This window comes from Pseudomonas fluorescens (assembly GCF_001307155.1).
GTDB classification, from domain to species: domain Bacteria; phylum Pseudomonadota; class Gammaproteobacteria; order Pseudomonadales; family Pseudomonadaceae; genus Aquipseudomonas; species Aquipseudomonas helvetica.
Genome location: NZ_CP012830.1, coordinates 3,453,187 through 3,568,529, shown reverse-complemented (window position 1 = coordinate 3,568,529; position 115,343 = coordinate 3,453,187). Strand labels below are relative to the sequence as shown.

Annotated in this window: 98 protein-coding genes, 1 tRNA gene and 10 pseudogenes (2 of these 109 only partly in view); 47 read left to right on the top strand and 62 right to left on the bottom strand. The window is 58.7% G+C overall.

What is annotated here, in order from left to right:
* A protein-coding gene (locus AO353_RS16105) for an NEL-type E3 ubiquitin ligase domain-containing protein (protein ID WP_054595844.1) crosses the window boundary here: on the top strand, positions 1–4,567 show its 3' portion. 530 nt of this gene lie to the left of the window's left edge; 4,567 of the gene's 5,097 nt are visible here — the last part of the coding sequence; the start codon falls outside the window, past its left edge; its stop codon occupies positions 4,565–4,567.
* Positions 4,568–4,638: 71 nt separating this feature from the next.
* On the opposite strand, the gene AO353_RS16100 is transcribed toward AO353_RS16105, so the two are convergent.
* From AO353_RS16100 to AO353_RS16075, 6 genes are all read right to left on the bottom strand, one after another.
* Entirely contained in the window at positions 4,639–5,868 is a 1,230-nt protein-coding gene (locus AO353_RS16100; protein WP_054595843.1) for a hypothetical protein, read from the bottom strand.
* Between the two features lie 131 nt (positions 5,869–5,999).
* Positions 6,000–6,500: a CS1 type fimbrial major subunit gene (locus tag AO353_RS16095; protein WP_054595842.1), complete on the bottom strand. Its 501-nt coding sequence runs from the start codon at positions 6,498–6,500 to the stop codon at positions 6,000–6,002.
* Positions 6,501–6,504: 4 nt separating this feature from the next.
* A complete protein-coding gene (locus AO353_RS16090) occupies positions 6,505–7,245 on the bottom strand; it encodes a hypothetical protein (protein ID WP_054595841.1) in 741 nt (246 codons plus the stop codon).
* A gap of 43 nt (positions 7,246–7,288) precedes the next feature.
* Positions 7,289–8,554 (bottom strand): hypothetical protein, encoded by a 1,266-nt coding sequence (locus AO353_RS16085; RefSeq protein ID WP_054595840.1) that lies wholly within the window; start codon positions 8,552–8,554, stop codon positions 7,289–7,291.
* A gap of 34 nt (positions 8,555–8,588) precedes the next feature.
* Positions 8,589–11,111: a CS1-pili formation C-terminal domain-containing protein gene (locus AO353_RS16080; RefSeq protein ID WP_054598250.1), complete on the bottom strand. Its 2,523-nt coding sequence runs from the start codon at positions 11,109–11,111 to the stop codon at positions 8,589–8,591.
* Between the two features lie 109 nt (positions 11,112–11,220).
* A complete protein-coding gene (locus AO353_RS16075; protein WP_054595839.1) occupies positions 11,221–11,706 on the bottom strand; it encodes a CS1 type fimbrial major subunit in 486 nt (161 codons plus the stop codon).
* Positions 11,707–12,217: 511 nt separating this feature from the next.
* On the opposite strand from AO353_RS16075, the gene AO353_RS16070 reads away from it, so the two are divergent.
* The 9 genes and pseudogenes from AO353_RS16070 to AO353_RS30705 form a co-directional block, all read left to right on the top strand.
* On the top strand, positions 12,218–12,796 hold the full coding sequence (locus AO353_RS16070; protein WP_054595838.1) for a PadR family transcriptional regulator: 579 nt from the start codon (positions 12,218–12,220) through the stop codon (positions 12,794–12,796).
* A complete protein-coding gene (locus AO353_RS16065; RefSeq protein ID WP_054595837.1) occupies positions 12,793–13,578 on the top strand; it encodes a siderophore-interacting protein in 786 nt (261 codons plus the stop codon). Before AO353_RS16070 ends, AO353_RS16065 begins: the two co-directional genes overlap by 4 nt.
* A 238-nt stretch (positions 13,579–13,816) precedes the next feature.
* Positions 13,817–13,948 (top strand): annotated as a pseudogene (locus AO353_RS30730) (siderophore-interacting protein); the annotation flags it as partial.
* Between the two features lie 232 nt (positions 13,949–14,180).
* Positions 14,181–14,318: pseudogene (locus tag AO353_RS30720) on the top strand (siderophore-interacting protein); the annotation flags it as partial.
* A 247-nt stretch (positions 14,319–14,565) separates the two neighbouring features.
* A pseudogene (locus AO353_RS29825) lies at positions 14,566–14,712 on the top strand (SIP domain-containing protein); the annotation flags it as partial.
* Positions 14,713–14,944: 232 nt separating this feature from the next.
* Positions 14,945–15,082, top strand: a pseudogene (locus AO353_RS30715) (siderophore-interacting protein); the annotation flags it as partial.
* Positions 15,083–15,320: 238 nt separating this feature from the next.
* A pseudogene (locus tag AO353_RS29820) lies at positions 15,321–15,476 on the top strand (SIP domain-containing protein); the annotation flags it as partial.
* 232 nt (positions 15,477–15,708) lie between these two features.
* Positions 15,709–15,846, top strand: a pseudogene (locus AO353_RS30710) (siderophore-interacting protein); the annotation flags it as partial.
* Positions 15,847–16,078: 232 nt separating this feature from the next.
* Positions 16,079–16,216 (top strand): annotated as a pseudogene (locus tag AO353_RS30705) (siderophore-interacting protein); the annotation flags it as partial.
* A gap of 152 nt (positions 16,217–16,368) precedes the next feature.
* On the opposite strand, the gene AO353_RS16060 reads toward AO353_RS30705, so the two are convergent.
* On the bottom strand, positions 16,369–17,049 hold the full coding sequence (locus AO353_RS16060; protein WP_081013742.1) for a Pr6Pr family membrane protein: 681 nt from the start codon (positions 17,047–17,049) through the stop codon (positions 16,369–16,371).
* A gap of 9 nt (positions 17,050–17,058) precedes the next feature.
* Complete coding sequence (locus AO353_RS16055; RefSeq protein WP_019693422.1) at positions 17,059–17,289, bottom strand: VF530 family DNA-binding protein; 231 nt, start codon at positions 17,287–17,289, stop codon at positions 17,059–17,061.
* A 344-nt stretch (positions 17,290–17,633) separates the two neighbouring features.
* Between AO353_RS16055 and AO353_RS16050 the strand changes: the two genes are divergently transcribed.
* From AO353_RS16050 to cmoB, 8 genes are all read left to right on the top strand, one after another.
* Positions 17,634–19,016 (top strand): carbohydrate porin, encoded by a 1,383-nt coding sequence (locus tag AO353_RS16050; protein WP_054595836.1) that lies wholly within the window; start codon positions 17,634–17,636, stop codon positions 19,014–19,016.
* A gap of 85 nt (positions 19,017–19,101) precedes the next feature.
* Positions 19,102–21,513 (top strand): glucose/quinate/shikimate family membrane-bound PQQ-dependent dehydrogenase, encoded by a 2,412-nt coding sequence (locus AO353_RS16045; protein WP_054595835.1) that lies wholly within the window; start codon positions 19,102–19,104, stop codon positions 21,511–21,513.
* A gap of 549 nt (positions 21,514–22,062) precedes the next feature.
* On the top strand, positions 22,063–22,434 hold the full coding sequence (locus tag AO353_RS16040; protein ID WP_054595834.1) for a DUF6124 family protein: 372 nt from the start codon (positions 22,063–22,065) through the stop codon (positions 22,432–22,434).
* A gap of 651 nt (positions 22,435–23,085) precedes the next feature.
* On the top strand, positions 23,086–25,506 hold the full coding sequence (lon, locus tag AO353_RS16035) for an endopeptidase La (RefSeq protein ID WP_054595833.1): 2,421 nt from the start codon (positions 23,086–23,088) through the stop codon (positions 25,504–25,506).
* 202 nt (positions 25,507–25,708) lie between these two features.
* Positions 25,709–26,101, top strand: coding sequence for a protease inhibitor I42 family protein (locus tag AO353_RS16030; protein WP_054595832.1), 393 nt, complete (start codon positions 25,709–25,711; stop codon positions 26,099–26,101).
* A 2-nt stretch (positions 26,102–26,103) separates the two neighbouring features.
* Positions 26,104–26,739 carry a lysoplasmalogenase gene (locus AO353_RS16025; RefSeq protein ID WP_054595831.1) on the top strand — a complete coding sequence of 212 codons (636 nt, stop codon included), beginning with the start codon at positions 26,104–26,106 and terminating at the stop codon, positions 26,737–26,739.
* A gap of 217 nt (positions 26,740–26,956) precedes the next feature.
* The gene (cmoA, locus tag AO353_RS16020) at positions 26,957–27,736 is read left to right on the top strand and encodes a carboxy-S-adenosyl-L-methionine synthase CmoA (protein WP_173860016.1); all 780 of its coding nucleotides are present in this window, start codon (positions 26,957–26,959) and stop codon (positions 27,734–27,736) included.
* Positions 27,733–28,689, top strand: coding sequence for a tRNA 5-methoxyuridine(34)/uridine 5-oxyacetic acid(34) synthase CmoB (gene cmoB / locus AO353_RS16015; protein WP_054595829.1), 957 nt, complete (start codon positions 27,733–27,735; stop codon positions 28,687–28,689). The genes cmoA and cmoB overlap by 4 nt, the downstream gene beginning before the upstream one ends.
* A 175-nt stretch (positions 28,690–28,864) precedes the next feature.
* On the opposite strand, the gene tadA is transcribed toward cmoB, so the two are convergent.
* The 7 genes from tadA to treP form a co-directional block, all read right to left on the bottom strand.
* Entirely contained in the window at positions 28,865–29,362 is a 498-nt protein-coding gene (gene tadA, locus AO353_RS16010) for a tRNA adenosine(34) deaminase TadA (RefSeq protein ID WP_054595828.1), read from the bottom strand.
* Complete coding sequence (locus AO353_RS16005; protein WP_054595827.1) at positions 29,362–30,738, bottom strand: multicopper oxidase family protein; 1,377 nt, start codon at positions 30,736–30,738, stop codon at positions 29,362–29,364. The genes tadA and AO353_RS16005 overlap by 1 nt, the downstream gene beginning before the upstream one ends.
* Positions 30,739–30,998: 260 nt before the next feature.
* The gene (locus AO353_RS16000; RefSeq protein ID WP_054595826.1) at positions 30,999–31,289 is read right to left on the bottom strand and encodes a PTS transporter subunit EIIB; all 291 of its coding nucleotides are present in this window, start codon (positions 31,287–31,289) and stop codon (positions 30,999–31,001) included.
* 2 nt (positions 31,290–31,291) lie between these two features.
* A complete protein-coding gene (gene ptsP / locus AO353_RS15995) occupies positions 31,292–33,826 on the bottom strand; it encodes a phosphoenolpyruvate--protein phosphotransferase (RefSeq protein WP_054595825.1) in 2,535 nt (844 codons plus the stop codon).
* Between the two features lie 61 nt (positions 33,827–33,887).
* A complete protein-coding gene (locus AO353_RS15990) occupies positions 33,888–35,111 on the bottom strand; it encodes a maltoporin (RefSeq protein WP_054595824.1) in 1,224 nt (407 codons plus the stop codon).
* A gap of 96 nt (positions 35,112–35,207) precedes the next feature.
* Entirely contained in the window at positions 35,208–36,857 is a 1,650-nt protein-coding gene (gene treC, locus AO353_RS15985; RefSeq protein ID WP_054595823.1) for an alpha,alpha-phosphotrehalase, read from the bottom strand.
* 192 nt (positions 36,858–37,049) lie between these two features.
* Positions 37,050–38,492, bottom strand: a complete 1,443-nt coding sequence (treP, locus tag AO353_RS15980; RefSeq protein ID WP_054595822.1) for a PTS system trehalose-specific EIIBC component — start codon at positions 38,490–38,492, stop codon at positions 37,050–37,052.
* Between the two features lie 222 nt (positions 38,493–38,714).
* Here treP and treR point away from each other — a divergent pair, with 222 nt between their 5' ends.
* The 4 genes from treR to AO353_RS15960 all read left to right on the top strand — a co-directional run bounded on the left by treR (position 38,715) and on the right by AO353_RS15960 (position 44,936).
* A complete protein-coding gene (gene treR / locus AO353_RS15975) occupies positions 38,715–39,419 on the top strand; it encodes a trehalose operon repressor (protein WP_054595821.1) in 705 nt (234 codons plus the stop codon).
* Positions 39,420–39,570: 151 nt separating this feature from the next.
* Positions 39,571–41,838 (top strand): dermonecrotic toxin domain-containing protein, encoded by a 2,268-nt coding sequence (locus AO353_RS15970; protein ID WP_237142897.1) that lies wholly within the window; start codon positions 39,571–39,573, stop codon positions 41,836–41,838.
* Entirely contained in the window at positions 41,811–42,548 is a 738-nt protein-coding gene (locus AO353_RS31565; RefSeq protein WP_054595819.1) for a membrane-targeted effector domain-containing toxin, read from the top strand. Before AO353_RS15970 ends, AO353_RS31565 begins: the two co-directional genes overlap by 28 nt.
* Positions 42,549–42,863: 315 nt before the next feature.
* Positions 42,864–44,936 carry a TerD family protein gene (locus AO353_RS15960; protein ID WP_054595818.1) on the top strand — a complete coding sequence of 691 codons (2,073 nt, stop codon included), beginning with the start codon at positions 42,864–42,866 and terminating at the stop codon, positions 44,934–44,936.
* Between the two features lie 174 nt (positions 44,937–45,110).
* Here the strand turns inward: AO353_RS15960 and guaA are convergent, their stop codons facing one another.
* The 4 genes from guaA to AO353_RS15940 all read right to left on the bottom strand — a co-directional run bounded on the left by guaA (position 45,111) and on the right by AO353_RS15940 (position 49,980).
* Positions 45,111–46,688: a glutamine-hydrolyzing GMP synthase gene (gene guaA / locus AO353_RS15955; RefSeq protein WP_054595817.1), complete on the bottom strand. Its 1,578-nt coding sequence runs from the start codon at positions 46,686–46,688 to the stop codon at positions 45,111–45,113.
* Between the two features lie 99 nt (positions 46,689–46,787).
* Entirely contained in the window at positions 46,788–48,257 is a 1,470-nt protein-coding gene (gene guaB, locus AO353_RS15950) for an IMP dehydrogenase (RefSeq protein ID WP_054595816.1), read from the bottom strand.
* Positions 48,258–48,520: 263 nt separating this feature from the next.
* A complete protein-coding gene (locus AO353_RS15945; protein ID WP_019693449.1) occupies positions 48,521–49,069 on the bottom strand; it encodes a hypothetical protein in 549 nt (182 codons plus the stop codon).
* Positions 49,070–49,254: 185 nt separating this feature from the next.
* Positions 49,255–49,980, bottom strand: a complete 726-nt coding sequence (locus AO353_RS15940) for a sulfite exporter TauE/SafE family protein (protein WP_054598248.1) — start codon at positions 49,978–49,980, stop codon at positions 49,255–49,257.
* A 190-nt stretch (positions 49,981–50,170) separates the two neighbouring features.
* Here AO353_RS15940 and xseA point away from each other — a divergent pair, with 190 nt between their 5' ends.
* From xseA to leuA, 3 genes are all read left to right on the top strand, one after another.
* The gene (gene xseA, locus AO353_RS15935) at positions 50,171–51,550 is read left to right on the top strand and encodes an exodeoxyribonuclease VII large subunit (RefSeq protein ID WP_054595815.1); all 1,380 of its coding nucleotides are present in this window, start codon (positions 50,171–50,173) and stop codon (positions 51,548–51,550) included.
* A 3-nt stretch (positions 51,551–51,553) separates the two neighbouring features.
* Positions 51,554–52,375 carry a M23 family metallopeptidase gene (locus AO353_RS15930; RefSeq protein ID WP_054595814.1) on the top strand — a complete coding sequence of 274 codons (822 nt, stop codon included), beginning with the start codon at positions 51,554–51,556 and terminating at the stop codon, positions 52,373–52,375.
* A gap of 423 nt (positions 52,376–52,798) precedes the next feature.
* Positions 52,799–54,478, top strand: a complete 1,680-nt coding sequence (leuA, locus tag AO353_RS15925) for a 2-isopropylmalate synthase (protein ID WP_054595813.1) — start codon at positions 52,799–52,801, stop codon at positions 54,476–54,478.
* A 93-nt stretch (positions 54,479–54,571) separates the two neighbouring features.
* On the opposite strand, the gene AO353_RS15920 is transcribed toward leuA, so the two are convergent.
* From AO353_RS15920 to trmJ, 21 genes are all read right to left on the bottom strand, one after another.
* Positions 54,572–55,363 (bottom strand): amidohydrolase, encoded by a 792-nt coding sequence (locus AO353_RS15920; protein ID WP_054595812.1) that lies wholly within the window; start codon positions 55,361–55,363, stop codon positions 54,572–54,574.
* Positions 55,351–56,499, bottom strand: a complete 1,149-nt coding sequence (locus tag AO353_RS15915) for a pyridoxal phosphate-dependent aminotransferase (RefSeq protein WP_054595811.1) — start codon at positions 56,497–56,499, stop codon at positions 55,351–55,353. Before AO353_RS15915 ends, AO353_RS15920 begins: the two co-directional genes overlap by 13 nt.
* 293 nt (positions 56,500–56,792) lie before the next feature.
* On the bottom strand, positions 56,793–58,262 hold the full coding sequence (der, locus tag AO353_RS15910) for a ribosome biogenesis GTPase Der (RefSeq protein ID WP_054595810.1): 1,470 nt from the start codon (positions 58,260–58,262) through the stop codon (positions 56,793–56,795).
* 139 nt (positions 58,263–58,401) lie between these two features.
* Positions 58,402–59,553, bottom strand: a complete 1,152-nt coding sequence (gene bamB / locus AO353_RS15905; RefSeq protein WP_054595809.1) for an outer membrane protein assembly factor BamB — start codon at positions 59,551–59,553, stop codon at positions 58,402–58,404.
* The gene (locus AO353_RS15900; protein ID WP_054595808.1) at positions 59,546–60,187 is read right to left on the bottom strand and encodes a tetratricopeptide repeat protein; all 642 of its coding nucleotides are present in this window, start codon (positions 60,185–60,187) and stop codon (positions 59,546–59,548) included. The genes bamB and AO353_RS15900 overlap by 8 nt, the downstream gene beginning before the upstream one ends.
* Before the next feature lie 40 nt (positions 60,188–60,227).
* Positions 60,228–61,517 (bottom strand): histidine--tRNA ligase, encoded by a 1,290-nt coding sequence (gene hisS, locus AO353_RS15895; protein ID WP_054595807.1) that lies wholly within the window; start codon positions 61,515–61,517, stop codon positions 60,228–60,230.
* A gap of 23 nt (positions 61,518–61,540) precedes the next feature.
* Positions 61,541–62,650, bottom strand: a complete 1,110-nt coding sequence (gene ispG, locus AO353_RS15890; RefSeq protein WP_054595806.1) for a flavodoxin-dependent (E)-4-hydroxy-3-methylbut-2-enyl-diphosphate synthase — start codon at positions 62,648–62,650, stop codon at positions 61,541–61,543.
* A gap of 3 nt (positions 62,651–62,653) precedes the next feature.
* Positions 62,654–63,682, bottom strand: coding sequence for a RodZ domain-containing protein (locus AO353_RS15885; RefSeq protein WP_054595805.1), 1,029 nt, complete (start codon positions 63,680–63,682; stop codon positions 62,654–62,656).
* The gene (gene pilW / locus AO353_RS15880; RefSeq protein ID WP_054595804.1) at positions 63,682–64,440 is read right to left on the bottom strand and encodes a type IV pilus biogenesis/stability protein PilW; all 759 of its coding nucleotides are present in this window, start codon (positions 64,438–64,440) and stop codon (positions 63,682–63,684) included. Before pilW ends, AO353_RS15885 begins: the two co-directional genes overlap by 1 nt.
* Positions 64,441–64,452: 12 nt before the next feature.
* Positions 64,453–65,601 carry a 23S rRNA (adenine(2503)-C(2))-methyltransferase RlmN gene (rlmN, locus tag AO353_RS15875; RefSeq protein ID WP_019693463.1) on the bottom strand — a complete coding sequence of 383 codons (1,149 nt, stop codon included), beginning with the start codon at positions 65,599–65,601 and terminating at the stop codon, positions 64,453–64,455.
* A gap of 28 nt (positions 65,602–65,629) precedes the next feature.
* Complete coding sequence (gene ndk / locus AO353_RS15870) at positions 65,630–66,055, bottom strand: nucleoside-diphosphate kinase (protein WP_054595803.1); 426 nt, start codon at positions 66,053–66,055, stop codon at positions 65,630–65,632.
* A gap of 90 nt (positions 66,056–66,145) precedes the next feature.
* A complete protein-coding gene (gene iscX / locus AO353_RS15865; RefSeq protein WP_054595802.1) occupies positions 66,146–66,346 on the bottom strand; it encodes a Fe-S cluster assembly protein IscX in 201 nt (66 codons plus the stop codon).
* 14 nt (positions 66,347–66,360) lie between these two features.
* Positions 66,361–66,702, bottom strand: coding sequence for an ISC system 2Fe-2S type ferredoxin (gene fdx / locus AO353_RS15860; protein WP_054595801.1), 342 nt, complete (start codon positions 66,700–66,702; stop codon positions 66,361–66,363).
* 3 nt (positions 66,703–66,705) lie between these two features.
* Positions 66,706–68,568: a Fe-S protein assembly chaperone HscA gene (hscA, locus tag AO353_RS15855; protein WP_054595800.1), complete on the bottom strand. Its 1,863-nt coding sequence runs from the start codon at positions 68,566–68,568 to the stop codon at positions 66,706–66,708.
* A gap of 51 nt (positions 68,569–68,619) precedes the next feature.
* A complete protein-coding gene (gene hscB, locus AO353_RS15850; RefSeq protein ID WP_054595799.1) occupies positions 68,620–69,141 on the bottom strand; it encodes a co-chaperone HscB in 522 nt (173 codons plus the stop codon).
* Positions 69,142–69,149: 8 nt separating this feature from the next.
* Positions 69,150–69,473 carry an iron-sulfur cluster assembly protein IscA gene (gene iscA, locus AO353_RS15845; RefSeq protein ID WP_019693468.1) on the bottom strand — a complete coding sequence of 108 codons (324 nt, stop codon included), beginning with the start codon at positions 69,471–69,473 and terminating at the stop codon, positions 69,150–69,152.
* 34 nt (positions 69,474–69,507) lie between these two features.
* Positions 69,508–69,894, bottom strand: a complete 387-nt coding sequence (gene iscU / locus AO353_RS15840; protein ID WP_003443374.1) for a Fe-S cluster assembly scaffold IscU — start codon at positions 69,892–69,894, stop codon at positions 69,508–69,510.
* A 94-nt stretch (positions 69,895–69,988) separates the two neighbouring features.
* A complete protein-coding gene (locus AO353_RS15835) occupies positions 69,989–71,203 on the bottom strand; it encodes an IscS subfamily cysteine desulfurase (protein WP_054595798.1) in 1,215 nt (404 codons plus the stop codon).
* 50 nt (positions 71,204–71,253) lie between these two features.
* Positions 71,254–71,745 carry a Fe-S cluster assembly transcriptional regulator IscR gene (iscR, locus tag AO353_RS15830; protein WP_054595797.1) on the bottom strand — a complete coding sequence of 164 codons (492 nt, stop codon included), beginning with the start codon at positions 71,743–71,745 and terminating at the stop codon, positions 71,254–71,256.
* Positions 71,746–71,934: 189 nt separating this feature from the next.
* Positions 71,935–72,711, bottom strand: a complete 777-nt coding sequence (cysE, locus tag AO353_RS15825; RefSeq protein ID WP_054595796.1) for a serine O-acetyltransferase — start codon at positions 72,709–72,711, stop codon at positions 71,935–71,937.
* 2 nt (positions 72,712–72,713) lie between these two features.
* On the bottom strand, positions 72,714–73,484 hold the full coding sequence (trmJ, locus tag AO353_RS15820) for a tRNA (cytosine(32)/uridine(32)-2'-O)-methyltransferase TrmJ (protein WP_054595795.1): 771 nt from the start codon (positions 73,482–73,484) through the stop codon (positions 72,714–72,716).
* Between the two features lie 146 nt (positions 73,485–73,630).
* Between trmJ and suhB the strand changes: the two genes are divergently transcribed.
* A complete protein-coding gene (gene suhB / locus AO353_RS15815) occupies positions 73,631–74,449 on the top strand; it encodes an inositol-phosphate phosphatase (protein ID WP_054595794.1) in 819 nt (272 codons plus the stop codon).
* A 56-nt stretch (positions 74,450–74,505) separates the two neighbouring features.
* Here the strand turns inward: suhB and AO353_RS15810 are convergent, their stop codons facing one another.
* From AO353_RS15810 to queA, 6 genes are all read right to left on the bottom strand, one after another.
* Positions 74,506–75,060, bottom strand: coding sequence for a glycine zipper 2TM domain-containing protein (locus tag AO353_RS15810; RefSeq protein ID WP_054595793.1), 555 nt, complete (start codon positions 75,058–75,060; stop codon positions 74,506–74,508).
* Between the two features lie 118 nt (positions 75,061–75,178).
* Positions 75,179–76,093 (bottom strand): protein translocase subunit SecF, encoded by a 915-nt coding sequence (secF, locus tag AO353_RS15805; RefSeq protein WP_054595792.1) that lies wholly within the window; start codon positions 76,091–76,093, stop codon positions 75,179–75,181.
* A gap of 9 nt (positions 76,094–76,102) precedes the next feature.
* Positions 76,103–77,971, bottom strand: a complete 1,869-nt coding sequence (gene secD / locus AO353_RS15800; RefSeq protein WP_054595791.1) for a protein translocase subunit SecD — start codon at positions 77,969–77,971, stop codon at positions 76,103–76,105.
* A 63-nt stretch (positions 77,972–78,034) separates the two neighbouring features.
* Positions 78,035–78,370 (bottom strand): preprotein translocase subunit YajC, encoded by a 336-nt coding sequence (gene yajC / locus AO353_RS15795; RefSeq protein ID WP_019693477.1) that lies wholly within the window; start codon positions 78,368–78,370, stop codon positions 78,035–78,037.
* 43 nt (positions 78,371–78,413) lie between these two features.
* Positions 78,414–79,529 (bottom strand): tRNA guanosine(34) transglycosylase Tgt, encoded by a 1,116-nt coding sequence (gene tgt / locus AO353_RS15790; RefSeq protein WP_162130405.1) that lies wholly within the window; start codon positions 79,527–79,529, stop codon positions 78,414–78,416.
* Between the two features lie 14 nt (positions 79,530–79,543).
* Entirely contained in the window at positions 79,544–80,593 is a 1,050-nt protein-coding gene (gene queA, locus AO353_RS15785) for a tRNA preQ1(34) S-adenosylmethionine ribosyltransferase-isomerase QueA (RefSeq protein ID WP_054595790.1), read from the bottom strand.
* 107 nt (positions 80,594–80,700) lie between these two features.
* On the opposite strand from queA, the gene AO353_RS15780 reads away from it, so the two are divergent.
* The 5 genes from AO353_RS15780 to AO353_RS15765 all read left to right on the top strand — a co-directional run bounded on the left by AO353_RS15780 (position 80,701) and on the right by AO353_RS15765 (position 86,419).
* A tRNA-Leu gene (locus AO353_RS15780) sits at positions 80,701–80,785 on the top strand.
* Between the two features lie 160 nt (positions 80,786–80,945).
* Positions 80,946–81,275 carry a hypothetical protein gene (locus AO353_RS15775; protein WP_054595789.1) on the top strand — a complete coding sequence of 110 codons (330 nt, stop codon included), beginning with the start codon at positions 80,946–80,948 and terminating at the stop codon, positions 81,273–81,275.
* A 481-nt stretch (positions 81,276–81,756) separates the two neighbouring features.
* The gene (locus AO353_RS15770) at positions 81,757–84,267 is read left to right on the top strand and encodes a hypothetical protein (RefSeq protein WP_054595788.1); all 2,511 of its coding nucleotides are present in this window, start codon (positions 81,757–81,759) and stop codon (positions 84,265–84,267) included.
* Positions 84,264–85,190, top strand: coding sequence for a hypothetical protein (locus tag AO353_RS31095; RefSeq protein WP_146016069.1), 927 nt, complete (start codon positions 84,264–84,266; stop codon positions 85,188–85,190). The genes AO353_RS15770 and AO353_RS31095 overlap by 4 nt, the downstream gene beginning before the upstream one ends.
* A 221-nt stretch (positions 85,191–85,411) precedes the next feature.
* Positions 85,412–86,419 carry a PIN domain-containing protein gene (locus tag AO353_RS15765; RefSeq protein ID WP_054595787.1) on the top strand — a complete coding sequence of 336 codons (1,008 nt, stop codon included), beginning with the start codon at positions 85,412–85,414 and terminating at the stop codon, positions 86,417–86,419.
* Positions 86,420–86,666: 247 nt separating this feature from the next.
* On the opposite strand, the gene AO353_RS15760 is transcribed toward AO353_RS15765, so the two are convergent.
* Both AO353_RS15760 and AO353_RS15755 read right to left on the bottom strand, forming a co-directional pair.
* On the bottom strand, positions 86,667–86,924 hold the full coding sequence (locus AO353_RS15760) for a hypothetical protein (RefSeq protein WP_054595786.1): 258 nt from the start codon (positions 86,922–86,924) through the stop codon (positions 86,667–86,669).
* A gap of 34 nt (positions 86,925–86,958) precedes the next feature.
* Complete coding sequence (locus tag AO353_RS15755) at positions 86,959–87,342, bottom strand: DUF6124 family protein (protein ID WP_054595785.1); 384 nt, start codon at positions 87,340–87,342, stop codon at positions 86,959–86,961.
* Positions 87,343–87,999: 657 nt separating this feature from the next.
* Between AO353_RS15755 and AO353_RS15750 the strand changes: the two genes are divergently transcribed.
* The 3 genes and pseudogenes from AO353_RS15750 (at position 88,000) to AO353_RS15740 (ending at position 89,473) form a co-directional block, all read left to right on the top strand.
* The gene (locus AO353_RS15750) at positions 88,000–88,773 is read left to right on the top strand and encodes an alpha/beta fold hydrolase (protein WP_054595784.1); all 774 of its coding nucleotides are present in this window, start codon (positions 88,000–88,002) and stop codon (positions 88,771–88,773) included.
* 148 nt (positions 88,774–88,921) lie between these two features.
* Positions 88,922–89,221, top strand: a pseudogene (locus AO353_RS15745) (hypothetical protein); the annotation flags it as partial.
* 18 nt (positions 89,222–89,239) lie between these two features.
* On the top strand, positions 89,240–89,473 hold the full coding sequence (locus AO353_RS15740) for a hypothetical protein (RefSeq protein WP_054595783.1): 234 nt from the start codon (positions 89,240–89,242) through the stop codon (positions 89,471–89,473).
* 149 nt (positions 89,474–89,622) lie between these two features.
* On the opposite strand, the pseudogene AO353_RS15735 reads toward AO353_RS15740, so the two are convergent.
* From AO353_RS15735 to AO353_RS15705, 7 genes and pseudogenes are all read right to left on the bottom strand, one after another.
* Positions 89,623–89,889, bottom strand: a pseudogene (locus tag AO353_RS15735) (LysE family translocator); the annotation flags it as partial.
* A 174-nt stretch (positions 89,890–90,063) separates the two neighbouring features.
* Positions 90,064–90,642: a hypothetical protein gene (locus tag AO353_RS15730; protein ID WP_054595782.1), complete on the bottom strand. Its 579-nt coding sequence runs from the start codon at positions 90,640–90,642 to the stop codon at positions 90,064–90,066.
* 10 nt (positions 90,643–90,652) lie between these two features.
* Complete coding sequence (locus AO353_RS15725) at positions 90,653–91,090, bottom strand: DUF3592 domain-containing protein (protein ID WP_054595781.1); 438 nt, start codon at positions 91,088–91,090, stop codon at positions 90,653–90,655.
* A 357-nt stretch (positions 91,091–91,447) separates the two neighbouring features.
* Positions 91,448–91,815 (bottom strand): annotated as a pseudogene (locus tag AO353_RS15720) (LysE family translocator); the annotation flags it as partial.
* Between the two features lie 112 nt (positions 91,816–91,927).
* A complete protein-coding gene (locus tag AO353_RS15715; RefSeq protein ID WP_054595780.1) occupies positions 91,928–92,290 on the bottom strand; it encodes a hypothetical protein in 363 nt (120 codons plus the stop codon).
* Between the two features lie 260 nt (positions 92,291–92,550).
* Complete coding sequence (locus tag AO353_RS15710; protein ID WP_054595779.1) at positions 92,551–92,937, bottom strand: hypothetical protein; 387 nt, start codon at positions 92,935–92,937, stop codon at positions 92,551–92,553.
* Positions 92,934–94,082: a hypothetical protein gene (locus AO353_RS15705; RefSeq protein ID WP_054595778.1), complete on the bottom strand. Its 1,149-nt coding sequence runs from the start codon at positions 94,080–94,082 to the stop codon at positions 92,934–92,936. The genes AO353_RS15710 and AO353_RS15705 overlap by 4 nt, the downstream gene beginning before the upstream one ends.
* Before the next feature lie 538 nt (positions 94,083–94,620).
* Here AO353_RS15705 and AO353_RS15700 point away from each other — a divergent pair.
* The 5 genes from AO353_RS15700 to AO353_RS15680 all read left to right on the top strand — a co-directional run bounded on the left by AO353_RS15700 (position 94,621) and on the right by AO353_RS15680 (position 100,591).
* On the top strand, positions 94,621–95,097 hold the full coding sequence (locus AO353_RS15700; protein ID WP_054595777.1) for a formate dehydrogenase subunit gamma: 477 nt from the start codon (positions 94,621–94,623) through the stop codon (positions 95,095–95,097).
* Complete coding sequence (locus AO353_RS15695) at positions 95,094–96,656, top strand: formate dehydrogenase beta subunit (protein ID WP_081013741.1); 1,563 nt, start codon at positions 95,094–95,096, stop codon at positions 96,654–96,656. The genes AO353_RS15700 and AO353_RS15695 overlap by 4 nt, the downstream gene beginning before the upstream one ends.
* Positions 96,653–99,541, top strand: a complete 2,889-nt coding sequence (fdhF, locus tag AO353_RS15690) for a formate dehydrogenase subunit alpha (RefSeq protein ID WP_054595776.1) — start codon at positions 96,653–96,655, stop codon at positions 99,539–99,541. The genes AO353_RS15695 and fdhF overlap by 4 nt, the downstream gene beginning before the upstream one ends.
* On the top strand, positions 99,538–99,759 hold the full coding sequence (locus tag AO353_RS15685) for a formate dehydrogenase subunit delta (protein WP_054595775.1): 222 nt from the start codon (positions 99,538–99,540) through the stop codon (positions 99,757–99,759). Before fdhF ends, AO353_RS15685 begins: the two co-directional genes overlap by 4 nt.
* Before the next feature lie 373 nt (positions 99,760–100,132).
* Positions 100,133–100,591: a hemerythrin domain-containing protein gene (locus AO353_RS15680; protein ID WP_054595774.1), complete on the top strand. Its 459-nt coding sequence runs from the start codon at positions 100,133–100,135 to the stop codon at positions 100,589–100,591.
* A gap of 151 nt (positions 100,592–100,742) precedes the next feature.
* On the opposite strand, the gene AO353_RS15675 is transcribed toward AO353_RS15680, so the two are convergent.
* The 3 genes from AO353_RS15675 to AO353_RS15665 all read right to left on the bottom strand — a co-directional run bounded on the left by AO353_RS15675 (position 100,743) and on the right by AO353_RS15665 (position 104,202).
* On the bottom strand, positions 100,743–101,864 hold the full coding sequence (locus tag AO353_RS15675) for an alginate lyase family protein (protein ID WP_081013740.1): 1,122 nt from the start codon (positions 101,862–101,864) through the stop codon (positions 100,743–100,745).
* 281 nt (positions 101,865–102,145) lie between these two features.
* Complete coding sequence (locus AO353_RS15670; RefSeq protein ID WP_054595772.1) at positions 102,146–103,483, bottom strand: sensor histidine kinase; 1,338 nt, start codon at positions 103,481–103,483, stop codon at positions 102,146–102,148.
* An 8-nt stretch (positions 103,484–103,491) separates the two neighbouring features.
* Positions 103,492–104,202 carry a response regulator gene (locus tag AO353_RS15665; RefSeq protein ID WP_033865698.1) on the bottom strand — a complete coding sequence of 237 codons (711 nt, stop codon included), beginning with the start codon at positions 104,200–104,202 and terminating at the stop codon, positions 103,492–103,494.
* 199 nt (positions 104,203–104,401) lie between these two features.
* Here AO353_RS15665 and AO353_RS15660 point away from each other — a divergent pair, with 199 nt between their 5' ends.
* The 4 genes from AO353_RS15660 to AO353_RS15645 all read left to right on the top strand — a co-directional run bounded on the left by AO353_RS15660 (position 104,402) and on the right by AO353_RS15645 (position 106,375).
* Positions 104,402–104,740 carry a hypothetical protein gene (locus AO353_RS15660; protein WP_371917623.1) on the top strand — a complete coding sequence of 113 codons (339 nt, stop codon included), beginning with the start codon at positions 104,402–104,404 and terminating at the stop codon, positions 104,738–104,740.
* 70 nt (positions 104,741–104,810) lie between these two features.
* Positions 104,811–105,209 carry a hypothetical protein gene (locus tag AO353_RS15655; RefSeq protein ID WP_054595771.1) on the top strand — a complete coding sequence of 133 codons (399 nt, stop codon included), beginning with the start codon at positions 104,811–104,813 and terminating at the stop codon, positions 105,207–105,209.
* Between the two features lie 52 nt (positions 105,210–105,261).
* Positions 105,262–105,702 carry a bleomycin resistance protein gene (locus AO353_RS15650; protein WP_054595770.1) on the top strand — a complete coding sequence of 147 codons (441 nt, stop codon included), beginning with the start codon at positions 105,262–105,264 and terminating at the stop codon, positions 105,700–105,702.
* Positions 105,703–105,796: 94 nt separating this feature from the next.
* Positions 105,797–106,375 carry a DedA family protein gene (locus tag AO353_RS15645; RefSeq protein WP_054595769.1) on the top strand — a complete coding sequence of 193 codons (579 nt, stop codon included), beginning with the start codon at positions 105,797–105,799 and terminating at the stop codon, positions 106,373–106,375.
* A 302-nt stretch (positions 106,376–106,677) separates the two neighbouring features.
* Here the strand turns inward: AO353_RS15645 and AO353_RS15640 are convergent, their stop codons facing one another.
* Positions 106,678–107,853 carry an aspartate aminotransferase family protein gene (locus tag AO353_RS15640; protein WP_054595768.1) on the bottom strand — a complete coding sequence of 392 codons (1,176 nt, stop codon included), beginning with the start codon at positions 107,851–107,853 and terminating at the stop codon, positions 106,678–106,680.
* Positions 107,854–107,955: 102 nt separating this feature from the next.
* Here AO353_RS15640 and AO353_RS15635 point away from each other — a divergent pair, with 102 nt between their 5' ends.
* Positions 107,956–108,864: a LysR family transcriptional regulator gene (locus AO353_RS15635; protein WP_054595767.1), complete on the top strand. Its 909-nt coding sequence runs from the start codon at positions 107,956–107,958 to the stop codon at positions 108,862–108,864.
* 131 nt (positions 108,865–108,995) lie between these two features.
* On the top strand, positions 108,996–110,009 hold the full coding sequence (locus AO353_RS15630; RefSeq protein ID WP_054595766.1) for a sensor domain-containing diguanylate cyclase: 1,014 nt from the start codon (positions 108,996–108,998) through the stop codon (positions 110,007–110,009).
* A gap of 7 nt (positions 110,010–110,016) precedes the next feature.
* Here the strand turns inward: AO353_RS15630 and msrA are convergent, their stop codons facing one another.
* The 3 genes from msrA to msrB form a co-directional block, all read right to left on the bottom strand.
* Complete coding sequence (msrA, locus tag AO353_RS15625; protein WP_054595765.1) at positions 110,017–110,724, bottom strand: peptide-methionine (S)-S-oxide reductase MsrA; 708 nt, start codon at positions 110,722–110,724, stop codon at positions 110,017–110,019.
* 218 nt (positions 110,725–110,942) lie between these two features.
* Positions 110,943–112,754 (bottom strand): cytochrome c biogenesis protein DipZ, encoded by a 1,812-nt coding sequence (locus AO353_RS15620; protein WP_054595764.1) that lies wholly within the window; start codon positions 112,752–112,754, stop codon positions 110,943–110,945.
* Positions 112,755–112,798: 44 nt separating this feature from the next.
* On the bottom strand, positions 112,799–113,317 hold the full coding sequence (gene msrB / locus AO353_RS15615; RefSeq protein ID WP_054595763.1) for a peptide-methionine (R)-S-oxide reductase MsrB: 519 nt from the start codon (positions 113,315–113,317) through the stop codon (positions 112,799–112,801).
* Between the two features lie 152 nt (positions 113,318–113,469).
* Between msrB and AO353_RS15610 the strand changes: the two genes are divergently transcribed.
* On the top strand, positions 113,470–114,186 hold the full coding sequence (locus AO353_RS15610) for a response regulator transcription factor (protein WP_054595762.1): 717 nt from the start codon (positions 113,470–113,472) through the stop codon (positions 114,184–114,186).
* On the top strand, positions 114,183–115,343 hold the 5' portion of the coding sequence (locus tag AO353_RS15605) for a sensor histidine kinase (protein WP_054595761.1). The gene runs 366 nt beyond the window's last position; 1,161 of the gene's 1,527 nt are visible here — the first part of the coding sequence; its start codon is at positions 114,183–114,185; its stop codon lies beyond the right edge, outside the window. The genes AO353_RS15610 and AO353_RS15605 overlap by 4 nt, the downstream gene beginning before the upstream one ends.

Below are 115,343 nucleotides of genomic sequence, written 5' to 3'. Positions count from 1 at the left end.
CCTGGCGATCAAACGCACAATGTCCATCACCCAGTTCCAGGCCCTGTGCCGCGAACTGGACATCGGCGCGCGCTATACCCAATACCTCGAAGAACAGTTGCTGCCCAGTGACGGCCTCGCACAGGGCTTTTTGAAACTCAACATTGTCGAGAGCGAGAAAGCCGCCTTTAAAGCGGCTGCGCAACAGGCGGTGATGACCGGCGACATCGACGCCGATGCCCGCGACCTGATCCTGATGATGCTCGATGGCCAACGCAACCTCACCCGCAAAGGCCGGGTGATGCAGTTCGCTGAACTGTCCATCCTGGACAAGCTCCTGACCGGAGTCGTGTTGATTACACCGCGCCCGGAACAAAAAATCCGCGACGTTACGCCGGTGATCGCTTATGTCCCACAGGACCCTGAGCATCCACTGAAAGAGTACCCGTCAACCGTCGCGTTCATGAATGAACTGACTCGCCAGCTGCGCGACAACGACGTCATATCGTCCACAGGAATGACTTACCAGCAGTACTTCAGCCGGTTCGTCGATCAGCAACAGCGCGGGCATTTTTTCGGCGGGTTGCAACAACGCCTGTTCGAGGTGAAATGGCATCAGAAAGAACCGCTGGACCAGAGTCCTGGCTGGCAGGAAGTCCCGGTCACCAAGCCCAATCTGCAATTCAGCGCCGCACCGATCACCGGCGAATTCTGGGAGTACCTTTACCAGCAAAAACTCAACAAGATCCTCAATGACGCCCGACACATTGCCGTGTCCACCGCCGACACCGATCGCAACGCCCGTTGGGCCTGGTGGGACAATTTCAAAAAAATAGTCTCGGACCTCTTCAACGTCGCGCTGATGATCGCCACCCCCTTCGTCCCGGGCCTGGGCGAATTGATGATGGCCTACAGCGCTTACCAGATTGCCAGCGACGTCATCGAGTTTGTCGTGGACCTGACCGAAGGCCTGTGGATCGAAGCCGCCGAGCATATCGTAGGCGTGGTGACCGACGTCGTTCAGCTGGCGGCCTTTGCGGCGGGCGCGCAGATTGGCCAGTTCGCTCGCTTGAAGCTCTCGCCGTTGATCGAAGGCATGAAACCGGTGGAACTGCCCAACGGCCAGCCCCGCCTGTGGCACCCCGATCTCAAACCTTACGAACTGCCCGATTACACGTTACCGGCCAACTCCAGGCCTGACGCGTTGGGTATTCACTCCCACGAAGGCCAGGACATTCTGCCGCTGGATGAAAAACATTATGCCGTGCAGCAAGACCCGAAAACGGGTAGCTATCGCGTCAAGCATCCACACCGTTCCAACACCTATTCACCGCAGTTGAAACACAACGGTCTCGGTGCCTGGACTCACGAAGGCGAAAATCCACGCGCGTGGGCAAGCCCGACACTGATGCGTCGTCTCGGCCACTCCGTGGACGCTTTCAGCGACGCAGAGCTGGAGCAAGTTCGCATCGCCAGTGGTACCGACGACGGTGCCTTGCGTCGGATGTACGTCGACAATACGGCCCCGCCACCGTTACTGGACGACAGCCTCAAACGCTTGAACATCCAGCGCCAGACCCGACAAACCATTCAGCGGATTCGAACAGGCCGGTCTCTGGACCCGTCCTCCTACTGGTTTGAACCGCTGGCGACTTACCTGGACGGCTGGCCTTCGGATAAAGCCCTGAGGGTCTATGAAAACGCCGACATGTCGGGGCGGTTCCGCCAGTACGGCAATGCCGACGCGACCGACGAGCAAACCCTTTCAACCAGTCTGTCCCACCTCCTCAGCGAGCGGTTTGCGCCAAGCCTTGTCGAGTTCCTCAGCGAAGAAGAGCTGCAAGCGGTGCTCGGTCGACCAACCGCCAACAACGAACAGGTGCAAGCGCTGCGAAATCGTCTGGCGGACGAAGCAAACCGCCTGAACGCCGATATCGTCAATCAGCTGTATCAGGGGGCAGAAGCGTCCGACGATCCGCAGGTCCGGCTCATTCGCCAGGCATTTCCAGAGCTGCCGTCCCGAGCGGCGCAGACGCTGTTGAACAGTAGCGAGGGTGCAGACCTCGTGCGCATGACTCAGGAGCAACGCCTACCGTTGCGCCTCAAGATCCGCGCGCGTGAAGCGGCCTTCGAAGCACGGACCAACCATGCGTACGAAGGCTTTCACGACGGGGTGCAGTGGGTGCCGGAAACCGAAAGTCTGGTACTGAACGCGCTCAGGATTCATACCGACACGTTCGCGCAATTGCGCATCGAGGTTCGCGAAGGCGGCGATGCCGGACCACTGCGTGGCAGTGTGGGTGCGCAGGACGCGTCGACGGTCCGGATACTGGTCAAGGATGACATGAACCGATTCGAAGTCTGGGACGCTGAAAACCACAAACTGCATGAAGCCGCTGATTTTTTCGAAGCCGTGCTCAAGGCCTTGCCGAAAAACCAACAAACGCAATTGGGTTATCGGCCTGGCCAGGGTGCATTTTTCAAGCAATGGGTGATGGTCAAGACCGAGACGCCTGCCGAACGCCGCACAGCGCTCGCCGCACCGCCGATCCGTCCGTTGGCTGACCATGAAGACATGCTGCTGTTGCGCGGTCCCGGCTTTTCCACCACCGCTGCCACGCTCGACGAACGGGTGCAGGACATCTACCCCCACTTCAACGACAGGGAGGTCAATACCTTTGTTCGATCCCTGGGCTCGCAAGAGCAAGGGCATCGGACACTGACACGACTGGACCGCGAACTGGATGATCTTCGCGTGCTGCTCCATCGCTGGCGATACCGGCAACCCGAGACGTGGGGGCCGGATCGACAAGGGTTCGTGCGAGGCGGCGGGCTACACATTTTCGAACGGCTCGTCGATTGTTTTAAAAGAAAACCCACCGTCTTCGGCGAACGCAGTATCACCGCCGACGGCGGCTATGCGCTGGATCTGTCAACAGCGTTCGATGTTCTTGATCTCGAACGCTGGTGGAAAGAGCTGCCGGATATCAAGCACTACCTCGATCAGGTCAGCACCTTGAACCTGGACCGCACGACCTTTTCCGAAACCGCCTCCGGCCTGTTGAGCGACTTTCCTCACCTTCGGCAGCTGAGTGCCAGGAGCTGCGGGTTGACGCAGTTGCCTGCAAACATTGGCAAGATGCATTACCTGCGTACTTTGCGGCTGATGAACAACGACATCACGTTGACACCCTTGGCTGTCGAACATCTGAAAAACCTGACCCATATGGAAACGCTCAGGCTCGATGACAACCCGCAATTGACGAGGTTACCGAACGTTGAACGCATGCCCAAGCTTAGCATCCTGAGTTTGAGCAACACGGGCGCAACCACGTGGCCCGACGGCCTTTTCGCGCCCGTCGGCAAGCGTCGACCGCGAGGTTTTTTTCTGGATCTGCAGGAGAACCCGATCAGTAAAATCCCGACCGTCGTACCCGGCTCGGAGGATGCATTCATCGTGGCGCGAACCCGTTTGTACGAAAGGAATCTTTCAGAGGTAAATCTGGTCATTTTCAAAGACTATCGGCGCTCGGTCGGCATCTCTCCCAAGCAGCTCTATACCGAAGCCGCTACCGATGCGATGGCCCAATGGCCAATGAACGACGACTCTCAATGGTGGAGTGCCGAAGTCTCCGGGCTGGGCACCTTCCGGCAAGAAGCCTGGCACGACTTGATGACCGAACCTGATTCTGAAGGTTTTTTCTTGCTGATCCAGAAGCAGACCCTCTCGGCCGATTACCGGGCCGGCGGTGAATGGCGCAAACAGCTCAGCAGCCGGGTATGGCGAATGGTCGAGGCCATCGACCTGGACAGCGAGTTGCGCAAGGAACTGTTCGAGATGGCGACAGCGCCTACCACCTGCGCAGATGCCGGGGCCCAGGTGTTCAACCATATGGGCATCAAGGTGCTCGCGTCTGAAGCCTATGCCTTGTCGACGTCAGGCGCGATCCTTGAAAGCCGACTGGTCAACCTGGCCAAAGGCGCCGCTCGCCTGGTGCGGGTAGATGACATCGCGCGCGAAGAGTTTCGCCGACGCAACGAAACCCCAGAGAACATAGAGGAGGCTAACCCGGATGAAGTCCAGGTGTTTTTGGCGTTTGAAACCGGGCTGGCCCAACGCCTGGAGTTGCCTTGGCAATCGATAACCCTGCTGTACCACGAAAGGGCGGCAGTCAAACAAGCCAAGCTCGATACCGCCTATGACACCGTGACGTCGATGGAGAGTGGCGATGGACTGATCAATGAAATGATCGAGCAACCCTTCTGGGAGAAATACCTGCGCAACACCTACCCGATCGAATTCAGGCGCAATGCCCGACTGTACGAAAACAAGACCGGCCTGCTGGATGAGTTGCGCGAAGCTCAACACGCCTGGGCCCGTTCCAAAGGCATGCAGATTGCTCAACGACGGGCACTCAAACAACGCGTCCAGGACCTCGCCAGGCAATTTAACGTCGACGACAGCGCTGTGCTCACCGATGAGGACATGACGGATGTGGCCTATGGCAGGTTGTTGAACGACATCGGCTACGAGGAGAAGCAACTGAGCAGGCAGTTGACGCGCGAGGCGTTGCGCAAGGCCGTGTAGAGGTAACCCGCCCTGAAGGCTCGCAGACCCGCTTTCAGGGCTTTACAGGCAAACCGGTTCGCGCCTCGCGGTTATCCCACTTCGGAGTCCCAAATCACCGTGATACTCCCGAAATAGTTGGCCGCTACCCCGGGTTTCAACATGTAGTCCACGTAAGAGCGTGCAATTTCGAAGTGCAAAACACCTGGAGCCCGATCCACATAAAACCCGGGGTTGAATGCTTGCGCATTCACCTGGCCCACGTGCAACGGACGACGTTTGACCGGTTGCCCACTGACGTCCGTCAAGCCGTTGGGCAGGCTGACACTGAGCTGCACCGTGGCTGCGCGTTGTGAAACCGGGTCACGGATCATGCAATCGAACAGCCCCGTAATCTGGCACTCCACGAGCATCTTGAAGCGACTCGACGCCGAAATATTGAACGTCTGATCACGAAACAGCCGCGTTGGCTTGCGCCCCTGAGTCAGCCAGGCCTGCCAGCCGCCCTGTGGCACCAGCTCAACGCGATTGCCGCCCGGTGGAATCTCGACCTTGAGCGTATGTTCGACCCTCAGGGTGAAGTTAAGGGTTATCAAATCATCATCGGGCAACAACATATCGCCCATGTCGAAGTCTTTATAAGGCCCGACGGTATAGTTCAATACACCCCGGTAAGTGCCGGCCGACATTTTTAGCGGATCGGGGGTAATAAGTTCATAGGAGAAACTGACATCCTGATAGGCAAACTGGAGTGATTCAGGAATCAGCTGCTGTGCTTGTTTCGAGCAAACGCCTGCATTAGCCGGCACTCGCCAAAAAAAAGCGTAGTACAAGGCATGACCATAACCCACTCCGCCATAGATACAGGGTGATGGGGCATTTACCCAGCTACTTTGCCAGACACCACCCGGCAGAGGATCCTTGATCGTATAGGCCGCGCCTATACCGTTGATGCGCATTTTAACCGTCTCGGGTTCACCGGTACTGTCATTGATGACCGTCACCTCCTTCCAGGAGGAGGGAACCCGGAACATGGGCCCCTGGCGTTCGCCATGCAACGGCTGAATGGCCGCGACAGACCTGAAACGAATCGGCAAGGCGATGCTGAAGACCCCGTTTTCGCAATAGGCCGGATGATCCTTGCAATAACCGCCTTGTGGTGTGGTGTTTTCGAAAGCATTTTGCATCGGTTTTGCCGGATCAGGCCGGAACATTGCGCTCATTTCCACGGTCACCGCTACCACCGGTGTAGTGAGTACTGCCAACAACACACCGGCAACCCTCGATGCATTCGCAGGCTTCAATGCCCTTATTACCTTCATGGCTCACAAACTCCCTGCAAAAACTGTTAAAGGACTGCACTCAAAGACATAAGTATCGGCACTTCTTTTTGTTCTAACGCTTGTGGCCGTGTGGCGGGATCGTCTCGTGCAATGGGCGATCTCGTCCGGCCTCAGGCACCCGCCAACACCGCATTGAAAATCATGTTGACGCTGCCAAAATATTTGCCGGGCTGGTACACCCCATCGGCGGGTGGCATCGGCACTATTTCGAGCAATACGCGTTTGCCAAGAGCGGCGTCAGTCAAAGAAACCACTTCGCTGCTCTCCTGCTCGCTCAACAACTTTCCGTTAAACGACACGCGTAAATTAATGTCATGCGCATCGGTGCCGTTCGACAGATACGGCCGGCCTTCAAGCCGCGCGTTGATCGAGCCCGCTTCGTTCTTCACGTCGAAATACTTGCGCAAACTGCCCAGCTTCGAGGCCGACAGGTTCCAAGGCAGTTGTTGCTCCTGATGAATCCAGCCTGAATCAGCGGGAATGACATAAAACCCCAGGGAAGGAACAGAGACCGACACATCAAACTGATGAACCTCCCGAGCGGCGAAGGCCGAAGCACTGGCCAGCACGAAAGCGGCGGACGAAAAAACCAGGAACGGTTTCTTGAACATGGCGTTATCCCTTCACGTCGAGTTTTTTGCTGTTCTCGCCTTCAACCAGAGTGAAGTGGTATTCGCGACCGGCCTGTTTCTCGAACTGAAAGCTCCGGCCCGCAAGAATGTGATGCTTGGTGGTCGGCTGGCAGTCCTGCTCGTTTTTCACCGCGCAGTCCTTGAACTCATCGATCACCACCACGCTGTTGCCGTTGTTGCGAATCCGGTAGTTGCGCGCGTCGTTCTCGATCGCGCTGTCGAAGCGGGTTTCCTTGGGGCGCACGAAAAATACCGTGCCGTACCCGGCCAGCACATTGACCCCGGCGGACAGGCCTTTCTTGTAATCTTCACGCTCTTCGCTGGAGACGGCGAACTCGTCTTCCTTCTCCGGAACCACCGGTACGAAACGCACCCGGAAATACCGCTCTTTCTCACGCTCGCCCATATACAACAGGCGCGTGCCCTGCATGCCATTGGCCGGCACGATCAATCGGGCCGGGCTGGCCATCAAACCATCACGCGCGGTGGCGTCGGCCTGGGTTTTGAGCGGCTCTTCCCGTGCGCTGCCATCGGCGTCATAAATAATTTCGAGAATATTGACCTTGACGAACGCGGTGCTGTCACCTCCGTTGAACACGCGTTTCAAGTAAGTACTTTTGTCCCCGTCCAGATAGTCATACACCGTCCCGACATTGATGCTCGGGCCGGCATGAGCCGTCTGGGTCAATAAGCAAAAACCAAATAATGCCACCAGGTGTTTCATCGTCCTGTCCCTCGTTGAATGAATGCTGCAATGGCGCGACGCACTAAACCTCTGAATCCCAGATAACCGTCACACTTCCCGAGTACTGCCGTTGTGATCCGGGACGAATCATCTCTGCCACTTCGCTTGAAGGAATCTCGAAATGCAGGGTTCCCGGTTTACGGTCGACATAAACGCCCGGCTGGAACATTTTGGTAGTACTGCCATCACGCAGTAACTGCTGACGACTGACAGACTGTCCGCCCGCATCAGTCAAGCCAGGGGGAAGACTGACGCTGACGTTCAGCGGTACGGCATGACCGGTCACCGGCTCGCGCAATGAACAGGTCTTGCCGTCCTGGGTGTATTCACACTCCAGATTCATCTTGAAGCGCGAACTGGCCGAGATATTGAAAGTCTGGTCGCGGAACAGACGCGTGGGTTTGCGGCCCTGTTGCAACCAGGCTTGCCAGCCACCTTGCGGCACCAGTTCAATCCGGTTGCCGCCCGGCGGAATTTCGACTTTGAGGGTGTGTTCGACTGTCAGAGTGAAGTCGAGCTGAATAATGTTGTCCGAGGGCGCGACGACATCGCCCAGATCGAAGTCGCCGCCAGGGCCGATCGAATAAACCTGCGTGCCCTGGTAGACGCCCGTGGACATCTTCAGCGGATCCGGCGTGCGCAGTTCGTAAGTAAAGTCCAGAGACTCGTAACCAAACCCGGGAATGAGGAACTTAGCCTGCTTGCCACACACCGTTTCTTCAGGCGTCAGCCAGAAGAATTGGAAACCGGTGGGACCGTAATAGGTTGTGGTGCCTATGGCCACGCATGGCCCCGGCGCTGTTCGCCAGTCGCTTCCCCACAATGCCGTATGCGCCCCGACATACTCCGGCTCCCCTGTCAGCTCCATCGCGGAATCGCTGAGCCTGTAAACGCCGCCCATCCCGGCAATGCGCACCTCGACCGTGGCGAGTTCACCGGTCTCGCGGTTCAACACCGTCAACGCTCGCCAGGCGGCTGGCGTCTTGATCATCGCGCCTTTACGCACGTCCTCTTGGTTGGGTTGGATCGCGCCTTGGACTCCAACATTCACGTGAGAACGCAAACTGAATATGCCGTAACTTTTGCAGATGGCGGGGTAAGACCAGCAAAATCCGACATTGCGCGTGGTGTTCTTGAACTCGTTTTTCTGCGGGTTGCTCGGGTCAGGGTTGAAAGTGGCTGTAATCGGAAGCACGACTGCGACGGCCTGGAGGCTTGACACAACCAGGCAGGCCCCTATGAAAAGAGCCACTACCGAACGCCATGGGAAAACAGTCGAAACATTCATCGAGTTATGGACTCCAGAGATTGCGCAATACACATCAACCGGCGCTCTGCACGGCATCACCCACATCCGCCAACGTGTCTGGCGTGCAGCGCAAATCCCCGATCATCAACACATTGTTTTCAGTTCGCCCCTGGCTCGGGTCCAGCCGGAACTGACACAGCAACTGGTTGCCGTGGCGCACTTCCAGCGTCGGTGAGCCGGCGTTCATTTCCATCGAGAAGAACCCGTCCACCTCGCTCACCCCGCGACTGGCGTGATTGATGATGTGATGGCCCTTGAGTGGATTGCCCTGGGGGTCGATCAGGCGACCGAGCACGGTGAGGGTTTGCATCACGCGAATCTGCCGATAGCCCACGCCGCCCTTGTTCAGGTGATAGCTGGAACGGGCCGGTTGAATGGTCGCGGCGGGGACGTCGGTGCCCTCGAAATCGAAACTGACCGAGCTGCTTTTGTAAGCCGTGATCGGCACAAAATTGCGCCCGGGTTTGAGCACCGCACTGCCACCGCTCAAATCGTCGGCGCGCAGGGTAATGCCGTCGATGTCCGATTCGACATCGATGATCATGCCCGCACCACTGCGGTGGTATTGGCTGGTCATGACCATTTTTTGTCCGCCGACGGCCACGGTGCTGTCCAGGTTCAAACCGCCGGTGAGGTCGTTGTTGAACGACGAGCGCTGGATAAACCCGTCACCGTTGGCCAGGTCCGATTGCATCGACGCCATCGCGTTCAAACCGATGCCGTAGGTGTCGGTGATTGCCGTGGCCGAGACGCTCTGCAGCAGGTGATCCTGCAGGTCTTTGCGGTAGGTGAGCGAGGCATTGTTATCGCGCCCGCCATCACGATCGGTGCGGGTGCCGATGCTGCCGGACCACTGCTCTCCCGGGCCGCCCAGCGCGATGTTCACACTCAGGTCGAGGCCGCGATTGCGGTCATTGCCCGAGCTGAAACTGCCCGGACGGTCGAACAACGACAGGCGCCAGTTGGCATCGCTGCCGAACAGTTGAGTGCGTTGGGTCCATCCCAGATCCAGGCCGACGCCTTTGGTGTTGCCCTCGCTGTGGGACACCCGGGCATTGACCGAACTTTTACGGCTGAGTCGATGATTCAACGATAAGGAAGAGTTGCTGGTCTGACCGATAAAGACGTTGCGCTGCCGCACGCGCGTGCCGTCCGGCAGGGTGTCATACAGCCGAGTGGTGTCGAGCCAGCTGCGGTTATGGCTGGCGACGAGGCTGCCGCTGCCATAGGAATACAGTCCCTGCACATCGAGGCCGGTGCCGTAGTCTTCGGTTCTGTAGACGTTGGCGAAAAGGCTGGCGTTGTTGACGATCGTCCAGTCAACCGACGTGCCGTATTGCAGCGAGTCGCGGACCTGCCGCCCTGTCAGGCCGAGGATCACACGCGGGTGCCACAGGAAGTTGAATGCGGCACCGGCGGTCATGTCGCCAGCGGCCTGCTGTTCCCAGTTGCTGAGCAATTTGGATTCGCGACCGGCGAACAGGTTGTAGCGCCAGCGCTCGTCATGATTGCGCCAATTGCTCGGCTTGTAGACCAGCTCCAGGGTGCTGGAGGTGATTTGGCCGTCTTCGATCAGGCGCACTTCCACTTCATAAATCCCGCCGGGCAGCGGACGCGTATCGAGGGTCTGCAACCCTGCCGGGACTGCCTGAGTGTTGATCAGCAATCCGTCGCGGTAAATTTCCACAGAGCCCAATCGATTGGCCGTGACATAGATCGGATAAACCGCCGGTTTCGGATTATTGATGGCCAGGCTGTCGGAGCTGCCATACATGACGCCCAACGCGGTATCGGGGCTCGCGCCAAACGTACGCGGCTGACGGGTCAGGCCTTCGGAGGTGGGCGTGAAATAGCCCAGGCGCAAAAAGTTGCCCTGCAATTCACGCTGGGTGAAAAGCTCATGCACGGCGTGATAGGTCTGATTGTCGACACCGCCCAGGCGCGACAGCTGCATATTGACCGCTTGGGTCCAGTTGCCCAGGCTGCTGCTGGCTTCCAGACCGTAACGACCCCCGAGGTCCTGGTTCTGGCCACCATTGAGGTTCAACTGGTTGCGCACGATCAAGCCAGTGCTGCCGCCTTCGGGCAGGTTGTAATACTGCTGCACCTGATCGTCCCGTTCGGCATTCTCCGTGAGAATCGACACCAGCGAGTTTTCGAGGCTGTAGTGCACGGCCAATAGTTGTTCGGGGCAGTTGGCCTGGCAGGCGCCCAGCGTCACGCCTTGTTTCAGATGGTTGGCCCAGATGTCGCGCTCGCTGGGCTGGATTGTGCTGTCGCCGACATCATTGAAGTCAACTAAGGTGATTCGATCGTCGCGGGTCAACACGACCATCGCTTCACCGAGAAATTGTTGATCAAGTTCCACGCGCACCGCCAGCGGCACATCAAAGAAGTGCTCTTCGAACTCGCTCGGTAAACCCTTGGCTTGCGCAAGCAAACTTCGGGGCGTGTGGCCGTTGTCCGCTGGCGCGGCCAGGGCGGTTGCACAAAAACATAGGGCAAGCGCCGTCGCGATGGGAGTCATCGGGAACATGAACGAAATACTCTGAAGATAAATGCGTTGAAACCCGATCGACAGGCAGTGGCTACCCATCGACCGGTAAGTGCTAACGAATAAGGCTGAGCCTTAAGTCATGGCTGACTTAGATGCGCGGTACGGCATCGAAGATCACGACTGGATTGGCCGTGTAAAAACCTACCTGATTGTTCCCCGGCAGGGCGGCGGTAATCACCAGATCAGCCCGCATACCCCCGTTGGATGCAGCATCGCTGACCACTTCTTTAGGCATACCGGTCAAGGTTACGCCGTTGAAGGCGTAGGTCAGCTGGATGGCGGTGTGGCCGTTGTTCAGGTGTTGCGGACCACCTTCCACATAAGCATGGACCGAACCGAGGGTGTTGCGGATATCGTAAGCCGCACGCAGCGGGGCCAAGCTCTCGGTTATCACGTTCCAGGCCATTTTTTCATCTTTACCGAAGTCAGGATTCACCGGTTGAGCGTAGAAATCATAGGTGGGGATATTCGCGCTGATGTTGATGGACGAGCGTATTTCTTCCGCAGCGAACGCCATTGAAGAGCTCAGGGCCAGGAGGGTCATCGGAACGGCAACTGCAAACTTCTTGAACATTATTAAGTACCTGTCTATTTCAAAGGATTGGGCCGAGAAAAGTCTTGAGATGCGAATACCACTCAATACAACGATGGCGAATTCTCTTAACTTTCGACACCGGAGAATGATCGTCAAATCCGTTGAGAAAGTAAGTACGCAACTTCCTAAGAACAGGTAGTAACAACGACTTTCGAGCCGCAGGAGAAAAGTCAAAAAAGAACTAACAGCACTTCTTTACCCTCAGAGAAATACTACACACAGCTCAAACTAAAAAAGCACACAGATAAGAACCAACCCAACTTCTGTAAGACCGGTACTACTTAACTCCCGGCACTCGGTTAATGATCAGCAGATTAACTTTATAATTAGTTCAATTACTCTAAAAAAGCAATCAACTCATCATTCATTGCCCGTGGTCTTTAAGCGCCGCCCAAGGCCGACAGGATGGCGACCGTTGGTCCAGAACGCTTGCGCAAGCCATAAGATATATCTTAAGTTGTATCTAAACACGACGAGAGAAGACGAAAAAATGAGAGACCATCATTCCCATCGAGACCACAGCGACAGCCGTGACGGCTTCGAAAAACGCCCTGGCCCCGGCCGCGAACGCGGTGGGCGCGGCCCGCGGGTATTCGCCCCCGGCGATCTGAAACTGCTGTTGCTGGCGCTGATCGCCGAGCAGCCGTGCCATGGTTATGACCTGATCCGCCAGATCGAAAGCATGTTCGACGGCGCCTACAGCCCCAGCCCCGGCGTGATCTACCCGACCCTGACCTTTCTTGAAGAAAGCGAAATGATCCTCGGCGATGCCGAAGCTGGAAAAAAACGCTACAGCATCACCGACGCCGGACGTCTGTCATTAAGCGAGCAGGCCATTGCCCTGGACGGCGTGCGCATGCGCATCGAGGTCAGCAAGCGTTCGTTGCGCGGGCAAGACCGCCCGGCCGAGATCCACGAAGCGGTGCACAACCTGCGGCATGCCTTGCAAATGCATCACGGCCGCTGGAGCCCGGAAGAAATCCTGCGGGTGCGCGATCTGCTCAACAACACCGCCAAAGCCATCGTCGATGGCCCTGTCGTTCAATCTGTTCAGGAGAAGGACGAATGACTGAAGTCATTGTGCAAACCATTCACCGTGTCAGCCACGAACTCAAACGCCGTCGCCTGGAAGTGCTGCGGGTGGTCGACCTGACCCCGCGCATGCGTCGGATCACCCTCGGCGGAGCGGAACTGGCCGGCTTCGTCAGCCTCGGAACCGACGACCACGTAAAGCTGTTTTTCCCGCAAACCGCTGCGGAACACGCCGCTCTGGAAACTTTGGTGCTGGGCGCCGGCAAGGACAATGGGCCACTGCCGGCGATGCGTGACTACACGCCCCGCCGTTACGACCTGGACACGCTGGAGCTGGACATCGACTTCGTATTGCACGGCGATGGCCCTGCCGCGACCTGGGCAGCGCAGGCCACACCCGGCCAGTTCCTGCACATCGGCGGGCCACGGGGCTCGATGGTCGTGCCGGACGTGTTCGACAGTTACCTGTTGATCGGCGACGAGACCGCCCTGCCCGCCATCGCCCGCCGCCTCGAAGGCCTGACGGCCAACCGGCGCGCGCTGGTGGTGGTGGAAATCGAAAACGGTGCCGAACAGCAAGTCCTTGAAAGCCAGGCAGAGGTCAAGGTGATCTGGGTCTTGCGCGAAGCCGGTCAGAACCACCTGCTGAGCACCGTGCAACAACTGCCAATGCCGAGCGGCGAGTTGTATGCGTGGATCGCGACAGAGTCCAAAGCCTCACGCCAGATCCGCCGCGTGCTGCTGGACGAGAAGGGCTTGAGTCAGGACCAGGTGAAAGCCGTCGGCTACTGGAAGCTGGACGACAGCGACGAAGAGTAAGCGACAAACACCTGTGGCGAGGGAGCTTGCTCCCGCTGGGTCGCGAAGCGACCCCAAAGCCATTCAATCGGGTTGTATCAGGCAGACCACATTACCCGGTTTACGACGGCTTCGCCGCCGAGCGGGAGCAAGCTCCCTCGCCACAATCGATGTTCACTTTGGATCTATGCCCACTCGGCCTGCCGCCGTCCCGCGCCACCGATCCAGCGCAATCAGCACAAACCCCAGCAATAAACCACTGCCAATGCCGAGTGGCGAGTTGTATGCGTGGATCGCGACAGAGTGCATGCTGCTGGACGAGAAGGGCTTGAGTCAGGACCAGGTAAAAGCCGTCGGCTACTGGAAACTCGACGACAGCGACGAGGAGTAAGCGACAAACACCTGTGGCGAGGGAGCTTGCTCCCGCTGGGTTGCGAAGCGACCCCAAAGCCATTCAATCGGGTTGTATCAGGCAGACCACATTACCCGGTTTACGACGGCTTCGCCGCCGAGCGGGAGCAAGCTCCCTCGCCACAATCGATGTTCACTTTGGATCTATGCCCACTCGGCCTGCCGCCGTCCCGCGCCACCGATCCAGCGCAATCAGCACAAACCCCAGCAATAAACACCTGCCAATGCCGAGCGGCGAGTTGTATGCGTGGATCGCAACAGAGTGCGTGCTGCTGGACGAGAAGGGTTTGAGTCAGGATCAGGTGAAAGCCGTGGGCTACTGGAAACTCGACGACAGCGACGAAGAGTAAATGACAAACACCTGTGGCGAGGGAGCTTGCTCCCGCTGGGTCGCGAAGCGACCCCAAAGCCATTCAATCGCGTTGTATCAGGCAGACCACATTACCCGGTTTACGACGGCTTCGCCGCCGAGCGGGAGCAAGCTCCCTCGCCACAATCGATGTTCACTTTGGATCTATGCCCACTCGGCCTGCCGCCGTCCCGCGCCACCGATCCAGCGCAATCAGCACAAACCCCAGCAATAAACCACTGCCAATGCCGAGCGGCGAGTTGTATGCGTGGATCGCGACAGAATCCAGAGCCTCACGACAGATCCGCCGCGTGCTGCTGGACGAGAAGGGCTTGAGTCAGGACCAGGTAAAAGCCGTCGGCTACTGGAAACTCGACGACAGCGACGAGGAGTAAGCGACAAACACCTGTGGCGAGGGAGCTTGCTCCCGCTGGGTCGCGAAGCGACCCCAAAGCCATTCAATCGGGTTGTATCAGGCAGACCACATTACCCGGTTTACGACGGCTTCGCCGCCGAGCGGGAGCAAGCTCCCTCGCCACAATCGATATTCACTTTGGATCTATGCCCACTCGGCCTGCCGCCGTCCCGCGCCACCGATCCAGCGCAATCAGCACAAACCCCAGCAATAAACCACTGCCAATGCCGAGTGGCGAGTTGTATGCGTGGATCGCGACAGAGTGCATGCTGCTGGACGAGAAGGGCTTGAGTCAGGACCAGGTAAAAGCCGTCGGCTACTGGAAACTCGACGACAGCGACGAAGAGTAAGCGACAAACACCCGTGGCGAGGGAGCTTGCTCCCGCTGGGTCGCGAAGCGACCCCAAAGCCATTCAATCGGGTTGTATCAGGCAGACCACATTACCCGGTTTACGACGGCTTCGCCGCCGAGCGGGAGCAAGCTCCCTCGCCACAATCGATGTTCACTTTGGATCTATGCCCACTCGGCCTGCCACCGTCCCGCGCCACCGATCCAGTGCAATCAGCACAAACCCCAGCAATAAACCACTGCCAATGCCGAGCGGTGAGTTGTATGCGTGGATCGCGACAGAGTCCAAAGTCTCACGACAGATCCGCCGCGTGCTGCTGGACGAGAAGGGCTTGAGTCAGGACCAGGTGAAAGCCGTCGGCTACTGGAAACTCGACGACAGCGACGAAGAGTAAATGACAAACACCTGTGGCGAGGGAGCTTGCTCCCGCTGGGTCGCGAAGCGACCCCAAAGCCATTCAATCGGGTTGTATCAGGCAGACCACATTACCCGGTTTACGACGGCTTCGCCGCCGAGCGGGAGCAAGCTCCCTCGCCACAATCGATGTTCACTTTGGATCTATGCCCACTCGGCCTGCCGCGGTCCCGCGCCACCGATCCAGCGCAATCAGCACAAACCCCAGCAATAAACCACTGCCAATGCCGAGCGGCGAGTTGTATGCGTGGATCGCGACAGAGTGCGTGCTGCTGGACGAGAAGGGCTTGAGTCAGGACCAGGTGAAAGCCGTCGGCTACTGGAAACTCGACGACAGCGACGAGGAGTAAGCGACAAACACCTGTGGCGAGGGAGCTTGCTCCCGCTGGGTCGCGAAGCGACCCCAAAGCCATTCAATCGGGTTGTATCAGGCAGACCACATTACCCGGTTTACGACGGCTTCGCCGCCGAGCGGGAGCAAGCTCCCTCGCCACAATCGATGTTCACTTTGGATCTATGCCCACTCGGCCTGCCGCCGTCCCGCGCCACCGATCCAGCGCAATCAGCACAAACCCCAGCAATAAACCACTGCCAATGCCGAGCGGCGAGTTGTATGCGTGGATCGCAACAGAGTGCGTGCTGCTGGACGAGAAGGGCTTGAGTCAGGACCAGGTGAAAGCCGTCGGCTACTGGAAACTCGACGACAGCGACGAGGAGTAATGACAAACACTTGTGGCGAGGGGGCTTGCCCCCGTTGGAGTGCGTAGCACTCCCAAAACCTGCAATCGGGCTTTGTCTGGCACACCGCGTTTAATGGGTTTAGGGCTGCTGCGCAACCCAACGGGGGCAAGCCCCCTCACCACATTTGATGTTCACTTTGAATCTATGCCCACTCGGCCTGCCCCAGTCCCGCGCCAGCGATCCAGCCCGACCACCAGCAGCGCAATCAGCACAAACCCCAGCAATATCCCGCTGGCATTGATGAACACCTGGGGATAACCGAGTTTTTCGACATCGATAAAGGGATACGGGTAAAGCCCCAGCGAGTGCCCGCGCAGCAAGGTAAAAGCGAAATACAGCACCGGGTAAATCGCCCACAAACCGATGTGCCCAAGGCGCAAGGTGCCCTTGGGTACGCACCGCCACCAATAGAACAGAAACAGCAGCGGCATGATGTCATGCAACAACTCGTCGGCGATGAACTGCCAGCCCTGCGGATGCCACAAATGCCGCAACAACAGGCTGTACGCCAGGCCGACCAGGGTAATGCTCACGGCAATCCCGCTGCTGACCCACGGCTGTAAAAAAAACGTACGGCCCTTCGACTCGCGTGCAGTCACGGCGCAAGTCAGCACCGTCGCCACCAGCGTATTGGTCAGGACCGTAAAGTAACTGAAGTAACTCACCAGCCCACCCAGTTGGCTGGCGCTGACACTCCAGCGGCCGTAAAACACCAGGTACAGCTGAATGCTCAATCCCAGCCAGCCCAGCACGGCGGCCGAGTGGGTAAAACGGCTCATGACGGGCGACAGTCGAGTCGGCTCGGCGGGCATCTATATTCCTTAGAGCGGACGTTTGGTGCGCATCAGCTTCACGTAGAGTTTTTCGACTTTCTCACGGGCCCACGGGGTTTTGCGCAGGAAGGTCAGGCTCGACTTGATACTCGGATCGCTCTTGAAGCAGCGAATGTCGATGCGCTCGGCCAGCCCCGACCATTCGTAGTGTTGAACCAGCGTGTTAAGGATCTGTTCCAGGGTCACGCCGTGCAGCGGGTTGGTGTTCTGTTCGGTCATGCCGGGCCTTTGAACGAAGAAAGTAGAGGAAGCCGCGCACCTTAGCCGAGGGTGTCCTGCGGTGGAAGGACTCTGTGCGCTATCGGTTAAATGTAGGTGAACTCTGAAAGTTCGCAGCCTGCGGGTGTTCACCTTCCGATGTGGAGCTGCCACAGGCTGCGATCTTTTCAAGGATGACTGCACACTGTTACCAAATCCGAAATGATCCATGTCAAGAAAAGCCCTTTCTCTCTTTGTTACAGATCATTATCCTTGCAGGCCTAAAAGCTGAATCGCTTCACCTGCCCGATTTCCCCTCGCAGCGTTCAGCTCTCTTCCCCTAAAAGACCAAGAATTCCTTCTCTATGCCTGACATTCAGACTTTGCGAGACAGCGCTGTCCGCCCCACTTTTGCTGCTCGAAAAGCCATAAGCCTGATCGGTGGGCTCAGCGCCCTCGGCCTTGCCACTTGCACTCAAGCTGCCCCTGCATTCGATAGCGACTCACCGTGGATGCTCGGCGACTGGAACGGCACACGCACCGAACTCGCGGAAAAAGGCTACGACTTCAAGCTCGACTACACCGGCGAGATGGGCAGCAACCTGCACGGCGGCTACGACCACGACCGCACCGCGCGCTACAGCGACCAGTTCGGCCTCGGCACGCACCTGGACCTGCAAAAGATCCTCGGCTGGCACGACGCTGAATTTCAGCTGACCATCACCGAACGCAACGGCAACAACATCAGCAACGACCGAGTCAATGATCCGCGTGTCGGCGGTTTCACCTCGGCCCAGGAAGTCTGGGGCCGTGGTCAGACCACCCGGCTGACGCAGATGTGGTATCAGCAGAAATTCTTCGATCAGAAACTCGACATCAAGGCCGGCCGTTTTGGCGAAGGCGAAGACTTCAACAGCTTCCCCTGCGACTTCCAGAACCTGGCGTTCTGCGGCTCCCAGGTCGGCAACTGGGCCGGTGGCATCTGGTACAACTGGCCAGTCAGCCAATGGGCGCTGCGGGTCAAATATCACCTGACGCCCGAGCTCTACGCCCAAATCGGTGCGTACGAGCAGAACCCGTCGAACCTGGATCGCGACAATGGCTTCAAGCTCAGCGGCAGTGGCACCCAAGGCACGGTGCTGCCGGTGGAGCTGGTGTGGACACCGAAGCTCAATGGCCTGCCGGGCGAATACCGCGCCGGTTACTACTACAGCAGCGCCAAGGCCACCGACGTCTACAAGGACAGCAACGGCCAACCCGCCGCCCTGAGTGGTCAGCCCTACCGCAGCGCATCGAGCAAGCACGGCGTCTGGCTGGGCGTGCAGCAGCAACTGACCAGCCGCGCCAGCGATAACTCGCGAGGCTTGAGTGTGTTTGCCAACGGCACGATGCACGACAAAAAGACCAACGCCGTCGACAACTATGTCCAGGCCGGTGTCGTCTACAAAGGCCTGTTCGATGCCCGCAGCAAAGACGACATCGGCTTCGCCATGGCCCGGGTTCACGTCAACCCGGCCTTCCGCAAAAACGCCGAGGCGATCAACCAGGCGCACGCGGTCTTCGACTTCAACGACCCGTCCTACCTGCCGCCGCAAGACACCGAATACAGCGCCGAACTCTATTACGGCGTGCATGTAACCAACTGGCTGACCGTACGCCCGAACCTGCAATACATCCGCCATCCCGGTGGCGTGAATGAGGTCGATGACGCGCTGATCGGCGGGATCAAGGTGCAATCGTCGTTCTAAAACCCTTACTGAAACCTGCCCGTACCTGATCGTCATCTACAGTGAACAGGCGCGGGACTACTTAAACGTCACGGAGAACCACACTATGAGCACTGATGGTGCTTTGAGTCGAAGCCGTCTGCTGCCGAGCCTGCTCGGTATCGTGCTTCTGCTAATGGGCCTGGCCTTGCTGGCCGGGGGGATCAAGCTGAGCATGCTCGGCGGCTCGTTGTATTACCTGCTGGCCGGGATCGGCCTGGTGCTGACCGGGATTTTGCTGCTGGCTGCCCGCCGTGCAGCATTGGGCCTGTACGCCGTGGTGCTGTTCGCCAGTACGGTGTGGGCGCTGTGGGAAATCGGCCTCGACTGGTGGCAACTGGTGCCACGTCTGTCGTTGTGGTTCGCCCTTGGCGTAGTCCTGCTGTTGCCGTGGTTCCGCCGTCCGCTGCTGCGTGATGGCGCCGCTCCGCTGGGCACTGCCGCGCTGAGCGTGGCCGTGGTTCTGGCCGGTGCCACCGCGGTTGCCAGCCAATTCACCCACCCGGGTGAGATCATGGGCGAGTTGGGCCGCGACACTGCCGACATGACCAGCACCGCGCCAGCAATGCCCGAAGGCGAGTGGCAGGCCTATGGCCGCACCGAATTCGGCGACCGCTACTCGCCGCTGAAGCAGATCACCCCGGCCAACGTCGGCAAGCTGCAGGAAGCCTGGCGCATCCGCACCGGCGATCTGCCGACCGCCGATGACCCGGTGGAGCTGACCAACGAAAACACCCCGCTGAAGGTCAACGGCATGCTCTATGCCTGCACCGCCCACAGCAAGGTGCTGGCGCTGGACCCGGACACCGGCAAGGAACTCTGGCGCTTCGACCCGCAGATCAAGAGCCCGGTGGGCTTCAAGGGCTTCGCCCACATGACCTGCCGTGGCGTTTCCTACTACGACGAGAACGCCTACGCCAAGGCTGACAACGCGTCGAGCGCAGTCATCTCCGAAGCTGGCAAAGCGGTTGCGCAAGCCTGCCCACGTCGGCTCTACCTGCCCACCGCCGATGCTCGCCTGATCGCCCTGAACGCCGACACCGGCAAAGTCTGCGAAGGCTTCGGCGATCACGGCGTGGTTGACCTGACCCAAGGTATCGGTCCGTTCACCCCCGGTGGCTACTACGCGACCTCGCCGGCAGCGATCACCCGTGATCTGGTGATCATGGGCGGTCACGTCACCGACAACGAATCGACCAACGAGCCGTCGGGCGTAATCCGCGCCTTCGACATCCGCGACGGTCACCTGGTCTGGAACTGGGACAGCGGCAACCCTGAAGCGACCGAGCCTTTGGCACCGGGCAAGACCTACACCCGCAACTCGCCGAACATGTGGTCGCTGGCCAGCGTCGACGAGAAACTGGGCATGGTCTACCTGCCGCTGGGCAACCAGATGCCTGACCAGTGGGGTGCCGACCGCACGCCGGGCGCAGAGAAATTCAGCGCCGGCATGGTGGCCCTGGACCTGGCGACCGGCAAGGTGCGCTGGAACTTCCAGTTCACCCACCACGACCTGTGGGACATGGACGTCGGCAGCCAGCCGACCCTGCTCGACATGAAAACCGCCGACGGCATCAAGCCGGCGCTGATCGCACCGACCAAGCAGGGCAGCCTGTATGTGCTCGACCGTCGCAACGGCACACCGATCGTGCCGATTCGCGAAGTGCCGGCGCCGCAAGGCGCAGTCACCGGCGACCATACCGCGCCGACCCAGGCTCGCTCGGACCTCAACCTGCTCGCTCCGGATCTGACCGAGAAGGCCATGTGGGGCGCCAGCCCGTTCGACCAGATGCTCTGCCGCATCCAGTTCAAGCAACTGCGCTACGAAGGCCAATACACCCCGCCGTCGTTGCAGGGCAGCTTGATCTATCCGGGTAACGTTGGTGTGTTCAACTGGGGCAGCGTGTCGCTCGACCCGGTTCGCCAGATGCTGTTCACCAGCCCGAACTACATGGCATTCGTCTCCAAACTGATCCCGCAGGCTGAAGTGGCTGCCGGGAGCAAGCGCGAGAGCGAGACCTCGGGCGTCCAACCCAACACCGGCGCGCCATACGCGGTGACCATGCACCCGTTCATGTCGCCATTCGGCGTACCGTGCCAGGCTCCGGCCTGGGGCTACGTCGCCGGTATCGACCTGACCACCAGCAAAGTGGTGTGGAAACGCAAGAACGGCACCAGCCGCGACAGCTCGCCACTGCCTATCGGCCTGCCAATCGGCGTGCCAAGCATGGGCGGCTCGATCGTCACCGCCGGCGGCGTCGGCTTCCTCAGCGGCACCCTGGACCAGTACCTGCGCGCCTATGACGTCAACAACGGCAAGGAACTCTGGAAGTCGCGCCTGCCGGCCGGCGGCCAGGCCACACCGATGACCTACACCGGCAAGGACGGCAAACAGTACGTGCTGCTGGTAGTTGGCGGCCATGGTTCGCTGGGCACCAAAATGGGCGACTATGTGATCGCTTACAAACTGTCGGAATAAGCGTTAACCGCAGTTAAGAGAAAGGCGACTACCTCGCGGTAGTCGCCTTTTTTATGGCCCACAGATATCTGATACAACACCGTACTGTGGCGAGGGAGCTTGCTCCCGCTCGAGTGCGAAGCGCTCGCAAACCCAGCGAACCGTGTGTGTCTGACAAAACCCGATTGCAGGTTTTGGGGCCGCTTCGCAGCCCAGCGGGAGCAAGCTCCCTCGCCACAGGTTGCGTGTTTATCCCGTGAGTAGGACTCAGAGAAGCTTCCGACATGGTTTTCAGGTTGTCGGTGGGAAGCCGCATAACTAGTCTTGGGTGGTCGCTGCCAATTCAGCGACCGGGTTTGACCGTCCGTGTACACTCTAGGCGCACAGCGTCCACTGATCATGAACAGACGCTTTTTTTATGTCTGTCATTTCATGTTATGGCAGCTGTGCGCGGGATACCTTCGGGTATGCCGGGTTCCTAGAGTCCCGGTCGGTCAACCCGCGTACAGTTGCCGCCCCAATTCGTTTGACCGCGAACGGTGGCAGCTCCACTACTCTGGGAGCTTCATCATGCACAAAGTCACTCCAAATCCGCCTGAAACTCCAAGCACTTCCCCTTACGCTTCGACCGACTCGAAAAAACTCCACGACGCCGCAGAGCGGGCGCTGGATCACTACCTGAAACCACCATTCGACAAGGGCAACCTGCCCGACAAACGCCCCTCCAATATCTTCGCGGTCATCCCTGATCTGGATAACGAAACCCTGCTGGCGCATGCCTCGGAAACCCTCGCCTCGGTCAATGTGCTGGCCAGCGATCTGGCGTTTGAGCTGGAAGGCACCCGCCGACATGTGGCGCTGGCGATTCAGCAGATGGTCTCGTTGGGGGAATTGTTGGTGAATCGGGCACTGGATAGTTTCGATCAGCCAGAGGCGCCGTAACACCGGACTGTGGGAGGGCCGCACGGCCCGTCCCACCGTTTTAATTGATGTACATCAGCCTCTAAACCCGTACACACCCCCACCACTCAGGCCGGCTGTCAGGCCGCCGTGCTGTTGCTGTTGATCTTGATCCACCCGCCCCTTCGGAAGGCCGAGCGCAGGTGTTCATCAGGGGGTGGGCGCGCAGCGCCGTACGGCGTAGCCGGACACATCGAGAGGAGGTCGTCGCGAAGCAGACCGTAGGCGATGCCCCCTGATGGACACCGGAGTGAGGGAACGCCGAGCCTAGGCGAGGTGCCGTACGCTTGGGGCGAGCGTTTTTTTGCTTACTTTTTTTAGGCGCTTGTAAAAAAAGTGAGTCGCCGTCAGGCGAAACCCCAAGTGGCCGTTACCGCAGGAATGGATATGTACACCTGCAAGAGGTTGGCCGGCTATCAGACCGCCATCGCGAGCAAGCTCGGCTCCCACATTGGATTGGTGTACATCCGCAAGAGATAGGCCGGGGGTGTCAGGCCGCCATCGCGAGCAAGCTCGGCTCCTACAATAGTTGGGTGAATACACTCTATGAAACACCCGCTAACAACCGCCCCCCATTGAAACCACCCACCACCTGCCCCATCTATCCCTCATACCCCATTGCGCAGGTGCCCCATGAGCGACCAGCAAGAATTCCCGGAAAACCCGAGCGACTACGCCGACCCCGAAAACGCCGAACACCACACCTCATCAGGCAAAGGCCTGGCCCTGCCCGGCCAGAACCTGCCGGACAAGGTCTACATCATCCCGATTCACAACCGCCCGTTCTTCCCCGCGCAAGTACTGCCGGTGATCGTCAACGAAGAACCCTGGGCCGAAACCCTCGACCTGGTCGCCAAATCCGAACATCACTCGCTCGCGCTGTTCTTCATGGACACCCCGCAGGAAGACCCACGGCACTTCGACACCTCCGCCCTGCCGCTTTACGGCACCCTGGTGAAGATCCATCACGCCAGCCGCGAAAACGGCAAACTGCAATTCGTCGCCCAGGGCCTGACCCGAGTACGCCTCAAGACCTGGCTCAAGCACCATCGCCCACCGTACCTGGTGGAAGTCGAATACCCGCACCAGCCAAGCGAGCCGACCGATGAGGTCAAGGCCTACGGCATGGCGCTGATCAACGCGATCAAGGAACTGCTGCCGCTCAACCCGCTGTACAGCGAAGAGCTGAAAAACTACCTCAACCGCTTCAGCCCCAACGATCCGTCGCCACTGACCGACTTCGCCGCCGCCCTGACCTCGGCCACCGGCAGCGAGCTGCAAGAAGTGCTCGACTGCGTGCCAATGCTCAAGCGCATGGAAAAAGTCCTGCCGATGCTGCGCAAGGAAGTCGAAGTCGCGCGCTTGCAGAAAGAAATCTCTGCCGAGGTGAACCGCAAGATCGGCGAGCACCAGCGCGAGTTTTTCCTCAAGGAGCAACTCAAGGTCATCCAGCAGGAACTGGGGCTGACCAAGGACGACCGCAGCGCCGACGTCGAGCAGTTCGAGCAGCGGTTGGTGGGCAAGGTCCTGCCGCCACAGGCACAGAAACGCATCGAAGAGGAAATGAACAAGCTGTCGATCCTCGAAACCGGCTCGCCGGAATACGCCGTCACCCGCAACTACCTGGAGTGGGCGACAGCGGTGCCGTGGGGCGTTTATGGCGAGGACAAACTCGACCTCAAACACGCGCGCAAAGTCCTCGACCAGCACCACGCCGGGCTCGACGACATCAAGGACCGGATCCTCGAGTTCCTTGCAGTCGGCGCCTACAAAGGTGAGATCGCCGGCTCCATCGTGCTGTTGGTCGGCCCGCCGGGCGTGGGCAAGACCAGCGTCGGCAAATCCATCGCCGAGTCGCTGGGGCGACCGTTCTATCGCTTCAGCGTCGGCGGTATGCGCGATGAAGCCGAGATCAAGGGCCACCGCCGCACCTACATCGGCGCGCTGCCGGGCAAACTGGTCCAGGCGTTGAAAGACGTTGAAGTGATGAACCCGGTGATCATGCTCGACGAAATCGACAAGATGGGCCAAAGCTTCCAGGGCGACCCGGCCTCGGCACTGCTCGAAACCCTCGACCCGGAACAGAACGTCGAATTCCTCGACCATTACCTGGACCTGCGTCTGGACCTGTCGAAAGTGCTGTTCGTCTGCACCGCCAACACCCTGGATTCGATTCCAGGTCCGTTGCTCGACCGGATGGAAGTGATTCGCCTGTCGGGTTACATCACCGAAGAAAAGGTCGCCATTGCCAAGCGTCACCTGTGGCCAAAACAGCTTGAGAAAGCCGGGGTGTCGAAAACCAGCCTGTCCATCAGCGACAGCGCGCTGAAAGCCCTGATCGACGGTTACGCCCGCGAAGCCGGGGTACGCCAGTTGGAAAAACAACTGGGCAAACTGGTGCGCAAAGCCGTCGTGAAGCTGCTCGACGAACCGAAAGCTGTGATCAAGATCGGCCCCAAAGACCTCGAAGCCTCACTCGGCATGCCGGTGTTCCGCAACGAACAAGTGTTGTCCGGCACCGGGGTCATCACCGGCCTGGCCTGGACCAGCATGGGCGGCGCAACCTTGCCGATCGAAGCCACGCGCATTCACACCCTCAACCGCGGCTTCAAACTCACCGGGCAACTGGGTGACGTGATGAAGGAATCGGCCGAGATCGCCTACAGCTACGTCAGCTCGCACCTCAAGCAGTTCGGTGGCGACGCGAAGTTCTTCGACGAAGCCTTCATCCACCTGCATGTACCCGAAGGTGCAACACCGAAAGACGGCCCAAGCGCCGGCGTAACCATGGCCAGCGCCCTGCTCTCTCTGGCGCGCAACCAGCCGCCGAAAAAAGGCGTGGCCATGACCGGTGAACTGACGCTGACCGGGCACGTGCTGCCGATTGGCGGGGTCCGCGAGAAGGTGATCGCGGCGCGCCGCCAGAAGATCTTCGAACTGATCCTGCCGGAGCCTAACCGTGGCAGTTTTGAGGAACTGCCGGATTACCTGAAGGAAGGAATTACCGTGCACTTCGCCAAGCGTTTTGCGGATGTGGCGAAGGTGTTGTTCTGACAGTGATGTAGCGCCATTACCATCGCCATCGCTGGAAAGCCTTGCTCCTACGGTCCGCACAATCTGTAGGAGCAAGGCTTGCCCGCGATGGCGTCAGCACTCACGACGCCAAACCTTCGGCCGTCCCGGTCGGGACCGTCACACTTTGATTCATCTTCGGTTATGCTCGCCGTTCGTCGTGATTACCGGAGTTCCCGATCCAATGTCCCCTACCCGTCTGCTTCTGCCCCTGAGCCTCGCCCTGCTGGCCGCCTGCGCCACTCAACCGAAACACAACGTGACGGTGGAAAAACAAAGCGAATGCCCGGTGCAACTGAACAACGGGCAACACCTGATCCTGACCCTGCCAAGCAACCCGACCACCGGTTATCGCTGGGCGATCCAGGATTCGGCTGGCGGTGTGCTGCGGGCGATCAGCCCCGAGGTTTACAGCAACCCGGAGAACACCGGGTTGGTGGGCAGTGGCGGGCAATCGACCTGGCGCTTTCAAGCCTTCGCCGCAGGCAACGGGCGTTTGCGCCTGACTTATCAACAGCCGTGGGAACCGGAAGTCGAACCCGCGCAAACCTTCGACTGCGCGATTTCGGTTAACTGATCATGGGCTGGCTGATTCTGGCGCTGATGGGCGCGGTAACGTTTCTCTACGGAGTGAGCGCGCACGCCGCGTTGCTGTGCCTGTTGGTCAAACCATTGCCGGTGTTGGCGCTGCTCGGCTGGCTGCACGATGCGCCGCCCAGCGACTATCGGCGCTGGATCAGCCTTGGCCTGATGTTTTCCGTGCTCGGCGATGTGCTGCTGGCGTGGCCGGGGGATTTGTTCGTGTTTGGCCTCGGCGCGTTTCTGGTGGCGCACCTGGTGTACTTGAAAGCCTACTTGAGTGATTGCCGACGCCTAGCGCTGGCGCCGCTTATCTTCGCGCTAGGCGTCGGTGCCGTGCTGTTGGGGATTCTGATCAGCCATGGCCTGGGGCCGTTGCTGGTTCCGGTGATCGTCTACGGCGTGGCCATCAGCGCCATGCTTTGGCGTGCCCTGGCCCGTTTGGGCAGCGACGTGCCCAAGCGTTCGGCACTGTTGGCCGCCGCTGGCGCGCTGGCGTTTGTGTTCTCCGACAGCGTGATCGGCATCAGCCGTTTTGTCGTGCCGTTCGAGGCTGCGCCCTACGTGATCATCCTCAGCTACTGGCTGGGGCAATGGGGGATTACAGCGTCGGCGTTCCACCAGAAACCGCGCTGAACCCTGTGGTGAGGGGGCTTGCCCCCGTTGGGTTGCGAAGCGGCCCTAAACCCGGTGAACGCGGTGTACCTGACAAAACCCGATTGCAGGTTTTGGGAGTGCTATGCACTCCAACAGGAGCAAGCTCCCTCGCCACAACAGCCCGCTCGCCGCACAGATTGCGTGAACCAGGCGGTTTATCAGACAACCCGCGCATCCACGCGCCAAGTTGGCTAAAATGCCGGCCTTTTCCACATCCGCCGCTGGAACCGCCGTGAGCAAAGAATCCGATCGCCTTTTCGCCCAGCCTTTGGCCCAGGTGCCTGACTTCGCCTTTAACGAGGACGTGGTGCGGGTGTTCCCGGACATGATCAAGCGCTCGGTGCCGGGTTACCCGACCATAGTCGAAAACCTCGGCGTGCTCGCGGCGCAGTTCGCCCAACCGGGTAGCGTGCTCTACGACCTGGGTTCTTCCCTCGGCGCTGTGACCCAGGCCCTGCGCCGTCACGTGCGCACCGACGGTTGCCGGGTGATCGCGGTGGATAACTCGGCGGCGATGGTCGAGCGTTGCCGCGAATACCTCAACGGCCAGGACTCGATGTTCCAGGAGCTGCTGCCGGTTGAAGTGATCGAAGGCGACATTCTCGCGCTGGAGTTCAAACCGGCCTCGGTGGTGGCGCTGAACTTCACCCTGCAATTCATCGCCCCGGATCAACGCCTGGCACTGCTCGCACGTATTCGTCAGTCGCTGTTGCCGGGCGGTGCACTGATTCTGTCGGAAAAGCTGCGTTTCGAAGACGCCGAAGAACACGCACTGCTCACCGACCTGCACATCGCCTTCAAACGCGCCAACGGCTATAGCGAACTGGAAATCGCCCAGAAGCGCAGCGCCATCGAAAACGTCATGAAGCCCGACAGCCTCCAGGAACACCGCGAACGCCTGCTGGCCGCCGGGTTCTCGAAAGTCGTGCCGTGGTTCCAGTGTCTTAACTTTGCCTCGTTGATTGCCTTGCCATGATTGATCTGTCCCCCCTCGCCCGCCGTCTCGCCGGTACGCCACTGGCCGATTGGGCCAACACCCTGCAAGCGCAACTCGACGTGAAAATGGAAAAAGGTCACGGCGACCTCGAGCGCTGGCAGAGCGCGCTGGACGCCTTACCGAAGATTCAGCCGAGTGAAGTCGACCTGCTGAACGGCCTGACCCTCGACACCGACTGCGACGATGAAACCCGCGCGCAAATGCGTACCGCACTGATGGGTTTGTCGCCTTGGCGCAAAGGCCCGTTCGATCTGTTCGGCGTGCACGTCGACACCGAATGGCGCTCGGACTGGAAGTGGTCGCGGGTCGCCCCGCACCTCGACCTCAAAGGTAAACGCATCCTCGATGTCGGCTGCGGCAACGGCTACTACATGTGGCGCATGCTCGGCGCGGGGGCCGACAGCGTGATCGGCGTCGATCCGAACTGGCTGTTTTTCTGCCAATTCCAGGCAGTGCAGCGTTACCTGTCCGAGCCCAATGCCTGGCACCTGCCGTTTCCTTTTGAAGACCTGCCACCGAATCTGGAAGGCTTCGACACCGTGTTCTCCATGGGCGTGTTCTACCATCGCCGCTCGCCAATCGAGCATTTGCTGGCGCTGAAGGATTGCCTGGTCAAGGGCGGTGAGCTGGTGCTGGAAACGCTGGTGATCGAAGGCGATGAGCAGCAGGTGCTGGTGCCGGAAGACCGCTATGCGCAGATGCGCAACGTCTGGTTCCTGCCGTCGGTGCCGGCGCTGATGCTCTGGCTGCGCCGCGCCGGATTCAGCGATGTGCGCTGCGTGGATGTCAGCGTGACCACGGTTGAAGAACAACGCGGGACCGAGTGGATGAAGTATCAGTCGCTGAGCGACTTCCTCGACCCCGAGGACCACAGTAAGACCATTGAAGGCCTGCCGGCACCGATGCGCGCAGTGATCGTCGCCAAAAAATAACGCAGCACACCTGTGGCGAGGGAGCTTGCTCCCGCTCGAGTGCATAGCACTCGCAAAGGGTCTATCCAGCTAAAAACGCATTGACTGTTTTTAGGGCCGCTTCGCCCGAGCGCGGACCGGCCCGCGGGAGCAAGCTCCCTCGCCACAAAAGCCCGTTCCCACATTGGTTGGGTGTTTAGTCTGTTGGCTTGGCGCGTCGGGCCTTGAAGAACTCGCTCAGCACCGTGCCGCACTCTTCGGCCAAGACCCCGCCTTCGACCAGCACCCGGTGGTTGAGAAAGCCCTGGGTGAAGAACTGCCCCTGGCTTTGCACGATCCCGGCCTTGGGCTCCAGCGCCCCATAAACCACCCGCGCAATCCGTGAATGCACGATCAAACCGGCGCACATGCTGCACGGCTCCAGCGTGACATACAACGTGCTGCCCGGCAGACGATAGTTGCTCACGGCCTGCGCCGCAGCGCGGATCGCGACCATCTCGGCGTGGGCGCTGGGGTCGCTGCCGCTGATCGGGCAATTGAAGCCGCGGCCGATGATTTCACCGTCCTGCACCAGCACCGCACCCACCGGCACTTCACCGAGGGCGGCACCTTGCGCGGCCAGCGCCAGGGCCTCACGCATGAAGTCCTGATCGCGGCTACGGTCGATGATCTTCGCCGGGCGTATCTGACGCATCAGGCCACCTCGATGGCGGCCATCAGGCCGGTTTCCATATGGTCGATCACATGGCAGTGGAACATCCACACCCCGGGGTTATCCGCCACCAGCGCCACCTGGGCGCGTTCGTTCTTGCCCAGCAAGTAGGTGTCGGTGAAATACGGGATGATCTTTTTTCGGTTCGAGGCAATGACCTTGAAGCTCATGCCGTGCAAGTGAACCGGGTGCTGGTACTGGGTCATGTTCTTCAATTCGAAAATGTAGCTTTTGCCTTTTTTCAGAGTAGCAATCGGGCGGTCGGCACAGGTTTTGTCGGTGATGTCCCAGGCCTTGCCATTGATCTGCCAGAGGCTCGGCGGCTTGCCATTATCGACGTTCACCGAGACCGATCCAACCCACTCGAAATTGAAATTGAGCTTCTCGGCATTGGCCAGGTCCGGCTCGGAAATCGGGTTGGCCGGCAGCGCCGGTGGCCACTGGGTTGGTGCGTCATTGTTGACCACCGAACGCAAGGTGCCAATGCGCACCGGCCCGTTACGCAGCGACAACTCTTCACCCGCCGCTGGGGCTTTGATCGCCAGGCAAATGCGCATGCCGGGGCCCAACCAGTACTCCTTACCCAGTGGACGCGGCTCGATCGGGTTGCCGTCGAGCGCGTAGATCTGCGCTTCGACGCCCGGAATGTTGAGGCGGTAAGTCAGGGTGTTGTCGAGATTCAACAAGCGTACCCGAGTGATCTGCCCGGCCGGCAACTCAATCACCGGCAGCGGTACGCCATTGATGGTCGCCAGACGCCCGGCCGTGCCGCCGCGCGCCGCTTCACGAGGAACGCTGAACGGCACGAAGGCGCCCTCTTCATCGACGTGCCAGCTTTTCAGGCTGAGGGTCTTCTCGTACTTGAAACCGGTGGGCTCGCGTTCTTCGATGATCAGCGGCCCGACCAGCCCGCGCCCCAACTCTTCGCTGCTGTTGACGTGCGGGTGATACCAGTAGCTGCCAGCGTCCGGCACGCGGAATTTGTAGTCGAAATACTCGCCCGGCAGCACCGGCAATTGCGAGACGTACGGCACGCCGTCCATCTCCAGCGGCAAACGGATGCCGTGCCAGTGAATGGTCGTAGGCACCGGCAGGTGGTTGATGAAACGCACCCGCAGCCATTCGCCCTGACGTACCCGCAGTTCCGTCCCCGGCGCCGACGGACCAAAGGCCCAGGCCTCGGTTTTGTGCCCTGGCACCAGCTCGACATCCAGCGGCGCGGCGATCAGTTCGTAGTCATGACCCGCGTTGGCGTCGGCCATTTTCCCCAGCCAGTAACGCGATGCACCACCGGCCCCGACGCCCACCACTGCCAAACCGGCCAGACCACCCAGTATTTGTCGACGGGTAAAGGACATGAACTCAACAACCTCACGTATCAGCGGCAGGCCAGTGCCCGCAAAAGGCGAATACGATACACCTGCGGATGAGAAACAGTAAGGGCAACAAAGAGACGCACATCACCTGTGGCGAGGGAGCTTGCTCCCGCTCGAGTGCGAAGCAGTCGTAAAACCATCCTGTGCTTGGTGTCTGGCGGAATGCGATTTCAGGTTTTAGGGCCGCTTCGCCCGAGCGCGGACCGGCCCGCGGGAGCAAGCTCCCTCGCCACAGGATTCGGTTACGCATCCAGTCCTGTGATCAGATGCACCACCCCACCCGCCAACGTCATCACCCCCGGTACACCCGCCGCACGCAAGGCCGTCGCATCCAGCAGCGCGGCATCCTTCAACTCCACTCGCACCCGCGTCAGGGCAACCCGCTGTTGCGACTTGAGGTTGTTCGCCCCGCCCAGCGCGGCCACGATATTCGCTGCCAGGCCCGAGACAGGATGAGCAGCCACCTTCGGCTCATCCACCACCAGGTCCGGGGTCAACGCCTTCCAAAACGCCCGTTGCATTTTCTCGAACATGTTCAGCTCTCCAACACCTGTGAAGTTTCGACCATTGCCTGCTGCTGCACACTCAAGGCCTCGCGGACCTGCTCGGCGCTTTCCAGCCCGAGCACCTGATGCGCGATGGCCTGACAGTCGCTGAGCTCGACCTCGCGAATCGCCGCCTTGATCGCCGGAATCAGCGGCACGCTGACCGACAGCTCATCCACGCCAAGCCCCAGCAATAGCGGCACCGCCAAGGTCTCCGACGCCAGCGCGCCACACACCCCGACCCACTTGCCATGGGCATGGGCGGCCTTCACGGTGCTGGCGATCAAGCGCAGCACCGATGGGTGAAAACTGTCGGCCTGACTGGCCAGGCGCGGGTGATCGCGGTCCATGGCCAGGGTGTACTGGGTCAGGTCGTTGGTACCGATGGAAAAGAAATCCACCTCGGGCGCAAACAGGTCCGCCATCAGCGCCGCTGCCGGGACCTCGATCATGATGCCGAGTTTCGGCAGCTCCCTGAGCCCCAGCGCCAGCGCCTCTTCTTCGAGCATCAGCCGCGCCAGGCGCAGCTCCGACAGTTGGCTGACCATTGGCAACATGATGTGCAGACGGGCCAGCCCGGCGCTGCTCAGAATCGCCCGAAATTGCTCGCGCAACAGCTGCGGCCGCTCCAGGCATAAGCGAATCCCGCGCATCCCCAGAAACGGATTGGCCTCGCTGTCCATTGGCACGTAGGCCAAGGGTTTGTCGCCGCCGACGTCCAGCGTGCGCACCACCAGATTGCGCTGCGGGCCCAGTGCGCGGGCGATGGCGCTGTAGGTGCCGGCCTGTTCATCGTGACTCGGCGCCACGCTGCGCTGCTGATACAAAAACTCCGAACGCAACAGGCCGATACCTTCAGCCCCGAGGCTCATGGCCTGCTCGGTTTCGGCCAGCGAAGCCACATTGGCCGTGACTTCGAAGTGATGACCGTCGCGGGTGACGGCGGCCCGTGCAGCGTTTTCCAGCTCGTGTTGATGACGCTGGCGTTGCTGCTGGCGTTTGGCATGCAACTGCTCGATCACCGACACTGCCGGGTCCAGGTGCAATTCGCCCTTGTCGGCATCGAGCAGCACTCGGGTGCCACTGGCCAGCGACAGCACTTGCAGCGGTAAACCACATACGGCCGGCAAACCCAGGGCCCGGGCGAGAATCGCCACATGGCTGGTGGCACCTCCGCCGACGGTGGCGAAACCCAACACTTTGCCGGTATCCAGCGCAGCGGTCTGCGACGGCGTCAGTTGTTCGGCAATCAGAATCGCCTGATCCGGCAACTCCCAGACACCGTCCGGTACCCCGAGAATCAGCTTGAGCACACGCTGACCGACGTCCATCAGGTCCAACGCGCGCTCAGCGAGCAACGTGCTGCCCAGCGACTTGAACAGCGTAGCGGTGGCTTCGGTGGCGCTGTTCCAGGCAAATGCCGCGCTCTTGCCCTCAGCGATCAGGGCCTGGGCTTGCTCCAGCAGGCTCGGGTCTTCCAGCAGTTCCTGATGCGCCTTGAAAATGTCCGCCTGCGCCTCTCCGGCCGCGTTGTCACGCAAGCGTTGCAGCGCCTGCGTCGCGTGCATCAACGCACGTTCCAGCGATTCGCGCTCCAGCTGTTGATCCGCGGCAAACTCAGGCATTTCCAGGGTACGTTCAGCGACTTGCACCACGTAGCCGAAGGCCGAACCCGCTGAAGCACAGACACCGCGCAGCAGTTTCGTCGACACCTCCTGCGCCTCAACCACTGGTGCTACCACTGCCACCGGAGTCACAGCCTCACCGCAGCCATCCGCCAGCAATTGAGCCAGTGTGCTGATTGCCAATTCGGCATCTTCGCCCACCGCACTGACCTGCAACGCATCGCCATGCACCGTCTGCAACGCCATGATCGCTACCAGCGACTTGGCGTTGGCGCTGTCCTGCTGCTTATGCAGGCAAATGCTCGCCGCAAAGCCTTTCGCCGCCTGCGCAAAGACCGCCGCCGGCCGTGCGTGCAAACCGTTGGGGTTAGGCAGGTGGACCGGTTTGGAGAACAGCGCTTCGCCCTCCTCCTGCGCAACAACGGTACGCGGATCGCCCAGGCTCAGGCGCAACACCGGCTGCGCACAGGCCACCAGACCGCTGTCCGGTGTCAGCAGACTGAAGGGCTCGCCACTGACCACCAGCATCAAGGTCAACAGGCTGCGGGCATGCAGGGCGACATAGTCGGCATCGAACTCGATCAACGGCTGCCCGGCCTCGACACGCTGGCCCTGCTCGACCAAGGCGCTGAACCCCTGGCCTTTCAGGTTCACGGTGTCCAGGCCAATGTGCAGTAACACCTGCACACCGCTGTCATCGGTGATGCTGATCGCATGGCCGCTGTGTTGAAGATTGCTGACTACGCCGGCCAACGGTGCGCAAAGGACCTGCGAGGTCGGATCGATGCACAGGCCGTCGCCGATCACCCGGCTGGCGAACACCGGATCCGGCACGTGATCAAGCGGCATCAGCACCCCGGACAGCGGCGCCAGCAATTGCAAGGGTTGGGTTAGGGTCATGACTTCACCTGCGGTTTTGTTCTTTGAAGTGCCGATGGAGCGCGAGCCCCGACAGCATCGCTTATTTCCACCAGTACTCGACCTGCAATCCGACGTTCGCACCATGCAGTGCCGTGCCGAATGCGCCGGTATCGGATAACGCCGAACCTTGCGCCAGTTCATTCGCTGCCCGCTTGGCCGCCTCGTTCCAGCTGGCATAGGTGTAGTACAAACGCACCTCGGGACGTTCCCAGAACCCAGGGCCTTTTGGCGACCAGGTCGGGGCAAAGGTGAACTTGCTCAACTTGCGCGTACCGCCAGGAGCCTCGACCTGATCGTGTCCCAGCTCAGTCACCAGTTTGAATTGATCGGTGATCGCATACGCTGGACGAACGCCCAGGGAAATCCAGTTCTGGCCGTTACCGTCCGGGCGAATGTCCTTTTGATAGACCGCTTCGACCTGACCACCAAAACGCGGCGTCAGTTGCCAGTCGAAGAACTCCACCAGGCGGTAGCTCTTGTTGCGGTCATCCAGTCCCACATCGCCGGTATAGCCCAACCCGGTGCCGGGGCCTTCGCCGTATTGCAGCGCCAGTTTGTTCTTGCCGCCGAAAAAGTCTTTTTGCACATGTTGAGCGGTGATCGCCCAGCCTGCGTGCGCGTCGCGACGGTCGGGTTTGTCGATGTAGCTCAGGCCAAACTCCAGCTCGCCGCCGGGGTTGGTATCAAAGCCTGAGACGTTGAAGTCGTGTCGAGTAACGTAGTCCTTCTGGTACAGGTTGTCCTTGCGCGAAAACGCGTAGCTGTATTTCAGGTCGCCGATCTTCACGTCCTCGATACCGCCGCCGGTGGCGCTCTGGTTCCAGTAGTAGAAGTCGGAAATGTGGATGTCGTTTCGTTTGTAGTAGCGCCGACCGGCCCACAGCGAACCGCCATTGAGGCTAGGTAAATTCGACCATTGCGCATACATCTGCGGCATTCGTACCGAGCCGTTATCACCCTGGAACGTCAGGTTGCGGTCGTACTGGTTGTACAGCGAAGCCATGCCGTCGACGCTGAGCACCGAGCCGTCATCGAGGGTCAGCAGGTTCTGACGCAATTCCAGCTCCGCGTACTGTTCGCACTCGTTACCCAGACGGTACTTCGACTCAGCGCCGGGCAGTTTGAAGCACGATTGCGAGCCGCCATTGACCGTGCTCCCGACGCCGCTGCGCAGGTAGCCGGCGAACTCCAGAGCGTGGGCCGAGAACGGCAATACCAGGCACACGCACGATGCTGCAAGGCTACGATTTATTGTTGTTTTCAAGAGCCACCCCTTTATTTTTATTGTGCTCATCGGGCAAAACCTGCGCGCAAAAAGCCCCCGCGCAGTGCCCTGCGAGTTGTTTGAAAAGCCTGTTGTTTAGTGGTCGGTCAGGTGCAGAACGAATGACTCGTATGGCCGCAGGAACAGCTGCTGCTTGCGCACCTCAGAGTCCGGGTAGTTGCTGATCACCAAGCGTTGCAACATGCAGTCGGTGATCACCCGTTCCGGCAGCTCGACTTCACACGCCGTGCCATAGAAGTTGTTCACCACCAACAGCCGCTCGCCTTCTCCTTCACGCAGGTACACCCAAACCTGTTTGTGCGTGGGCAAGAGCTGGCGATACACGCCGTCCTGGATCAGCGGTTCGCTGCGGCGCAAGGCAATCAGCTGGCGATAGTGGTGCAGCACCGAAGTCGTGTCGTCGAGCTGGTTTTCGACGTTGATCTGCATGGCGTTGGCCGGCACGCCGATCCACGGCTCGCTGCTGCTGAAACCGGCATTGGGTAACGCGCTCCACTGCATGGGAGTGCGACTGTTGTCGCGGGACTTCTGCATGATCGCGGCCATGCTCGAGGCCTCGGACTCGCCCGCCTCGCGCTTGAGGCGATAGATGTTCAGGGTTTCGACATCCCGGTACTGCTCGATGCGCTCGAAGCCCGGGTTGGTCATGCCCAACTCTTCACCCTGATAGATGAACGGCGTGCCCTGCAGAAAGTGCAGCGCAGTGCCGAGCATCTTCGCCGAGACCACGCGGTGTTCGCCGTCATCGCCGAAACGCGACACCACACGCGGCTGATCGTGGTTACACCAGAACAGCGCATTCCAGCCGCCACCAGCCTGCATCCCGGTCTGCCAGTCGGAAAGGATGCGCTTGAGTTCGAGGAAGTCGAAATCGGCGCGCACCCATTTCTGCATATTGGGGTAATCGACTTTCAGGTGATGGAAGTTGAAAGTCATCGACAGCTCTTTCGAGTCCGGTCGCGAATAGCGGATGCAGTGCTCAAGGCTGGTGGAAGACATCTCGCCGACGTTGATCAGGTCATGTCCTTCGAAGACTTCGCGGTGCATTTCCTGCAAGTATTCATGCACGTTCGGGCCGTCGGTGTAGAAGCGTCGGCCGTCGGTGTGGTCTTCGGGGAAGTCCGCCGGCTTGGAGATCAGGTTGATCACATCCAGACGGAAACCGCCCACGCCTTTGTCACGCCAGAAGCGCATCAGCTTGAAGACTTCAGCACGCACCTGCGGGTTGTCCCAGTTCAGGTCGGCCTGGGTGTGGTCGAACAGGTGCAAAAAGTACTGCCCGGTTTGCGCCTCGTATTCCCAGGCCGAACCGCCGAACTTGGACTCCCAGTTGTTCGGCTGGTCGCGCCAGATGTAGAAGTCACGGTACGGGTTATCGAGGCTGCTGCGCGCTTGCTGAAACCAGCTGTGCTCGATGGAGGTGTGGTTGACCACGATATCGAGCATCAGTTTGATCCCGCGCTTGCCGGCCTCGGCAATCAGCAACTCGCAGTCGGCCATGGTCCCGTAGCTCGGGTCGATGGCGTAGTAGTCGCTGATGTCGTAGCCGTTGTCGCGTTGCGGCGAGCGCAGGAACGGGGTGATCCACAGGCAGTCGACACCCAGCCATTGCAGGTAATCGAGCTTGGCCACCACCCCGAGCAAATCGCCCGTGGGGTTGCCGGCGTGGCTGTGAAAACTCTTCGGGTAGATCTGGTAGATCACCGAACGCTGCCAGTCTTGCATGGCGGATTCCTTCAATGAATTTATGCGCTGAGCATTGTTCTTTTGTGGCGAGGGAGCTTGCTCCCGCTGGGCCGCGAAGCGGCCCCAAAAACGTGTAAATGCATTTAGCCAAGCACACCGCATCCGCCGGTTTTACGACTGCTTCGCAGCCGAACGGGAGCAAGCTCCCTCGCCACAGGTGTGCTCAGCCTGTTAAGCCACTCGATATCCCGCTCGAACGATTTTCATGCTCATGCCACAGGTCAACACGAACGGCACGACCATGGCGATGACCATCCCGACAATGAACATCGGAATGAACTGCGGGATGATCGAGATGAAACCGGGCAAGCCACCGACACCAATCGCCGAGGCCTGAACCTTGTTCAGCGACAGGAACATGCAGCCCAGCGCCGAGCCGCTCAGTGCGGCGTAGAACGGAAACTTGTAGCGCAGGTTGACGCCGAACATCGCCGGTTCGGTGATGCCGAAATAGGCGGAAATCGCCGAGGTCGAGGCCATGCTTTTATCCCGCGCACTGCGGGTCATATAGAACACCCCGAGTGCCGCGCTGCCTTGTGCAAGGTTGGACATGACGATCATCGGCCAGATGAACGTACCGCCCTGGGTCGAGATCAGCTGCAGGTCCACCGCGAGGAACATGTGGTGCATGCCGGTGATCACCAACGGTGCATAGAGCAGACCGAAAATAGCCCCGCCAACCATCGGCGCCAGGTCGAACAAGGTCACCACGCCTTCGGTGATCAGAATCCCCAGGTGCCGGGTCACCGGACCGATCACGGCCAGCGCCAACACCCCGGTCACGACGATGGTGGTAATCGGCACCACCAACAGTTGAATGGCGTTCGGCACGCGTGCCCGCAGCCATTTTTCAATGACGCTCATGACGTAGGCGGCCATCAGGATCGGCAGGATCTGGCCCTGATAACCGACCTTCTCGATCTTGAACCAGCCAAAAATATCGAAGTACGGCAGGCTCTGCCCATCCAGCCCGGCCACCGCCTTGCCGTAGTTCCAGGCGTTCAGCAGGTCCGGGTGAACCAGCATCAGGCCGAGCACGATGCCAAGGATTTCACTGCCGCCAAAACGCTTGGCCGCCGACCAGCCGACCAGCGCCGGGAGGAACACGAACGAGGTGTTGGCCATCAGATTGATCAGGCTCCAGACACCGTCCAGCGTCGGGTAGGCCTCAAGCAGGGTCTTGCCGGCAATGAACATGCCTTTGGCGCCGATCAGGTTGTTCACGCCCATCAACAGGCCGGCAATGATCAGCGCCGGCAGAATCGGCATGAACACATCGGAGAACACCCGCACCAGACGCTGCATGGCATTGGTCTTGTCGGCGCCCTTTTGTTTCACATCGGCGATGGTCGACGCGGCAAGGCCGGTCTGTTGGCGTAGCGCGGCATAGACCTTCTCGACCTCGCCGGGACCGATGACCACCTGGAACAGGCCACCGGTGAAAAACGAACCTTTGACCAGGTCGATCTGGTTCAGCGTCGCACTGTCGACCCGCTGCGGGTCTTTGAGGGCCAGGCGCAAACGCGTAACGCAATGCGCGGCCTGTTCGAGGTTGTCAGCACCACCGAGGCTATGAAGCAGCTCGCTGGCGATAGTCGGGTAATCGTGGCTCATGCTTTTTCATCCACTGTGTTTTTTTGTTGTTGGCAGCATGCCGAAGCGAAAAGTACTCGTCTGTACGAGTTATTGCAATAACTCGTACAGACGAGTTTCGATTTGTTTACTCACAAGCCGACCAGCGGCCCTATTTCCCACAGGTGAGGATTTCAACGCTAAATGGACAAACCCCACCTCTGCCCTTAAGGTTCCTGCCTTGAGCACAACGCAGCCACTACCATGAGCAAATACAACCAGATCTACAGCGATCTGCTTGCCAGCATCACCACCGAACGTCTGGAACGCGGCGCGCGGTTACCTTCCGAAACCGAATTGATGGACAGCTACCAGGCCAGTCGCGGCACCGTGCGCAAGGCTATCGAACTGCTTCAGGAACGCGGCTTCGCCCAGAAAATCCACGGTAAAGGCACCTTCGTACTGTCGACCAACCCGATCGAATTCCAGCTCGGCGGCATCGTCAGTTTTCAGGAGACCTACCCAAGGCTGGGCAACGACGTCAGCACCGAGGTCGTGGAGTTCGAGCAGATTCCCCTGCAAGGCGCCTTGCTCGAACACCTGAAAGCCGAAGAAGGCAGCCTGATCACGCGGATCAAGCGCGTACGGCGAATCGATGGCAAAAGGGTCATCCTCGACATCAACCACTTCGTCGCCGAGCTCATTCCGGGGCTGAACCGCGAGATCGCCGAGCACTCGATCTACGCCTTCATCGAGCAGACCCTGCAACTGCAAATCGCCTACGCCCAACGCACCATTGAAGCGATGCCGCGGAGCAAGGATGACCAGCAGCACCTGGACCTCGACGGCCAGAGCCATGTGATCGTGGTCAGCAACCAGACCTTTTTGCAGGACGGCCGGCAGTTCGAGTACACCGAATCACGGCATACCCTGGACAAGTTCTACTTTTCGGACGTGGCGCGGCGCTGACTCGGCGCCTGCAGCGAAGTTCGAAGACACTCTTTTCCTACAGGGTTCGTCGATCAAGACCAAAACCCGATAGCTCCCGCTCCTACAGATTCAAACGGGTCTGGTTGTCATAGTTCCTCGTCTCTTACCCCCATTTCTCAAGGAGCGAGAAGTGCACACGCCTGAATCGATTTCCCCGTCCCTCCTCCCGAACCCAGCCGACGAACGATCTCTAAAAGCACTGGTAGTGCCCTTTACCGAGGCCTGCCCCGACATGCATGCGATGGCCCACGAAGTAGCAAAGGGCATACTCGACAAACACGGAATCACAGGCATCGACCCGGACAAGGTCTGGTGGCACCGTTTCGATAACGTATCGGTCAGCAGCCCCAAGGCTTTTCTGGGCTGGGAGCGTTATCCGAAACCCAGTGAGTCGTTGACCTTGCCGCAACTGGTGGTCCAGCGATTCCGCCTCAGCGATCAGGAAGACCCTGGCATGCCGGACGGCGACGGCGGCTTCTATAACGAAGGTCCACATGCCTCCATTTTCAACGAAACCAACGAAGTGCGGATGTACCCCAGGGACGTCCTGAAGGACTTCTGGGCCCTCAACTTCAGTCAGTCCTACCGAGAAAAAATGGAGCGTTTCTGGCCCCTCCATTCGGACGACTTTCGTACCCTGGCCAAACTCAATTTCCTGGTGCAGGCACTCGACGAACACGATAGGGCTCGGCTGAACAACGAAAACCTCAAGACCGTGATCAAAGCCGTGGCCAGCAATGTCTCCTGGCCGGTCAGCCTCGACATGCTGCAAACGCAGGCACGCCCTGTGGACGGGTTACGCGTGTGTGCCCTGGATATCGGGGGTTATCAGGCCACCGACATCCTCTGCATCACCGACCGCAACGGCGTGAACATTCTTTACACACCGGGTGAAACCCAAACATTTCACCTCTTCACCACCCTGCTCGATTTCCATTGGTGGCTACTGCTGCAAAACAACTTTGCGGAAAACCGGGCGCGATTCATGAGCCATTTCCCGTTGTCCGCCCAACAGCAGGACAACGGCAAAATCGGTCTGAACGCCACGATCGACCTGCTCTACACCACATGGGGCGCCTACGACCATCACCTGATCAATCAAAACGCCGAGCCGATCACCGGCGATGTTTTCAGCTGGTTGCGAGACTCGGTGAAGGCTCGCATGTACAGCGATGCGGACCTGTCCCTGCATTCCAACGGACAACTGCGAAAAAAGCTCTGGATTGGCTATCTGAACGCGTTTGTTCACCTCTTCGGCTCAATGGCCGGTCTTGGCTGGCCGGTGGCACTGGCTGCCGTTGGCGCCGGCATTGCCGATATGGGGTTGAACATTGATCAGGCGATCAACGGCAGTACCAAGGCCGAGCGCAAGGCGGGAGTCGTTGGCGCCATCTCCAGCGGTATCGAAACCCTGTTCAACCTGCCTTTCCTGCGTGGAGCAACGGAGCTTGCCGAAGTAGGTGAAGCCAGCGAAACCTTCAGTCCACAGGAAAGCGTCACCGAACCTGTCGATGAAGCACCAACCACCCCTTCAGGCATACCCCCCATTGCCCGATTCGCCCCCGGCCCGGCCTACGCGGAGCAAGGCGCGGAGCTGCTCTCATCCTTCGAAACCAATGAAGTGCTGGATGGCTTGTCGCCCATCAGCGAGGAAGGCAAGTTCGCCGGTATCTATCAGCCGCCAAGCGGCGGCAACTATGTGCTGATCAACGACAGCTATTACCTTGTACGCTACGTCGAGGCATTGAAAACCTGGGTCATCATTGACCCGGCCAACCCCTACTCGTTTTATCGCAGCCTGCCCGTTCGCCTGGATGCGGCTGGAGAATGGCAACCCATCAACCGTCCGGGTCTGTTCGGCGGTGGCAAATTCGATGGGTTATGGCCGTGGGGCCGTGATAGCACGCCGCTGCCGGACATCGACAGCCCGCCCAGCGCATACGATATGCCACAAGCCTCGCGCGCACAGCTCAAAGACCTCGCCCGAGGGGGCGGAAGCAAATACGACCTCAAAGACTACACCGCCAGCCTGCCCAAGCCTGACGGCAGTAATCCCGTTGCCGACTTCAAGGCTATGCGGCAAACCCTGTACCGGGACGCTACGGCTTTCTTCGAATCAAACACTCTGCCAGCCAGGCCCGAGATTCCTTCCCTGCCAGCCCACCTGCCCAACAAGGAAATCATCAAGAAACTGTATCGCCTGATATCGGGGCTGGTGGTCGGTGAGAGCCATTCAAGCGTTGCCAGCAAACAGTTCCTGATCGAAAACATGGAGGTGCTGAGCAAGCAAAAGGTCAAGACGCTCTACATGGAGCATTTGCTGAGCGACTTCCATCAGGCCGACCTGGACATCTTCAACCGGACGGGCACTTGTCCGAAGATCTCGAGAGCTACCTGAAAGCTCAGGATCGAGGGCACGGCACCGACCCCAGTGGTCAATTCACGTTTCTGGAAGTGGTCAAGGCCGCCCGCAAAAGCCATATCCGGATCCAGGCCATCGATTGCATGGCCAGCTACAGGAGCACGGGGATGACCGGTGTCGAAAGTAACTTTCGCCAGCGGATGATGAATTTTTTTGCCCATGAGGTGATCAGCGCCGATCAGGCTGCCCGAGGTGCTCATCGCTGGGTTGCATTGATGGGAGACAGTCACGCCAGCACATGGGCAGGCGTGCCGGGTGTCAGCGAACTGGAGGGGGGCATCAGTTTGCGCATAGAAAGCACCGATGCCGGTACGGCGAGGGGCATCGAATTGGACCCGGGGCGTATTCCAACCGATAACTTCGGCCGGCCGCTGGCCAGCGTCAAAGGTGATCTGCGCCTGCAACTGGATACACCGCCCAGTGTTGCGCTGGCCGAAAATCTGGAAAAAGGTCTGCGCAATACAGGTGATTACACAGTGATGAATATCGATAAACGGGCCACGCTCATTCATCGCAGCAGCGACGGCTCTATCGTTCGCACACTGATACAGCGCGACCATGGCTCGTTCTACGTTGAGCGACCCAAATGGCCGTCCATCAGTGGTCGACGCTACCCCAGCATTGCGGAGTTCTCGGCGGCATTAAGGCTCATTGGGCTCAAACAGGTCCAGGTGGCGGGCACCTGATACGCAAAAGGCCCCGTGAACTCGCGTTCACGGGGCCTTTCAGGTGTTACGGACGATCAGTTGAAACCGGGATCACTCCCACTCGATCCTTCTGGCGAAGTAGCTTGTTACCGTTGAGGTATGCAGCAACCTGACAACCAGAGACAACCTCCCGTAGAATGCCTTCGTGGCTATGGAACACCTTCCTTCTAAACCTCCTATGACCTAGGGGTTCCGCTCTCCACACCGCGCCTGCTTCTTGCAGGCGTTTTTATATCGGTTGTAGACACAATGCTGCAGCTCGTTCACGACGGCGGCCAAGGGAGAAAATCAAGGATGAATCAGGAGCTGTTCCTGCGTCGCCGTACCAAAGTTCACGTCCCGATGGGCACTGGCGGTGCCACGCGCGCTCAGGTCGCGTCGGCTGTCCGGGAAGTTGCGGCATTCCGATGCGTTCTGTCCGAGCCCCTGATTGAGCAAATCGGCATGCTGTCGGCGGCAGAACTCACGCACTGGCTGCGCGAAGTTGTCGGAGTGCTTCGACGGCAGACTGGCGCTCATGTTCACCACAAGCCGTTTTATCCTAACTTTCCAGAGCAAGTTCTGACGGCTTCAGAGGCGGAGTTGTACCTTAACGCCGTCATGCACTACCTCACGCATTGGCGTTTACCACCGACTGAACACGCTCGACCTGCGATGCTTGAAGGCAACTTCATATCCCGCGTTATCGAACCGGGAAGCGTCTCTGAGTTCGAGTCACTGCTCGAGCCGCTGGTTTCATCGCGCACCTCGCTCTCCGAAGAAGAAAATGCCGATGTCATCTGGTTTGTCCGAGAGTACAAACGCGATGTGTTCCGTCTGCTGCCTGAGGCCATCCCGTTCCGGGAGATCCGCGCGCAGCTTGGCGGTGCACTGATCCTTCATGTAGCTGGCGATGCACGGGTGGACGCATTCCTGGAGCGAAACTTCGAAACGGCGACTGACGTGCTACGACTGGCGATTGCACTGAATGGAGGAGACGTGTCACTGACGACAGCTTCGACACGTTTCAAAGCGATGAAGCGCTCGACGCGCCGTCTGCTGTTGCGCCTACTCGACCACATACCCAACGCTGTTGAAGACGTGATGCGCCATGCTGAGCGCTGGAAACGTCTGGCTGAAGCACTGCATCCAGGCGACTATGCCGATAAGTACCCACGAGCGCTAGCCGCCATCACGGCCGCGCGTCGCAACGAAGCGCCGGCCTCATTTGGTTCACGTGTCGAAACACTGCTTGCCCAGCGTCACATCGCCACGCTTACGCCCCTACTACAAAGCCGTCCTGGTGAGTTCGCACGACGACTGGACGTGACCCTGCGCCGCGCGACCGAAGCAGACTCTGTACTCGACGCGTTCGAGGCTGTTGCGACACAAGTGTCCTCACCTGTTCTGCTGCAGGTGCTGGCCCAAGTACGCGCTCCGCGCCCCCTGCCCCTGCGGGCCTTCACACCGAAAGGTTCATTCGCCAAAATCTATGGCATCAAGGATCGACGCGGACCGCTCACACCCGACGTGTTGGCTCGTGCAGCCCGAATCTGCGAAGACGCTCTCGTAAAGCGTTTTGCGTCACTGCCACCGCTAGGCCGCTGTTTCATCGATCCAGCATTACGCGAATACCGGGTTCCGCTGGCGCAGCGTTCCTCATCGAAATCGCTACGTACGCTGGTGCGGGGCAGTCGGTTGCCTATACCTGACACGCGTTTTATTCGCCTGTTCCTGTGGTGGAAAAACGGTCGTGAACGCACTGACATTGACTTGTCCGCCGCATTTTTCGACGCCAACTTCGTGTTCACACAAACGGTCGCGTACTACAACCTGAAAGGTTTCGGCGGCTACCATAGCGGCGACATCGTCGACGCGCCCGACGGGGCTTCGGAGTTCATCGACCTCGACATGGATGTCCTCGTCGAGAAGGGTATCCGCTATGTCGTCACGTCTATCAACTCATTCACCGAGCAGTCGTACTGCGACCTTCCAGAATGCTTCGCTGGCTGGATGGCCCGCGCCGACACGGCGTCGGGTGAGATATTCGAGCCGCGATCCGTGTTCGACCGTATCGATATCGCATCCGACACACAGGTCTGTCTGCCATTTGTGATGGACTTGCAGGAGCGACGAGTGATCTGGGCCGATCTGGGGCTGACTTCATCTCCCCGGTGGAACAATGTCAGGAACAACCTCAGTGGAATATCGTTGATGCTGCGGGCTTTGGTACATACACCTCGGCCTGATTTGGAGACTCTGTTCGATTTACATGTTCGAGCACGGGGGGAACGAGTGGCTTCGCCGCAGCAGGCACAGGCGGTGTTTGCACCTGATCAAGGGATAACGCCGTTCGATACGGATCTGATTCGATCACAGTTTCTCTAATACCTACGCCAGCCTTTGCCGTTCATTGAAAGCGACAGCTCTTGCTTCGGAGCTTTCCCCCCAAAAACAAAAATGCCAGTCAGCATAACTGACTGGCATTGGCTAAAAACCCTCCAGCGCCCCTCCGAATCTAACGTCGAACTCTAGAGGGTGCCGGCTTTGTGGGTCGCCTCATTATTCCCACTCAATCGTCGCTGGCGGCTTGCTCGACACGTCATAAGTAACGCGGGAGATGCCTTCGATTTCATTGATGATCCGGCCGCTGACGGTTTCCAGCAGCTCGTAAGGCAGGTGTGCCCAACGTGCGGTCATGAAGTCGATGGTTTCTACCGCACGCAGGGCGACAACCCAGGCGTAACGACGGCCGTCGCCCACCACGCCTACCGATTTCACCGGCTGGAACACCACGAATGCCTGGCTGACTTTGTGGTACCAGTCGGCCTTGCGCAGTTCTTCGATGAAGATGTGGTCGGCGCGACGCAGCAGGTCGGCGTATTCCTTCTTCACTTCACCGAGAATTCGCACGCCCAGGCCCGGGCCCGGGAACGGGTGACGGTAGACCATGTCGTACGGCAGGCCCAGCTCCAGGCCCAGACGACGGACTTCGTCCTTGAACAGCTCGCGCAGCGGTTCAACCAGCTTGAGGTTCATTTCTTCCGGCAGGCCGCCCACGTTGTGGTGCGACTTGATCACGTGCGCCTTGCCGCTTTTCGCGCCAGCCGACTCGATCACGTCCGGGTAGATGGTGCCTTGGGCGAGGTACTTGATGTTGTCCAGTTTGTTGGACTGGGCATCGAACACGTCGATGAAGGTACGGCCGATGATCTTGCGTTTCTTCTCTGGGTCGCTTTCGCCAGCCAGGTTGTTCAGGAACTGGTCTTCGGCGTTGGCGCGGATCACCTTGACGCCCATGTTTTCGGCGAACATGGCCATCACTTGCTCGCCTTCGTGCAGACGCAGCAGGCCGTTGTCGACGAAGACGCAGGTCAGTTGGTCGCCGATGGCTTTGTGCAGCAGCGCGGCAACTACCGAGGAGTCAACGCCGCCGGACAGGCCGAGCAGTACGTTGTCGGTGCCGACCTGAGCGCGGACCTGAGCGATGGCGTCTTCAGCAATCTTCGAAGGCGTCCACAGGGCTTCGCAGCCGCAGATGTCGAGGATGAAGCGCGAGAGGATGCGACCGCCCTGCTTGGTGTGGGTCACTTCCGGGTGGAACTGCACGCCGTAGTAGCCGCGAGCATCGTCGAACATGCCGGCAATCGGGCAGCTCGGGGTACTGGCCAGGATGTGGAAGTCCTGCGGCATCTTGGTGACCTTGTCACCGTGGCTCATCCATACGTCGAGGCCGAACAGGCCATCAGCGTCGATGTGGTCTTCGATGCCATCCAGCAGGCGGCTCTTGCCGACCACGTCGACACGGGCGTAACCGAACTCACGCAGTTCGGAACCTTCAACCTTGCCACCCAGCTGTTCAGCCATGGTCTGCATGCCGTAGCAGATCCCGAAGACCGGGACGCCCAGGTCAAATACGGCTTGCGGGCAGCGCGGACTGTCAGCTACGTGCACGGACTCGGGGCCGCCGGCGAGAATGACGCCTTTTGGAGCGAATTCGCGAATCGCGTCTTCATCCATGTCGAACGGGTGCAGTTCGCAGTAAACACCGATTTCACGCACGCGACGGGCGATCAGTTGGGTGTACTGGGAACCGAAGTCGAGGATCAGGATGCGGTGAGCGTGAATGTCGAGGGCCATGATTCAGTCTCGTCTAAGTAATTCAAAAACAGTCGTGATTCAGAAACAACTCGGGGCTGAATAGAACAGCCCCGGTTGCTTAACGATTTGCTTGAAGGCTCAACCTACGCGGTAGTTTGGCGCTTCTTTGGTGATCTGTACGTCGTGGACGTGCGACTCGGCCATGCCAGCGCCGGTGATGCGCACGAACTCTGGCTTGGTGCGCATCTCTTCGATGTCGGCGCTACCGGTGTAACCCATCGAGGACCGCAGGCCGCCCATCAGTTGATGGATGATGGCGCTCAGGGTGCCCTTGTACGGAACACGCCCTTCGATGCCTTCCGGAACCAGTTTCTCGGCGCCTGCCGAGGAGTCCTGGAAGTAACGATCCGAAGAGCCTTGAGCCTGGGACATGGCGCCCAGCGAACCCATGCCACGGTAAGCCTTGTACGAACGGCCCTGGAACAGTTCGATCTCGCCTGGCGCTTCTTCAGTACCGGCGAACATCGAGCCCATCATCACGCAGGAAGCACCGGCAACGATGGCCTTGGACAGGTCACCGGAGAAACGGATACCGCCGTCGGCGATCAACGGAACGCCAGTGCCTTCAAGGGCAGCGGCGACGTTGGCGATGGCGCTGATTTGCGGCACGCCGACACCGGCAACGATACGGGTGGTGCAGATCGAGCCAGGGCCGATGCCGACCTTGACCGCGTCCGCGCCCGCTTCGGCCAGCGCCTTGGCAGCAGCGCCGGTGGCAATGTTGCCGCCGATCACCTGGACTTCAGGGAAATTCTGTTTGACCCAGCGAACACGGTCGATCACGCCTTTGGAGTGACCGTGTGCGGTGTCGACCACCACCACGTCAACGCCGGCAGACACCAGTGCCGCGACGCGATCGCCGGTGTCTTTACCGGTACCGACCGCAGCGCCTACGCGCAGACGACCCTGGTCGTCCTTGCTGGCCAGTGGGTAGGCCTTGGCTTTTTCGATGTCGTTGACGGTCATCATGCCTTTGAGGGCAAATTTATCGTCGACGATCAGCACGCGCTCGATACGGTGTTTGTGCAACAACTCGCGAACGTCGTTCTTGTTGGCGCCTTCCTTGACCGTGACCAGACGCTCTTTAGGCGTCATCACTTCACGGACAGTGGCGTCCAGACGGTTCTCGAAGCGCACGTCACGGGAAGTGACGATGCCGACCAGGTCGCCATCGTGCAGTACCGGAACACCGGAGATGTTGTGCATGCGGGTCAGTTCGAACAGCTCACGAACCGTGGCGTCAGCCTCGATGGTGATCGGGTCCTTGACCACGCCGGCCTCGTACCGCTTGACCTTGCGCACTTCGGCAGCTTGCTGCTCGATGGTCATGTTCTTGTGGATGATGCCGATGCCACCTTCCTGAGCCATGGCAATTGCCAGACGGGCTTCAGTGACGGTGTCCATGGCAGCGGAAACCAGTGGAATATTCAGCTCGATGCCACGGGTAAGGCGGGTTTTGAGACTGACTTCGTTAGGAAGCACCTCGGAATAACCGGGCACTAAAAGAATGTCGTCGAAGGTCAGAGCTTCTTGGCTGATACGCAGCATCGCGGGGGCTCCCGAGCGGGAAAATGGAAGCGCGCCATTATACTCAGACACCCCCGCCGGCTCAATGTAAAACTCAGCCTATTATCGGATGGGCTTATTTTGGCCTGACGCGGTCCCTGTAGCAGTTGCCGCAGGCGACGTTCGGCCGCGAAGCGGTCGCTACTCGATCACCCCGTTTTTCCTGTTGAATCGCGTTATGCGGATTTACGGCTGCTTCGCAACCGAACGTCGCCTGCGGCAACTGCTACAGGGACGGCGGCGCCTTACAGTTCCACTTTCACCCAACTCACCGGCAGGTCCAGCCATTCGGCGAACTCGTCGATGAAGCTCTGCTTGAACCCGGCCTCGGCCCAGTTATTGAAGATAAAGCCCAGATTCGAGAAGCCGCATTCCTGCAGGAACAGAAAACCGTTGATGTCGTCTTCATGCCCGCATTCCGGGCAGATGAAGTTGTCGGTGCGCCCCGGCATCCAGTCTTCCAGGCTTTCGAACAGCGCTTCGCCAATCTCCTTGCGGCATTCAGCACAACCGGCTTCTTCGAGAAAGCCCTTGGCCGGTGTATAGATGCAGCGCTTGGTGATGATTTCCAGCCCATTGATCGGCTCGCCAAACGGCAGCGCTTCGGGATGCAACACCACCGCCCGCGCACCCGGTGCGATGGCGTGGGCCATGCGATTGCCGGTACGACCGCACGTAGTGAGTTGTTCTTCAATGATGTTCTTGCGCACCAGCCACCGCACAATCGCCCGCGCCCGAGGTTCGTGCACCGGTAGTGTGGAGATTTTCGGGACGATAATGCTTTGCGAGTTCATGGGTGCAGCCCTGAAGCGTTCAATGAGAGATCGGCAGTAACCGGCCTGGCGTCATCGCGGGCAAGCCTTGCTCCTACAGGTTATGTGTCGATCACATTATTGTGGCCTGACATCAATCTGTAGGAGCAAGGCTCGCCCGCGATAGCGATATGAGGCGCGGCAGCTTAATCCCTGACGAAATCCGGTCAAGTACTGATATAGCGACCGATCAAGGCAATGCCACTGGCCAGCACCAGCCAGGTCACCAGCCGCACAAAGGCCTCGCGGGACAACTTCATGGTCAACCGTCGACCGGTCCACAGCCCCAGCGCCATTGCCGGCAACAAACATACCGCCAGTACCAACAAGGGTAGCTCGGCATAGACCCCGGCGATCGCGAACAGGCTCAAGCGCACCACCGTACTGCAACTGATCAACGCACTTTGCGTGGCGCGGGCCTCATCCTTGGGCAGGCGGCTGTTCAGATAAATTGCATATAAAAAGCCGCCACTGCCAAACAACGCCCCGAACATTCCGCCAACCGTGCCCATCGGGATCGCCCACGCGGCAGCCAATTGTGTCGGCCGGGCTGTCCCCCACAAGCTGTAAATCGCATACGCGCTGATAAACAACCCCATCAATAGCAGCAACAGGTTCGATTTGAGGTTCAGTAGGAAGATCACTCCCAACGTGCACCCCACCGCCATGCACGGCAGCAAGCGCAACAACTCGGGCCTGGCGACATCGCGCCGCGACGGCAGCAGATTGCCGAATGCCGCGATAAAATCCAGCAGCACCAGCAGCGGCACAATCTTCGACAATGGCATGAACAGAATCAGGATCGGCCCGGCCACCAGCGCCGTACCGAAACCGGCGACGCCGAAGACGATGTACGCCAGGCTGATGCCCAGCCCGATCACCAGCCAGTCCATGGCGCCGAAGGCCCATTGATTCAGTAATTCCAGCAACGCAACTTCCTTTTTATCACTGTGATGGTCTTAGCCTGCGCCCCCCTGTGGGAGCGAGCAGGCTCGCTGCCACAAAGGATCGCACAGCGTTCACTTCAGCCAGAAGGTAATCGGCCATGGAGATTGATCGTCGAATGCCTTTAAACTGCGCTCCATGATTAAAGATCCCTTTGCAAGACTCGGCCTGGACCGAGAAGTCCTGACGGTCAGCCAGCTCAACGGCCGCGCGCGGGTGTTGCTTGAAGACGTGTTCAGCAACATCTGGGTCGAAGGCGAAATCTCCAACCTCGCCCGCCCGGCGTCCGGCCACATCTATTTCACCCTAAAGGACAGTGGCGCCCAAGTGCGTTGCGCGCTGTTCCGGCAGAACGCTGCGCGGGTTCGCCAGGCGCTGAAGGATGGCCTGGCGGTCAAGGTCCGGGGCAAGGTTTCGCTGTTTGAGGGGCGTGGCGACTATCAGCTGATTCTCGACACCGTGGAGCCTGCCGGTGACGGTGCGCTGCGCCTGGCGTTCGATGCGCTGAAAGAAAAACTCAGCGCCGAAGGCCTGTTCAGTGCCGAACGCAAAGTGCCGCTGCCGGCACACCCGCAACGCATCGGCATCATCAGTTCGCCGACCGGCGCGGTGATTCGCGACATCATCAGCGTCTTCCGCCGCCGTGCACCGCAAGTGGTGCTGACCCTGATCCCCACCGCCGTGCAAGGCCGCGAAGCCACCGCGCAGATTGTCCGCGCACTGAAACTGGCTGACGCCCGCGGTTTCGATGCGCTGATTCTCGCGCGTGGCGGTGGCTCGCTGGAAGACCTCTGGTGCTTCAACGAAGAAGCCGTGGCCCGCGCGATAGATGCCTGCGTCACCCCGATTGTCAGCGCCGTCGGCCATGAAACCGATGTGTCGATCAGCGACTTCGTGGCCGACGTCCGTGCACCGACGCCTTCCGCCGCAGCCGAACTGCTGGCGCCGGATTCCAGCGACCTGGTGCGCCGGGTCGAAAGCCTGCATCGGCGTTTGGTGATGCGCATCCGCGACCGCTTGATGCGTGATCGCCTGCGCCTGGAAGGCATCTCGCGCCGCTTGCGCCATCCCGGCGAACGCCTGCGTCAGCAAGCGCAACGCCTGGACGACCTGGACATGCGCCTGCGCCGGGCTTTCGAGCGCAGCCTCAATACCCGTCGCGAGCGACTGATCCGCCTCGAAACCCGCCTCGCCGGGCAACATCCGGGACGCCAACTGGCGCTGCTGCGCCAGCGCCTCGACAGCCTCGCCGAGCGCCTGCCGCGCTCGATGCGCGAGGGTCTCAAGGCTCGTCGCCTGCAACTGCAAACCCAAATGCAAACCCTGCATGTGGTCAGCCCGTTGGCGACACTGGGCCGTGGTTACAGCATTTTGCTCGATGAACGCGGCAACGCGATCCGCAGCGCCGCGCAGACCCAAAACGGCCAACGCCTGAAAGCCATACTCGGCGAAGGCCAATTGCAGGTCCGGGTCGAAGACAACCACCTGACGCCCGTCACCCTTTCTTTACTGGATTGATCCATGCCGCGTTTTCTTGCACCGCTGTTGTTGCTTTGCCTGACCTTCAACGCCCACGCCGACAGCTACATCACGCGCCTGCTGAACAAACCAGTGCCCGGCGGTGTGGCGGTGGTCGACCTGGGCACTTCGGCTCAGGCGCCCAAGGCCAGCTATCAAGGCAAACCGGTGCTGGTGGTCAAGGAACAGAACAACTGGCTGGCGGTTGTCGGCGTGCCGCTGACCGTCAAACCCGGCAACCAGCAGCTCAGCAGCGGTGGCCGTAACCTGAACTTCATGGTCGGCAACAAGAAGTACCCGGAACAGCACATCACCCTGAAGAACCAGCGTCAGGTCAATCCGAACCCGGACGACCTGAAACGCATCGACGCCGAATTGGACGAACAGGTCCGCGCCTACCGCAGTTTCAGCCCGGTGACGCCGAGTAACCTGCTGCTGGACAAGCCGGTCAATGGTCCGCTGTCGAGCAAGTTCGGTGTGCGCCGGTTCTTCAATGGCGAAGAGCGCAATCCCCACGCGGGCCTGGACTTCGCGGTGCCGGCGGGTACGCCGATCAAGACCCCGGCGGCCGGCAAGGTGATCCTGATCGGCAACTACTTCTTTAACGGCAACACGGTATTCGTCGACCACGGCCAGGGCTTTATCAGCATGTTCTGCCACATGTCGAAAATCGACGTGAAAGTCGGCCAGCAACTGGCGCGCGGCGGCGTAGTCGGCAAAGTCGGCTCCACCGGGCGTGCGACCGGGCCGCACATGCACTGGAACGTCAGCCTGAACGACGCCCGCGTGGACCCGGCGATTTTCATCGGCGCATTCCAACCATAAGTCAGCGTAATCTCGCAGGAGCAAGGCTTGCCCGCGAATGCCGCGATGCGGTGTCACAGATACACCGCGTTATCGTTCATCGCGGGCAAGCCTTGCTCCCACAGGTATTGCGCACGACGAACGGTCCGCGCAATACCTATCAAACAATATTGTCCTTTCCAGAATAAAATCTCGCAAAAACATATTTTTCGAGTATTCCTCTCAAAGTTTTTCGACTGCTTGCCATCTTTCACCCTCGCGGTTAGGGTTGAAGACATGAAAACTTCTCACACCCTCATTCAGCTCCGCCAGCACCGCAGCCTGTGCCTCGTCAGCGCACGACTGCCGGGCTGAATCGCGGTGCCTCGTCCCACGTTTTATCCAACGTTTTTTTGATCCACCGGCAGGCCGCCTTTTTTCGGCCCACACAATAAGGATTTTCCGATGAGCATGCTCAAAGACCCGTCTTCGAAATACCGCGCCTTCCCGACAATCGACATTCCGGATCGCACCTGGCCGTCGAAGACCATCACTGCCGCGCCGATCTGGTGCAGCTCCGACTTGCGCGATGGCAACCAGTCGCTGATCGAGCCAATGGACGCGGTGAAAAAGCTGCGCTTCTGGAAAACCCTGGTCGCCGTCGGCGTGAAAGAAATCGAAGCCTCCTTCCCGGCCGCTTCGCAAACCGACTTCGACTTCGTGCGGACCCTGATCGAAGGCGGCCACATCCCGGACGACACCACTATCCAGGTGCTGACCCAGGGCCGTGAAGACCTGATCGAACGGACTTTCGAATCCCTTCGTGGCGCGAAAAAAGCCATCGTTCACCTCTACAACGCGACCTGCCCTTCCTTCCGCCGGATTGTCTTCAATCAGGACAAGGACGGGATCAAGGCCATCGCCGTGAACGCCGCCAAGCTGTTCGTCAAATATGCCGCCCAGCAGCCGGACACCGAGTGGACCTTCGAATACTCGCCAGAGACCTTCAGCGCCACTGAGCTGGAGTTCGCCAAGGAAGTTTGCGACGCGGTGATCGAGGTCTGGAACCCGACGCCTGAGCACAAGGTCATCCTCAACCTGCCGGCCACCGTCGAATGCGCTACACCGAACATCTACGCCGACCAGATCGAGTGGTTCGGCCGTCACATCAACCGTCGTGACAGCGTGATCATCAGCCTGCACACCCACAACGACCGTGGTACTGGCGTTGCGGCCACCGAGCTGGGCCTGATGGCGGGCGCCGACCGTGTCGAAGGCTGCCTGTTCGGCAACGGCGAGCGTACCGGTAACGTTGACCTGGTCACCGTGGCCTTGAACCTCTACACCCAGGGCGTTGACCCTGAGCTGGATTTCTCCGACATCGACGGCGTGCGCAAAGTCGTTGAAGAGTGCAACCAGATTCCGGTGCACCCGCGTCACCCGTACGTCGGCGACCTGGTTCACACCGCGTTCTCCGGCTCGCACCAGGACGCGATCCGCAAGGGCTTCGCTCAGCAGAAACCGGATGCCCTGTGGGAAGTGCCGTACTTGCCGATCGACCCGGCCGACATTGGCCGCAGCTACGAGGCAGTGATTCGCGTCAACAGCCAGTCCGGCAAGGGCGGTATCGCTTACCTGCTGGAACAGGAATACGGCATCAACTTGCCGCGCCGCATGCAGATCGAGTTCAGCCAGGTGGTACAACGCGAGACCGATCGCCTGGGCCTCGAGATGACAGCCCAGCAGATCCACGCGCTGCTGCACAGCGAGTACTTGCAGGCCAACACGCCGTACGCACTGGTCAGCCATCGCCTGCAGGAAGAGAACGGTCATAGCGCCGTCGAAGTTGAAGTCTCCAGCAAAGGCCAGGGCGAAACCAACCTGCACTGGCGCGGCAAGGGCAACGGCGCCCTGGAAGCACTGGTGGCCGGTCTGCCGATTCCGGTGGAGATCATGGACTACAACGAACACGCGATCGGCGCAGGCACCAACGCCAAGGCTGCGGCCTACATTGAACTGCGCGTGAACGGCGAGCGTGCAGTGCATGGCGTCGGCATCGATGAAAACATCACCACCGCCAGCTTCAAGGCCCTGTTCAGCGCGCTGAACCGCTCCCTGAGCCAGCCGGAAGCGAAAGCGGCGTAAACCCGCCAGCTGAAACGCAAAAGGCCCCGAGGTGAAAACCTCGGGGCCTTTTTTTATCTTCAGGTTTTCGTTGCCTGTCAGGCAGCGAAGATCTCAGGTCAGCTCGAAGGTATCGGCATCCAGATTCGCCGGGAACCGTGTGCGATACGCTGCCAACTCCGCAGCGCTCAGCACGACCTGAAATACCCCGTCGGCCTCACCGGCACCGAGCAGTGTCTCGCCCTGGAAGTCCAGCACCTGGCTATCACCGGTATAAGCAAAGCCTTTACCGTCAGTGCCAATCCGGTTCACCGCCGCGACATAGCAGAGGTTCTCGATGGCCCGCGCCGGCAGCAAACGGTTCCAGTGCTGACGCCGTGCACCCGGCCAGTTCGCGGTGTACAGCAGCAGGTCGGTGTCTTGCGCATCGCGGCTCCACACCGGGAAACGCAGGTCGTAGCAAATCAACGGACGCACCCGCCAGCCCTTGAGCTCGAACTGCACCTGATGCTCGCCGGCGGTGTAATGTTTGTGCTCGCCGGCCATGCGGAACAGGTGACGCTTGTCGTAATGCAACACCTCACCGCCCGGCTGCGCCCACAACAGTCGATTGCGATAGCTGCCATCGGCCGCCTGGACAATCACGCTGCCGGTAATCACCGCGTCAAGTTTGGCGGCCTGCGCTCGCAACCATTTACTGGTCGGGCCGTTTTCCGCTTCAGCGAGGGTGGGCGACTCCATGGAGAAGCCGGTGGTGAACATCTCCGGCAGCACGATCAGATCGGCGCCCCGCGCCTGCTCCAGCAACTGTTCGAAATGCTCGAGGTTGGCCTTGCGGTCATGCCAGGCCAATGTGGTCTGGATCAACGCAACATTCAGATTGGGCAAGGTCGTCAGATCGCGCATAGTTTCTCCGCTGCCTGACGCAGCGTCTCCTCACGCTTGGCAAAACACAGGCGCACCAGACGCTGTTCCGGCAGCGGGTTCTGGTAAAACACCGAAATCGGGATCGCCGCCACGCCATGCTCGCGCGTCATCCACTTGGCCATCTCGACATCGTTCAGGTCCGGGCGGATTTGCGAATAGTCGACCAACTGGAAATAGGTCCCGGTGGCCTTGGTAAAGCTGAACCGCGAAGGTGCCAGCAAATCACAGAACAGATCACGCTTGGCCTGATAGAAACCCGGCAACTCTTCGACATGCTCCGGGTGCTCGGCCATGAAGTCGGCCAGCGCGTACTGCAACGGGGTCACACCGCAGAAACTGACGTATTGATGCACCTTGCGCAGTTCTTCCGTGAGCGCCGGTGGCGCGACCACGTAGCCGGTCTTCCAGCCAGTGACGTGATAGGTCTTGCCAAAAGAACTGACCACGAAGGCCCGCTGGTACAGCTCTTCGTGAGCCAAAACGCTGGCATGCGCTACACCGTCAAACACCAGGTGTTCATACACTTCGTCGCTGATCAGGTAGATATCGCGGTCGCGGATCAAGGCCGCCAACTGATCCAGCTCGGCACGCGAGATCAGCGCACCACTCGGGTTATGCGGCGAGTTGAGGATGATCATTCGCGTGCGCGGGCTCAGTGCTTCGCCGAGCTTCTGGAAGTCGATGGCGAAGTCCTTTCCGCCCAATGGCACATGCACGCAACGACCACCGGCCAGCGCCACCGAAGGCTCATAACTGTCGTAGGCCGGATCGAAGACGATCACTTCGTCACCGCTGTGGATAACCGCCGCAATGGCGCAGAAGATCGCCTGGGTCGCGCCGGGGGTGATGGTCACCTCGGTGTCGGCATTGACGCTCACGCCATAGCTGCGAGCGATCTTCGCCGCCACTTGCTGGCGCAGCGCCGGCAGGCCGGTCATCGGTGAATACTGGTTATGGCCATTGGCGATATGCCGGCCGACCGCATCGCACAAGGCTTGCGGAGCATCGAAATCGGGGAAGCCCTGGGACAGGTTGATCGCGCCGGTCTGTGCCGCGAGCTGAGACATTTGGGTGAAAATAGTGATGCCGATATTCGGCAGCTTGCTGGTGATCATCGGTGATTCCCTACTGAACACCCGACGCTAACGGCGGCGCGGGAGAGCCCGAGGATAGCTCAAACGCCAGGCACGAAAAAGGGCGCCATAGGCGCCCTTCTTCTAATACAGCCGCCACCTTAACCTGTGGCGAGGGAGCTTGCTCCCGCTGGGCCGCGAAGCGACCCCAAAACCTGGAACCGAGGTTATTCAGATAGAACGCATCCGCTGATTTTGCGACTGCTTTGCAGTCGAGCGGGAGCAAGCTCCCTCGCCACAAAAGCCCATCCCGACGGGACGAGCCGGCGCACCAATCAGCGCTTGTCGCGACGCTTCTTGTCGGCTTTCTTGTGGTGCGTCATCAAGCGGCGCTTCTTGTTGACCTGGCGGTCCGTAAGCGTGTTCTTGTTGCCTTCGTACGGGTTCTCGCCACCTTTGAACTCGATGCGGATCGGCGTACCGACCAGCTTCAAGACACGACGGTAGGTGTTTTCCAGGTAACGGACGTAAGACTTTGGAACCTTCTCGACCTGGTTACCGTGGATCACGATGATCGGCGGGTTCGCACCACCCAAGTGGGCATAACGCAGCTTGATCCGACGGTTGTTGACCATCGGCGGCGCGTGCTCACCAACAGCATCTTCGAGAATCTGGGTCAGGCGGTTGGTCGGCCAGCGGGTAACCGCGGACTTGAACGAGTTCTGCACCGACGCGTAGAGGTTGCCCACGCCAGTACCGTGCAGGGCCGAGATGAAGTGGATGTCGGCGAAGTCGACGAAGAACAGCCGACGTTGCAGCTCGACCTTCACGAAGTCGCGCTCGCTCGGCGTCATGCCGTCCCACTTGTTGATCGCGATCACCAACGCCCGACCCGCTTCCAGGGCAAAGCCCAGCAAGTTGAGGTCGTGGTCTACCACGCCTTCGCGGGCGTCCATCACGAAGATCACCACGTTGGCGTCTTTGATCGCTTGCAGGGTTTTGACCACGGAGAATTTTTCGACTTCTTCGTGGATCTTGCCGCGCTTGCGCACACCCGCGGTGTCGATCAGCGTGTACTTCTCGTCGTTACGCTCGAACGGGATGTAGATGCTGTCGCGGGTGGTGCCTGGCTGGTCATACACGATCACCCGGTCTTCACCGAGCATGCGGTTGACCAAGGTCGACTTGCCGACGTTCGGGCGGCCAATGATAGCGATCTTGATACCGTCTTTTTCGCTCGGGCCCGGAATGCGCTTGGCTTCCTCGCCTTCGGCAACGATCTCTTCTTCGCCGTCTTCCGGCTCTTCGCTGTCTTTAGGGAAGTCGCTCAGGGCGATTTCCAGCATCTGGGTGATGCCACGACCATGGGCACCGGCGATCGGGATCGCGTGGCCCATGCCCAGCGGGGCGAACTCGGCGCGGGCCATTTCAGGGTCGATGTTGTCGACCTTGTTGGCAACCACGTAAGAACGCTTGTTACGCTTGCGCAGGTGCTCGGCGATCATCTGGTCGGCCGCGGTAAAACCGGCCTTGGCATCTACCAGGAACAGAACGACATCCGCTTCTTCAATGGCCAGCAGCGACTGCTCGGCCATTTTTTCGTCCATACCGTGTTCGTCACCGGAGATACCGCCGGTGTCGACCAAAATGTAGGAACGCCCTTGCCACTTGGCCTCACCGTATTGGCGATCACGGGTCAGACCGGACAAGTCGCCGACGATGGCGTCACGAGTCCTGGTCAGGCGGTTGAACAAGGTGGACTTGCCGACGTTCGGTCGGCCCACCAGGGCGATTACGGGAACCATGCGGCTCTCCACTTCGTTATTTCAGAAAATACAAAAGCCGCTGCGAGGCAGCGGCTGGTGCTCGGGGCAGCACTTGATGTGCTGCGAGCCTTGCAGAACAAGGCCGCTTGGGGAACTAACCCCAAGCATAGTCAAACCATTACTTGATGGTCAGGGCTTCCAGTTTGCCGCTGTTGCCATACACGTAAATCATGTCACCCACCACCAGCGGACGGGCACGCAGGCCGTCGCTGTCGATGCGTTCACGGCCGACGAAACGACCGTCCACCTGACTCAACAGGTGCAGGTAACCTTCCAGGTCACCGACTGCAACGTAGCTGGAGAACACTTCCGGTGCCGACAGTTGACGGCGGACCAGCGAGTCGTTGCTCCACAAAGAGGTGGTCGAACGCTCGTCGACGCCTTCAACAGTGCCCGAAGACAGGCTGATGTAGACGCTGCCGAAACCTTGGGCGACACCGGCATAGCTGGAAGCATCACGCTGCCAGAGCTGACGACCGCTTTGCAGGTCCAGGGCCGCTACGCGCCCCTGATAGCTGGCGACATAGATCTTGTCGCCGGACAGCAGCAAGCCACCATCGATATCGACCACGCGCTCCAGCTCCGAGCGACCCTGTGGAATCGCAATGCGCTGCTCCCACACCGGCACGCCGTTGGAGATATCCAGCGCCACGACTTTACCGGTCGACAGGCCGGCAATCGCCAGGCGGTTGGTCACGATCGGCGCACTGGTGCCGCGCAGAGTCAGGACCGCTGGCGTGCTGTCATATAACCAGCGCTGGTTACCGGTGGAAGCATCCAGGCCGATCAGTCGATCGTCCTGGGTTTGCACCACCACCACATCACCGTTGTTGGCAGGCGGCGCGAGGACTTCACTGGTCACGCGAGCGCGCCATTTCTCTTCGCCGGAGCTTGCATCCAGGGCAACCACTTCGCCCTTCAGCGTGCCGATCATGACCAGACCGTAACCCACGCCAACGGCGCCGGACACAGGCAACTCAAGATCTTTCTTCCATTTGACGTCGCCGTTCATGCGGTCCAGCGCCATCACCACGCCTTTGACGTCAGCAGCATAGATGGTGTTGCCATCGATGGCCGGCACCAGCATGTTGTAGGTCTCGCCCTGGCCGTTACCGACCGAACGGCTCCACTGCTTTTGCAGGACCACTTCTTCCTTGAATTTGACCAGCTCGGCCGGCGGCAATTCTTTTTTGCTGTTGCTGCTGCAACCCGCGGCCAGAATGGCCAGAGCCAGCAATGCTGCATGTTTCCAACGGATCACGTCACGCATCCCCTTTGGCCAGGTCGTCCAGCTTGATTTGTAAGCCACCGACCGCCGCTTCATCCGACAGCGCAGCCTTGGCTTTTTGGTAAGCAGCATGGGCTTCATCGGTACGACCCAACTGGACCAGCAGGTCACCCTTGAGTTCTTCGCGAGTGGCCAGGAATGCCTGATCGGCATCACCTTCGAGCAATTTCAGTGCTTCGTCAGCCTTGTTCTGTGCGGCCAGAACCTGAGCCAGACGCTGACGCGCCACTTCGCCCAGCGCCGGGTTGGCAGGTTTGTCAGCCACAGCCTTGAGCTGGCTTACAGCGTCATCCAGCTTGCCGCTGTCGACCGCGACTTTCGCCACGAACAGGCTGCCGTATTGGGCGTAAGCCGTGCCGCCGAACTCGCTGTTGAGCTTGCTGGCGAGGTCCGCTACACGGGCCGCGTCAGGCTTGCCGTCCGGGGTCAGCGTGGTTTCCAGCAGTTGCTGGTAAAGCATCGAGGCGCCTTGCGACTGATTGCTCTGATACTTGTGGAACGCCTGCCAGCCGAACACGATGACCAGCGCCAACAGGCCGCCGGTTACGAGAGGTTTGCCGTTACGCTGCCACCAGTCTTTGAATTCCGCCAGATGTTCGTCTTCGGTACTCGACACCCCAATACTCCTTAATCGCTAAATCGGCTGTTTGACAGCTTCAACCCTGCACGACGCAGGTGGCCAGGTGAGCGGCAAGCGCATCCCAGGCAATGCTTTGTTGTTCGCCCTGGCCACGCAGGGGTTTGAAACCTACCACTTGCTGGGCCATTTCGTCGTCACCGAGGATCAATGCGTACAGCGCACCGCTCTTGTCGGCCTTCTTGAACTGACTTTTGAAGCTGCCTGCACCGGCATTGATCTGCAGACGCAGGTTTGGCAACTGATCACGAACCCGCTCGCTCAGTGTCAGAGCGGCCAGTTCGGCAGCCTCACCGAAGGCGCACAGGTAGACATCAACCTGCCGGGAGATTTCTTCCGGGATCTGCTCCAGGGTTTCGAGCAGCAGCACCAGGCGCTCGATGCCCATGGCGAAACCAACGCCCGGCGTCGGCTTGCCGCCCATCTGCTCGACCAGGCCGTCGTAACGGCCACCCGCGCAGACAGTGCCCTGGGCGCCGAGTTTGTCGGTGACCCATTCGAATACGGTTTTGCTGTAGTAATCCAGCCCGCGCACCAGCTTCGGGTTGATCACGTAAGGAATGCCGGCAGCGTCCAGACGAGCCTTGAGGCCCTCAAAGTGCACGCGGGATTCTTCATCGAGGTAGTCGGCCATCTTCGGTGCATCGACCAGCGCCGCCTGGGTATCGGCGTTCTTGGTATCGAGCACTCGCAGCGGGTTGGTTTTCAGGCGGCGCTGGCTGTCTTCGTCCAGTTGGTCCAGGCGTGCCGTCAGGTACTCGACCAGTGCATCGCGATAACGAGCGCGAGATGCGCTGGTGCCCAGGCTGTTGAGCTCGAGCTTGACCGCGTCACGGATGCCCAGCTCGCCCCACAGGCGCCAGGTCAGCACGATCAGTTCGGCGTCGATGTCCGGGCCATCAAGGTTGAAAACCTCGCAACCGATCTGGTGGAACTGGCGATAACGGCCTTTCTGCGGACGCTCGTGGCGGAACATCGGGCCGATGTACCAGAGTTTCTGCACCTGGCCACCGCCGGTGATGCCGTGCTCAAGCACTGCACGCACGCAGGCCGCTGTGCCTTCAGGGCGCAGGGTCAGCGAGTCGCCGTTACGGTCTTCGAAGGTGTACATCTCTTTTTCGACGATGTCGGTCACTTCACCGATGGAGCGTTTGAACAGCTCGGTGAACTCGACGATCGGCATACGAATCTGCTTGTAACCGTAGTTATCCAGCAGACGCGAAACGGTGCCCTCGAAATGACGCCACAGCGGGGTCTGTTCGGGCAGGATGTCGTTCATGCCACGTATGGCTTGCAGAGACTTGCTCACTTTAAATCCTTAAATTCGTTCGATCAGCCGCGAGCGATTACTGCTGCGTCGGCTTCGACCTTTTCGGCCGCTTTCTGGCGGATCAGCCTTTCCAGCTCATCCACCAGATTGTCATTCGTCAATTTCTGCGACGGCTTGCCGTCGATGTAAATCAGGTTCGGCGTACCGCCAGTCAAACCGATATGGGCCTCTTTGGCTTCACCGGGACCGTTGACCACGCAACCGATGACCGCGACATCCAGCGGCACCAGCAGATCTTCGAGGCGCCCTTCCAGTTCGTTCATGGTTTTCACCACATCGAAGTTCTGCCGCGAGCAACTCGGGCAGGCGATGAAGTTGATGCCACGGGAACGCAGATGCAGGGATTTGAGAATGTCGTAGCCGACTTTCACTTCCTCGACCGGGTCAGCCGCCAACGAGATGCGAATAGTATCGCCAATCCCTTCGGCGAGCAGCATACCGAGGCCCACGGCGGATTTCACTGTGCCTGAACGCAAACCGCCGGCTTCAGTGATGCCCAGGTGCAGTGGCTGGACGATTTCCTTGGCCAGCAGACGATAGGCTTCGACGGCCATGAACACGTCGGAGGCCTTCACGCTGACCTTGAAGTCCTGGAAGTTCAGGCGTTCAAGGTGCTCGACGTGGCGCAGGGCCGACTCGACCAGCGCGGCCGGTGTCGGCTCGCCGTATTTTTTTTGCAGGTCTTTTTCCAGCGAACCGGCGTTAACGCCGATACGGATCGGAATCCCCCGGTCACGGGCGGCATCGACCACCGCGCGCACACGGTCTTCACGACCGATGTTGCCCGGGTTGATCCGCAGGCAATCGACGCCCAGTTCGGCTACGCGCAAAGCGATCTTGTAGTCGAAGTGAATGTCGGCAACCAACGGCACCTTGACCAGTTGCTTGATGCGACCGAAGGCTTCGGCCGCGTCCATGTCCGGAACGGAAACCCGCACGATGTCGACACCGGCCGCTTCCAGACGATTGATCTGGGCCACGGTGGCGGCAACGTCATTGGTGTCGCTGTTGGTCATGCTCTGTACAGCGATAGGCGCATCACCGCCCACCGGTACCGAACCAACCCAGATCTTGCGGGATTCGCGACGTTTGATTGGAGATTCGCCGTGCATGACTTATTGACCCAACTTCAGGCGAGCAGTCTCGCCACTGGTGAACGGAGCTACATCGACCACTTGCCCGTTGTAGCTGACCTGCGCGCCACGGGCGTAGCCCAGGCGTACTGTAAACGGTGGTTTACCGCTGACGTCGGCGGTTTCGCCCTTATGCTTGAGAGCGCTCAACAGCACTTTGCCGTTGCCATCGGTGACTTGCGTCCAGCAGTTGGCAGAGAACTGAATCCGTACCTGGCCCGCGCCAGCAACCGGAGTGGCCGGGGCAGCAGCCGAAGCCGTGGGTGCTGGCGCGGCGGCCACGACGGGCGCTGGCGCAACAGCCACAACCGGTGCCGCTGGCGTCGCAACAACCGGGACAGGCGCGGTGCGCACTGGAGCGGCAACCGGGGCTGTCGGTGCAACCACCGGGGCGGCCGGCGTCGGTGCTTCGACCGTTGCCTGAGCTTCGGCAGGCGCCTGGCCTTCAGGCAATGCCAGAGGCGTCCCGGCTTCGGCCTGGCCTTCTACCACGGCCTGATCTTCCGGCTCGTCGAGCGGATGGATCTGCGTGGTGCCATCGGCGCCTTCGACTTCGACGTGTTCAGGGCTGAGACCATTCAGGTCCTTGGTGCGCAATGAGGTTTGATCCTGCCACCAGACAAAACCGCCCCCCACCACGGCCATCAGCAGCAACAGGCTGACGATGCGCAAAATGGTGTGGGAGACCCGCGATGGTTCTTCGATACGCCCAAGGCTGTGCACGTTGCTGCCCTGGGAATCGGTGCCGGTGTGCTGATCGAACTGTTGAACCAGTACGGCCTGGTCCATACCGAGCAATTTGGCGTAAGCACGGATATAGCCGCGAGCAAAGGTATGCCCCGGCAGCTTGTCGAAAGCGCCGTCTTCCAGATTCTTCAAGGAATTGACGGTGAGATTGAGCTTGAGCGCTACTTCCGCCAGCGACCAACCATTGCCTTCGCGGGCCTGACGCAGGGTCTCTCCGGGGTTTACGCGAGTCGCTGCTACAACTTCTGGATGCGCCGCTTTCATCATTGCTCCGACAGGTATTGCTGATATTCCGGAGTACCGGGATAGAGTCGTTTTAATTGCAGGCCAAAACTGGCGGCCTTGTCGCGATCTTCGAACACTTTGGCCAGCCGAACGCCGAGCAATAGACTACGTGCATTTTGCTCGGCGAGCAGGCTAAAACGATCGTAATAGTCACGCGCGGGCACATAATGCCTGTCTTCGTACGACAACTCAGCCATTTCCAGCAACGCCCGTGGCTGTTGGCGGTTCAGACGCAGGGCTTTTTCCAGTTGCTGACGGGCCAGATCCCGCTGGCCAAGCATCGAAGCCGTCATACCGAGGTTCTCGAAAACCCGTGAACGCTCAGGATAAAGGCTATCGGCAGCCGCTTGTTCAAAGCGCTCGTAAGCTTCTTTGTAACGTTTCTCTTCAAAGAGAAAGCTGCCGTAGTTGTTCAGGATACGAGCATCGCCAGGACGGCCGGACAATGCCTTGCGAAAATGCTGATCCGCGAGCTCGGGCTCCATCTCGGCCTGAAACACCAGGCCCAACGCCGCGTTGGCATCCGGGTCGGCGCTATCCAGTTCGAGGGCCTTCTTCAACGGAACTTTCGCCCGTTCGGTCATGCCCTGCTGCAGATACCCCACACCCAACTGCACATACGCAGCACGCGCCTCATCGCGCCCCTTGCTGGTTTTCATCGGATTGAAATCACCCGACAGAACACAACCAGCCGACAGGCTGGCGAACAGCAGAAGCAGCGCTAGGCGCAGTGACATAGAGATCCTCTCTTAAGTACGATTCGCAGCGTCTTGCGGCATATCGTTGTCGGCGCTCAACTCACGCACGGCGATATAACGTTCGCTACGACGGGTGCGATCCAGCACCTGTCCTACCAATTGGCCACACGCAGCGTCGATGTCTTCGCCACGGGTGGTGCGCACGGTGACATTGAAGCCAGCGTGATGAAGTTGATCCTGGAAACGACGGATGGCGTTGTTGCTCGGCCGCTCGTAACCGGAATGGGGGAACGGGTTGAACGGAATCAGGTTGATCTTGCAAGGTGTGTCCTTGAGCAACTCGATCATTTCAACCGCATGCTCGACCTTGTCATTGATGTCCTTGAGCAAGGTGTACTCGATGGTCAGCACGCGCTTTTCGCCCAGGGACGACATGTAGCGGCGGCAGGACTCGAGGAGCATTTTCAGCGGGTACTTCTTGTTGATCGGTACCAACTGGTTACGCAGCGCATCGTTCGGTGCGTGCAGGGACAACGCCAGGGAAACGTCGATGTGCTTGGACAGCTCATCGATCATCGGCACCACGCCCGAGGTCGACAGGGTCACACGACGCTTGGAAATGCCGTAGCCCAGGTCGTCCATCATCAAGTGCATGGCGGCAACGACGTTGTCGAAGTTCAGCAGCGGCTCACCCATGCCCATCATCACCACGTTGGTGATGGCACGGTCGGCGGTTGCCGGGATGCTGCCGAACGATTTATTGGCAATCCACACCTGGCCGATGACTTCGGCGGCGGTGAGGTTGCTGTTGAAACCTTGCTTGCCGGTGGAGCAGAAACTGCAATCCAGGGCACAGCCTGCCTGGGACGAAACGCACAGAGTGCCGCGCTTGCCCTGGGGAATGTAGACGGTCTCGACGCAGCTGCCGGACGCCACGCGCACCACCCACTTACGGGTGCCGTCGCTGGAGATGTCCTCGCTGACCACTTCGGGGCCGCGAACTTCGGCAATAGCCTTGAGCTTGTCGCGCAAGGCCTTGCTGACGTTCGTCATGGCGTCGAAATCATCGACGCCAAGGTGGTGAATCCACTTCATTACCTGACTGGCACGGAAACGCTTCTCCCCGATTGAGTCGAAGAATTTTTCCATTTCCGGCTGAGTCAGACCCAGCAGGTTAGTTTTTGCAGTCGATGTAGTCATGGATTCACCTTCACTCATAAGCCAATGCTTAGCGAGTGGTTACTTCAGTAGCTGCGAAGAAGTACGAGATTTCGCGAGCAGCAGCGGCTTCGGAGTCCGAACCGTGCACAGCGTTGGCGTCGATGGAGTCAGCGAAGTCAGCGCGGATGGTGCCGGCAGCAGCTTCTTTAGGGTTGGTAGCGCCCATCAGCTCACGGTTCAGAGCGATAGCGTTTTCGCCTTCCAGAACCTGAACGACAACCGGACCGGAGATCATGAAAGCAACCAGGTCGCCGAAGAAACCACGAGCGCTGTGCTCAGCGTAGAAGCCTTCAGCTTCAGCCTTGGACAGTTGCTTCATTTTCGAAGCTACAACGCGCAGGCCAGCTTTTTCGAAACGAGTGGTGATCTCGCCGATGACGTTTTTTGCAACTGCATCAGGCTTGATGATGGAGAAAGTACGTTGAACAGCCATGGTGTAACTCCAGAAACGGTAATTTGCGAAAAATTAAACCCGCGAATTATACGCGGGTTCTTGGGTATTGCCTAACGGCGTACAGTGCGTTCAGTCTGCTTCTTCGATCCAGGCCGCTTGAATCGCTTCAAGCACCTTCTCACCACCGCGGGTCGGATCATCACTGAAGTCCGGCAGGGCCATGACCCAGCTGTGCAGATCGACGAAGTTCACGTAACGCGGATCCACATCCGGCTTGCTGTCAGCCAGCTGGATCGCGATTTCCAGCACATCAACCCATTTAAGACTCATGCCAGTTCCTTGAATCAGTGCGGCGCTTCGGCGGCGTGGTTGAGCGAGTATTTAGGAATTTCAACGGTCAGGTCTTCAGTCCCGACGATTGCCTGGCAGGTCAGGCGCGATTGCGCTTCCAGACCCCAGGCCCGATCAAGATAGTCTTCTTCCAGCTCATCGGCCTCATTCAGCGAGTCAAAGCCTTCGCGAATGATGCAGTGGCAGGTGGTGCAGGCACAGACGCCGCCGCAGGCGCTCTCAATCTCGATATGGTTCTCATGAGCCACTTCGAGAATGGACTTGCCGGTCTCAGCCTCTACGACCATACCGTCCGGGCAATGCTCGGCGTGTGGCAGAAAAATGATCTGCGGCATCAGTTATTCCTCGATTTCATTCAGGTTGCGCCCCGCCAGAGCGGCTTTCACCGTCGAGTCCAGGCGGCGGGCAGCAAAGGCATCGGTCACTTGCGACAGACGCTTGGTCTGCTGCTCGATGGCGTAACCATCGGTACCTTTCATCAATTCGCTCAGTTCCTGCATCTGCAATTCGATGACCATGCGTTCTTCGGCGTCGAGCAGGCGCTCGCCGTCGACATCGAGGGCGCCTTGCACCGCTTCGATCAAACGCTGGGCATCGACTTGCTGCTCACGCAGTACGCGGGCGACCTTGTCGTCGTTGGCGTGCTGGAACGATTCCTTGAGCATGCGGGCGATTTCGCCGTCGGTCAGGCCGTAGGACGGCTTGACCTGAATGCTCGCTTCGACGCCCGAACCCAATTCGCGGGCAGCCACGCTGAGCAAGCCATCGGCATCGACCTGGAAGGTCACGCGAATCTTCGCCGCACCCGCGACCATGGCCGGAATGCCGCGCAATTCGAAGCGCGCCAGGGAGCGGCAATCGCTGATCAGCTCGCGCTCGCCCTGCAGCACATGAATCATCATGGCCGACTGGCCGTCTTTATAGGTCGTGAAGTCCTGAGCGCGAGCGACCGGGATGGTGGTGTTACGCGGAATCACCTTCTCCATCAGACCGCCCATGGTTTCCAGCCCCAGGGACAACGGAATCACGTCGAGCAGCAGCAGTTCGCCGCCATCGCGCTTATTGCCCGCCAAGGTATCGGCCTGGATCGCAGCACCAATGGCCACCACTTGATCCGGATCGATCTCGGTCAGCGGCTGACGACCGAAGGCTTCAGCCACGGCATCGCGAACACGCGGCACGCGGGTCGAACCGCCGACCATCACCACTGCTTTCACGTCTTCCAGCTCGACACCGGAATCACGCACGGCGCGGCGGCAGGCTTTCAGGCTACGAGCAACCATCGGCTCGATCAGCGCATCAAAGGCTTCGCGGGTCAGCTGGGATTTCCAGCCGTCATAGGCGACTTCGACCGTCGCCGCATTAGTCAGGGCTTCTTTGGCTGCACAGGCCGTTTGCAGCAGATGACGTTGCGCACCAGGATCGAGGTCGGCGGACAGGCCCGCGCTCTCGATGATCCAGCCAGCAATCGCGTGATCGAAGTCATCGCCACCCAGGGCGCTGTCGCCACCGGTGGCCAGCACTTCAAACACACCGCCGGTCAGACGCAGAATCGAAATATCGAAGGTGCCGCCGCCCAGGTCATAGATGGCGACCAGGCCTTCGGCGTGTTGATCCAGACCATAAGCCACCGCCGCAGCGGTCGGCTCGTTGAGCAAACGCAGCACGTTCAGACCGGCCAGCTTGGCCGCATCCTTGGTTGCCTGGCGCTGTGCATCATCGAAGTAAGCCGGAACGGTGATCACTGCACCAACCAGTTCGCCGCCCAGCGTCAACTCGGCGCGCTGACGCAGCACCTTGAGGATATCGGCGGAAACTTCGACCGGGCTTTTCGGCCCTTGCACGGTGTCGATGAACGGCATGTGCGACTCGCCATCGACAAAGCGATACGGCAGCTGTTCGCCCAATTGCTTGACGTCGGACAGACCACGACCCATCAAGCGCTTGACCGACAACACCGTGTTCAGCGGATCGGTAGCGGCTGCCAGCTTGGCGGACTCGCCGACCTCGACACGGTCAGCGTGATAGCGCACCGCAGACGGCAGGATGACCTGCCCGTCAGCGTCGGCCAGTGGCTCGGAAAGACCACTGCGCAACGCAGCGACCAGCGAATTGGTAGTGCCCAAGTCGATCCCCACAGCCAGACGACGCTGGTGCGGTTGAGGACTTTGGCCGGGTTCGGCGATCTGCAGTAGGGCCATCGTTATCAGGACTTATCTGTATATCAGGCGTGCGACCGAGGCGGCACTGGGTTAATCGTCGAGGCGCTCTTCTAACTGGCGCACTTCGTAGGTGAGCTTGTCGAGGAACTGCATGCGCCGCATCAGGCGTTCGGCCTGTTCACGCTGCACTGCATCATTCCAGCAAGCTGCGAAGCTTTCGTTCAGTACATCCTGAGCGACCTTCAGGCGGCGCTTGAATACCACAATCCCGGCCAGATCGGCACTGTCTTGCAGGTCTTCGAGCTCTTCGCGCCATTGCATCTGCTGCAGAAGAAATTCCGGATCATGCACCGTGACCTCCAGCGGCAGCTCGCGACCACCCATGGCGAGCAGGTAACGCGCGCGCTTGGGGGGACTTTTGAGCGTCTGGTAGGCCTCGTTGAGGCTAGCGGATTGCTCTAGCGCCAGCCGTTGCTCACGCTCGGAAGCGTCAGCAAAGCGGTCTGGATGAACGCCGCGCGCCAACTCACGGTAGCGCGTAGCCAGCTGATCGAGGTCCAGATTGAAGCTCGGTTGCAGCTCAAATAATGCGAAATGACAAGGAGTCCCCACGAGCAGCCTCAGATGTTGAAGCTTTCGCCGCAGCCACATTCACCGCGTACGTTGGGATTGTTGAACTTGAAGCCTTCGTTCAACCCTTCCTTGACGAAATCGAGCTCGGTGCCGTCCAGGTAAGCCAGGCTTTTCGGATCGATGATCACTTTCTCGCCATGACTGACGAAGACCTGATCGTCGGCCCCTACCTCATCGACAAACTCCAGCACGTAGGCAAGGCCGGAACAGCCCGTGGTGCGAACACCCAGACGAATCCCATCACCCTTGCCGCGCCCGTCGAGGGAGCGTCGCACGTGTTGAGCAGCCGCTTCTGTCATGCTGATAGCCATCGGTGACTCCTTACTCGTCGCCAATACTTGAAAGTCAGATCAAGCCTTTCTTCTGCTTGTAATCGCGAACGGCAGCCTTGATGGCGTCTTCAGCGAGTACCGAGCAGTGGATTTTCACTGGCGGCAAGGCCAGTTCTTCAGCCAGCTGGGTGTTCTTGATGGTCTCTGCTTCGTCCAGAGTCTTGCCCTTCATCCACTCGGTAGCGAGGGAGCTGGAGGCAATGGCAGAGCCGCAGCCGTAGGTCTTGAACTTGGCGTCTTCGATGATGCCTTGCTCGTTGACCTTGATTTGCAGGCGCATAACGTCGCCGCATGCTGGAGCGCCGACCATGCCGGTGCCGACATCAGGATCTTCCGCGTCCATCTTGCCGACGTTACGCGGGTTCTCGTAGTGGTCGATGACCTTTTCGCTGTAAGCCATGATTCAATCCTCACTCATCAGAGAGTCGCTCTTGGAGCCCTGCAAGCCAACCTTTCAACCGGCTTGCAAAGCCCCTGTGCGGCGACTTAATTCGTTAGTGTGCCGCCCACTCGATCTTCGAAATGTCGACGCCGTCTTTGTACATGTCCCACAGCGGCGACAGAGCGCGCAGCTTGGTGACGGCCTCGCAGACTTTCTGCGCGGCATAATCGATTTCTTCTTCGGTGGTGAAGCGGCCGAAGGTGAAGCGAATCGAGCTGTGTGCCAGTTCGTCGTTGCGGCCCAGGGCGCGCAGTACGTACGAAGGCTCAAGCGACGCCGAGGTGCAGGCCGAACCGGACGATACCGCCAGGTCCTTGAGCGCCATGATCAGCGACTCGCCCTCAACGTAGTTGAAGCTCAGGTTCAGGTTGTGCGGAACACGGGCGGTCAGGCTGCCGTTGACGTACAGCTCTTCGAGGCCTTCGACCTGCTTGAAGAAACGATCGCTCAGGGCTTTGATCCGAACGTTTTCGCTAGCCATGTCTTCCTTGGCTACACGGAAGGCTTCGCCCATGCCAACGATCTGGTGAGTGGCCAGGGTGCCGGAACGCATGCCGCGCTCGTGACCGCCGCCGTGCATGGTCGCTTCAAGGCGAACACGCGGCTTGCGGCTGACGTACAGTGCGCCGATGCCTTTAGGACCGTAGGTCTTGTGGGCCGAGAAGGACATCAGGTCGACTTTCAGCTTTTGCAGGTCGATCTCGACCTTGCCAGTGGACTGCGCAGCGTCGACGTGGAACAGGATGCCCTTGGAACGGGTCAGTTCGCCGATGGCTGCGATGTCGTTGATGGTGCCGATTTCGTTGTTCACGTGCATGACCGACACCAGGATGGTGTCATCGCGCAGCGCGGCTTCGATCATCTCAGGCGTTACCAGACCGTCTTCACGAGGATCGAGGTAGGTGACTTCGAAACCTTCGCGCTCCAGTTGGCGCATGGTGTCGAGGACCGCCTTGTGTTCGATCTTGGTGGTGATCAGGTGCTTGCCTTTGGTGCCATAGAAATGCGCGACACCCTTGATTGCCAGGTTGTCGGACTCGGTGGCACCGGAGGTCCAGACGATTTCACGCGGGTCGGCGTTGACCAGGTCGGCGACCTGGCGGCGAGCGTTTTCGACCGATTCTTCGGCTTTCCAGCCGAACACGTGGGAGCGGGACGCCGGGTTACCGAAGTTTCCGTCGACCAGCAGGCATTCACTCATCTTTTGCGCGACACGCGGATCAACCGGGGTGGTCGCAGAGTAATCAAGGTAAATCGGCAATTTCATGGACTCTCTCCTAATTCAGGCTGGCTGGCGTGCCGCTAGCTCTTTGGCTGTCATTCGACGGCGGACGCTTCAATCTTGTCCAGACGCGACGCCTTGCTGTTGCAACGACGCTGGTCCTGACGCTGGGCTACTTCTTGCACTTCACGGCGAGTGACAAGGTCAGCCAAGCTGATACCGCTCAGAAATTCGTGGATTTGCAGGCTCAGATCACACCACAAATGGTGGGTCAGGCAGGTGTCGCCGCCATGGCAATCACCCAGCCCCTGGCATTTGGTTGCATCGACCGATTCGTTTACCGCATCGATCACCTGAGCGACCTGGATGCCCTGCATGTCACGCGATAGCTGGTAGCCACCGCCTGGTCCACGGACACTGGAAACCAGATTGCTGCGGCGCAATTTGGCGAAGAGCTGTTCGAGGTAGGACAGGGAAATGCCTTGGCGCTCAGAGATATCGGCCAGGGACACCGGGCCATGTTGCGCGTGCAACGCCAGGTCAAGCATGGCGGTGACAGCGTATCGGCCTTTTGTAGTCAGTCGCATGGACAATTACCACGGAGTTACGGGATGGGGGCGAGTATGCAATTCCCGAGTATTCAAGTCAACTATAAGACCTAGTACTTTAGTCAGGTTTACCCGCAAAAGAGCGCGCGCACTATAGCAGGATCTGCCACCTAATGGCACACCGCTCAACGCCGCACCATTGCCTGATTGCGCCCCCATGCGGAGTCGTTAGCTGGCCTGGCTTTCATCTTTGCCTTTGACGCAGGCGAAGTCTTCTTCGCGCAGCTCAGGCAAGTCCTTGGCACAGTAAGGGCTGCCCAGGTCCTTGAGCGCGCCGCACATGCCTTCCAGTCGACCATCGACCGCTTGCAAGTGATCCAGCAACTGACCGATGGCACGCGCCACCGGGTCCGGCATGTCTTCACTGACGCCGTAGGCATCAAAACCAATCTTCTCGGCCATGGCCTTGCGCCTGGCTTCCAGCTCATCATCGGACTTGACGATAATCCGCCCCGGAATTCCGACCACTGTCGCCCCCGCCGGCACAGCCTTGGTCACCACCGCATTGGAGCCCACCTTGGCCCCCGCCCCCACGGTGAACGGCCCCAACACCTTGGCGCCTGCCCCTACCACTACGCCATCTTCCAGCGTCGGGTGGCGCTTGCCTTTGTTCCAGCTGGTACCGCCGAGGGTCACGCCCTGATACAGCGTCACGTCATTGCCGATCTCGGCGGTTTCACCGATGACAATGCCCATGCCGTGGTCAATAAAGAAGCGACGACCGACCTTGGCGCCCGGATGAATCTCGATCCCGGTCAACCAGCGGCCGAAGTTCGATACCAACCGCGCCAGCCATTTCCAGCCCATGCCCCACAGAGCAGCAGACAGTCGATGAATCCAGATGGCGTGCATGCCGGGGTAGCAGGTCAACACCTCAAACGCATTACGTGCCGCCGGGTCACGGTGGAAAACGCTCTGGATATCTTCACGCAAACGCTCGAACATCATTAATCCTTCCGTTTAAGAAGCTCACCACGGGCCGCTTTTTGGGTTTCCGTGAGGATGCCACGCAAAATATTCATTTCAGCCCGGCTGACCGAGCTTCGTCCGTACAACCGACGCAGGCGCGCCATCAAGTGCCGCGGTTTTTCCGGATCGAGAAATTCGATGGCCACCAGTGTCTGCTCCAGGTGCTCATAGAATCGCTCAAGCTCATCCATGGTCGCCAGCTCGCCACTCTTGGTCGACGCCACTTCTTCCTTCTCGATCTTGCTTGGCTGACCTTGGGCCGCCAGCCAGGACATGCGCACTTCATAGCTCAACACCTGCACCGCCGCCCCAAGGTTCAGCGAACTGAACTCAGGGTCTGATGGGATGTGCACGTGATAATGACATCGCTGCAGCTCTTCATTGGTCAGGCCGGAATCTTCACGACCAAAGACCAAAGCAATCTCAGCACCTTGCGCTGCCTCCTCAACCACCTTCGTCCCGCATTCACGGGGATCGAGCAGCGGCCAAGGGATACGACGGTCACGCGCACTGGTGCCCAGCACCAGGTTGCAACCGACCAGCGCATCTTCCAGCGTGGCGACGACTTGGGCGTTTTCCAGGATGTCACCGGCACCGGAAGCTCGCGCATCGGCTTCGTGGTGCGGGAACAACCGCGGCTCGACCAGCACCAGTCGCGACAGCCCCATGTTCTTCATGGCACGCGCAGCCCCGCCGATATTCCCCGGATGGCTGGTATTGACCAGGACGACACGAATGTTCTGCAGCAAAGGAGGCGCTCTCTGACAGGGAAATTAGGGAGCAAATCTTACAGTTCATCCTACCGTTAAGCTATGAAAGCGAACGTCGACCTTCACCTGTAGAAACTTTCTGATAGAATGCTCGGCTTTCTTTAACAACCTTAGGTGACACATCCATGCAGCCCATGCTGAATATCGCGCTGCGCGCCGCCCGCAGCGCCAGTGAATTGATTTTCCGCTCCATCGAGCGCCTGGATACCATCAAGGTCGACGAAAAAGACGCCAAGGACTACGTGTCCGAAGTGGATCGCGCTGCCGAACAGAAAATCATCGACGCGCTGCGCAAGGCTTACCCAAATCATTCGATCATGGGTGAAGAGACCGGCATGCACGCAGGCAACGGGATCGAAGGCGAAGAATACCTGTGGATCATCGACCCACTGGACGGCACCACCAACTTCCTGCGCGGCATTCCTCACTTCGCTGTCAGCATCGCCTGCAAATACCGCGGTCGCCTGGAACACGCAGTGGTTCTGGACCCGGTTCGCCAGGAAGAATTCACCGCCAGCCGTGGTCGTGGCGCTCAACTGAACGGTCGTCGCCTGCGCGTCAGCGGTCGCACCAGCCTGGACGGCGCCCTGCTGGGTACCGGCTTCCCGTTCCGTGACGATCAGATGGACAACCTCGACAACTACCTGGGCATGTTCCGCGCCCTGGTTGGCCAGACCGCCGGCATCCGCCGCGCTGGCGCAGCGAGCCTGGACCTGGCTTATGTAGCTGCCGGCCGTTTCGACGCCTTCTGGGAGTCGGGCCTGTCCGAGTGGGACATGGCTGCAGGCGCCCTGCTGATCCAGGAAGCTGGCGGTCTGGTGAGCGACTTCACCGGCGGTCACGACTTCCTTGAAAAAGGCCACATCGTTGCCGGTAACACCAAATGCTTCAAAGCAGTACTGACGGCCATCCAGCCGCACCTGCCAGCCTCGCTGAAACGCTAAACGCCAGGCACAAAAAAGCACCCTTCGGGGTGCTTTTTTTATGCCTGCAATTCAGCTTATTTTTGAGCAGGCTGGTTCTGTCCCAGGATCAGATGACCGTCCTTGTCGACCGGGATCTGGTTGCCCGGATCACGATCCATCCGCACTTTGCCTTCCTTGCCGCCCAGCGAATACCGAACGTCATAGCCTACGAGCTTGTCGCTGACGTCATTGACTGTCTCGCAACGCCTTTGCATTGTGGTGGTGGTATCACGCTCCTGCATGCCTTCCTGCACCTTGTTACCCGCGTAACCGCCCCCAACTGCACCGGCGACCGTGGCGAGCTTCTTGCCATTACCGCCACCGACCATGTTGCCCAACAAACCACCGCCGACCGCACCGATCACCGTACCGAGGATCTGATGCTGGTCTTTCACCGGCGCCTGCCGGGTAACCGGTACATCCCTGCACACTTCACGCGGAGTCTTGATCTGTGTTTTGACCGGCTCTACTGCCAGTACTTGCGCATACTCAGGTCCGCCGCTTTTTACCAGGCTGTAGGTGGCAACAGCGCCTCCGGCAGTCACACCGACAGCACCCAATACCGCACCAACCAGTAACGACTTGTTCACATGAACCTCCTGACCATCACATGCGGGACATGCCCGCGCTTCTCCCAATCTTGGAGCATAAAAAAAGGCGCGAGTTCAATACTCGCGCCTTCTGGTTATAACGAGAGGAAATAACGCCTCAAGGGCGGTCGTCCACTTCCTTCTCGGTATTGGCCGGAGGAATCAGGTCCTCGCTGCTCAGGTTCAGCCAGATCAGCACCACGTTAGCGATGTAGATCGACGAGTAAGTACCCGCCAGAACGCCGATAAACAGCGCAATGGAGAAGCCGAACAGGTTGTCGCCACCGAAGAACAGCAGCGCTGCAATCGCCAGCAAGGTGGAGATCGACGTCGCCATGGTCCGCAGCAGGGTTTGCGTGGTCGAGATGTTGATGTTCTCGATCAGGCTGGCCTTGCGCAGTACACGGAAGTTCTCACGAACCCGGTCGAATACCACGATGGTGTCGTTGAGCGAGTAACCAATGATCGCCAGTACCGCCGCCAGCACCGTCAGGTCGAAGGTGATCTGGAAGAACGACAGGATACCCACGGTCACGATCACGTCGTGGATCAGCGAGACAATCGCACCGACCGCGAACTTCCACTGAAAGCGGAATGCCAGGTAGATCAGGATACCGCCCAGCGCCATCAGCATGCCGAGGCCGCCCTGGTCGCGCAGTTCTTCACCGACCTGCGGACCGACGAACTCGACGCGCTTGACCACAGCCGGGTTGTCGCCGCCGACTTTCTGCAGCGCTTCAGCGACCTGATGACCCAATTGCGGGTCTTCGCCAGGCATACGCACCAGCAAATCGGTGGTGGCGCCGAAGCTCTGAACGATCGCTTCGTGATAACCCGCCTCAGTCAGCTGGGAACGAACTTTCAAGACGTCGGCCGGACGCTCGTAGGTCAGCTCGATGAGCGTACCGCCGGTGAAGTCCAGACCGTAGTTCATGCCCTTGTGGAAGCAGCTGAACAACGCCAGAGCGGTAAGGAACAATGTGACGCCGAACGCAACGTTGCGAACGCCCATGAAGTTGATAGTACGTAACATGGCAGCCCCTTAAATCCACAACTTCTTGAAGTCACGACCGCCGAAGATCAGGTTGACCATCGCGCGGGTCACCATGATGGCCGTGAACATCGAGGTAAAGATCCCGAGGGACATGGTCACTGCGAAACCTTTGACCGGGCCGGTGCCCATCGCAAAGAGGATGCCGCCGACCAACAGAGTGGTCAGGTTGGCGTCGAGAATCGCGGTGAATGCCCGGCCGAAGCCTTCGTTGATTGCCCGCTGCACGGTCATGCCGGCCGCGATCTCTTCACGTATCCGCGAGAAGATCAGTACGTTGGCGTCGACCGCCATACCCATGGTCAAGACGATACCGGCGATACCTGGCAGGGTCAGCGTTGCCCCCAGCAAAGACATCAAGGCCAGCAGCAGCACCATGTTCACCGCCAGCGCAACCGTGGCGATCAGGCCGAAGAAGCGGTAGATGGCCATGATGAACAGCGAAACGAACAGCATGCCCCACAACGACGCATCGATACCCTTGGTGATGTTGTCAGCACCCAGGCTTGGACCGATGGTGCGCTCTTCAGCAAAGTACATCGGCGCCGCAAGACCACCGGCGCGCAGCAGCAAGGCCAGCTCCGAGGATTCGCCCTGACCGTTCAGGCCTGTGATGCGGAACTGAGCACCCAGCGGCGACTGGATGGTCGCCAGGCTGATGATCTTCTTCTCTTCCTTGAAGCTCTGGACCGGCACGTCTTTCTCGACGCCGTTGACCATCTGCTTGACGTAAGTCGTCACCGGGCGTTGCTCGATGAAGATCACCGCCATGCTGCGACCGACGTTGGAGCGCGTCGCACGGTTCATCAGCTCACCGCCGTGACCGTCCAGACGAATGTTCACTTCCGGCGTACCGTGCTCACCGAAACCAGCCTTGGCGTCAGTTACCTGGTCGCCAGTGATGATCAGGCCACGCTCGATTTGCGCTGGAGGACGCTTGCCCTCACGGAACTCGAAGGTCTCGGAAGTGGCTTTCGAAGCACCAGGTTCTGCCGCCAGACGGAACTCCAGGTTAGCTGTCTTGCCGAGGATACGCTTGGCTTCGGCAGTGTCTTGCACGCCTGGCAGCTCAACCACGATGCGGTTGGCACCCTGACGTTGAACGATAGGTTCGGCAACACCCAGCTCGTTGACGCGGTTACGCACCGTGGTCAAGTTCTGCTTGATGGAGTATTCGCGGATTTCCGCCAGCTTGGCCGGGGTCATCGCCAGACGCAGTACCGCCTGACCATTGAGGTCGGCCGGAACAATGTCGAAATCGTTGAAGTTCTTGCGGATCAGCGCACGAGCGTCTTCGCGGGAAGCCTCATCACTGAAACCCAGCTGAATGGCGCCATTGATCTGCGGCAGGCTGCGATAGCGCAGTTTCTCTTTGCGCAGCAGGCTCTTGACGTCGCCTTCGTAGACTTTCAGGCGGGCATCAAGGGCTTTTTCCATGTCCACTTCGAGCAGGAAGTGCACACCACCGGACAAGTCCAGACCCAGCTTCATCGGATGCGCGCCGACAGTGCGCAGCCATTGCGGAGTCGTTTGTGCCAGGTTCAGTGCGACGACGTAGTCATCACCCAGCGCCTTGCGCACGACGTCTTTGGCTGGCAGTTGGTCTTCCGCCTTGGTCAGGCGCAACAAACCGCCCTTGCCATTGGCCGAAAGAGTGGCCGCCTTGACGTTGATCCCGGCATCGTTGAGCGCTTTGCTTACACGATCCAGATCAGCCTGATTGACCTGCAGCGCAGTGCTTGCACCGCTGACCTGAATGGCCGGATCGTCAGGATAAAGATTGGGAGCGGAATAAATCAGACCGACCGCCAGCACCGCCAGGATCAGAATGTATTTCCACAGAGGGTATTTGTTCAGCATCACGCCGCCCGCTTATGACGCGGGGCGCCTTGCGCGCCCCGTCGATTGAGTAGAAGTTGAAACTTAGATCGCTTTTAGCGTGCCTTTTGGCAGCGTGGCGGCAATGGCGCCCTTTTGGAATTTCATTTCGACAGTGTCGGAAACTTCCAGAACAACGAAATCATCTGCCACTTTAGTGATCTTGCCGGCGATACCACCGGTGGTCACAACTTCGTCGCCTTTCTGCAGGCTGCTCAGCAGGTTCTTCTGCTCTTTGGCGCGCTTGGCCTGTGGACGCCAGATCATCAGGTAGAAGATGACCAGAAAGCCGACCAGGAAAATCCACTCAAAGCCGCCGCCCATTGGGCCTGCCGCAGGGGCACCAGCATCAGCCATGGCATTAGAGATAAAAAAGCTCATTTAGCACTCCAGTTGCAAATGTTGAATCTTGGGGTCAGAAAACTCAGTCCAAAGGCGGTACGGGTAACCCGCGTTTGGCGTAGAAGGCATCGACAAAGGCGGCCAATGTACCCTGTTGAATAGCCTCGCGCAAACCAGCCATAAGTACCTGGTAATGGCGCAAATTGTGGATTGTATTCAACATGCTACCCAGCATTTCTCCACACTTGTCCAGATGATGCAGATAAGCACGGGAGAAGTTCTGGCAGGTATAGCAATCGCAGGTCGGATCGAGCGGCGAATCATCATGGCGATGGAACGCGTTACGGATCTTCAGCACGCCAGTATCAATGAACAAGTGCCCATTGCGGGCATTACGGGTTGGCATCACGCAATCGAACATGTCCACACCGCGGCGCACACCCTCAACCAAGTCTTCCGGTTTGCCAACGCCCATAAGGTAACGAGGTTTGTCAGCCGGCATCTGGCCTGGCAGATAATCCAGCACCTTGATCATCTCGTGCTTGGGCTCGCCGACCGACAGACCGCCGATCGCCAGGCCATCAAAACCAATCTTGTCGAGGCCTTCCAGGGAGCGCATGCGCAGGTCCTGGTGCATGCCGCCCTGAACGATGCCGAACAGCGCCGCCGTGTTGTCGCCATGAGCGTTTTTCGAGCGCTGGGCCCAGCGCAACGACAGCTCCATGGACACCCGCGCCACATCTTCGTCGGCCGGGTACGGCGTGCATTCGTCGAAAATCATCACGATGTCGGAGCCCAGGTCGCGCTGAACCTGCATCGACTCTTCCGGGCCCATGAACACTTTCGCGCCATCCACCGGAGAAGCGAAGGTCACGCCCTCCTCCTTGATCTTGCGCATGGCGCCCAGGCTGAACACCTGGAAACCGCCAGAGTCGGTCAGGATCGGGCCTTTCCACTGCATGAAATCGTGCAGGTCGCCGTGCTTCTTGATCACTTCGGTGCCAGGACGCAGCCACAGGTGGAAGGTGTTACCCAGAATGATCTCGGCGCCCGTGGCCTCGATATCCCGCGGCAACATGCCCTTGACCGTGCCGTACGTGCCGACCGGCATGAAGGCTGGGGTTTCGACAGTGCCACGCGGGAACGTCAGGCGACCACGGCGAGCCTTGCCGTCAGTGGCCAGCAATTCGAAAGACATACGACTGGTGCGACTCATGCTTGATCCTCAGGGCCGCGTGGCGCGGGATTACGGGTGATGAACATCGCATCACCGTAGCTGAAAAAGCGGTATCCATGCTCGACGGCGGCCTTGTAGGCGGCCATGGTCTCGGGATAACCGGCGAACGCCGAAACCAGCATCAACAGCGTGGATTCGGGCAAATGAAAGTTGGTGACCAGGGCATCGACCACATGGAACGGCCGGCCTGGGTAGATAAAGATATCGGTGTCGCCGCTGAACGGCTTGAGCACGCCATCGCGGGCCGCGCTTTCCAGCGAACGCACGCTGGTGGTCCCCACCGCCACCACGCGCCCACCCCGCGCACGGCACGCAGCAACCGCATCCACCACGTCCTGGCCGACTTCCAGCCATTCGCTGTGCATGTGGTGATCTTCGATCTTCTCGACCCGCACCGGCTGAAAGGTGCCCGCGCCGACGTGCAAGGTCACGAACGCGGTCTCGATACCCTTGGCGGCAATCGCCTCGAGCAACGGCTGATCGAAATGCAGCCCCGCCGTCGGTGCCGCCACCGCGCCCAAACGCTCGGCGTAGACCGTCTGATAACGCTCGCGGTCCGAGCCTTCGTCCGGGCGGTCTATATAAGGAGGCAACGGCATGTGCCCGACGCGGTCGAGCAGCGGCAGCACTTCTTCGGCGAACCCCAGTTCGAACAACGCATCATGACGCGCGAGCATTTGCGCTTCGCCACCACCGTCGATGAGGATCGTCGAACCCGGCTTCGGCGACTTGCTGGAGCGCACATGGGCCAGCACGCGATGACTGTCGAGCACCCGCTCGACCAGAATTTCCAGCTTGCCGCCGGAAGCTTTCTGGCCAAACAGCCGCGCCGGAATCACCCGGGTATTGTTGAACACCATCAAATCGCCCGGGCGCAAATGCTCAAGCAAATCAGTGAATTGACGGTGCGCCAGAGCGCCGCTGAGCCCATCCAGGGTCAACAGGCGACTGCCGCGCCGCTCAGCCAAAGGGTGGCGAGCGATCAGCGAATCAGGGAGTTCGAAAGTAAAGTCAGCAACGCGCATGATGGGGTTCGTCTAGCAGGGCCGGGAAGTCTAGCGGAAATAGTGAAAATTCTCCATGTACCTGATTGACCGACGGTTATCTCATCTCTATACTTCGCCGCCATTGAGCCCTGATGGCGGAATTGGTAGACGCGGCGGATTCAAAATCCGTTTTCGAAAGGAGTGGGAGTTCGAGTCTCCCTCGGGGCACCAAAATTAAGAAAGGTCTTGCTTAGCAAGGCCTTTTTTTTCGCCTACAAAAAAGCACCTGACATCCACCGCCCGCGTAGGAGCTGCCGAAGGCTGCGATCTTTTGATCCTGCTTCTATTCCGCCCTCATGCACCGGCAGGAAATTTCACAAGGATTCCCCCCATGGAATTGCCACTGGAAACCGTCGCCCTCTTCTCCCTCAAACTCGCTTACGAAACGGAAGATCAAAGCCCGATCCTGCGCGACGACCTGATGATGGGTGACTACCAGCGGGACGTATTCGGCTTGCTGGTACGCAGAGGTGATGTCGAGACCATTAAGGTAAAAGTGGCTGAATGCGTGGGGCTGGCGCTTGAGGCGATCGGTGGGACGGGTACGCCGCTGGGGCGAGAGCTGAATAGATTGTCGGGAGATTTCAGCGCTGCGCAGACGCTGGAGCAGCTTGATAGTCCGCTGACTGCGCTTAAGGATTATTTGAAAGATATTCAGTGAGTGATTGGGTTGAGGGCAAGTTTGATGCCTCTTTACACCGACTGATACTGGACAGTGGTTTAGTTGAAATGAAAATGGACCTGTCCCCCACTGATCGTTCCCGCGCTCCGCGTGGTAACGCATCCCGTGACGCTCCGCGTCACAATTAGCGGCAACACCTCTACTCTCAAAAATTACAGCCCCATCCCGCACTGCCTTGATCAGTTGAAAGGTAAATAAATCCGTCCCCTTTACGCTCAACTAGGTTACGGGCAACCTATGATCAGCCTGCAAGCCATATACAGGCTGCCGCTGTTGAGGCGGAAGCAATGCGATAGGTGCAAGAAATCTGACGACGTAACCGCCGATATGCGCCCGACTCGCGTTCTCCACATCAGATCGCACCAGGTGAGTAATCATATTTAGACGGACACTCAATTGCAGGCAGGCTCAGCTAACGCTAGGGTAGGCTAATGGACGATCTTCGCAACACGGGCGAAATATGAAAAAACTAATTACCCAGCGCCTCATTGATCATAGGATTTATTGGGCTATAAAGAAACGATTAAACTCTTACTTACTGAAGGCCCGGAGCAAAAAATACAACACCACGAATTACTTTAATTCCGAAGCACAAAATTTTAGAATTCTAAGAAGCACTTTAAGCGAAACACTTTGGTTAGTTATAGCGGCCATCGTTTTCGCTGTCGTTCTTCAAAAAACGAATGCATATACCACACCTTATTTTGAACATATTGGGCTCTCCGTGCCCAACGATGGAGATTACGTAACTTTCCTTTCCGCTGTAGGAGGAATAGGAGGCGTCTTTATTGGTTTGTACTACGCAGCATTGAGCTCGGTCGGAAGTGCTATATACGCGAAGGTACCAAACAATATCCGAGACTTACTAACACAGGAGCGATCCGGCACAGTATATATGCGTTTCCTATCAACCTTAACGCTTCTGTGCATAACGCTAATTACTTTTCGAGTGTGTGGACTTCCAAGAATCATAGCCGCAGTTCCGATTGTGGGATTGCTCGCAGGCGCGGGCGTCGTAGCATTTGTAAAGCTGGGAAAAAACGCCTTTAATTTGTTTGATCCTACAGCGCTTTCTCATCATGTATTTGAAGACATTCAAAAAAGCTTGTCTCTAGTACAAGTTAATGGCTACAGATGGAGCGACCCAGCCTTTCAAAATCACGCTTATAAGAAGGCGAGCAGAAGCATAGAAACGCTAAGACTCCTAATAGAAATCGCGGTCAAGGAGACTCATCAGAACGGTCGCTCGCTAGTTAAACTCATATGTTATACGCTGGACTTTTTGTCAAACTACGAACTAATGAAAAAAAACATCCCCTCCAACAGCTATTGGTATCCTGAACAATTTAAACACAAAGACTGGTATGCTACGCCTGGCTATAACGTAAAAATAGCCCATATAACAGGCACATCATTACAGCCGGATATGGTCAGACGCCATCACTGGATTGAAGAACAACTGCACCCATATATTCTACGCTCCCTTTCTGTAAATCTGGCGGAGGGGAGACACCTAGAAGCGATGCAAGTCTTAAGTAAAATAGAAAGCTACGTTTCAGTACTTGCTTATACGGGTGACATTACAAAAGCTTTTGATTTAATAGATCAAATATCCAAAACTGCAATTGAAGCATTCGCTTTAGAACCAGAAAAACCCAAACTTGCCAAGATAGAAACCCTATCAATAATTGAAGCAATCGCAACACTGCCAATTTCAATAGCATTAAACATGGCACAGCATGTTAGCAACAACTCTAGAGCAATACTTTCTGAGAAAACATCTAAAATCAACTGGCACACAAAGAGTTCAATTTACGCTCAAAATATTCCAACTCACCTTATCCCGCAAACCGAATGGCTCCAGACGCGAATAGATTTCGAAAAAACAACTGAGAGAAGGATTATTAGTCCATCTTGGTACCAATTAGAAATCATACTGTTAGCAGAGGCCAAAACATTAGCAAAATATATTGAAGAGTTCCCAAAGAGATCAAAGAAATACTACAACAATCTCGCTGAAGAATTGCAAAAATTACCGAATCCTTGGTTATATGCAGCTGCGCAAAGTCGTGAGCATGAGTTCTGGCATAAAGCTGAGAGAACTGTTGAACTTCTTAGTAACAACTGGTTGGAAATAGAGAATAAACGTCTGATTCAAGGGCTGCCGTGGCCAATAGTAGACATCTCAATCACAGAACAATCCCTGCATTCCAATCAAAAAGCGTTAATAAAAGCCATGGCTGCCCAAGGAATAATACTCGCAGACGCGGAGGTACCGCCTGAGTATCCAGATTATGCGGGGCAATTTCTGCACATTACCGGTGAAGCACTTTTTTCAGCTTTATGCAGCAACGATGCAAGCCTAATAAAGAATCTTTTTGGAATCTACATACTGGGATGCTTTTCTCGTTTCGAAAGGCTGAAGCCCAAAAATGGAGAGACCGAAAATGCCGAACATAAATTACATATAGCATCTGCAGCAATTATGGACCTGATGGAGTTAAGTGGTTATGCAAAGCTGCTTTCAGAACTTCATCAAAACATCAAAATTTGGGAGAACGTAAAAGACACTTGGAACCATTTGATTAAAGACGAACAGGGGAAAACAATAACTGCATATCTGAATTTAATAATCAAGTTCTCAAGAGCCGCATATGCAATCCCTCATCGAAGCGAGCTTAGGTTTGAGTGGGAAAGGGAAATTAATTCATTACTAGAAAAGATACCAAGAGAAGAAGTACAGGCAAACCACGACTTTTTCCTAGAAAGAGTCGCAGTACACCCAAGCAAGCTAGTGCAGTTCTCAGCAAAAGATCGTTATCAACATCTGCCTAGTGGCTTAAATATCTTCATTGTCTTCTTTTTTATTGAACTGGAAGGCCAGGAGAATTTTGAGTTAGATTGGGAGCAGCGTGACTTACTAAAACTGGTAGAAAAAGATCGCAAGGTACAGGGAGGAGAAAATCTTTGAGCCACTTAAACGGAAAGCCTAGTCGAGGCCTAAAATTAGTTCCTTTTTTTCGGAGCTTAGCTGACGAACATGTATTCCATTTATACGCTCAAATGTTCAGAGAAGATATCGCGCTGGCGGTAATGCCAATAGGTGGAAGGTCGAGAAGACACCCTAACTTTAAAGCGCAGATAACTGGATCAGACTCAGCCAGAGCCTCTGAATTTCTGCAGTCACTGAACGGGGACAGAGAGCGAAACATTAATCAAAGTGTGTGCAAAGCAATTGACAAGCTAGTTAAGGATTTAGTTTGGAACGGAAGCTCACTATATGAGATTTTCGAGCGAGAAGAGAAACCAAATATCATCTACATCTCCGAGGATCGAACATTTTGTTTACCGTGGTTCACTGTTCAGCTTGTGCCGCGAGCAGATCAGGCAGAATGGCAAGTTAGGTATGCGATAATAAGAAACTCCAATGTATGGAGACTGTCAATACCAGACTCACTTGGAGGAAAACACGCATACAAAAAAACTATAAAAACCTTGAGCGCGGTTACATCCGGCGCCCTACCAGAGTTTGCACGCATAGACATGAGCTTAGGAATTAAAAACTCAAGCTTCAGCGTGCAAGAGTACGACCTACTGCAAACAAAAGCTATAAACAAAGCAACCGAAGCATGGAGCTGGAATAGAAGAGACATATCTAGCGACAAGCAAACCGAATATCATTCAGCATACAAGAGAGCGAAGTTTCGGCATGCACAGGCACTTCTAAGAGAACATATTACAAACGAGTTAAATAAGTTATTTGCGATATTGGAATTTGATTGCCAGTTATCAATTTCTGGAATTCCCACCTCTGGAGAAATCGAACTAAATTTAAAAAAACTTGAGAAAGGTGAAATCGACTTTAGTGAGCTATACGATCAAACATCCGTATAATTGATATTTTACGAAAAACCTTACACATTGATGTTGGCTGGGATGCCAGATAGATACTCAAAATATCAGTTAGGTTGAGGCTCTACCGCCAGTGAAAGCGTATGGGATTCCGACCTCATATGAAGGAGAAAATCTAAAGGTCCCCGGGCGCTCTTCTGGTCTAAGATTCCGTCTAGAAACCAGAATCAAGCACTCATCGATACTAGCCATGGAGTACAGGGATGCACCTCTTGATGATCGACACATGCGTATGGCTGGAGGTGTCTTCGAAAAAAAGCGAGATCCCTATCCTGGGTCTCATCGAGCATTTGGTAGACCGTGAGATCGTCACACTGCTGGTTCCAGATCTCGTAAAGGAAGAGTACGAACGAAACAAAGATCGCGTAGCAAACCAGACGCGCCAGCGACTCACTCAAGAATGCAAACTGGTGAGAGAAATCGTTGAAGCCTTCGGTGGTGCGGATAAGCTCCAGGCAATCAATACGATTGACGATGTGAAACACAGGCTGCCGATACTCTCGGAAGCGAACTACATGACAATTCACCGTGTAGAAGATCTGTTCGCCAAAGCCATCGCCACTCCCGTTTCTGATTCAGCAAAACTCAAAGCCGCTAACCGAGCAATTGACAAACTAGCTCCGTTCCATAAGAGCAAAAACAGCATGGCTGATGCGGCCCTCATTGAGGTCTTCGACGAGTTCCGACGCGCAAACCTTCACGACTTTGAGTCTTTCCGGTTCATAACCGTCAATTACACGGACTTCTCTGATGGCGACCATCGCAAGCCCCACCCGGACTTCTCCGAGATATTTGCTGAGCCGTCGTCTCAATTCTTCATCACCCCCAATGCCGCACTAGCCGATCTGCTCACACCTGACGATTTAGATTTTGAAGTCGATAACGGCTGGGAGGAGGAAACCCGAGGGCTGTTCGAAATACTCGAAATGCTGGACGAACTCACCGACAAAATTTGGTACAGCCGACATTGCCTGAGAGCAGAGGGTATTGAGACCGGTCGTATACAACTCATACCTGAAGGTGCAGAGAGAGCCAACGGATCGGAAATCCACGAGCACATCTGGGCAGGTGCGTTGAAAGCGGCGGAGGAAGTCGAGGGCAGACATCCAGATTTGGGGCCCTGGGACGATTTTGAGTGGGGAATGCTCAACGGAAAACTATCTGCTCTCCGCTGGGTTCTCGGTGAGGAATGGGATAATCTCGACACCTGAAGCATGGTGGGGATCATAGCGGCAAGCTTCAGCAAAACTTTTCGTGTATCCCTCCTTGTATCCCAAGTTTTATAATCCGTCTGCAAGCCACGGAAAATATGGAACTCTCGAGTCTCCCTCGGGCACTAAATTAAAAAAGACCTTGAAATTCAAGGTCTTTTTTTGTGTGAAAAAACGGGACAGCTTTATTTTCATACCAGTTTTTCCACCAACTAAAATGGGCGACCTAAACAAGGTCGCCCATTCTTCATACCAACAACACCTCCACCTGCAATCGTCGCCCCACCACATCCAGCAAATCACAACCATCGCGCAGTGAAGTCACCAGCACCCGCGCCAGCTCACTGTGAACCCCCTCGCCCACGGCGATGTTCTCCAGCAGTTGAGTCGCAGTACGGATGCGGTAGGCCGCGGTTTCGTGCAGCACATCGAGTGGCGCTTGGGTATCGATCAGCAGTGACGGGATGGTGCAGTCAATGCCGGTGACTGGCATGTATCGATCCATGACAAACCTCCATTGGGTAAACGAGCGCGGTCATTCAGTGGTGGACAGCGGACTGACTCTCAACCGCTTCATCGGGCTGGTCAAGGTGGTCCAGCGCTCGGTTTACCAGCAACTCGGCCAGCACGGCCAACTGCTGAATCGCCAGTGCCATATTACGCCGCGAGCCTTCGAGTTCGAACGCTAGGTCGGTGGTCATGGCGTTAATAGAGGCGAGGGTTTCGCTGGCGTGGACCAGCAAGGTTGGCGTGTCTACATCGGGGACAATGGTGAATACATGGCTGACGGGATCAGGGTGACTGGGGTTACGCAAACGGGCACTGACGGCGCGTTGGGCGGTTTCGCTGAGCGGGATGGGATCTACGGGATCAGAGGTAGACGAGGTCGGGACTTCGGGCGGATTGGGGGTGACCTTTTTCATGGCAGAACTCCTTACGTTGGTTAACGAAGCTGCCAGCCCCTGCTGTCAAACAGGATTGGGTGGCAACTGTACGCGGGTTGACAGACCAGGAACGTAAGCACCTGGTGCACCCGAAGATGCCCCACGCACAGCCGCCAGAACGAAACTGCACGCGGGAAAGCATGCCGTTTTATCAAGAGGAGTGAAAGCTACGTTTCTCAGCCTGTCAAAGCCGATCGCTGATGCGCAGCGACACCTGAAGGCTATCCCTGAAGAAGAGCTGCCGCCAGTTCATGGAAGGCACTACGGTTTGCGGGAAATGTCCTAGGACGAGGGGAAACGCGGGACAGATAAGGTTTCATCACATTCATGATCGTGGTCTGTCCCCGTTTCTTTCCTGATACCGGTTGGTGAGGTGTGATGTTTGTGGGGGCGGATTGTTTGGGATGATGGCTGGGTATTCAGCATTGGTGTTGGCTGATCTGGCGCTATCGCGAGCAAGCTCGCTCCCACAGGGGTTGTGCGTGCTGACTGGGATTTGGGGAACACGGGACAGACCACGATCATGGGTATGAGAAAACGTAGCCTGCCCCCCTTCTTTGCCCTACGCTGCTGATCGGCGTTGTCGTCGGCTTATCTTTTTCCACGGACGGTACGGAACACACAAAGGAGAACACTATGAAGCAGACGCTATTCGCTGGAACGCAGGGCAATCTTGCTGTGATTGAAGCAGGGCACGGCGAAGGTTTGCCGGTGCTCTTCCTCCATGCGGACTCCGGTCGAGCAAGCCAGTGGGCGGAAATGCTCGAACCTATCGGACGCGACAGGAAAGTCTATGCCCTTGATTCACGGGGCAGCGGAGACAGCTCCCCGGCTGCAGATGGTGACTATTCATATGCAGGGCGTGCGCAGGACATCATCGATACAGCCGCCGCCTTCAAGCTTGAGCGTTTCATCATCGTGGCCCACAGCGGAAGTGGCGCCGCAGCACTGGACTATGCCGCCAGATACGCCGACCGCGTGGCTGGCGTGTTCCTGCTTGATCCCGCGACCGATCCAAGGGCACTTCCCTATGAGGTTCGCGCCGGAATGCTGGAGGCGCTTGCAGGGCCTGCGAGCCTTGATGTGCAACAGGGGTTCTACGCCACGATCGCGGGCAATAACGTAAAGGTAACGTCCAGAGTTCTGGAAGATTGTGCTGCGGTCGATGCAGCGGCACGGTTGGGGTTTGCGGTGGCGTTCGCCAATTGGAACCCGGAACCCGCACTGGATGCATGGAAAGGTCCTGTTTTTCTGCTGGTCAGTAGCGCGAACGACAATCCCAATGCGCTCTACGCGTTACGACCGGAGTTACCCCACGCCGTGGTGGCGGATACGGGACACTGGATACAGCTCGACCAGCCCGAAAAGGTCGAGCGGGAAATCCTGCGTTTCATCGCTAGCGTTCGATAGAGAAGTTGTTGGGAAGTACAGGGGCAGGTCAAAGCGCCCCACTTTCACCCGAGATGAAAGTCTTTTTCAGCGTATTACCAAGCGCTTGCGAACGCCCATGGGCTAAGACAGACTCCTCGCCTTTCCAGACTCGACAAGGATGCGAGCATTGAAGTTTGAGAATGACCAGTTTTCCGGCAACCATGGAATTGTCTTCAACGTATCGCGCTTCACCCTGTCAGCCAGCGAACGGGGTAGCCTCAGAACGCTGCATTTTGGTGAAACGAAAGCCGCCCACTATGAAGTGAGCAATCTTGTGGTGGAGCTGTACGACAAAATGCTCGCCAAGGATTTGCCCTGCCAAATGATGGTCGGGATCTCCAAACCCCTGACCCGGCCACAGGGGGATTTACTCAATGCCCAACGAACGAGTATCGCCATCCTCACCAGTGGTGTTTTCGCCGCAGCGAATCAAGGCGGATAGACCATGAGCGAATATGGCTTGTATGCCGGTGCTTACGCGGTGTTCCTGCTGTTCTTCTTCTATCTGAAATCCTACCGCCTCAGAAAATGGCTGGGCATCACCCTGTTCGTTCTGGGGTTTATGAGTATTTTCATGCTGCCGCCTTTCATTGCCGGCTTCGATCTGGGCATCGCTTCGACCTATGCCATCGGTAGCGGGACGGGGCTGTTTTTTAGTCGGGCCCGGTATGTGGAATGAGCCAGGTGCTCATTAATAATCGGCCACTCTCGAGATCGAAGTACGGATTTCATGCCGGGAGGCGTGGTAGGAGAACTAGCATAGGACTGGCAACCCGTCCAACTACGCAGATGAGTCGCAGACGCTTCGCATCATCTGCTTACTGCGAATCACGCTCGACGTGCCATCAATAACATCGAGGCGGCAGCCGACAACAAACCAGCGCAACAACGGTTGAAAATTTGCTTACCCTGAGGCAGGGCAAACCAACGTCGCATATACAATCCGATGAACGCATAGATGCCAATGGCAATCCACTCCAATACCAAAAACAGAAGACCTAACAACGCAAACTGAGAACCCATGTCTGCCGTTGGGTCGACGAATTGAGGTAAGAACGCGGTAAAAATCAGGATGGTTTTAGGGTTGCTGGTGGCCAGCTTGATTTTAGGCTTATCAATGACTGCTTTCGAAGCAGTCAATGGAATAAACGCCATGGCCGTGCTGGCCGAGCGTGAACGGATGACCCTGTTCTTGATCGGCTCGACGCTCCGGGAAATCCTGGCAGGCTTGCGGGCACTGGCGAGCCTCACGCCCGCGAGGGCTGATGATCAGAACAGCCCGCCCAGGGAAATCGTCGCGCCGCCTCCAGCCTGCAGCCCCACGTTAAGGCCAGCAGCGATGATCACTCCTTTGGCCGAGCGCAGCAGGCGCGCCGTGCTGTCGTGAGGCAGGAGCATGCTGCCCATTGGCGTCAGCGTGGCGGCGGCCGTGGCCAGCAGCTTGGGGTCCAGACCGAACAGCATGGCCGAGCCGCTGGCCCCACCGAGCAGGCCCACGCCCCCTTCAATGAACACACAAGCGCCTTGGAAGTCCTCGCGGAGCAGACCGCGGGCAGCGATCGAGTCTGCAACCAGCACTTTGCCGAACGCCGGAAAGTCTTCGCTTGCGCCCGCTGCCCCGACGCTCTTGCCCCGCACGTGCAAGTTGACCTTGCCGAACCGCGGCAGGCGCGCGCCCACGCCCACGCCGACCCCGACCGAGCCATAGCGAAACTGCTGGTCGACCCCCTTGGGGTCGGTCAGTGTCAGTGCACCGCCAGCGGCGGCCGCGAACACTACGGTCAATCCGCCACTGCTGGCAGTCTTGTAGCGCCAGTCACTGACAGTTACAGGTAATGGGATTTGCATTTGAATGTCCTTATTTGGGCCGCGCCATCTGGCGCCGGCGAATCCATGCGGCCACGTGGTAGCCGCCCCCTGCGGTGAACACGATTGCGAACAGGCCCGCCAGCAGGCTCGCGCCCCACAGCGCGCCATGGTCTTCGATGATCGCGGTGCTGGAGGGTGCATCGGCGCGGTAGAGCACTGTCACTGAGTCGCCCACCGCGTAGCCGAATATAAACCCGCTCTCGGGGTAGCTGAACGCCTTGCCCGTGGCGTCGGTGAAGTCAATTTGTGGGTGGCTGCCGCCCGCGTTCAGGGCGCTGACATGCCCTTCGGCGCGTTGCGCCTGGGCCAGAAAGCCCAGCCGGTCTTCGACCAGCCATAGGGTGAGGTAGAGCAGACACAGGCCCAGCGGGATGAAAATCAGCGCGCGGGGCAGATCGCCCCGGTCAGAAGATGGCGTCTTGGTCATGGCAGGTCCCTTGCATCGTCCGTAAACGCCGGCTATTACAATGAGCCGGCGGGAATCTGTCAATCGGATGGGAAAGAACTGCGCCTGGCGCTGCCCAGCGTTCATATCGGTGCCATTGCGTTTACTGACTTCGGCATGATCCAGGGCTGTCTACCGCGATTTTGGCTTTCGCAGCGCTGTATTTCTTTCTGTTAAATCTCGGGTGTGTCGCCGCACCAACCCGGCTGTACGCGCATTTCTGGACGTGTTGATCAAGTTGCGTTGAAAGAGATATTCGTCGTTTCCAATAGGCGATTCTAATGGGCCGTTTCTGGCTGTGGATTCAACCAGTCAGCGGAATTTAGATTGTCCATCGTTAGGGTTGCCTGCGGCGACGAGGAATTCCTGCTTGCCAGCGCCCAAAGACCTAACGGGGCATTTTTTGACTCGGCTTCCGCTCGTGGTTCAGCCCTCCACAACTGGTATGCCAAGTAAAAAAGGTAGACCGCGCCAACTATTTTGATCCCATAAAAGACTAGCTCTGAGGTTTGCAACACTACGGCCAAGCCTGCCGAAACCAGCGCAATCATCAGCGCGAACGCCAGCAAGCGACCAACACCTGCCATGCATGATGTGCGGTATCCGTAGCGTGTTGCATTGCTGATAGACAGCAGGTTGTCAGGCCCTGGCGCCATATTCAGGGCAAAGCAGGCGGGCAGGAATAACGCTAGCGTCGCAAGATTCATATGGATATCCATCACCATTTTGCGTCAATCCTACATTTGAACAGGCCGCATGTGCCACCGTCCTTAGGGCTATGAGCGGTGGCGTATTCAAACAGGTGTGTCCCCCGGACGCTTACCCTGATTTACCCACAGCAACCAGCACAGTCATCGCAGAAAGCAGCCCTATAGCGCTCCATTGCACCAACACAAGTTTCTGCTTGAGTGGACCCGGAAAGTTGTTTACGTCCTCTGTACTGAGAGTGCCGCGTCTGATGTAGAAATTCGCAAACGTAACGAGTCCAGACGCACCGCCGACTAACAGCAGTCTTCCCCATACTCCTCCGTGTTTTAGTGCAGCCAACTTAGTTCCAGCGGAACTGTTCTTGAGGTGCTCCAGGATCAAGTCCATCTTGGTGTGTGCAATATAGATCCAGACGATCAACAGAGCGATCACCATGCCGCACAGACCACCGACAATGAGCTCAGCGGTATTCATTTCATGACCTCGAAAACCATTTCACCTGCCAACTCGCCAGTAGCACCGCCTAAACACCTGGTCTCTGTCATTTTCCGCGAGCGAAGTATAATTTGTGAAGGAAGCTGGTTGTATAGCGGTACATAGCCACCTATAAAATGACTGACCGACTGACTTTCCTTCATTGACCTTCCTTTACGCCCGGCACCAACCGCCACTATAGGCCAAAAGAGCCATTCGAATATGCATATGAAACAGGGGCAACTCAGTACACAGCAACATTAAATAAAACCCAATTTAACAGCCACCCCGAAACTGATCATTACCAATAACAGCCAAATCACGCTCCATTGCATTACTGCTAACTTGCGTTTAAGGGAGGCGGGAAAATTGACTAAATCTTCAGAACTTAGCTCGCCCCTTTTCAAATAAAATCCAGGGAAGGTAACAATTCCCGAAATGCCACCGACGAGCAGAAGTTTTCCCCAAGGCCCACCATGTCGAAGCGGAGCACGAGACATGATGGCTGAGCAACTTTTCAGATGCTCCAACATCAAATCCATTTTCGTGTAGGCCAGATGCAGACAGACGCCTATCCAAAGAAAAATCCCTGCCAGATCAATGAGGGCAATGGATAGGAGTACCTTATCAACAACGTTCAAACTCATTTGCCCGCCTCATAGATCTTCTCACCGGCCCATTCGCCTGTAGCCCCTCCAAGGGCGCCCCCAGCGTATGAGCCTGCCGCTACAACTATGACGCCACATGCTAGCGTTGCCATGCCACCTGTGGGTACGCCCAAGCCAACGCAGATAACTCCTGCTGTGGAACCGGTCAAAAACGCACCAGTAGCAGCACCACCAGCCACTCCACCAACGAAGTTACCACTCTCGGTGTATTTGATCTTTTCACAGGCGTCTTTGTTGCCTGCCGCACAGACTTCTTGAACCTTCATGTAAGACGCACCGCCCCCTACGGCTGTGCCAATCCAGCCGCCGTACTTAACAACTTTGGCCGCTTTGGCTACACCTTCCGAGTGCGTGGCATAACCTGGAATCTGCCCCGGAGCGCCGGCTAAACCCCAGTGGTGCACCAAGCTTTTACTTGATATTCCAAGAGCTGTTTTCAGGCTCGGATGATCTGGGAAGCCGATGCCCTTTCTGGTTAGCCCGGTGAGCTGCCTATCGAGCTTGGCAAACAGTCGTGCACGCTCAGCAAAGAACTCTGGGCTACGCAAGTGGCCGTCACGTTGGAAGCTTTTCTGGTGCAAGGTCTCAATATCTTTCAGAGAGGTTTTCACGTCTTCCAAGTTCTTGGCGAAGATTGATTCAGCAACCCCGATTGATGTTGAGCCTTTTGAAAGAATGGATTCTATTTCGCTCCGATGGCGAACCATGAAGCTGGCGTCTTCGTCGCTCATGGGCTTGAGTGCAGCGTCCACCTTCTGAGCTGCTTCCATGAGCAGTGCTTCTTCGCGTGTGCATTGCGGGTTATTCGGATCGCTCAAGACGATGAGTTGGCCGGGCTTGGCGTAGCCGGTTACGTGTGGGTTGAGTCGCTTGAATTTCTCAAGCGTTGCTCCATCTGGTTTATCGAACAATGCAGATTCGAGAGCAGAGCGCGGCATGACTTCCTGAACGATGTAGAAGCCAGGTTCAGCCGGCTCTTTTGCAGCTACGGGCTTCTTCGCTGGGGCTTCAGGGTATTGCGACCAGTATTTGGCGTGCAGGTCTGTAGGTTCACCACCGCGATAAGGTTTATTTCTCGGTGAGTTTGCGAGGGCGGGTCTAGGTACGTTTCCGTATTCGCTCATGAATCATCCTTGTTCGTCCTTGGGAATCCTGACTTAAGTCTGGGCCTAATGACCCTATCCAAAAACTCAAGCATTGGCTGCAAGACAAATCCTAAATGCTCTGCCAAAACTCCTGATCCCTGTCATTTTGTTTTGAGAAACCCGTTTCGAAATCTCCACCGTCGAATTCCTCCCGCTGAACTCAGTCGTCACCTTCCCCGTCTGCGATCCTTTTTGCATAACCCCTAAAGCAAAAAGGCATAAATCCCCTCCAGAGACGGCGCCTTCGGCCACACTCTTCTAGACTTAACGGGTAGTCGTAGAAAGAACCAAACACGTCGCTTTCGTGCAGATGATTCAAAGGCGGCGTGGCAAGCTGCCCTATATGCCCTGAAGAGGTGCGGCAAAGACCGTACCGGGCCCAACAAGATGCCCGCTCAGGGTGCCTGGCCAACGGCCTGAAAATGCCACGATACCGTGACGTGGCGTGAACGCCGCAGCCGACACTTTCGGACAACCGACAACCACCTGGTTTGCCCGTGATCGTGAGGAATGCTGTATGCCTGATGAGATGTTGCACCTGTCTATGGTCAACAACCTGCTGGAGCGCCACAAGGGTTCGCCCGGCGCGCTGTTGCCGATCCTTCATGATATTCAGGAGGGCATCGGTTACATCCCCGATGCCGCCGTCCCCGAGATTGCCCATGCGCTGAACCTGAGTCAGGCCGAGGTTCGCGGGGTGATCAGCTTCTACCATGACTTCCGTACCGCCCCTCCGGCGCGGCATATCCTGCGCTTGTGCCGGGCCGAGTCCTGCCAGAGCCGCGGTGCCGAGCAGCTCGCGGCGCAATTGCGTGAACGCCTGCAACTGGACGACCACGGCAGCAGTGCCGACGGCAGCATCAGCCTGCGCCCGGTGTATTGCCTCGGTGCCTGCGCCTGCTCGCCGGCCCTTGAGCTGGATGGTCAGGTGCATGCGCGCCTCAGCGCCGAGCGCCTCGATGCCCTGCTCGACGCTTGTCTGGAGGACGCATGATGCCGAGTCTTTATCTGCCCTGTGATTCGCTTGCCCGTGCCGTGGGCGCCGATGAGGTGGCCGTGGCCCTGGCCACTCAGGCCCGCGAACGCAATCTGCCGCTGGACCTGCAACGCACCAGTTCTCGTGGTCTGTACTGGCTGGAACCACTGCTGGAAATGGACACGCCGCAAGGCCGTATCGGCTTCGGCCCGCTGACCGCCGCCGATGTGCCATCGCTGCTCGATGCGCTGCAAGGCGAGCCGTCCGCCCATCCACTGGCTTTGGGCCTGGTGGAAGAATTGCCTTACCTGAAGTCGCAACAACGCCTGCTGTTCGCCCGCGCCGGTATTACCCGGCCACTGTCGCTGGACGATTACCGCGCCCATGGCGGTTTCGAGGGTTTGACCCAGGCCATCGCCCTGGGCGGTGAGCAAACCGCGACCGCCGTGTTCGATTCGGGCCTGCGTGGCCGTGGCGGCGCGGCCTTCCCCGCCGGGATCAAATGGCGCACGGTGCGCGGCACTCAGGCGGCGCAGAAATACATTGTGTGCAACGCCGACGAAGGCGACTCCGGCACTTTCGCCGACCGCATGTTGATGGAAGGTGACCCCTTCCTGTTGATCGAAGGCATGGCCATTGCCGGCATCACCGTCGGCGCCAGCTACGGCTACATCTATGTGCGCTCGGAATATCCACAAGCCGTGGCCACATTGCGCGAGGCGCTGGACATCGCCCGGGCGGCCGGTTACCTCGGCGCCAATGTCGGCGGCAGCGGTCTAGCCTTTGATATGGAAGTGCGGGTCGGTGCCGGCGCTTACATCTGCGGTGAAGAAACCGCGCTGCTCGACTCGCTCGAAGGCAAGCGCGGGATCGTCCGCGCCAAGCCGCCGATCCCGGCGTTGCAGGGCCTGTTCGGCCTGCCGACCCTGGTGCACAACGTGCTGACGCTGGCCTCGGTGCCGATGATTATGGCCAAGGGCGCTCAGTTCTATCGCGATTACGGCATGGGCCGTTCGCTGGGCACCATGCCCTTCCAACTGGCGGGCAATGTTCGTCACGGCGGTTTGGTAGAGCGGGCCTTTGGCCTGACCCTGCGCGAACTGGTGGAAGAGTACGGCGGCGGTACCGCCAGTGGACGACCGCTGAAAGCCGCACAGGTTGGCGGCCCTCTCGGCGCCTGGGTGCCACCGGGGCAATTCGACACGCCGCTGGATTACGAAGCGTTCGCCGCCATCGGCGCCATGCTCGGTCACGGCGGTGTGGTGGTAGCTGACGACAGCCTCGACATGGCCCACATGGCGCGTTTCGCCATGCAGTTCTGCGCCGAGGAATCCTGTGGCAAATGCACCCCCTGCCGCATCGGCTCGACCCGCGGCGTGGAGGTGATCGACCGCCTGCTGGCCGCGCCTGACCAGAGCAGTCGCGATGAACAGGTGATCATCCTCAAGGACCTGTGCGACACCCTGCAGTACGGTTCGCTGTGCGCGCTGGGCGGCATGACTTCCTATCCAGTGGTCAGTGCCCTCAAGTACTTCCCCGCTGACTTCGGTCTGCAAGCCTCGGAGGCCGACCAATGATCACTCTCTTCGACCCGAACACCGATATCGATCTGGGCACCCCGGCTCGCCACAGCGAAGTGCAGATCACCCTGAACATCGACGGCCAAAGCATCAGCGTGCCCGAAGGCACGTCGGTGATGCGCGCCGCCGCAATGCTCGGCACCACCATTCCCAAACTGTGTGCCACTGACAGTCTGGAAGCCTTCGGTTCCTGCCGCATGTGCCTGGTCGAGATCGACGGCATGCGCGGTTACCCGGCGTCCTGCACCACGCCGGTCAGCGAAGGCATGAGCGTGCACACCCAGACGCCAAAGCTCGCGACCCTGCGCCGCAACGTCATGGAGCTGTACATCTCCGATCACCCGCTGGACTGCCTGACCTGTTCGGCCAACGGCAACTGCGAGCTGCAAACCGTCGCCGGCCAGGTCGGCCTGCGGGAAGTGCGTTACGGCTACGAAGGCGAGAACCATCTGGACGACCAGAAGGACACCTCCAACCCCTATTTCGACTACGACCCGAGCAAGTGCATCGTCTGCAACCGCTGCGTGCGCGCCTGTGAAGAAACCCAGGGCACCTTTGCCCTGACCATTACCGGGCGTGGTTTCGAATCCCGGGTCGCGGCCGCCGGTGGCGAGAACTTCCTCGACTCGGAATGCGTGTCCTGCGGCGCTTGTGTACAAGCCTGCCCGACCGCGACGCTGATGGAAAAAAGCGTGGTAGAGCTGGGTCAGCCCGAACACAGCGTGATCACCACCTGCGCCTATTGCGGCGTGGGCTGCTCGTTCCGCGCCGAGATGAAAGGCGACCAGGTCGTGCGCATGGTCCCTGACAAGAATGGCCAGGCCAACCACGGCCACTCCTGCGTCAAAGGGCGCTTTGCCTGGGGCTACGCGACCCACCCGGATCGCATCACCAAGCCGATGATCCGCAAGCACATCAACGACCCTTGGCAGGAAGTCAGCTGGGACGAAGCGGTGACCTACGCCGCCAGCGAATTCCGCCGCTTGCAGCAAAAATACGGCCGCGACTCCATTGGTGGCATCACCTCCAGCCGCTGCACCAACGAAGAAACCTACCTGGTGCAAAAACTGGTGCGCGCCGCGTTCGGCAACAACAACGTCGACACCTGTGCGCGGGTCTGCCACTCGCCGACCGGCTATGGCCTGAAACAAACCCTGGGCGAATCCGCCGGCACCCAGAGCTTCGACTCGGTGATGCAAGCCGACGTGATTCTGGTGATGGGCGCCAACCCGAGCGACGCCCACCCGGTGTTCGCCTCCCAGCTCAAGCGCCGCCTGCGTGAAGGTGCGCGGCTGATCGTCATCGACCCACGCCGCATTGATCTGGTGGACACGGTGCATGCCCGCGCCGAACTGCACCTGGCCCTGCGTCCGGGCACCAACGTCGCCATGCTCAACGCCCTGGCCCACGTCATCGTCACCGAAGGCCTGCTCAACCAGGCCTTTATCGACGCCCGTTGCGAAGGCAGCGATTTCGCCCAGTGGAAGGCGTTCGTCAGCCGTGCGGAAAACTCGCCGGAAGTCCTTGGCGAGATCTGCGGCGTCGCCGCTGCCGACATCCGCGCCGCCGCCCGGCTGTATGCCACCGGTGGCAATGCGGCGATCTACTACGGCTTGGGTGTTACCGAACACAGCCAGGGCAGCACCGCGGTCATGGGCATCGCCAACCTGGCCATGGTCACTGGCAACATCGGCCGCGAAGGCGTGGGCGTGAACCCGCTGCGTGGGCAGAACAACGTTCAGGGCTCCTGCGACATGGGCTCCTTCCCGCACGAGTTGCCCGGCTATCGGCACATCTCCAACGAGGTGGTACGAGCGCAATTCGAACAAGCCTGGAACGTTACGCTGCAACCCGATCCGGGCCTGCGTATTCCCAACATGTTCGAAGCCGCCCTGGGCGGCAGCTTCAAGGGTTTGTATTGCCAGGGTGAAGACATCGCCCAGAGCGACCCGAATACCCAGCACGTCACCGCGGCCCTGTCGGCCATGGAATGCATCGTGGTGCAGGACATTTTCCTCAACGAAACCGCCAAGTTCGCCCACGTGTTCCTGCCGGGCAGCTCGTTCCTCGAAAAAGACGGCACCTTCACCAACGCCGAGCGACGCATCTCCCGAGTGCGCAAGGTCATGGAACCGCTGGGCGGCAAGGCCGACTGGGAAGGCACGGTGGCCCTAGCCAACGCCCTCGGTTACCCGATGAACTACCAGCATCCATCGGAAATCATGGATGAAATCGCCAGCCTGACGCCGACCTTCACCAACGTCAGCTACGCCTCGCTGGATCGCCACGGCAGCCTGCAATGGCCGTGCAACGCCGCAGCACCAGACGGCACGCCGACCATGCACATCGAGGAATTCGTGCGCGGCAAAGGACGCTTCATGCTCACCGGCTACGTGCCCACCGAGGAAAAGGTCAACAGCCGCTATCCGCTGCTGCTGACCACCGGGCGGATCCTCAGCCAGTACAACGTCGGCGCCCAGACCCGGCGTACCGAAAACGTCGCCTGGCACGACGAAGACCGCCTGGAAATCCACCCGACCGACGCCGAGAGCCGTGGCATCAACGAAGGTGACTGGGTTGGCATTGGCAGCCGCGCCGGACAAACCGTACTGCGTGCGCGGATCACCGAACGAGTAGCCCCGGGCGTGGTGTACACCACCTTCCACTTCCCGGAATCGGGGGCCAACGTCATCACCACCGACAACTCCGACTGGGCCACCAACTGTCCGGAGTACAAGGTCACCGCCGTGGAAGTCAGCCGCGTCTACCACCCTTCCGAATGGCAAAAACGCTATCAGGAGTTCAGCGACGAACAACAACGCCTGCTCGACGAACGCCGCCAGGCCCGCGCTGCCGGAGCAAAAGCCGAGGTACGCCGATGAGCACCGCCAACCTGATCAAAATGGCCAACCAGATCGCCCAGTACTTTGCCAGCGAGCCGGACCAGAAACAGGCCGTGCTCGACGTGCGTAATCATATGAAAATGTACTGGACGCCCGGCATGCGCAAGGAATTGCTGGCCTGGCAGACAGAGCATCAAGGGGCAGACTTGCACCCGCTGGTGCAGGCGGCAGTCAGTGAGGCGGGCTGGGAGGCTTAGGTTCATCTGATCCATTGAAATTGCCCCTTGGCCTGTGAAGACAGGCCAAGGGGCAAACTCATGCTCTGCTTGATAACCCCCCCCCGTTCTTCCCCCCTCCAAAACCACCGTCCTCTGTTATTTGCAGCATTTCCTGCTGCAGATCAAATAACGCATATCAACACTGACCTGATATTTCCAATTCATCCAAGGGCTGCACATTTCCCGGGGTGAGTATTGGGCGCCCGACTATACTAAGAAGGTTTAGTACATAGTGATGAATGCTGTGGGTGGAGGCATTAGACGTGATGGAAGTTTATATATGGCCACCCTTGGAAGTTGGTGATTAATATTAATTATTCATGATGCCTTGGTGCAGCGGAGAGGACTTTATATGAACACCCTGTTGAATGAACTGCACACTTACCATCATGAGGCGGCTAAAAAAATTACCCAGATCAAAGGATTACTGGGAAAAATGAAACATGAGTCCGCCGATGCCGATGATCGCAAGCTGTTGTTTCAGGAACTGGAAGCCTTGCACGGTGACGCAGAGCGGCATCACCATGAAAATGAAGAGATTATCCGGCGGGCCTTGCTGGAGACCGAGGCACCGATCCATCCACGGGTCAAGGATATCGAGCGCGACCATCTGGCATTTGGGCGCATTGCTGGACAACTCAAGGCGTTGGAAGATTCAACTCAGGAAATGAAAGTGATCGCTGATACCATCGATGACTTTATCAAGAAATACTATGATCATATGGAGTCCGAGGAGAACATCTTCTTCCCGATGGCAGATAAGTGGCTGTCAGAAACCCAGTGGCAGGAAGTAAGGAGTCAGTGGCATTAAGCGGAATGCTCAACATCTTCATTAAAGAGTGGATTATTGCTTAATGCCTGAGCTCACAACGTCAATGAAAATACGGGACAGACTACGATTTTGGATGTGAGACAACGTAGCCTGTCCGCGTTTTTATGTGGCAGGGAGCGCCAGCAATGACTTACAGAGCCTCTCCATACAACAGGGCGATTTCGTATCCATCCATTCCGAGACTGCCCTGGTGAATGGCAACACCGCCGTCAGTACCGGGAATCCTGTGCTGCAAAATCCGGAAATATGCCGCGTTGCGCACACCGTTCAAATGCCCACCATTACTGGCGTAGTAAGGGAAGGTTTCCGGATGCAAGGTCCAACCGGCGGCTCTTGCATAGGCCAGGGCAAGTCGCTGACCAGCATTGCTTGCATAAACGTTGAAGCCCTCATTGCGAAAGACCTCCGCGGCCAGTGTGGTGGGCAGCAACGTATAGTGGGTATACGAAAGGCCATTGACTCCTTTATCGGGTCCGCCACACCAATCTGTGGTGTTGCTCCGGCAGATCTCAGCCGCCATTGACCCATCTAACGACACCTGACTAAGCATCAGGGCGCTCCATCGATTTTTTGCCTTCTCCATGAGGTGACGGTCATTGAGATAGGCGGCACTGCTGGCTTCAAGCAGCACACCCCAGTTGCCAAAGTTGTTTGCTCGCGATGCGACCGACAGGGGCAGCACTCGTTCGCGCAGGAAACTCTTGAACGCAGCGTCATGCCACTGACTGTCAGCACGCAGCATCACCGCGGCCAACACATACTTGGGAAACGTGAAGTTGAAATCGGCGGTACCTTGCCCACGGTCGATGTGTTGCACACCTGCCGCCCACGCATCGAGTATGCGCTCACTGGTTTTCGCGTATTGCCGATCGCCGCTCAGCGCAAAACACAGCGCCTCTTGATAGGCGACGTTACCGTCGTCTCCCAGTGACTTGGCGATGCGTTGCTCGCCTGCCCGGTCGACATAATGCGCTGGCGGGGTGAAATCAGCGACTGGATGCGGGGTGTAGTCGAGGTTCCGATCGCACGTCGCACGCAGTGCGGACCACCGCCCTGGTGACGTGCGTAGCGAGTCGACCAGTTCCGCACTTGGCCAGGCTGCCTGCTGGCTGGGCGCTGCGGTTTTGGAAGACACGTCATGTTGAGCTTCCTGGGCAACGCAGCCCGTACAGACCTGAATCCAGAGGACAGCGGCAGCCAGGTTTCGAACTCTGGTGGATAGCCGGTTTGGCACGATTTTACGAAGAATCATACAGTGGGCGTCCGTTCGCGTTTATCAACGCATGGAAGGTTTCCAGATGTGCCTCGGCCCCAATTCATTTGATAGCGGTCGTTCACCAACCGGGGGCCGCCGTGCGCCCAGGCCTTATTCGGGAAATTGACTTGAATTGCATCAGGGCTTTCACGATTGATCCTCAGGCCAGATGATTCGGCGCCTTGATTGGCACTTGCTGTTGGATTGCCCAAAGCTCGCTTGGTTCTGTACGAAAAAACCTTTCAGGAACAGCACGTCTGTCCCCGCATAAATCCTCTCTAACCCACCTGCACCGGCAACACCACCCGTGCCTCCAACCCTCCCCCCGTGCGGTTCCTCACGGTCAGCGTGCCGCCGTGTTCCAGAACAATCGCCCGCGCCGACGACAACCCCAGCCCCACGCCCCCCGTGCTTTTATTCCGCGACCCTTCCAGCCGAAAGAACGGCGCAAACACCTGTTCATAACTGTCAGCCGGGATACCCGGCCCACGGTCGAGTACGCGAACGATCACCTGTTCGTCCTCCTGGCACAGTTCAACCGCCGGATCACTGGCGTACTTGATTGCATTGTCCAGCAAATTGGTGATCACCCGTTTCAGCCCCAGCGGGCGGCCGAAGTAGACCAATCGGGGTGGGCCGCTGAAGGTGATGTCGATGGACTGGTCGCGGTAGTCGTCGATCAGGGTTTGCAGCAGTTCGGCCAGGTCGAACTGGGTTGCCTGTTCCAGGCGGGCGTCATCGCGGAAGAATTCCAGGGCGGAATTGATCATGGCCTGCATTTCGTCGACGTCGCGAAACAGCCGTTGTTGCTGCTCCGGGTCTTCGATGAATTCGCCACGCAGGCGCATGCGGGTCAGCGGGGTGCGCAGGTCGTGGGAGATAGCGGCGAGCATCTGCGTGCGGTCTTTGATGAAGTGCTGCAACTGGGCCTGCATGGCATTGAACGCGAGGATCGCCTGACGGATTTCATGCGGGCCGACCGGGTCGATGGGCGGTGCACGAAAGTCGACACCAAAACGTCGGGCGCCTTGGGCAAAGTGCTGCAAGGGTTTGGCCAGTCGGCGGGTGGCTATCAGCGCGACGATGCCAGTCGACAGCAACACCAGCAGAATCACGATCAGGGTTCGTGGCCCTTCCGCCAACCCCCAACTGCGTGACGGCACGCTGAACATCAGCCAGGACTGATCCGCCAGTTGCACCAGCAAAGCGTAGTGACCGTTCTTCTGTGGCCAGTCGCCGGGTTGATAGGCTTCGACTCGGCGGGTCGGCGTGTTGAACAGTCGCTGGGCCTCCGGTGAGGCCGTGCGGTAAGCCGCTTCGGGAGTGTCCGGCAAGTCGAGGCCTTGACGGGTGGCATGCCAGCTGACGCTGAAGGAGTTTTCGCTGGCGGCCTCGGCCAGGCGCTCGCGCTGCGACGCTTGTGAGGCTTCCATCATCCGGGTAATGGACGCGGTTTTTTCCAGGAGTCCGGTTTCGGCCAGCGGCGGATAAGCCCAGACGCCGGCCAACTGGATAAACAGCGCGTTGAACGCCAGCGACGTAAGCATTGCGATGAGGGTGGTCAGGGCGATCCAGCGGGCCACGGTGTCACGCGGGCGCAGACGCAAAGCGGCCATGAGTTTTTTCACTGGCGGGTCACGCTCGGGGTGAACAGATACCCGCCATTGCGCACGGTACGAATCATCTCCGGGCGCTTGGTGTCGTACTCCAGCTTGCGCCGCAAGCGGCTGACCTGAACGTCGATGCTGCGATCAAATGCCTCATGGGTGCGGCCTCGCGCCAGGTCCAGTAACTGTTCCCGGGTGAGAATGCGCTGTGGATGCTCGACAAACACCAGCAGCAAGTCGAACTCCCCGGCCGACAGCGGAATCATCACCTGATCCGGTGAACGCAGTTCCCGACGAGTGAGGTCCAGTTGCCAGTCGGCGAACTTGATCAGCGGGCGCGGCGCTTCCCCGGTCAGCGGGCGGCTTTCGCCTGCACGACGCAGCACGGCGCGCACGCGGGCCAGCAGCTCCCGGGCGTCGAACGGTTTGCTCAGGTAATCATCGGCGCCCATCTCCAGCCCGACCACCCGATCACTCAACTCACCCATGGCGGTCAGCATGATCACCGGCGTCGGGTATTGCTGGCGCAAGCGTTGGCACAGCGTCAGCCCGTTCTCGCCCGGCAGCATCAGGTCGAGAATGATCAGGTCCGGCGCCTGGCGCTCAATCGCCGCCCACATCGAGGCGCCATCGGTGGCCACCTCCACCGCATAGCCTTGTTGCACAAAAAATTTCTTCAGCAGCGCGAGGACCTCAAGGTCGTCGTCCACGATCAAAAGACTGCTCACCAGCGGCATCACTTAAGGTCTGAAAGAACCCACATCTAAAACCATTCGGCGCGCTCCGTCATATATTTCAATCGGGTAACAAAGCGACAGCCAGGTAAAAAAGCAGACATCTTTGCGCAAGGCCCGAATGTCAGCATCTGTCACCTTTTCCCGAAGACTGTTTGCGCACGCGTACACCGCTGCCAGGAAGCCCAGACCGATGATCTCTGAAAACCAGCCGCTGATCCTGCAACAACGCGTGGTGAAACACGCCAACGCCAACCTGCACTGCCGCGAAGTCAGCCTCCAACTGTCGAGTGACCAGCGCGAGTTGATCCTCACCCGCTACACCGAACACTACAGCCCCGACGGCCTGCAATGGGTCGAACGCAGCCACCGCGTGCCGGTGACCGAGTTGCTGCGCTGGGTGATTGAGAATGGTGAGGCGCAAACGTTGGTGCAGGGTGGGGACGCTTTGGAAGTCTTGCCGATTGATCGTTCCCACGTTCACCCGCGTGGGAGCGATCAATTACACGTTGATCTTCGACCTGTCCAATGATCTGGAAGACAGGCACCGCAACCTATAGCCTATAGCCTATAGCTATCGCCATTTGAAAAGGACTCTTCACATGCACACTGACTGGAAGCAAATCCGCGAGATGATGAACACTGTCATCGACAGCTGCGAGCAGATCGAGAACGCCGGTTATCGAGAGGAGCACCGCACGGCCACGGTGGAGGTCAACGGCCATCCGTACTCCGTTCATGAGTTTCTGATCAGTGCCTGGACACTGCCGGAGAACATTCGCTACCGGATCATTCAGGAACGCCACGACAAAGGCGTCAGCCTGCCCTATGTGCCTGAGTCGGCGCGGATGTTGCTGGCCATGGCCCAAGCGTGCAGCGAACTGATCGGGGCTCGGGATGCGGCGCCAGCGCAACAGGCGATCAATGGAATGAACCACTGGTTTACCAACTATGCGGTACCGAATATCAAGAAGGCGATTGAGCAGGCCGAATCCGATTGAGGCGGTATCCTGAACGCACATTGATCGGGCTGGACGCTCACTAAGGAGAGGTATGTTTTCAAGGAACAGAATGGTCCCCGAACTGATGGTCGGCGATATCAGGAACAGTCTGGATTTCTGGACCGGATTGGTTGGCTTCAGGGTCGCCTACGACCGTCCCGAAGAGGGATTTGCCTACCTCGATTTCGACGGGGTACAGGTCATGCTGGAGCAGTACGACCCGCTCGAAGGGCAATGGGTGACCGCTCCACTGGAACCGCCATTTGGGCGCGGCATCAACTTTCAGATGACGGTCGACAGTGTCGAGCCGATTCTCCAGCGGTTGGCCGCTGCCGAGTGGCCATTGTTTCGCCCGTTTGCCGAGAAGTGGTATCGATCCGGTACGGTGGAAGTCGGCCAGCATGAGCTGTTGGTGCAGGACCCGGACGGTTATCTGCTACGGTTGGTTGAGTACCTGGGGGAGCGTCCGCTCTCGAATGTCGCAGCCACATAATCGCTTCAATCATGAATGCACGGGCAACGACCCCAGCCGATAGCGGTCCACCATTACCCAGCCTCCACAACACGCCAAAGGCCGCCAACCGCCCATGTTCGAGCACATAGACCTCAATCACCTCCTTGCGACCTACGGCTATTGGGCGGTTTTTATTGGCTGTGTCATGGAAGGCGAAACCATCCTGATATTGGGCGGCATGGCGGCGCATCAGCATTTGCTGAAGCTTTGGCCAGTGATCGCCTGGGCCAGCGCCGGTGGAATGTTGGGGGATCAACTGCTGTTCTGGAGCGGTCGTTATTTCGGCTCACGACTCTTGCCTCGCCTCAAACGCCAGCAAGCGCAGATCAAGCGCGTCAGCGGATTGATCGCACGCTACCCGTCGATGTCGGTTTTTTCGGTGCGCTTTCTGTACGGCATGCGGTTGGTCGGCCCTATGGTGATCGGTGCCAGTGGCCTGTCGCCGTTGCGTTTTTCACTGTGGAACATGCTCGGTGCAATGGTCTGGGCCACACTGTTTGTCAGCGGCGGTTATTGGGCGGGCGAAGCGCTTCAGCAATTGTTTGGTGATCTCAGACCTTACCGGTTGCCGATTGCCTTGGGTGTTGTGCTGGTCGTTGTGGTTGTGGCGGTAATCGTGCACCTGAGAAACAAGCGTAAGTTGCAGCAGTAAATCTGAGCACGTTTTACTCGGATCGAACCTACCTTTTTCAAGGAAACGTCTTGAAGACAACGGAGCATACCGAGCGCCTAATCGAGGCTGGTTACTAAACTCCGAGCGTTTCTACCCATCATGACCACCTCAACCAACGCCAACGAAACAACCTATCTTCTTGCTTCACGAGCCAACTCTGAACGTCTCATAGCCTCAATCTGCAACTTGCGCGCAGTGAAGGACGTAAAAGACGAGTGCCGGCAGGTGGTATTTCAAAAACACTCTGAAATACCGCCTGCCGTAAACAAAGATGGAGTTGGTTAATCCCCTCTCACCACCCTCCCTACCCCCCGCACAATCATCTCCACCTCGCGTTCATCGATGGTCAGCGGCGGCAGCAAGCGGATGGTCTTGCCCCGTGTCACGTTGATCAGCAACCCGTGGTCCCGCGCGGCGATCAGGGTCAGGTCGCGAATGGGCCGGGCCAGTTCGATGCCGATCATCAAGCCTTGGCCACGGATCGCCAGCACCTGCGGGCTGCCATCGAGTTCGGCGTGCAAGCGTGCGAGCAGGCGTTCGCCCTGACGCTTGGCGTTTTCCAGCAAACCTTGTTCTTCGATGATTTCCAGCACGGTGCAGCCCACCCGACACGCCAGCGGGTTTCCGCCAAAGGTGCTGCCGTGGCTGCCCGGAGTGAAGAGTTCGGCGGCTTTGCCGCGAGCCAGGCAAGCGCCGATCGGGACACCGTTGCCCAGGCCTTTGGCGAGGGTCATGACGTCCGGAACGATGCCTTCGTGTTGAAAGGCGAACCATTGCCCGGTACGGCCGATACCGGTCTGGATCTCGTCAAGCATCAACAGCCAGTTGCGCCGATTGCACAATTCGCGCAGGGCTTTCAGGTAGCCGGGCAGCGCGAGTTGCACACCGCTCTCGCCCTGAATCGGCTCCATCAAAACCGCCACGATGCGCTGGCCATGAGTCTGGTGTGCCTTATCCAGTGCGGCGAGATCGCCGAACGGCACTTTGATGAAATCCCCCGGTAGCTCCTGAAAACCCAAACGCACCGCAGGGCCATCGCTGGCAGACAAGGTGCCCAGCGTGCGGCCATGAAAGGCGTTCTCCATGACCACCACCAACGGCTGCTCGACACCTTTGTGCCAACCGTACAGCCGGGCCAGTTTCAGCGCGGTTTCATTGGCCTCGGCGCCGGAGTTGTTGAAGAACACCCGGTCGAGCCCCGACAACTGCGTCAGTTTGTGCGCCAGCCGTTGCTGCCAGTCGATGCTGTACAGGTTGGACGTGTGCAGCAACAGGCCGGCCTGTTCGCTGATGGCGCTGACCACCTTCGGGTGCGAGTGGCCGACATTGGTCACGGCCACGCCCGCCACCGCATCCAGGTATTCACGACCAGCCTGATCCCACAGGCGTGTGCCCAACCCTCTGGTAAAGCTCAAGGCCAGGGGTTGATACGTGGTCATCAGGCAGGCGGCGGTCATGACATCAAGCTCCATCATTGGTCAGTGTTTTTGCAGTATCGTTAGCCACCTGAGCTGGATAAACGCCGAAACACTTCAATCATTTTAAAGCTGGGCTTGATAATGGACTTACTGCTGGCGATGTCGGTTTACGTGAAGGTGGTCGAGGCTGGCAGCATGACCGCCGCCGCCCTGGAGTGCGAAATGTCGACCACCATGGTCGGCAATCACCTGCGAGCGCTGGAGCAACGTCTCGGCGTCAGTTTGCTGCACCGTACGACACGGCGTCAGCGCTTGACCGAATTTGGCTCGACCTATTATCAACGCTGTCTTGAGGTGCTGGGGCTAGTGGCCGACTCCGAACGGCTGGCCGAACAAACCCAGTGCGAACCCAGCGGTACGCTACGCATCACCGCCCCGCTGACCTTCGGTACGGAACGCCTGGCGCCGGCCTTGAGCGAATTCGTGCTGCGCTGCCCGCAGGTCAAGCTGGATGTGGTGTTGACCAATCAACGCCTTGATCTGCTGGACAACGGTTTTGATGTGGCGATTCGCCTGGGTAATACCGAACCGCCCAACCTGATCGCCCGGCCACTGGAGGACTACACACTGACCATGTGTGCATCGCCGGCGTATCTGGCACGCCGTGGCACACCGCAAAAACCGGAGGAGCTGGCCGATCACGACTGCCTGGCCTTTGCCTACCCGGCGGGCGATGAATGGCGCTCGGTGGAAAAACAGTGGCGCCTGAGCGGCCCTGACGGGGAGATCGTCGTGGCGGTGAGCGGCCCGATGCTGATCAATAGTTCATCGGGCCTGCACCAGGCGGCGCGCACTGGGATGGGTGTGGTGATGCTGCCGGATGCACTGGTGGATCAAGACCTTCAGGAAGGGAAACTGGTGGCCCTGATGCAGGACTATCAACTGCCCCGTCGCCCGATGAATCTGATTTACGCGCAGGACCGCTACCGTTTGCCGAAGCTGCGCAGTTTTGTCGAGTTTGCGTTGCAGACGTGGGGTAAACAGAACTGATCGTGCCCACCATTATTACTACGCACGAGGCTTCTATCCCTTGATTTCCGGCGCTACAGTGTCAACGTGCCATGAGTTAGACTCTACGACTGGCCGGCCACTTGAAGATCAGGGCAGCAGGGAGAGCGGTGATGGTTGAGTTGTCCAGTATCGAGCCGTTGAAGGTCAGCCTGACTGATCTGAATGAAGACATGCTGCACACGATTCTGGAACTGGTCAGCGACGGGATCTGGGACTGGAATGCCAACACCGGATTTGTCTACCGCAATCGCGGTTGGTACGAAATGCTCGGCTATGCGCCTCATACCCTTGAGAACAACGTGCTGGCCTGGGAGAACGCGATTCATCCCGACGATTACCAGCAGGTCATGATGCGTTTCGATGACCACCTGCATCAGCGCGCGTCCCATTACCAGGCCGAGTACCGTTGCCGCAAACAGGATGGCAGCTACATCTGGATCGAGGATCGCGGTCATGTGATCGCACGTAACGCCAATGGCTCAGTGGCACGGATGATCGGGGCAAACCGCAGCATTGAAGACAAGAAGCGTCTGCTCGATCAACTCGAACGGCGCAATCATTCCCTCGAAGCGATGGTCGAGGAACGGACCCGCGAGTTGTCTCTGCTCAATCAGCAGTTACAGGCGCAGCTGGACGAGAACCGCAAACTGGCAGAAAGCGACACCCTGACCGGGATCGCCAACCGTTACCTCCTGGAAAAAGCCCTGCCACTGGAATGCGAGCGTTCCCAGCGCTTTCGCCAGCCGCTGTCGCTGATCGCCATGGACATCGATGACTTCAAAAATATCAACGACCATTACGGCCATGCCTTGGGCGACGCGGCGTTGGTGCACGTGGTCGAAAGCGTCAAACGCTGCGTGCGCGAGGGTGACTTGCTGGCCCGTTGGGGCGGCGACGAGTTCATCGTGATCCTGCCCAACAGCACCGCGGCCACCGCACGCGCCCTCGCTGAAAATATCCGCCTTGAGCTGTCGAGCCTGCCACCGGTGGGCGACTTCCAGGTCACGATGAGCTTCGGCGTGGCGCAACGCTTTGAAGACGAACAACAAACCGGCCTGCTGGCTCGGGCGGATCAGGCGTTGTATCGCTCGAAGATCATCGGCAAGAACATGATTTCCGGTTGATCCAGCACTACATGCCAGTCTTCACCAACACCGGTTTCTCCTGATACCGCTCCGGGTACAGCTGTTTGAGTTGTGCCACTTTCGGCAGGTCGTTGATCACGATGTAGGGATACGTCGGATGCTCCGTCAGGAAGTTCTGATGGTAGGCCTCTGCCGGGTAGAAGCCGTTGTAGGTTTCGAGTTTGGTCACGATCGGTTTGTTGAAGGCATGTGCGGCATCGAGCTGTGCGATGTAGGCTTGGGCGACTTTTTGTTGCTCGGCACTTTCGACAAAGATCGCCGAGCGATATTGGGTTCCGGTGTCCGGGCCCTGGCGATTGAGCTCAGTGGGGTTGTGAGCGACCGAGAAGTAGATTTGCAGCAAGGTGCCGTAGCTCACCTGAGCAGGATCGAAAGTGACCTGAACGGATTCCGCATGGCCGGTATCACCCTCGCTGACACGCTCGTATTGCGCGGTGTTCGCTGCGCCTCCGGCATAACCGGAGAGCGCATTCTTGACGCCTTTGACATGCTGGAACACGCCTTGAACGCCCCAGAAGCAACCACCGGCGAACACCGCCGTCTCGCTGTTGGTCTTGGGCGTTTCATCCACGGCTGGCGGCGCAATGGCAACCGCGTCCTCGGCAGCGCCAAATGAAAAAGCCATGCATTGACCTGCAACGGCAGCGACGGTCAGCCCGAGCAGGGTCTGGCGCCAGGTAAATCGGGTTTTCATGATGACGACTCCTGCATAAACAACTCTGAGTAATGTGGCGAGCACAACACCCGTGGCGAGGGAGCTTGCTCCCGCTCGGCGGCGAAGCCGTCGTAATTAAGTTAATGCGGTGTATCTGATGCATCCCGGTCAATGGTTTTGGGATCGCTACGCGCTCCAGCGGGAGCAAGCTCCCTCGCCACAGTAATCAGTGCACGCTCTGGGCAACTGAATGTTCATCAACCAAAGGTAAACGCATACGCCGACACGCCCGGGTCAAGGAACTCGATGCTGAAGGTCCGATCTGCCACGTCGCCGGGTTGGCGCACCAATTGGTAGAGGCGTTGTTCGGTCACACTGCCGCTGCCATCCGGTGCGACGTCGGTGCCGTGGGCATCGCCCGGGGCCTTGCCGTCGATCATGACTTTGAAGCGCACCGGTTTGCCGTCGGCGCCGGGGCCCAGCACCAGGTGCAGGTCGCGGGCGTGGAAGCGGTAAACGATGCGGCTGGCCGGGGCCGCCGATGTGGCGCGCTCCGAACCGACGTTCCAGTGACCGTCCAGCGTCCAGTCATTCAGTGCCAATGTTGCGGGGGCGCTGTAGGCGGCAACCTTGTCGGGCGCGAGGCTCGCCTCAGGTACGAAATGTTCCAAACGCTGGTAGCCGACGTAGGTTTCCGGCGAACGCACTTCGTTCATGTCCGGTGCCCGTTGCACGCCTTGGGCGCTGGCGTCGATCAGGCCATCGGCGACTTTCGCCGCACCGGCTTCACGCAACAGCTGCTGGATCACCCGTTCCGATTCGGCGTAGTTGCCCTCGCCAAAATGGTGGTAGCGAATGCGTCCCTGAGCGTCGGCGAAATAGTGCGCCGGCCAGTATTCGTTGTTGAAAGCCCGCCAGATCCGGTAGTCGTTATCGATGGCCACCGGGTAATTGATACCCAGGTTCTTCATAGCCTTGGTCACGTTGCCCACATCCCGTTCGAAGGCAAACTCCGGCGCGTGCACGCCGATCACCACCAGGCCCTGATCGCGATACTTCTCGGCCCAGGCTTTGACGTACGGCAAGGTGCGCAGGCAGTTGATGCAGGAGTAGGTCCAGAAATCCACCAACACCACTTTGCCCTTCAACGCTTGGACGCTGAGCGGCGGCGAGTTGAGCCACTGCACCGCACCGTCCAACGACGGCAGGTTGCCTTCGACCGGCAGCGGCGCGGGAGCGTTGGCGGCCACTTTCATCGCACCGTCGGCAGCCATCATGGCTGAGCCTGGTTGATCGTCGGCGGACGGCGGAATCTGCGCCATCATCGCCCCGCTGTTGGCCGGTGATTTACCTGCCAGTCGACCGACCAGCGCCTGTTCAAGCCCACCAGTGGACGCGGTCGACACCCGCGCCAGAATCCCGGTGTCCAGGCCCAGGGCGATGGCGGCCACACCCGCCAGCATCGCCGCACCAAGACCACGGCGCAGCCATTCGCCGGCACCGATCGAACGCTTCATCGCCGCGAAGACTTTACCGCCCAGCAGCAAGGCGACCGCGAGGGAAGTGGCGGCGCCCAGCGCGTAGGCCAGCAACAACAAGGTGGTGCCGATGCTTGCCCCTTGCAGCGCCGCGCCAGTCAGCACCAGCCCGAGAATCGGCCCGGCGCACGGTGCCCAAAGCAGGCCCGTGGCGACGCCGATCAGCAACGAAGCAGCGGGACGCGGCCGGGCATCGGCGCCCGCCGCTTCCGACAGTCGACTGCCGGCGGCCACCAGTGGACGCGTCAGCCGTTCGGCGAGTTGTGGCAGCAGCAGCGTCAGCCCGAACAGTGCTACGAACAGCAACGCGAGCCAGCGACCGTACTGATTGAGTTGCACCACCCAACCGCCGCCCACCGCCGCCAACGAGGCGACGAGCGCGAAGGTCAGCGCCATCCCCGCCAACAGCGGCAAGCCACTCTTGATAAACGGCTGCCCGGTGCGAGCGAAGACAAACGGCAGTACCGGCAGAATGCACGGGCTGAGAATCGTCAGCACACCACCGAGATAAGCGAGGACCAGAAGCCACATAACAAGGACCTGTATGAAGTGAAGGAAAAAGCCTGCCCATGGTGTCAGGCCGTTTGCGGCTTGAAGGTCATCGCCAGACCGTTCATGCAGTAGCGTAGACCGGTCGGTTTTGGCCCGTCGTTGAATACATGGCCCAGATGGCCGCCGCAGCGTCGACAGTGAACTTCTTCGCGCAGCACGCCGAACGAGCGGTCTTCGCGGGTCGCGACGGCATGATCCAGGGGCGCCCAGAAACTCGGCCAACCGGTATGGCTGTCGAATTTGGTTTTCGATGAAAACAGCGCCAGATCGCACCCTGCACAGGCGAAAGTACCGTCGCGGTGTTCGTTGTTCAGTGCGCTGGAATAGGCCCGTTCGGTGCCCTCTTCGCGCAGGATTTCGTACTGTTCGGCGCTGAGCAGCTTGTGCCACTCGGCATCGCTATGGGTGACCTCAAAGGTCTCGGCAGCGCTCGCCTCGCTGATCAGCAGCGAGCCTCCGGTCATTTTTGGCAATACACCGGCAACCAGCGCTGCAAGGCCCAGCCCGCCGCCCGTTAGAAGAATCTGTCGCCGTGAAAACATGGCCCTCTCCCTAAATCCGCCGTGGATGACATGGAACACAGCCTAGGCTTGAGGTGATCGCCAAATCCTCACGTGGAGTTAAACAATTCGTGATAACTCGCCGAGGGAAAACCCCGCACAATACGTGCACTGCGCAACAGGATTAAGTCCAAATGGATCAACCCAAACGCGTCCTGGTGGTCGAGGACGACAAACACATCGCCGACCTGATCTGCCTGCACCTGCGCGACGAACACTTCGAGGTCGTGCACAGCGCCGATGGCAACGAAGGCTTGCGCCTGCTCGAGCAAGGCAGTTGGGATGCGCTGATCCTCGACCTGATGCTGCCGGGCGTCGACGGCCTGGAAATCTGCCGCCGCGCCCGCGCCATGGCCCGTTATACCCCGATCATCATCACCAGCGCCCGGTCGAGCGAAATGCACCGCATTCTTGGCCTGGAGCTGGGCGCCGACGATTACCTGGCCAAACCGTTTTCGATGCTTGAGCTGGTGGCGCGGGTCAAGGCCCTGCTGCGACGGGTCGACGCCATGGCCCGCAACCTGAAAATGGACGCTGGCAGCTTGACCTGCGACGGGCTGTTCATCGACCCGATCACCCGCGATGTGTCGCTCGACGGCAAGCGCCTGGACCTCACCCCACGCGAGTTCGACCTGCTGTACTTTTTCGCCCGGCAGCCGGGCAAGGTCTTCTCGCGCATGGACCTGCTGAACGCCGTCTGGGGTTACAGCCACGAAGGCTACGAGCACACCGTCAACACGCACATCAATCGTCTGCGCTCCAAGATCGAAACCGACCCGGCGCAACCGGTGCGGATTCTCACGGTGTGGGGCCGTGGCTATAAATTCGCCCCGGCGCAGGAGCAGCCATGAGACTGACACTCACCCAGCGCCTGTCGGCGGTGTTCGCCCTGCTGCTGTTGGTGTGCAGCGGCACGTCGGTGTGGATGCAGGTGCGCTCCAACCACATGCATGAGCTGGAAGTGGTGCAAGGCCTGTCCCGGGATCTGGCGCAGCACATCGCCCACGACACCCAGTTGATGGACGCCAATGGCCTGAAACCCGATGCACTGCGCGAGTTGTTCAGCCAGTTGATGCTGGTGAACCCGAGCGTCGAGGTGTACCTGCTCGACAGCAGCGGCCGGGTGGTCGGCAATGCGGCGCCCGAAGGCCACCTGCGTCGCGAGCAGGTCGATCTGGCGCCCGTGCGGCGCCTGCTCAACGGTGAAGCCCTGCCGATTCTCGGCGACGACCCGCGCAGCATCGACGGGCGCAAGGTGTTCAGCGCCGCACCGCTCAAGGTCAACGGTCAGCAGGTCGGCTATCTCTACGTGGTGCTGCTCAGCGAAGAACATGACCGCTACGCCGAACGCGGCGCCACCAGCGCCGCGCTGAACACCGCGCTGTGGTCGATCGGGATGGTCGCGTTGCTGTGCCTGATCGCCGGTCTCACGGCGTTTACCCTGATCACCCGGCCGCTACGCCGCTTGACCGACACGGTCGCGCATTTCGACATTGACGGCGTACCGGTCGCCCCGCCCTCGCCGGCGCCCTCAGGTCCAGCGGAGAACCTCGCCACTCAGGACGAAATCGCCGTGCTCGATGCCGCCTTCCGGCAGATGCAAAAACGCCTGGGCGAACAATGGCGTTCCCTGACCCGCCAGGATCAGGAGCGCCGCGAGCTGGTCGCCAATATCTCCCACGACCTGCGCACACCGCTGGCATCGCTGCATGGCTACCTCGAAACCCTGTCGTTGAAAGACGCCAGCCTGACCCCGGCCGAGCGCCGCCGCTATCTGGGCATCGCCCTCGACCAGAGCCGCAAGGTCGGCGGCCTGGCGCAGTCATTGCTGGAACTGGTGCGCCTGGAACACGGCTTCGTCCAGCCGGTGCTGGAGCGTTTTTCCCTGACCGATCTGGTGCAGGACATCTTTCAGAAATTCGAGCTGACCGCCGAAGCCCGACACGTGCAGCTCAAGGCAAGCTTCGCACCGAATGTCTCGGCAGTCTGCGCCGACCTTGGGTTGATC

Excerpts from the sequence above, each read along its gene's own strand:
- treP (WP_054595822.1), bottom strand. The coding sequence starts at position 38,492 with ATGAGCCACGATTACCCGACTATCGCCAGCGAGCTGCTTCATAGCCTC.
- AO353_RS15940 (WP_054598248.1), bottom strand. The coding sequence starts at position 49,980 with ATGGACTGGCTGGTGATCGGGCTGGGCATCAGCCTGGCGTACATCGTC.
- AO353_RS15755 (WP_054595785.1), bottom strand. The coding sequence starts at position 87,342 with ATGAAAAAGGTCACCCCCAATCCGCCCGAAGTCCCGACCTCGTCTACC.
- AO353_RS16060 (WP_081013742.1), bottom strand. The coding sequence starts at position 17,049 with ATGCCCGCCGAGCCGACTCGACTGTCGCCCGTCATGAGCCGTTTTACC.
- tgt (WP_162130405.1), bottom strand. The coding sequence starts at position 79,529 with ATGTCTTTCGAATTGCTGGCCACTGACGGCAAGGCTCGCCGTGGTCGC.
- AO353_RS15610 (WP_054595762.1), top strand. The coding sequence starts at position 113,470 with ATGGATCAACCCAAACGCGTCCTGGTGGTCGAGGACGACAAACACATC.
- msrB (WP_054595763.1), bottom strand. The coding sequence starts at position 113,317 with ATGTTTTCACGGCGACAGATTCTTCTAACGGGCGGCGGGCTGGGCCTT.
- AO353_RS15645 (WP_054595769.1), top strand. The coding sequence starts at position 105,797 with ATGTTCGAGCACATAGACCTCAATCACCTCCTTGCGACCTACGGCTAT.
- ispG (WP_054595806.1), bottom strand. The coding sequence starts at position 62,650 with ATGCACGGCGAATCTCCAATCAAACGTCGCGAATCCCGCAAGATCTGG.
- AO353_RS16085 (WP_054595840.1), bottom strand. The coding sequence starts at position 8,554 with ATGAATGTTTCGACTGTTTTCCCATGGCGTTCGGTAGTGGCTCTTTTC.
- AO353_RS15685 (WP_054595775.1), top strand. The coding sequence starts at position 99,538 with ATGAGCACCGCCAACCTGATCAAAATGGCCAACCAGATCGCCCAGTAC.
- rlmN (WP_019693463.1), bottom strand. The coding sequence starts at position 65,601 with ATGACTACATCGACTGCAAAAACTAACCTGCTGGGTCTGACTCAGCCG.
- ndk (WP_054595803.1), bottom strand. The coding sequence starts at position 66,055 with ATGGCTGTTCAACGTACTTTCTCCATCATCAAGCCTGATGCAGTTGCA.
- AO353_RS16050 (WP_054595836.1), top strand. The coding sequence starts at position 17,634 with ATGCCTGACATTCAGACTTTGCGAGACAGCGCTGTCCGCCCCACTTTT.
- guaB (WP_054595816.1), bottom strand. The coding sequence starts at position 48,257 with ATGCTGCGTATCAGCCAAGAAGCTCTGACCTTCGACGACATTCTTTTA.
- AO353_RS15835 (WP_054595798.1), bottom strand. The coding sequence starts at position 71,203 with ATGAAATTGCCGATTTACCTTGATTACTCTGCGACCACCCCGGTTGAT.
- AO353_RS15620 (WP_054595764.1), bottom strand. The coding sequence starts at position 112,754 with ATGTGGCTTCTGGTCCTCGCTTATCTCGGTGGTGTGCTGACGATTCTC.
- AO353_RS15660 (WP_371917623.1), top strand. The coding sequence starts at position 104,402 with ATGATCTCTGAAAACCAGCCGCTGATCCTGCAACAACGCGTGGTGAAA.
- AO353_RS15730 (WP_054595782.1), bottom strand. The coding sequence starts at position 90,642 with ATGCAAATCCCATTACCTGTAACTGTCAGTGACTGGCGCTACAAGACT.
- AO353_RS15765 (WP_054595787.1), top strand. The coding sequence starts at position 85,412 with ATGCACCTCTTGATGATCGACACATGCGTATGGCTGGAGGTGTCTTCG.
- secD (WP_054595791.1), bottom strand. The coding sequence starts at position 77,971 with ATGCTGAACAAATACCCTCTGTGGAAATACATTCTGATCCTGGCGGTG.
- iscX (WP_054595802.1), bottom strand. The coding sequence starts at position 66,346 with ATGAGTCTTAAATGGGTTGATGTGCTGGAAATCGCGATCCAGCTGGCT.
- cmoA (WP_173860016.1), top strand. The coding sequence starts at position 26,957 with ATGCCGGCCTTTTCCACATCCGCCGCTGGAACCGCCGTGAGCAAAGAA.
- leuA (WP_054595813.1), top strand. The coding sequence starts at position 52,799 with ATGAGCATGCTCAAAGACCCGTCTTCGAAATACCGCGCCTTCCCGACA.
- iscA (WP_019693468.1), bottom strand. The coding sequence starts at position 69,473 with ATGGCTATCAGCATGACAGAAGCGGCTGCTCAACACGTGCGACGCTCC.
- AO353_RS15705 (WP_054595778.1), bottom strand. The coding sequence starts at position 94,082 with ATGAGCGAATACGGAAACGTACCTAGACCCGCCCTCGCAAACTCACCG.
- AO353_RS15670 (WP_054595772.1), bottom strand. The coding sequence starts at position 103,483 with ATGGCCGCTTTGCGTCTGCGCCCGCGTGACACCGTGGCCCGCTGGATC.
- AO353_RS15640 (WP_054595768.1), bottom strand. The coding sequence starts at position 107,853 with ATGACCGCCGCCTGCCTGATGACCACGTATCAACCCCTGGCCTTGAGC.
- AO353_RS16070 (WP_054595838.1), top strand. The coding sequence starts at position 12,218 with ATGAGAGACCATCATTCCCATCGAGACCACAGCGACAGCCGTGACGGC.
- lon (WP_054595833.1), top strand. The coding sequence starts at position 23,086 with ATGAGCGACCAGCAAGAATTCCCGGAAAACCCGAGCGACTACGCCGAC.
- queA (WP_054595790.1), bottom strand. The coding sequence starts at position 80,593 with ATGCGCGTTGCTGACTTTACTTTCGAACTCCCTGATTCGCTGATCGCT.
- AO353_RS15945 (WP_019693449.1), bottom strand. The coding sequence starts at position 49,069 with ATGAACTCGCAAAGCATTATCGTCCCGAAAATCTCCACACTACCGGTG.
- treR (WP_054595821.1), top strand. The coding sequence starts at position 38,715 with ATGAGCAAATACAACCAGATCTACAGCGATCTGCTTGCCAGCATCACC.
- AO353_RS15760 (WP_054595786.1), bottom strand. The coding sequence starts at position 86,924 with ATGGATCGATACATGCCAGTCACCGGCATTGACTGCACCATCCCGTCA.
- AO353_RS15930 (WP_054595814.1), top strand. The coding sequence starts at position 51,554 with ATGCCGCGTTTTCTTGCACCGCTGTTGTTGCTTTGCCTGACCTTCAAC.
- AO353_RS16080 (WP_054598250.1), bottom strand. The coding sequence starts at position 11,111 with ATGTTCCCGATGACTCCCATCGCGACGGCGCTTGCCCTATGTTTTTGT.
- AO353_RS15775 (WP_054595789.1), top strand. The coding sequence starts at position 80,946 with ATGGAATTGCCACTGGAAACCGTCGCCCTCTTCTCCCTCAAACTCGCT.
- AO353_RS16090 (WP_054595841.1), bottom strand. The coding sequence starts at position 7,245 with ATGAAACACCTGGTGGCATTATTTGGTTTTTGCTTATTGACCCAGACG.
- AO353_RS15695 (WP_081013741.1), top strand. The coding sequence starts at position 95,094 with ATGATGCCGAGTCTTTATCTGCCCTGTGATTCGCTTGCCCGTGCCGTG.
- AO353_RS16100 (WP_054595843.1), bottom strand. The coding sequence starts at position 5,868 with ATGAAGGTAATAAGGGCATTGAAGCCTGCGAATGCATCGAGGGTTGCC.
- AO353_RS15770 (WP_054595788.1), top strand. The coding sequence starts at position 81,757 with ATGAAAAAACTAATTACCCAGCGCCTCATTGATCATAGGATTTATTGG.
- AO353_RS16055 (WP_019693422.1), bottom strand. The coding sequence starts at position 17,289 with ATGACCGAACAGAACACCAACCCGCTGCACGGCGTGACCCTGGAACAG.
- pilW (WP_054595804.1), bottom strand. The coding sequence starts at position 64,440 with ATGTCACTGCGCCTAGCGCTGCTTCTGCTGTTCGCCAGCCTGTCGGCT.
- AO353_RS15675 (WP_081013740.1), bottom strand. The coding sequence starts at position 101,864 with ATGATTCTTCGTAAAATCGTGCCAAACCGGCTATCCACCAGAGTTCGA.
- xseA (WP_054595815.1), top strand. The coding sequence starts at position 50,171 with ATGATTAAAGATCCCTTTGCAAGACTCGGCCTGGACCGAGAAGTCCTG.
- AO353_RS15655 (WP_054595771.1), top strand. The coding sequence starts at position 104,811 with ATGCACACTGACTGGAAGCAAATCCGCGAGATGATGAACACTGTCATC.
- ptsP (WP_054595825.1), bottom strand. The coding sequence starts at position 33,826 with ATGACCCTAACCCAACCCTTGCAATTGCTGGCGCCGCTGTCCGGGGTG.
- AO353_RS15710 (WP_054595779.1), bottom strand. The coding sequence starts at position 92,937 with ATGAGTTTGAACGTTGTTGATAAGGTACTCCTATCCATTGCCCTCATT.
- msrA (WP_054595765.1), bottom strand. The coding sequence starts at position 110,724 with ATGAAAACCCGATTTACCTGGCGCCAGACCCTGCTCGGGCTGACCGTC.
- AO353_RS15715 (WP_054595780.1), bottom strand. The coding sequence starts at position 92,290 with ATGAATACCGCTGAGCTCATTGTCGGTGGTCTGTGCGGCATGGTGATC.
- AO353_RS16095 (WP_054595842.1), bottom strand. The coding sequence starts at position 6,500 with ATGTTCAAGAAACCGTTCCTGGTTTTTTCGTCCGCCGCTTTCGTGCTG.
- hscA (WP_054595800.1), bottom strand. The coding sequence starts at position 68,568 with ATGGCCCTACTGCAGATCGCCGAACCCGGCCAAAGTCCTCAACCGCAC.
- cysE (WP_054595796.1), bottom strand. The coding sequence starts at position 72,711 with ATGTTCGAGCGTTTGCGTGAAGATATCCAGAGCGTTTTCCACCGTGAC.
- cmoB (WP_054595829.1), top strand. The coding sequence starts at position 27,733 with ATGATTGATCTGTCCCCCCTCGCCCGCCGTCTCGCCGGTACGCCACTG.
- AO353_RS15700 (WP_054595777.1), top strand. The coding sequence starts at position 94,621 with ATGCCTGATGAGATGTTGCACCTGTCTATGGTCAACAACCTGCTGGAG.
- der (WP_054595810.1), bottom strand. The coding sequence starts at position 58,262 with ATGGTTCCCGTAATCGCCCTGGTGGGCCGACCGAACGTCGGCAAGTCC.
- AO353_RS16040 (WP_054595834.1), top strand. The coding sequence starts at position 22,063 with ATGCACAAAGTCACTCCAAATCCGCCTGAAACTCCAAGCACTTCCCCT.
- yajC (WP_019693477.1), bottom strand. The coding sequence starts at position 78,370 with ATGAGCTTTTTTATCTCTAATGCCATGGCTGATGCTGGTGCCCCTGCG.
- guaA (WP_054595817.1), bottom strand. The coding sequence starts at position 46,688 with ATGGCCCTCGACATTCACGCTCACCGCATCCTGATCCTCGACTTCGGT.
- AO353_RS15960 (WP_054595818.1), top strand. The coding sequence starts at position 42,864 with ATGAATCAGGAGCTGTTCCTGCGTCGCCGTACCAAAGTTCACGTCCCG.
- AO353_RS16000 (WP_054595826.1), bottom strand. The coding sequence starts at position 31,289 with ATGTTCGAGAAAATGCAACGGGCGTTTTGGAAGGCGTTGACCCCGGAC.
- treC (WP_054595823.1), bottom strand. The coding sequence starts at position 36,857 with ATGCAAGACTGGCAGCGTTCGGTGATCTACCAGATCTACCCGAAGAGT.
- fdhF (WP_054595776.1), top strand. The coding sequence starts at position 96,653 with ATGATCACTCTCTTCGACCCGAACACCGATATCGATCTGGGCACCCCG.
- AO353_RS16005 (WP_054595827.1), bottom strand. The coding sequence starts at position 30,738 with ATGTCCTTTACCCGTCGACAAATACTGGGTGGTCTGGCCGGTTTGGCA.
- AO353_RS16065 (WP_054595837.1), top strand. The coding sequence starts at position 12,793 with ATGACTGAAGTCATTGTGCAAACCATTCACCGTGTCAGCCACGAACTC.
- fdx (WP_054595801.1), bottom strand. The coding sequence starts at position 66,702 with ATGCCGCAGATCATTTTTCTGCCACACGCCGAGCATTGCCCGGACGGT.
- AO353_RS15885 (WP_054595805.1), bottom strand. The coding sequence starts at position 63,682 with ATGAAAGCGGCGCATCCAGAAGTTGTAGCAGCGACTCGCGTAAACCCC.
- AO353_RS15750 (WP_054595784.1), top strand. The coding sequence starts at position 88,000 with ATGAAGCAGACGCTATTCGCTGGAACGCAGGGCAATCTTGCTGTGATT.
- AO353_RS16045 (WP_054595835.1), top strand. The coding sequence starts at position 19,102 with ATGAGCACTGATGGTGCTTTGAGTCGAAGCCGTCTGCTGCCGAGCCTG.
- iscR (WP_054595797.1), bottom strand. The coding sequence starts at position 71,745 with ATGCGACTGACTACAAAAGGCCGATACGCTGTCACCGCCATGCTTGAC.
- AO353_RS15650 (WP_054595770.1), top strand. The coding sequence starts at position 105,262 with ATGTTTTCAAGGAACAGAATGGTCCCCGAACTGATGGTCGGCGATATC.
- AO353_RS15915 (WP_054595811.1), bottom strand. The coding sequence starts at position 56,499 with ATGATCACCAGCAAGCTGCCGAATATCGGCATCACTATTTTCACCCAA.
- suhB (WP_054595794.1), top strand. The coding sequence starts at position 73,631 with ATGCAGCCCATGCTGAATATCGCGCTGCGCGCCGCCCGCAGCGCCAGT.
- AO353_RS16030 (WP_054595832.1), top strand. The coding sequence starts at position 25,709 with ATGTCCCCTACCCGTCTGCTTCTGCCCCTGAGCCTCGCCCTGCTGGCC.
- AO353_RS15740 (WP_054595783.1), top strand. The coding sequence starts at position 89,240 with ATGAGCGAATATGGCTTGTATGCCGGTGCTTACGCGGTGTTCCTGCTG.
- AO353_RS15920 (WP_054595812.1), bottom strand. The coding sequence starts at position 55,363 with ATGCGCGATCTGACGACCTTGCCCAATCTGAATGTTGCGTTGATCCAG.
- secF (WP_054595792.1), bottom strand. The coding sequence starts at position 76,093 with ATGTTACGTACTATCAACTTCATGGGCGTTCGCAACGTTGCGTTCGGC.
- AO353_RS15725 (WP_054595781.1), bottom strand. The coding sequence starts at position 91,090 with ATGACCAAGACGCCATCTTCTGACCGGGGCGATCTGCCCCGCGCGCTG.
- AO353_RS16075 (WP_054595839.1), bottom strand. The coding sequence starts at position 11,706 with ATGTTCAAGAAGTTTGCAGTTGCCGTTCCGATGACCCTCCTGGCCCTG.
- AO353_RS15635 (WP_054595767.1), top strand. The coding sequence starts at position 107,956 with ATGGACTTACTGCTGGCGATGTCGGTTTACGTGAAGGTGGTCGAGGCT.
- AO353_RS15630 (WP_054595766.1), top strand. The coding sequence starts at position 108,996 with ATGGTTGAGTTGTCCAGTATCGAGCCGTTGAAGGTCAGCCTGACTGAT.
- AO353_RS16025 (WP_054595831.1), top strand. The coding sequence starts at position 26,104 with ATGGGCTGGCTGATTCTGGCGCTGATGGGCGCGGTAACGTTTCTCTAC.
- bamB (WP_054595809.1), bottom strand. The coding sequence starts at position 59,553 with ATGCGTGACGTGATCCGTTGGAAACATGCAGCATTGCTGGCTCTGGCC.
- AO353_RS15680 (WP_054595774.1), top strand. The coding sequence starts at position 100,133 with ATGAACACCCTGTTGAATGAACTGCACACTTACCATCATGAGGCGGCT.
- tadA (WP_054595828.1), bottom strand. The coding sequence starts at position 29,362 with ATGCGTCAGATACGCCCGGCGAAGATCATCGACCGTAGCCGCGATCAG.
- iscU (WP_003443374.1), bottom strand. The coding sequence starts at position 69,894 with ATGGCTTACAGCGAAAAGGTCATCGACCACTACGAGAACCCGCGTAAC.